Origin of the sequence: Desulfofundulus sp. TPOSR, from assembly GCF_011393055.1 — a bacterium.
GTDB lineage: Bacteria > Bacillota > Desulfotomaculia > Desulfotomaculales > Desulfovirgulaceae > Desulfofundulus > Desulfofundulus kuznetsovii.
Window position 1 is genome coordinate 169,361 of record NZ_JAAOEF010000001.1, and the last position, 115,343, is coordinate 284,703.

General features: G+C 55.9%; 109 protein-coding genes and 1 riboswitch (1 of these 110 cut by a window edge). Of the genes, 34 read left to right on the top strand and 75 right to left on the bottom strand.

What is annotated here, in order from left to right:
• Together G7K71_RS00980 and G7K71_RS00985 are read right to left on the bottom strand one after the other, a co-directional pair.
• Positions 1 to 250: the start of a response regulator gene (locus G7K71_RS00980; RefSeq protein ID WP_166342858.1), read on the bottom strand. It extends 437 nt beyond the left edge of the window; 250 of the gene's 687 nt are visible here — the first part of the coding sequence; it begins with the start codon at positions 248 to 250; the stop codon falls past the left edge of the window.
• Complete coding sequence (locus tag G7K71_RS00985) at positions 247 to 1,884, bottom strand: sensor histidine kinase (RefSeq protein ID WP_166342860.1); 1,638 nt, start codon at positions 1,882 to 1,884, stop codon at positions 247 to 249. The genes G7K71_RS00980 and G7K71_RS00985 overlap by 4 nt, the downstream gene beginning before the upstream one ends.
• Before the next feature lie 281 nt (positions 1,885 to 2,165).
• Here G7K71_RS00985 and spoVK point away from each other — a divergent pair, with 281 nt between their 5' ends.
• From spoVK to G7K71_RS01000, 3 genes are all read left to right on the top strand, one after another.
• Positions 2,166 to 3,128 carry a stage V sporulation protein K gene (gene spoVK / locus G7K71_RS00990; protein WP_166342862.1) on the top strand — a complete coding sequence of 321 codons (963 nt, stop codon included), beginning with the start codon at positions 2,166 to 2,168 and terminating at the stop codon, positions 3,126 to 3,128.
• Positions 3,129 to 3,281: 153 nt separating this feature from the next.
• Positions 3,282 to 4,529, top strand: coding sequence for a methionine gamma-lyase family protein (locus tag G7K71_RS00995; protein ID WP_166342864.1), 1,248 nt, complete (start codon positions 3,282 to 3,284; stop codon positions 4,527 to 4,529).
• Positions 4,526 to 5,476 carry a selenium metabolism-associated LysR family transcriptional regulator gene (locus G7K71_RS01000; RefSeq protein ID WP_166342866.1) on the top strand — a complete coding sequence of 317 codons (951 nt, stop codon included), beginning with the start codon at positions 4,526 to 4,528 and terminating at the stop codon, positions 5,474 to 5,476. Before G7K71_RS00995 ends, G7K71_RS01000 begins: the two co-directional genes overlap by 4 nt.
• 2 nt (positions 5,477 to 5,478) lie before the next feature.
• Here the strand turns inward: G7K71_RS01000 and hfq are convergent, their stop codons facing one another.
• From hfq to mutS, 7 genes are read right to left on the bottom strand one after another with little or no spacing between them, the layout of a single operon-like run.
• Entirely contained in the window at positions 5,479 to 5,721 is a 243-nt protein-coding gene (gene hfq, locus G7K71_RS01005) for an RNA chaperone Hfq (protein WP_072867138.1), read from the bottom strand.
• Complete coding sequence (gene miaA / locus G7K71_RS01010; protein WP_166344953.1) at positions 5,718 to 6,713, bottom strand: tRNA (adenosine(37)-N6)-dimethylallyltransferase MiaA; 996 nt, start codon at positions 6,711 to 6,713, stop codon at positions 5,718 to 5,720. Before miaA ends, hfq begins: the two co-directional genes overlap by 4 nt.
• Positions 6,713 to 7,507: a class I SAM-dependent methyltransferase gene (locus tag G7K71_RS01015; RefSeq protein WP_313884919.1), complete on the bottom strand. Its 795-nt coding sequence runs from the start codon at positions 7,505 to 7,507 to the stop codon at positions 6,713 to 6,715. The genes miaA and G7K71_RS01015 overlap by 1 nt, the downstream gene beginning before the upstream one ends.
• 25 nt (positions 7,508 to 7,532) lie before the next feature.
• Complete coding sequence (gene mutL, locus G7K71_RS01020; protein WP_166342870.1) at positions 7,533 to 9,308, bottom strand: DNA mismatch repair endonuclease MutL; 1,776 nt, start codon at positions 9,306 to 9,308, stop codon at positions 7,533 to 7,535.
• Positions 9,309 to 10,679, bottom strand: a complete 1,371-nt coding sequence (locus G7K71_RS01025) for a histone deacetylase (RefSeq protein WP_166342872.1) — start codon at positions 10,677 to 10,679, stop codon at positions 9,309 to 9,311.
• Complete coding sequence (locus G7K71_RS01030) at positions 10,676 to 12,358, bottom strand: hydantoinase/oxoprolinase family protein (protein WP_013822429.1); 1,683 nt, start codon at positions 12,356 to 12,358, stop codon at positions 10,676 to 10,678. Before G7K71_RS01030 ends, G7K71_RS01025 begins: the two co-directional genes overlap by 4 nt.
• A gap of 49 nt (positions 12,359 to 12,407) precedes the next feature.
• The gene (gene mutS / locus G7K71_RS01035; RefSeq protein WP_166344956.1) at positions 12,408 to 14,996 is read right to left on the bottom strand and encodes a DNA mismatch repair protein MutS; all 2,589 of its coding nucleotides are present in this window, start codon (positions 14,994 to 14,996) and stop codon (positions 12,408 to 12,410) included.
• A 172-nt stretch (positions 14,997 to 15,168) separates the two neighbouring features.
• Between mutS and miaB the strand changes: the two genes are divergently transcribed.
• On the top strand, positions 15,169 to 16,506 hold the full coding sequence (gene miaB / locus G7K71_RS01040; protein ID WP_166342874.1) for a tRNA (N6-isopentenyl adenosine(37)-C2)-methylthiotransferase MiaB: 1,338 nt from the start codon (positions 15,169 to 15,171) through the stop codon (positions 16,504 to 16,506).
• 31 nt (positions 16,507 to 16,537) lie between these two features.
• Positions 16,538 to 16,918 (top strand): YlbF family regulator, encoded by a 381-nt coding sequence (locus G7K71_RS01045; protein ID WP_013822426.1) that lies wholly within the window; start codon positions 16,538 to 16,540, stop codon positions 16,916 to 16,918.
• Here the strand turns inward: G7K71_RS01045 and G7K71_RS01050 are convergent, their stop codons facing one another.
• The 18 genes from G7K71_RS01050 to G7K71_RS01135 all read right to left on the bottom strand — a co-directional run bounded on the left by G7K71_RS01050 (position 16,919) and on the right by G7K71_RS01135 (position 35,190).
• Positions 16,919 to 18,637 (bottom strand): ABC-ATPase domain-containing protein, encoded by a 1,719-nt coding sequence (locus G7K71_RS01050; RefSeq protein ID WP_166342876.1) that lies wholly within the window; start codon positions 18,635 to 18,637, stop codon positions 16,919 to 16,921.
• Positions 18,638 to 18,764: 127 nt separating this feature from the next.
• Positions 18,765 to 19,178 carry a chemotaxis protein CheW gene (locus G7K71_RS01055; RefSeq protein WP_013822424.1) on the bottom strand — a complete coding sequence of 138 codons (414 nt, stop codon included), beginning with the start codon at positions 19,176 to 19,178 and terminating at the stop codon, positions 18,765 to 18,767.
• A gap of 207 nt (positions 19,179 to 19,385) precedes the next feature.
• The gene (locus G7K71_RS01060) at positions 19,386 to 19,508 is read right to left on the bottom strand and encodes an RCKP-type rubredoxin-like domain-containing protein (protein ID WP_072867148.1); all 123 of its coding nucleotides are present in this window, start codon (positions 19,506 to 19,508) and stop codon (positions 19,386 to 19,388) included.
• Positions 19,509 to 20,171 carry a ribulose-phosphate 3-epimerase gene (gene rpe / locus G7K71_RS01065; RefSeq protein WP_166342878.1) on the bottom strand — a complete coding sequence of 221 codons (663 nt, stop codon included), beginning with the start codon at positions 20,169 to 20,171 and terminating at the stop codon, positions 19,509 to 19,511. It abuts the gene before it with no gap.
• The gene (gene rsgA / locus G7K71_RS01070; RefSeq protein ID WP_207712568.1) at positions 20,172 to 21,047 is read right to left on the bottom strand and encodes a ribosome small subunit-dependent GTPase A; all 876 of its coding nucleotides are present in this window, start codon (positions 21,045 to 21,047) and stop codon (positions 20,172 to 20,174) included.
• Positions 21,048 to 21,074: 27 nt separating this feature from the next.
• The gene (gene pknB / locus G7K71_RS01075; RefSeq protein ID WP_166342880.1) at positions 21,075 to 22,937 is read right to left on the bottom strand and encodes a Stk1 family PASTA domain-containing Ser/Thr kinase; all 1,863 of its coding nucleotides are present in this window, start codon (positions 22,935 to 22,937) and stop codon (positions 21,075 to 21,077) included.
• 61 nt (positions 22,938 to 22,998) lie between these two features.
• A complete protein-coding gene (locus tag G7K71_RS01080; protein ID WP_166342882.1) occupies positions 22,999 to 24,429 on the bottom strand; it encodes a penicillin-binding protein 2 in 1,431 nt (476 codons plus the stop codon).
• A gap of 28 nt (positions 24,430 to 24,457) precedes the next feature.
• Positions 24,458 to 25,753 (bottom strand): FtsW/RodA/SpoVE family cell cycle protein, encoded by a 1,296-nt coding sequence (locus tag G7K71_RS01085; RefSeq protein ID WP_166342884.1) that lies wholly within the window; start codon positions 25,751 to 25,753, stop codon positions 24,458 to 24,460.
• Positions 25,754 to 25,755: 2 nt separating this feature from the next.
• Positions 25,756 to 26,472, bottom strand: a complete 717-nt coding sequence (locus tag G7K71_RS01090) for a Stp1/IreP family PP2C-type Ser/Thr phosphatase (RefSeq protein ID WP_166342886.1) — start codon at positions 26,470 to 26,472, stop codon at positions 25,756 to 25,758.
• Positions 26,450 to 26,971, bottom strand: a complete 522-nt coding sequence (locus G7K71_RS01095) for an FHA domain-containing protein (RefSeq protein WP_166342888.1) — start codon at positions 26,969 to 26,971, stop codon at positions 26,450 to 26,452. Before G7K71_RS01095 ends, G7K71_RS01090 begins: the two co-directional genes overlap by 23 nt.
• A gap of 1 nt (position 26,972) precedes the next feature.
• Positions 26,973 to 27,752, bottom strand: a complete 780-nt coding sequence (locus G7K71_RS01100) for a DUF3662 and FHA domain-containing protein (protein ID WP_166342890.1) — start codon at positions 27,750 to 27,752, stop codon at positions 26,973 to 26,975.
• 14 nt (positions 27,753 to 27,766) lie between these two features.
• Complete coding sequence (rlmN, locus tag G7K71_RS01105; RefSeq protein ID WP_243174524.1) at positions 27,767 to 28,837, bottom strand: 23S rRNA (adenine(2503)-C(2))-methyltransferase RlmN; 1,071 nt, start codon at positions 28,835 to 28,837, stop codon at positions 27,767 to 27,769.
• A 108-nt stretch (positions 28,838 to 28,945) separates the two neighbouring features.
• Complete coding sequence (rsmB, locus tag G7K71_RS01110) at positions 28,946 to 30,307, bottom strand: 16S rRNA (cytosine(967)-C(5))-methyltransferase RsmB (RefSeq protein WP_166342892.1); 1,362 nt, start codon at positions 30,305 to 30,307, stop codon at positions 28,946 to 28,948.
• A 6-nt stretch (positions 30,308 to 30,313) separates the two neighbouring features.
• Positions 30,314 to 31,075: a DUF116 domain-containing protein gene (locus tag G7K71_RS01115; RefSeq protein WP_166342893.1), complete on the bottom strand. Its 762-nt coding sequence runs from the start codon at positions 31,073 to 31,075 to the stop codon at positions 30,314 to 30,316.
• The gene (gene fmt / locus G7K71_RS01120; RefSeq protein WP_166342895.1) at positions 31,062 to 32,027 is read right to left on the bottom strand and encodes a methionyl-tRNA formyltransferase; all 966 of its coding nucleotides are present in this window, start codon (positions 32,025 to 32,027) and stop codon (positions 31,062 to 31,064) included. Before fmt ends, G7K71_RS01115 begins: the two co-directional genes overlap by 14 nt.
• Before the next feature lie 18 nt (positions 32,028 to 32,045).
• Positions 32,046 to 32,510, bottom strand: coding sequence for a peptide deformylase (gene def, locus G7K71_RS01125; RefSeq protein ID WP_013822410.1), 465 nt, complete (start codon positions 32,508 to 32,510; stop codon positions 32,046 to 32,048).
• A 17-nt stretch (positions 32,511 to 32,527) separates the two neighbouring features.
• On the bottom strand, positions 32,528 to 34,729 hold the full coding sequence (gene priA, locus G7K71_RS01130) for a primosomal protein N' (RefSeq protein WP_166342896.1): 2,202 nt from the start codon (positions 34,727 to 34,729) through the stop codon (positions 32,528 to 32,530).
• A 2-nt stretch (positions 34,730 to 34,731) separates the two neighbouring features.
• The gene (locus G7K71_RS01135; protein WP_166342898.1) at positions 34,732 to 35,190 is read right to left on the bottom strand and encodes a hypothetical protein; all 459 of its coding nucleotides are present in this window, start codon (positions 35,188 to 35,190) and stop codon (positions 34,732 to 34,734) included.
• Positions 35,191 to 35,367: 177 nt separating this feature from the next.
• Here G7K71_RS01135 and G7K71_RS01140 point away from each other — a divergent pair, with 177 nt between their 5' ends.
• Positions 35,368 to 35,820: a MarR family transcriptional regulator gene (locus tag G7K71_RS01140; RefSeq protein ID WP_070321076.1), complete on the top strand. Its 453-nt coding sequence runs from the start codon at positions 35,368 to 35,370 to the stop codon at positions 35,818 to 35,820.
• A gap of 65 nt (positions 35,821 to 35,885) precedes the next feature.
• Positions 35,886 to 36,251, top strand: coding sequence for a hypothetical protein (locus G7K71_RS01145; RefSeq protein ID WP_013822406.1), 366 nt, complete (start codon positions 35,886 to 35,888; stop codon positions 36,249 to 36,251).
• Positions 36,252 to 36,264: 13 nt separating this feature from the next.
• Here the strand turns inward: G7K71_RS01145 and coaBC are convergent, their stop codons facing one another.
• From coaBC to G7K71_RS01190, 9 genes are all read right to left on the bottom strand, one after another.
• The gene (gene coaBC / locus G7K71_RS01150; RefSeq protein WP_166342899.1) at positions 36,265 to 37,473 is read right to left on the bottom strand and encodes a bifunctional phosphopantothenoylcysteine decarboxylase/phosphopantothenate--cysteine ligase CoaBC; all 1,209 of its coding nucleotides are present in this window, start codon (positions 37,471 to 37,473) and stop codon (positions 36,265 to 36,267) included.
• A 19-nt stretch (positions 37,474 to 37,492) separates the two neighbouring features.
• A complete protein-coding gene (gene rpoZ, locus G7K71_RS01155; RefSeq protein ID WP_013822404.1) occupies positions 37,493 to 37,699 on the bottom strand; it encodes a DNA-directed RNA polymerase subunit omega in 207 nt (68 codons plus the stop codon).
• Positions 37,700 to 37,714: 15 nt separating this feature from the next.
• On the bottom strand, positions 37,715 to 38,344 hold the full coding sequence (gene gmk / locus G7K71_RS01160) for a guanylate kinase (protein WP_013822403.1): 630 nt from the start codon (positions 38,342 to 38,344) through the stop codon (positions 37,715 to 37,717).
• A 2-nt stretch (positions 38,345 to 38,346) separates the two neighbouring features.
• Positions 38,347 to 38,628 carry an extracellular matrix/biofilm regulator RemA gene (remA, locus tag G7K71_RS01165; protein ID WP_013822402.1) on the bottom strand — a complete coding sequence of 94 codons (282 nt, stop codon included), beginning with the start codon at positions 38,626 to 38,628 and terminating at the stop codon, positions 38,347 to 38,349.
• A gap of 22 nt (positions 38,629 to 38,650) precedes the next feature.
• Positions 38,651 to 39,529, bottom strand: a complete 879-nt coding sequence (locus G7K71_RS01170) for a YicC/YloC family endoribonuclease (RefSeq protein WP_166342901.1) — start codon at positions 39,527 to 39,529, stop codon at positions 38,651 to 38,653.
• 78 nt (positions 39,530 to 39,607) lie between these two features.
• Positions 39,608 to 40,801: a pyridoxal phosphate-dependent aminotransferase gene (locus G7K71_RS01175; protein WP_166342902.1), complete on the bottom strand. Its 1,194-nt coding sequence runs from the start codon at positions 40,799 to 40,801 to the stop codon at positions 39,608 to 39,610.
• Between the two features lie 25 nt (positions 40,802 to 40,826).
• Complete coding sequence (locus G7K71_RS01180) at positions 40,827 to 42,005, bottom strand: LL-diaminopimelate aminotransferase (protein ID WP_013822399.1); 1,179 nt, start codon at positions 42,003 to 42,005, stop codon at positions 40,827 to 40,829.
• A gap of 25 nt (positions 42,006 to 42,030) precedes the next feature.
• Positions 42,031 to 42,873 carry a diaminopimelate epimerase gene (dapF, locus tag G7K71_RS01185; protein ID WP_013822398.1) on the bottom strand — a complete coding sequence of 281 codons (843 nt, stop codon included), beginning with the start codon at positions 42,871 to 42,873 and terminating at the stop codon, positions 42,031 to 42,033.
• Between the two features lie 155 nt (positions 42,874 to 43,028).
• Positions 43,029 to 45,776 carry a calcium-transporting P-type ATPase, PMR1-type gene (locus tag G7K71_RS01190; RefSeq protein ID WP_166342904.1) on the bottom strand — a complete coding sequence of 916 codons (2,748 nt, stop codon included), beginning with the start codon at positions 45,774 to 45,776 and terminating at the stop codon, positions 43,029 to 43,031.
• 621 nt (positions 45,777 to 46,397) lie between these two features.
• Here G7K71_RS01190 and G7K71_RS01195 point away from each other — a divergent pair.
• Complete coding sequence (locus G7K71_RS01195) at positions 46,398 to 48,155, top strand: NFACT family protein (RefSeq protein WP_166342906.1); 1,758 nt, start codon at positions 46,398 to 46,400, stop codon at positions 48,153 to 48,155.
• 27 nt (positions 48,156 to 48,182) lie between these two features.
• Here G7K71_RS01195 and bioB read toward each other — a convergent pair whose 3' ends face one another.
• From bioB to ald, 6 genes are all read right to left on the bottom strand, one after another.
• Positions 48,183 to 49,157, bottom strand: coding sequence for a biotin synthase BioB (gene bioB / locus G7K71_RS01200; RefSeq protein ID WP_166342908.1), 975 nt, complete (start codon positions 49,155 to 49,157; stop codon positions 48,183 to 48,185).
• A 532-nt stretch (positions 49,158 to 49,689) separates the two neighbouring features.
• Entirely contained in the window at positions 49,690 to 51,057 is a 1,368-nt protein-coding gene (gene bioA, locus G7K71_RS01205; RefSeq protein WP_207712573.1) for an adenosylmethionine--8-amino-7-oxononanoate transaminase, read from the bottom strand.
• A gap of 227 nt (positions 51,058 to 51,284) precedes the next feature.
• Positions 51,285 to 52,007 (bottom strand): dethiobiotin synthase, encoded by a 723-nt coding sequence (gene bioD, locus G7K71_RS01210; protein ID WP_166342910.1) that lies wholly within the window; start codon positions 52,005 to 52,007, stop codon positions 51,285 to 51,287.
• The gene (locus G7K71_RS01215) at positions 52,007 to 52,576 is read right to left on the bottom strand and encodes a biotin transporter BioY (protein ID WP_207712575.1); all 570 of its coding nucleotides are present in this window, start codon (positions 52,574 to 52,576) and stop codon (positions 52,007 to 52,009) included. Before G7K71_RS01215 ends, bioD begins: the two co-directional genes overlap by 1 nt.
• Positions 52,577 to 52,773: 197 nt before the next feature.
• Positions 52,774 to 53,913: an alanine racemase gene (gene alr, locus G7K71_RS01220; protein ID WP_166342912.1), complete on the bottom strand. Its 1,140-nt coding sequence runs from the start codon at positions 53,911 to 53,913 to the stop codon at positions 52,774 to 52,776.
• Between the two features lie 180 nt (positions 53,914 to 54,093).
• On the bottom strand, positions 54,094 to 55,239 hold the full coding sequence (gene ald, locus G7K71_RS01225; RefSeq protein WP_166342914.1) for an alanine dehydrogenase: 1,146 nt from the start codon (positions 55,237 to 55,239) through the stop codon (positions 54,094 to 54,096).
• Between the two features lie 179 nt (positions 55,240 to 55,418).
• Here ald and G7K71_RS20130 point away from each other — a divergent pair, with 179 nt between their 5' ends.
• Positions 55,419 to 55,712 carry a helix-turn-helix transcriptional regulator gene (locus tag G7K71_RS20130; protein ID WP_166342916.1) on the top strand — a complete coding sequence of 98 codons (294 nt, stop codon included), beginning with the start codon at positions 55,419 to 55,421 and terminating at the stop codon, positions 55,710 to 55,712.
• Here the strand turns inward: G7K71_RS20130 and pyrE are convergent.
• On the bottom strand, positions 55,660 to 56,271 hold the full coding sequence (pyrE, locus tag G7K71_RS01235) for an orotate phosphoribosyltransferase (protein ID WP_166342918.1): 612 nt from the start codon (positions 56,269 to 56,271) through the stop codon (positions 55,660 to 55,662). The genes G7K71_RS20130 and pyrE overlap by 53 nt on opposite strands.
• A 129-nt stretch (positions 56,272 to 56,400) precedes the next feature.
• Here pyrE and G7K71_RS01240 point away from each other — a divergent pair, with 129 nt between their 5' ends.
• The gene (locus G7K71_RS01240; RefSeq protein ID WP_013822389.1) at positions 56,401 to 56,580 is read left to right on the top strand and encodes a small, acid-soluble spore protein, alpha/beta type; all 180 of its coding nucleotides are present in this window, start codon (positions 56,401 to 56,403) and stop codon (positions 56,578 to 56,580) included.
• 39 nt (positions 56,581 to 56,619) lie between these two features.
• On the opposite strand, the gene pyrF is transcribed toward G7K71_RS01240, so the two are convergent.
• The 3 genes from pyrF to G7K71_RS01255 all read right to left on the bottom strand — a co-directional run bounded on the left by pyrF (position 56,620) and on the right by G7K71_RS01255 (position 59,449).
• Entirely contained in the window at positions 56,620 to 57,351 is a 732-nt protein-coding gene (gene pyrF, locus G7K71_RS01245) for an orotidine-5'-phosphate decarboxylase (RefSeq protein ID WP_166342920.1), read from the bottom strand.
• 367 nt (positions 57,352 to 57,718) lie between these two features.
• Positions 57,719 to 58,636, bottom strand: coding sequence for a dihydroorotate dehydrogenase (locus tag G7K71_RS01250; RefSeq protein WP_166342922.1), 918 nt, complete (start codon positions 58,634 to 58,636; stop codon positions 57,719 to 57,721).
• A gap of 18 nt (positions 58,637 to 58,654) precedes the next feature.
• On the bottom strand, positions 58,655 to 59,449 hold the full coding sequence (locus G7K71_RS01255) for a dihydroorotate dehydrogenase electron transfer subunit (protein WP_166342924.1): 795 nt from the start codon (positions 59,447 to 59,449) through the stop codon (positions 58,655 to 58,657).
• Positions 59,450 to 59,754: 305 nt separating this feature from the next.
• Here G7K71_RS01255 and G7K71_RS01260 point away from each other — a divergent pair, with 305 nt between their 5' ends.
• Positions 59,755 to 60,594 (top strand): polysaccharide deacetylase family protein, encoded by an 840-nt coding sequence (locus G7K71_RS01260; RefSeq protein ID WP_166342926.1) that lies wholly within the window; start codon positions 59,755 to 59,757, stop codon positions 60,592 to 60,594.
• 58 nt (positions 60,595 to 60,652) lie between these two features.
• On the opposite strand, the gene carB is transcribed toward G7K71_RS01260, so the two are convergent.
• From carB to G7K71_RS01290, 6 genes are all read right to left on the bottom strand, one after another.
• The gene (carB, locus tag G7K71_RS01265; protein WP_166342928.1) at positions 60,653 to 63,874 is read right to left on the bottom strand and encodes a carbamoyl-phosphate synthase large subunit; all 3,222 of its coding nucleotides are present in this window, start codon (positions 63,872 to 63,874) and stop codon (positions 60,653 to 60,655) included.
• A 4-nt stretch (positions 63,875 to 63,878) separates the two neighbouring features.
• Positions 63,879 to 64,955, bottom strand: coding sequence for a glutamine-hydrolyzing carbamoyl-phosphate synthase small subunit (carA, locus tag G7K71_RS01270; RefSeq protein WP_166344971.1), 1,077 nt, complete (start codon positions 64,953 to 64,955; stop codon positions 63,879 to 63,881).
• A 64-nt stretch (positions 64,956 to 65,019) separates the two neighbouring features.
• A complete protein-coding gene (locus tag G7K71_RS01275; RefSeq protein WP_166342930.1) occupies positions 65,020 to 66,315 on the bottom strand; it encodes a dihydroorotase in 1,296 nt (431 codons plus the stop codon).
• Complete coding sequence (locus G7K71_RS01280; protein ID WP_041282831.1) at positions 66,308 to 67,240, bottom strand: aspartate carbamoyltransferase catalytic subunit; 933 nt, start codon at positions 67,238 to 67,240, stop codon at positions 66,308 to 66,310. Before G7K71_RS01280 ends, G7K71_RS01275 begins: the two co-directional genes overlap by 8 nt.
• A gap of 134 nt (positions 67,241 to 67,374) precedes the next feature.
• Positions 67,375 to 67,914 (bottom strand): bifunctional pyr operon transcriptional regulator/uracil phosphoribosyltransferase PyrR, encoded by a 540-nt coding sequence (gene pyrR / locus G7K71_RS01285; RefSeq protein ID WP_166342932.1) that lies wholly within the window; start codon positions 67,912 to 67,914, stop codon positions 67,375 to 67,377.
• Between the two features lie 184 nt (positions 67,915 to 68,098).
• Entirely contained in the window at positions 68,099 to 68,374 is a 276-nt protein-coding gene (locus G7K71_RS01290; RefSeq protein WP_013822379.1) for a YqhV family protein, read from the bottom strand.
• Between the two features lie 111 nt (positions 68,375 to 68,485).
• On the opposite strand from G7K71_RS01290, the gene G7K71_RS01295 reads away from it, so the two are divergent.
• The 3 genes from G7K71_RS01295 (at position 68,486) to G7K71_RS01305 (ending at position 71,613) form a co-directional block, all read left to right on the top strand.
• Positions 68,486 to 69,793: an MFS transporter gene (locus G7K71_RS01295; RefSeq protein WP_166342934.1), complete on the top strand. Its 1,308-nt coding sequence runs from the start codon at positions 68,486 to 68,488 to the stop codon at positions 69,791 to 69,793.
• Positions 69,794 to 69,952: 159 nt separating this feature from the next.
• A complete protein-coding gene (locus tag G7K71_RS01300) occupies positions 69,953 to 70,750 on the top strand; it encodes a phosphosulfolactate synthase (RefSeq protein WP_166342936.1) in 798 nt (265 codons plus the stop codon).
• Positions 70,751 to 71,157: 407 nt separating this feature from the next.
• The gene (locus G7K71_RS01305; RefSeq protein ID WP_013822376.1) at positions 71,158 to 71,613 is read left to right on the top strand and encodes a DUF441 domain-containing protein; all 456 of its coding nucleotides are present in this window, start codon (positions 71,158 to 71,160) and stop codon (positions 71,611 to 71,613) included.
• On the opposite strand, the gene G7K71_RS01310 is transcribed toward G7K71_RS01305, so the two are convergent.
• Together G7K71_RS01310 and lspA are read right to left on the bottom strand one after the other, a co-directional pair.
• On the bottom strand, positions 71,610 to 72,527 hold the full coding sequence (locus G7K71_RS01310; RefSeq protein WP_166342938.1) for an RluA family pseudouridine synthase: 918 nt from the start codon (positions 72,525 to 72,527) through the stop codon (positions 71,610 to 71,612). The genes G7K71_RS01305 and G7K71_RS01310 overlap by 4 nt on opposite strands.
• Positions 72,514 to 72,990, bottom strand: coding sequence for a signal peptidase II (lspA, locus tag G7K71_RS01315; RefSeq protein WP_166342940.1), 477 nt, complete (start codon positions 72,988 to 72,990; stop codon positions 72,514 to 72,516). The genes G7K71_RS01310 and lspA overlap by 14 nt, the downstream gene beginning before the upstream one ends.
• 469 nt (positions 72,991 to 73,459) lie before the next feature.
• Between lspA and G7K71_RS01320 the strand changes: the two genes are divergently transcribed.
• Complete coding sequence (locus G7K71_RS01320; protein ID WP_166342942.1) at positions 73,460 to 74,299, top strand: SDH family Clp fold serine proteinase; 840 nt, start codon at positions 73,460 to 73,462, stop codon at positions 74,297 to 74,299.
• Positions 74,300 to 74,366: 67 nt separating this feature from the next.
• On the opposite strand, the gene G7K71_RS01325 is transcribed toward G7K71_RS01320, so the two are convergent.
• Both G7K71_RS01325 and adhE read right to left on the bottom strand, forming a co-directional pair.
• Positions 74,367 to 75,629 (bottom strand): SLC13 family permease, encoded by a 1,263-nt coding sequence (locus G7K71_RS01325; RefSeq protein ID WP_166344974.1) that lies wholly within the window; start codon positions 75,627 to 75,629, stop codon positions 74,367 to 74,369.
• Positions 75,630 to 75,870: 241 nt separating this feature from the next.
• Positions 75,871 to 78,579 carry a bifunctional acetaldehyde-CoA/alcohol dehydrogenase gene (gene adhE / locus G7K71_RS01330; protein ID WP_166342944.1) on the bottom strand — a complete coding sequence of 903 codons (2,709 nt, stop codon included), beginning with the start codon at positions 78,577 to 78,579 and terminating at the stop codon, positions 75,871 to 75,873.
• 98 nt (positions 78,580 to 78,677) lie between these two features.
• Between adhE and G7K71_RS01335 the strand changes: the two genes are divergently transcribed.
• The 3 genes from G7K71_RS01335 to G7K71_RS01345 all read left to right on the top strand — a co-directional run bounded on the left by G7K71_RS01335 (position 78,678) and on the right by G7K71_RS01345 (position 79,749).
• Complete coding sequence (locus G7K71_RS01335; protein WP_013822370.1) at positions 78,678 to 78,893, top strand: hypothetical protein; 216 nt, start codon at positions 78,678 to 78,680, stop codon at positions 78,891 to 78,893.
• 97 nt (positions 78,894 to 78,990) lie between these two features.
• A complete protein-coding gene (locus G7K71_RS01340; protein WP_013822369.1) occupies positions 78,991 to 79,413 on the top strand; it encodes an Rrf2 family transcriptional regulator in 423 nt (140 codons plus the stop codon).
• A 78-nt stretch (positions 79,414 to 79,491) separates the two neighbouring features.
• Positions 79,492 to 79,749 carry a glutaredoxin domain-containing protein gene (locus G7K71_RS01345; RefSeq protein ID WP_313884859.1) on the top strand — a complete coding sequence of 86 codons (258 nt, stop codon included), beginning with the start codon at positions 79,492 to 79,494 and terminating at the stop codon, positions 79,747 to 79,749.
• A gap of 85 nt (positions 79,750 to 79,834) precedes the next feature.
• Here G7K71_RS01345 and G7K71_RS01350 read toward each other — a convergent pair whose 3' ends face one another.
• Entirely contained in the window at positions 79,835 to 80,491 is a 657-nt protein-coding gene (locus G7K71_RS01350; RefSeq protein WP_013822367.1) for an HAD family hydrolase, read from the bottom strand.
• Positions 80,492 to 80,594: 103 nt separating this feature from the next.
• On the opposite strand from G7K71_RS01350, the gene G7K71_RS01355 reads away from it, so the two are divergent.
• Complete coding sequence (locus G7K71_RS01355) at positions 80,595 to 81,782, top strand: pyridoxal phosphate-dependent aminotransferase (RefSeq protein WP_166342946.1); 1,188 nt, start codon at positions 80,595 to 80,597, stop codon at positions 81,780 to 81,782.
• 264 nt (positions 81,783 to 82,046) lie between these two features.
• Here G7K71_RS01355 and G7K71_RS01360 read toward each other — a convergent pair whose 3' ends face one another.
• Both G7K71_RS01360 and G7K71_RS01365 read right to left on the bottom strand, forming a co-directional pair.
• Positions 82,047 to 82,370: a hypothetical protein gene (locus G7K71_RS01360; RefSeq protein ID WP_013822364.1), complete on the bottom strand. Its 324-nt coding sequence runs from the start codon at positions 82,368 to 82,370 to the stop codon at positions 82,047 to 82,049.
• A gap of 165 nt (positions 82,371 to 82,535) precedes the next feature.
• Positions 82,536 to 83,273 (bottom strand): metallophosphoesterase, encoded by a 738-nt coding sequence (locus tag G7K71_RS01365; protein WP_013822363.1) that lies wholly within the window; start codon positions 83,271 to 83,273, stop codon positions 82,536 to 82,538.
• 92 nt (positions 83,274 to 83,365) lie between these two features.
• On the opposite strand from G7K71_RS01365, the gene G7K71_RS01370 reads away from it, so the two are divergent.
• A complete protein-coding gene (locus G7K71_RS01370; RefSeq protein ID WP_013822362.1) occupies positions 83,366 to 83,560 on the top strand; it encodes a hypothetical protein in 195 nt (64 codons plus the stop codon).
• Between the two features lie 119 nt (positions 83,561 to 83,679).
• Here G7K71_RS01370 and G7K71_RS01375 read toward each other — a convergent pair whose 3' ends face one another.
• Positions 83,680 to 84,057 (bottom strand): ATP-binding protein, encoded by a 378-nt coding sequence (locus G7K71_RS01375; RefSeq protein WP_166342948.1) that lies wholly within the window; start codon positions 84,055 to 84,057, stop codon positions 83,680 to 83,682.
• 224 nt (positions 84,058 to 84,281) lie between these two features.
• Between G7K71_RS01375 and ylbJ the strand changes: the two genes are divergently transcribed.
• The 7 genes from ylbJ to G7K71_RS01410 all read left to right on the top strand — a co-directional run bounded on the left by ylbJ (position 84,282) and on the right by G7K71_RS01410 (position 94,668).
• Entirely contained in the window at positions 84,282 to 85,520 is a 1,239-nt protein-coding gene (gene ylbJ / locus G7K71_RS01380; RefSeq protein WP_166342950.1) for a sporulation integral membrane protein YlbJ, read from the top strand.
• A 158-nt stretch (positions 85,521 to 85,678) separates the two neighbouring features.
• Positions 85,679 to 86,884, top strand: coding sequence for a glycosyltransferase family 4 protein (locus G7K71_RS01385; protein WP_013822359.1), 1,206 nt, complete (start codon positions 85,679 to 85,681; stop codon positions 86,882 to 86,884).
• A gap of 11 nt (positions 86,885 to 86,895) precedes the next feature.
• Positions 86,896 to 89,076, top strand: coding sequence for an amylo-alpha-1,6-glucosidase (locus G7K71_RS19995; RefSeq protein ID WP_166342952.1), 2,181 nt, complete (start codon positions 86,896 to 86,898; stop codon positions 89,074 to 89,076).
• A gap of 16 nt (positions 89,077 to 89,092) precedes the next feature.
• On the top strand, positions 89,093 to 90,556 hold the full coding sequence (locus G7K71_RS01395) for a trehalose-6-phosphate synthase (protein WP_166342953.1): 1,464 nt from the start codon (positions 89,093 to 89,095) through the stop codon (positions 90,554 to 90,556).
• Positions 90,557 to 90,576: 20 nt separating this feature from the next.
• Positions 90,577 to 91,353 (top strand): trehalose-phosphatase, encoded by a 777-nt coding sequence (gene otsB / locus G7K71_RS01400; protein ID WP_166342955.1) that lies wholly within the window; start codon positions 90,577 to 90,579, stop codon positions 91,351 to 91,353.
• A 149-nt stretch (positions 91,354 to 91,502) separates the two neighbouring features.
• Entirely contained in the window at positions 91,503 to 93,605 is a 2,103-nt protein-coding gene (acs, locus tag G7K71_RS01405; RefSeq protein ID WP_013822355.1) for an acetate--CoA ligase alpha subunit, read from the top strand.
• A 10-nt stretch (positions 93,606 to 93,615) separates the two neighbouring features.
• Positions 93,616 to 94,668 carry a phosphotransacetylase family protein gene (locus G7K71_RS01410; RefSeq protein ID WP_166342957.1) on the top strand — a complete coding sequence of 351 codons (1,053 nt, stop codon included), beginning with the start codon at positions 93,616 to 93,618 and terminating at the stop codon, positions 94,666 to 94,668.
• Here G7K71_RS01410 and G7K71_RS01415 read toward each other — a convergent pair.
• Genes G7K71_RS01415 through rsmD form a run of 3 tightly spaced genes read right to left on the bottom strand, consistent with a single transcriptional unit; the run spans position 94,665 to position 96,266 of the window.
• Positions 94,665 to 95,147 (bottom strand): ATPase, encoded by a 483-nt coding sequence (locus tag G7K71_RS01415; RefSeq protein ID WP_166342958.1) that lies wholly within the window; start codon positions 95,145 to 95,147, stop codon positions 94,665 to 94,667. The two genes, G7K71_RS01410 and G7K71_RS01415, sit on opposite strands and share 4 nt — an antisense overlap.
• 2 nt (positions 95,148 to 95,149) lie before the next feature.
• Positions 95,150 to 95,653, bottom strand: a complete 504-nt coding sequence (gene coaD / locus G7K71_RS01420) for a pantetheine-phosphate adenylyltransferase (protein WP_013822352.1) — start codon at positions 95,651 to 95,653, stop codon at positions 95,150 to 95,152.
• 4 nt (positions 95,654 to 95,657) lie between these two features.
• Positions 95,658 to 96,266: a 16S rRNA (guanine(966)-N(2))-methyltransferase RsmD gene (rsmD, locus tag G7K71_RS01425; RefSeq protein WP_313884920.1), complete on the bottom strand. Its 609-nt coding sequence runs from the start codon at positions 96,264 to 96,266 to the stop codon at positions 95,658 to 95,660.
• Between the two features lie 115 nt (positions 96,267 to 96,381).
• On the opposite strand from rsmD, the gene gpr reads away from it, so the two are divergent.
• Entirely contained in the window at positions 96,382 to 97,356 is a 975-nt protein-coding gene (gpr, locus tag G7K71_RS01430; protein ID WP_166342961.1) for a GPR endopeptidase, read from the top strand.
• Between the two features lie 177 nt (positions 97,357 to 97,533).
• Here gpr and G7K71_RS01435 read toward each other — a convergent pair whose 3' ends face one another.
• Both G7K71_RS01435 and recG read right to left on the bottom strand, forming a co-directional pair.
• The gene (locus G7K71_RS01435) at positions 97,534 to 97,791 is read right to left on the bottom strand and encodes an alpha/beta-type small acid-soluble spore protein (protein WP_013822349.1); all 258 of its coding nucleotides are present in this window, start codon (positions 97,789 to 97,791) and stop codon (positions 97,534 to 97,536) included.
• A gap of 217 nt (positions 97,792 to 98,008) precedes the next feature.
• Positions 98,009 to 100,081 carry an ATP-dependent DNA helicase RecG gene (gene recG / locus G7K71_RS01440; protein WP_013822348.1) on the bottom strand — a complete coding sequence of 691 codons (2,073 nt, stop codon included), beginning with the start codon at positions 100,079 to 100,081 and terminating at the stop codon, positions 98,009 to 98,011.
• A gap of 210 nt (positions 100,082 to 100,291) precedes the next feature.
• Here recG and rpmB point away from each other — a divergent pair, with 210 nt between their 5' ends.
• Positions 100,292 to 100,483 carry a 50S ribosomal protein L28 gene (gene rpmB / locus G7K71_RS01445; protein ID WP_013822347.1) on the top strand — a complete coding sequence of 64 codons (192 nt, stop codon included), beginning with the start codon at positions 100,292 to 100,294 and terminating at the stop codon, positions 100,481 to 100,483.
• Positions 100,484 to 100,531: 48 nt separating this feature from the next.
• Here the strand turns inward: rpmB and G7K71_RS20135 are convergent, their stop codons facing one another.
• The 6 genes from G7K71_RS20135 to ribD all read right to left on the bottom strand — a co-directional run bounded on the left by G7K71_RS20135 (position 100,532) and on the right by ribD (position 105,432).
• Positions 100,532 to 101,014, bottom strand: a complete 483-nt coding sequence (locus tag G7K71_RS20135; protein WP_395858237.1) for a hypothetical protein — start codon at positions 101,012 to 101,014, stop codon at positions 100,532 to 100,534.
• Positions 100,896 to 101,576: a hypothetical protein gene (locus G7K71_RS01450; protein WP_395858238.1), complete on the bottom strand. Its 681-nt coding sequence runs from the start codon at positions 101,574 to 101,576 to the stop codon at positions 100,896 to 100,898. Before G7K71_RS01450 ends, G7K71_RS20135 begins: the two co-directional genes overlap by 119 nt.
• An 18-nt stretch (positions 101,577 to 101,594) precedes the next feature.
• Entirely contained in the window at positions 101,595 to 102,062 is a 468-nt protein-coding gene (gene ribE / locus G7K71_RS01455) for a 6,7-dimethyl-8-ribityllumazine synthase (RefSeq protein ID WP_013822345.1), read from the bottom strand.
• 379 nt (positions 102,063 to 102,441) lie between these two features.
• Positions 102,442 to 103,659, bottom strand: a complete 1,218-nt coding sequence (locus G7K71_RS01460) for a bifunctional 3,4-dihydroxy-2-butanone-4-phosphate synthase/GTP cyclohydrolase II (protein WP_072870644.1) — start codon at positions 103,657 to 103,659, stop codon at positions 102,442 to 102,444.
• A 16-nt stretch (positions 103,660 to 103,675) separates the two neighbouring features.
• The gene (locus tag G7K71_RS01465; RefSeq protein WP_013822343.1) at positions 103,676 to 104,341 is read right to left on the bottom strand and encodes a riboflavin synthase; all 666 of its coding nucleotides are present in this window, start codon (positions 104,339 to 104,341) and stop codon (positions 103,676 to 103,678) included.
• Positions 104,341 to 105,432, bottom strand: a complete 1,092-nt coding sequence (ribD, locus tag G7K71_RS01470; RefSeq protein WP_243174629.1) for a bifunctional diaminohydroxyphosphoribosylaminopyrimidine deaminase/5-amino-6-(5-phosphoribosylamino)uracil reductase RibD — start codon at positions 105,430 to 105,432, stop codon at positions 104,341 to 104,343. Before ribD ends, G7K71_RS01465 begins: the two co-directional genes overlap by 1 nt.
• A 124-nt stretch (positions 105,433 to 105,556) precedes the next feature.
• A riboswitch (FMN riboswitch) is annotated at positions 105,557 to 105,709 on the bottom strand.
• Positions 105,710 to 106,078: 369 nt separating this feature from the next.
• Between ribD and G7K71_RS01475 the strand changes: the two genes are divergently transcribed.
• From G7K71_RS01475 to G7K71_RS01490, 4 genes are read left to right on the top strand one after another with little or no spacing between them, the layout of a single operon-like run.
• Complete coding sequence (locus tag G7K71_RS01475) at positions 106,079 to 106,981, top strand: DUF1670 domain-containing protein (protein WP_166342965.1); 903 nt, start codon at positions 106,079 to 106,081, stop codon at positions 106,979 to 106,981.
• 45 nt (positions 106,982 to 107,026) lie between these two features.
• Positions 107,027 to 107,638, top strand: coding sequence for a DUF1670 domain-containing protein (locus tag G7K71_RS01480; protein WP_166342966.1), 612 nt, complete (start codon positions 107,027 to 107,029; stop codon positions 107,636 to 107,638).
• 17 nt (positions 107,639 to 107,655) lie between these two features.
• Positions 107,656 to 108,063 (top strand): hypothetical protein, encoded by a 408-nt coding sequence (locus tag G7K71_RS01485; protein ID WP_166342968.1) that lies wholly within the window; start codon positions 107,656 to 107,658, stop codon positions 108,061 to 108,063.
• Positions 108,064 to 108,084: 21 nt separating this feature from the next.
• On the top strand, positions 108,085 to 108,936 hold the full coding sequence (locus G7K71_RS01490; RefSeq protein WP_166342970.1) for a DUF1670 domain-containing protein: 852 nt from the start codon (positions 108,085 to 108,087) through the stop codon (positions 108,934 to 108,936).
• A gap of 46 nt (positions 108,937 to 108,982) precedes the next feature.
• Here the strand turns inward: G7K71_RS01490 and ltrA are convergent, their stop codons facing one another.
• Together ltrA and G7K71_RS01500 are read right to left on the bottom strand one after the other, a co-directional pair.
• Complete coding sequence (gene ltrA, locus G7K71_RS01495) at positions 108,983 to 110,242, bottom strand: group II intron reverse transcriptase/maturase (RefSeq protein WP_166344977.1); 1,260 nt, start codon at positions 110,240 to 110,242, stop codon at positions 108,983 to 108,985.
• Between the two features lie 746 nt (positions 110,243 to 110,988).
• A complete protein-coding gene (locus G7K71_RS01500) occupies positions 110,989 to 111,657 on the bottom strand; it encodes a hypothetical protein (protein ID WP_166342972.1) in 669 nt (222 codons plus the stop codon).
• A gap of 284 nt (positions 111,658 to 111,941) precedes the next feature.
• On the opposite strand from G7K71_RS01500, the gene G7K71_RS01505 reads away from it, so the two are divergent.
• The gene (locus G7K71_RS01505; protein WP_166342974.1) at positions 111,942 to 113,888 is read left to right on the top strand and encodes an acetate--CoA ligase; all 1,947 of its coding nucleotides are present in this window, start codon (positions 111,942 to 111,944) and stop codon (positions 113,886 to 113,888) included.
• Positions 113,889 to 113,931: 43 nt separating this feature from the next.
• On the opposite strand, the gene G7K71_RS01510 is transcribed toward G7K71_RS01505, so the two are convergent.
• Together G7K71_RS01510 and G7K71_RS01515 are read right to left on the bottom strand one after the other, a co-directional pair.
• Positions 113,932 to 114,570 (bottom strand): TrkA C-terminal domain-containing protein, encoded by a 639-nt coding sequence (locus G7K71_RS01510; RefSeq protein WP_013822338.1) that lies wholly within the window; start codon positions 114,568 to 114,570, stop codon positions 113,932 to 113,934.
• A gap of 125 nt (positions 114,571 to 114,695) precedes the next feature.
• Positions 114,696 to 115,328 (bottom strand): CBS and ACT domain-containing protein, encoded by a 633-nt coding sequence (locus tag G7K71_RS01515; protein ID WP_013822337.1) that lies wholly within the window; start codon positions 115,326 to 115,328, stop codon positions 114,696 to 114,698.
• Between the last annotated feature and the right edge of the window lie 15 nt (positions 115,329 to 115,343).

A 115,343-nucleotide genomic window follows, 5' to 3' on the forward strand; every position in this document is an offset into this window, starting at 1 on the left:
TTACCAGCAATACATCGGTGGGCAACCCCAGGCGGCGAATCTCCTGCAGGGCGGCCAAGCCGCTCATATCCGGCAGGTAAACATCCAAAAGGGTCAGGGCGGGTTTTAACCGGGCCGCCAGCTGCACCGCTTCCTTTCCCGTACGGGCTACGCCCACCACCTTAAAACCGGGTACGGCATTGACGAAACCCCGGTTTACCTCCACCACCATGGGATCATCCTCGACAATCAGCACCTCAATGACGCTCACGATGTCACCCCCTGGATTGCCTTGCTCGAGGGTGTACTGCAAGGACTTTCCCCCGGAATACGCACTGTAATAGTGGTTCCCTCCCCTTCCCGGGAGTGTACGGTAATCTCTCCGCCGGCTGTATCGACATGCTTTTTCACCAGATACAGGCCAATCCCCCGCCCGGTTCCTTTGGTAGAAAACCCCTGTTCAAAGATCCGCTCCTGGAGATGGGACGGTATGCCCACTCCCCAGTCCCGCACAATCACCACCAGACCCCCCGAATCATCCCGCATCTCAAATGCCACCCGCCTGCGGGAGGGCTCCATCTCCCGCACCGCATCAAGGGCGTTTTCTAGAAGATTACCCAGCACCACCCCCAGGGCAGCAGCATCCATATGGGGCGGCAACCGGGACAGCCGGGAGGAGCGGTTGATATGGAGGTCCACCTTTAGCTCCCGGGCCCGGCTATATTTGCCCAGCAACAACCCGGCTATGCTGTAATCACAGATGTTCTTGGTCAGCAGGCGGGTAAGTTCCTGTTGTTCCTCAGTAACCGCAAAGATGTAATCCACCGCCTCCTGCACCCGGTTCAACTGGAGCAGACCGGCAATGGTGTGCAAACGGTTGAGATATTCGTGGTTTTGCACTCGCAGGGCCTCCACAAAGGATTTGACCCCGGTCAATTCCTCGGCCAGGTGATGCACCTCGGTGCGATCCCGAAAGGAAGCCAGGGCACCCACAACCTCCCCCTTCACCCGCACCGGCACCCGGTTAACAATAACGACCGTGTTTTTTAAAACCCGCTCCTGGTTAAACTCCGGTTGGCCCGTTTGCAACACCCGGGGTAAAAAACTATCCGGGAGCACTTCGGTAATGGACCGGCCCACCACCTCGTCATCCGTACCCAACAAACGTTTGGCTTCTTCGTTGATCACCGTAATGCGCATATCCCGGTCGATGGCAATAATACCCTCGCCCATGGCCTGGAGCATAGCCGTACGCTCTTCCAGGATGCGGGCAATCTCCTCGGGTTCCAGGGTAAACATAGCCCCCTTAATCCTGCTGGCCAGGTAGAGGGAACCCAGCAAACCGGCCAGCAAACCGATGGCCAGGGATGGGTAGAGCTGGGCCTGGATGGCCCGGAAGAGCTCGGCAAAGGTAGGGGTAATAATACCTACCACCACCACTCCCACCTGCCGCGTGCCTTCATCTACCTTGATGGGAGAAAAGGCACGGACGGCCGGACCCATCACCCCGGCGGTACGGGTAATATATTCCCGGCCGGACAGGGCCGGGTCCAGATCCCGATCGGAAAATTTGCCTCCGATGCGTTCCGCCACCGGATGGGAGTAACGCACCCGGTTCATATCCACCACGACAATGTACTCCACCCCGGTGGCCAGCCTGATTTTTTCAGCCACGGGCTGAATGATGCTGGCACCGCCGGGATGTCCCACATTATTCTGGATGGCCTCCATCTGGGCCAGGGTCCGGGCAATGGCCAAAGCACGCATGCCCATTTCCTCTTCCAGCAGGCGAGAAACCTTAACCCCCATGAGTATTACGGCCACTAAAATGGACAGCACCACCGAAACAAAGGATAAAATGGCCAACCTTATGCGCAGGGGCAAAAAACGCCGGTAAATGTCCAAAGCAGCCGCCTCTCCTTCAGAATATTAAGGCCATTGCGATTATTAACATAATTCGATACCCGGAAACCAAACCCTCCTCAATGCCAGGGAAAATGCTGGGTGACAGCAGGAGAAACCAGCGAGGGATAGAAAAATAGCTCTGGGCGGCTCCAAAACTTTAGGAAAGAAAGCCAATGGGAATAATAACCTAAAGAGGCTAAACAATCCCAAAGAAGGTCAATGATCCTCCCGGGCAGGCGTATAATTTTAAAGTAAACCCCTGGCCCGCGAGGTGATCACCTTTGGTGAAAATCAGGCTCTGGCAAAACCACAGCGAACAGAACGGAACTTTAGAAAATGAACGCCGAAACCTTCCTGTTTTTTCACCGGGGGGACAACCGGAAAAAAACCATGGTGGAGGTGAAGACCAGCGCCAGAAAAACGTCCGGGAAATTATGAAAGAACTGGACTCTTTGGTGGGTCTTGCGGGGGTAAAAAAGCTGGTGGGGGAAATCCACGCCTTTGTGGAAATCCAGCGCCGGCGGCAAAGGGAAAAGCTGGCCACCGAACCCCAGGTTTTGCACATGGTCTTTAAGGGCAATCCGGGGACGGGCAAAACCACCGTGGCCCGCATCATCGGCCGTCTCTTCAAAGAGGTAGGGGTGTTACCCAAGGGCCACCTGGTAGAAGTGGAAAGGGCAGACCTGGTGGGGGAATACATCGGCCACACGGCGCAAAAAACCAGGGATCAGATTAAAAAGGCCCTGGGAGGTATTCTCTTTATCGATGAAGCCTATTCCCTGGCCCGGGGCGGTGAAAAGGATTTTGGACGGGAAGCCATTGACGCCCTGGTCAAAGGAATGGAAGATCACAAGGACAATTTGATTCTTATCCTGGCCGGTTACCGCCAGGAGATGGAATGGTTTATGGAAAGCAATCCCGGCCTGCGCTCCCGGTTTCCCATCCACATCACCTTTCCCGATTACACCACCACGGAGCTTTTGGCCATAGCGGACCTGATGTTGAAAAAGCGCCAGTACCATTTGTCCCCGGGAGCCCGGGACGAACTGCGCCTCATTCTGGAGGAAACCCGTTCCCTTCACGTGCACAGCGGCAATGCCCGCCTGGTGCGCAATCTCATTGAACGGGCCATACGCCAGCAGGCGGTACGTTTGGTACGGAAGGGGCAGGTTAGCCGAGAGGAATTAATGACCATCACCCGGGAAGATATACTCCAGGCACACGAAAGCAGCCCGGGAATTTGACATAACACAGTCAAATGGATCAGAGCCGTCGCCCGGGAGCACTGGAAACGAACACCAAACACGTGTAGCCGGGGTCAATGCACCGCGGGCTGTGAATTGCGTGATAAAGCGTTGAAAGAATGCCATCTATACTACACAAAGGGGAGTCTTAGCTTGATTGCAACAGACTTAACCACGTTGGCGGCAGAAGTAGAAGAAGAAGTAAAGCCTTATTACCAGAAAGTAGAAGCGGTGGCACGCCAAAACCACGCCCGGGTACTGGACGCCTTTCACTACGCCCGGGTAAGCGATTATCATTTAAAGGGTTCTACCGGCTACGGCTACGGTGACCAGGGACGGGAAACCCTGGAAAAGGTGTACGCCCGGGCATTTCAAGCCGAGGCGGCCCTGGTGCGGGGGCAAATTGTCAGCGGCACCCATGCCATTGCCCTGTGCTTGTTTGGGATTTTACGTCCCGGAGACGAATTGCTGGCAGTAACGGGAGCACCCTATGATACCCTCCAGGAAATGATCGGCATTAGGGGCCATGCTCCGGGATCTTTAAAGGAAATGGGCGTTGCCTACCGGCAGGTGGAGCTATTGCCCGATGGCAGCCTTGACATGGTTGAAATTGCCCGGGCACTGAATCAACGCACCCGCATGGTAATGTTTCAACGTTCCCGGGGCTACAGTTTGCGCCCTTCCCTGAACCTGGACGAGATGGGCCGGGCCATCGCATGGATTAAGAAAAAACACCCCCACGTGGTAATCTTTGTGGACAACTGCTACGGTGAATTTGTCGAACCCCTGGAACCCCCGGCGGTAGGAGCGGACCTCGTAGCCGGATCGTTAATTAAAAACCCCGGCGGGGGCCTGGCTCCCGGCGGCGGTTACGTGGTGGGGAGGCAGCCTTACGTGGAAATGGCTGCTAGCCGCCTGACGGCGCCGGGCCTGGGCAGTGAAGTTGGACCCAGTCCCGACTACCAGCGCCTGCTCTTCCAGGGGCTCTTCCTGGCTCCCCATGTGGTAGCCGAAGCTTTAAAAGGGGCCATCTTTGCCGCCCGCCTCTTTGAACGGCTGGGTTTTAAAGTAGACCCCGCACCCGAGGAAGAACGCACCGACATTGTCCAGGCTATTCTTTTGGGCTCACCCGAAAGGGTTCTCGCTTTCTGCCGGGGATTGCAGCAGTCTTCTCCCGTGGATTCCCATGTGCGGCCTCAACCGGTGGACATGCCCGGCTATGGTGACGCGGTGGTCATGGCAGCCGGCACCTTTGTGCAGGGTTCCTCCATCGAGTTGAGCGCCGACGCGCCCATGCGTGAACCTTACGCGGTGTATATGCAGGGAGGCTTGTCCAAGGAATATGTCCGGTTGGCCGTGCTCGCGGCAGCCAGGGCGGTACTGGCGGGGGAACAGGAATGAACTTAAAACAGCTGGAAGCCTTTTTATGGGTAGCGGAACTGCAGAGCTTCACCCGGGCGGCCAAGCATCTTTACATGAGCCAGCCGGCAGTGAGCTTTCAAATAAAGTCGCTGGAGGAAAGCCTGGGTGCCACCCTTTTTTACCGGGGCGATAAAAAGGTGGAACTTACCGAAGCCGGACGCCTTCTCTACCCCGAAGCCCGGCAAATATTGCGCCATTTTCAAAAAATCAAAGCCGGACTGGATGAACTGAAGGGGCTTAAAAGGGGACATCTTTGCCTGGGAGCCAGCACCATTCCCGGTGAATACCTGCTGCCCCTGCTGATCGGCCGCTTTCGTCGGCATTACCCGGGAGTGGAGGTTACCCTGCGCATAGCCGGAAGCGGCCAGGTTATCCGCTGGGTACGGGAAAGGGAAATCGATCTGGGAGTCACCGGGGCACCTGTCAAAGAAGAAGGGCTGGAATGTTTGCCCTGGTATCGGGACCGGCTGGTGCTTATTGTGGGACCGGAACACCCCTGGGCGAACCGGAAAACGGTAAGTCCAGGTGAATTGCTGGACCAACCCCTGATCCTGAGGGAACCGGGCTCGGGCACTCGCCGCTCCCTGGAGGCAAAGTTGGCCCAGGCAGGCTACTCTCTGGAAGGGGCGCGGGTGGTGATGGAACTGGGTAGCACCCGGGCCGTAATTACGGCTGTACAGGCTGGCCTGGGGGTCAGCCTGGTTTCCGCCCTGGCCGCCGCCGAACCCCTGGCCCTGGGAAGGGTGTGCCAGGTGGCCCTGCAGAATATGGACCTGACCCGCTACCTTTACTTGATCCATGCGCCGGAATGGCCGGGGAGTTTCGCCGCCGGAGCCTTCTGGGACTTTATCAGACAGGAAGGACAGGCAGGTAAACAAAATGAATTAAGCAAAAAGGCCCCTCCAACGGAGAGACCGGCTCCTTGAATTTATTGTGTTTTTTGTTCGGAAAAGGAGGTACTCATGGGACGCATAGGGCTGACGGTGGAAATGGCGTGTTTATAAACCATCATTTGCTTGCCGTCACTTTCCAAAATGACGGTAAAATTGTCAAAGCCCCTGACCACTCCCTTTAGCTGGAAACCGTTGACCAGAAAGATGGTCACGGGAACATTTTCCTTGCGCACCTGATTTAAAAAGGCGTCCTGCAAATTTATTTGTGGCTTGCTCATTGGAAGGTCCCTCCGTCGGTAGTATTTTTTTCTAATTTGCTCTTCGACGTATTTAACAATACTCCTTCTGCCCGCCTCGTAATTTCTCGGGCGACTTCCGTTAAACTGGTATACTGCCCTACATTTACCCAGTTAATCCGCGGGTCCCGATTGAACCAGGTAAACTGCCTTTTGGCAAAACGCCTCGTGTTCCTTTTGAGCAAATGAACCGCTTCATCCATCGTGGACAGCCCCCGCAGGTAGGCGATAATTTCCTTGTATCCGAGACCCTGCATGGAGGTTAAGCGGGGACTGTACCCCCGGTCTAAAAGGCCCTGCACCTCTTCTACCAGACCCATCTCCATCATCTGATCCACCCGGGCTTCGATGCGCTGGTACAGCCGCTGCCGATCCATGGTCAGTCCAAGGATGAAAAAATTATAAGGAGGCTTTTCCCCTTCTTCCCGCAAGGCGCTTGACATGGGGCGCCCCGTGAGGTGATAAACTTCCAGGGCCCGGATCACTCGCTTTAAGTTGTTGGGATGAACCCGGGCCGCCGTCTCCGGGTCCACCTCGACCAGGCGCCGGTAAAGGGCTTGCGGCCCCTTTTCCTCTGCCTCCCTCATGAGCTTACGGCGAAAATCTTCATCTACGCCGGCACTGGTGAAATGGTAGGGTTCAATTACCGAGCGGACATAAAGCCCGGTACCCCCGACTAAAAGGGGTAGCTTGCCCCGCTCCCATATTTCACGGATATGTTGCCGGGCCTGCGCCTGGTAAAGGGCCACGCTGTAGGGCTCATCGGGTTCAATGATGTCAATCATATAGTGGGGAATGCCCCGCCGTTCTTCCATTGTTGGTTTGGCCGTGCCGATATCCATATAGCGGTAGACCAGCATGGAATCGGCGGAAACAATCTCTCCCCCCAATCTTAGGGCTACCTCTACCGAAACGGCGGTTTTACCCACGGCCGTAGGGCCAACCAGGACCAACAGGGGTATAGGTGTTTCCATCAACCCGTTCCCCCTCTTTTTTCGATGATCCCGTAAGCCACGGGGGAGGATTTGCCACCCTGGACCCGGGTAAAACCCAACCGGGCAAACTCACCGCTGTCCCGGGTTTCCTTCATCACCACCCGTCGCCGGGCCACCCTTACGGCTTCCTCTACAGCCTGAACTGAAAGGGGGGCGGGATTACCTACCAGGCGCACGGGGTTGATGGCCGCGGATTTTTCAAGAGGTTTGCGAAACATGGGATCAAAGTAAACCACATCAAAGCTTTCTGCGGCCAGCCCTTTTAAATAGGATAAATGATTGGCGCAAACCACCTCAATGCGGGCCATGGCTTCAATCAATTCCCGGGGGGCGTGGTCGCGATAGGTTTTAAGGCCGTGCTCCACAAGAACCGCGAGCACAGGGGACGACTCCACCCCTACCACCCGGCCCTGGTTACCCACCACAAAGGAAGCCACGGTGGCGTCCACCCCCAGGCCCAGGGTGCAGTCTAAAACCCAATCCCCCGGTTGTAAGCCCATGGCTTTAATCATCCAATCAGTTTTTCCAGCTTTTATTTCGCTTATACGCAACTTGGCCATGCTGGGGTGCAGAAAAAGCTCTTCACCATTATAGAAATAGGAAACCCGGCGGGCCGAGACCACCAGAACACCGGAAACTCCATATTTCTTAGCCAGAGCAGAAATGGAAAGGCCGGCACGGGGTACCAGGGGCACCCCCAGCCGCAAACTAAACCTGGTAGCCAGTTCCAACTCCGGGGTACCGGCCCGGTGGCCCGTGGTGACCACGCACACGGCCGACAAGAACACCACCTCCGCTTTAGCAGCGTTTAAAGCGCTGAGCCAGTTCATGGTGAGAAATATGGATAATGGTGGGCCTGCCGTGGGGACAGGTAAAAGGATTCCCGGCCGCCGCCAGCTGCTCCAAAAGGGACCTGGCCTCCGCCCCGGATAGTCCTTCCCCGGCCTTTACTGCCGCCCGGCAGGCAGCCTGAGCCGCCAGGTGATGCACCAGGTCCTCCCGGGATGGGGAGCGGCCGGGTTCATCCAGGTAACCAATTATGTCCCGCAAGTAGGATTCACCTTCTCCCGGGGGGAAATCCGGTGGTAGTCCCCGTACCACCACCGTATCCTGGCTGAAGAAATCCAGTATAAATCCCAGGGAAGCAAGGAATTCCCGGTGTGCTTCCAACAGACGGGCTTCCCGGTGGGTGAGAAAGACATTCACCGGCAGCGCAAGCATCTGGGAAGCTGCTCCCGGGCCGGCCAGTGCGGCCAGGTATTTTTCATAGAGAACCCGCTCGTGGGCGGCGTGCTGGTCAACGATATACAGTCCATCCGGTCCCGCGGCTAAAAGATAGGTGGGCATGAGCTGGCCCACATACTCTACCGCAGGGAAGGAGTGCCCGGTATGTTCATACACCGGCGCCGCTTCGGCCACGTAACCCTTCCTACCGGCCGGGGGGAGGCTGTGCGGCGGATGGTCTGGAAACAAAACCTGTTGTCTGCCGGCCTCCCGCGGGAAGAAACGGGGTACCCGTGGCAGGGGCTCCTCCCGCAAATCAGGCCCGTGCTCCCGCAGCACCGCTCCTGGAATGACCAGCCGGTTGCCCATCAGGGCCTTCCGGACGGCGCGGGTAACGGCCTCAGACACTTCCCTTTCCCGGGCCAGCCGGACCTCCAGTTTGGCCGGGTGAACATTGACATCCAGCAGTTCCGGAGCGACGGAAAGGGAAATCACCGCCACCGGGTAACGACCGGCCGGTAAAAGGGTGTGGTATGCCTCGCACACCGCCATGGTAACCAGGGGGCTGTACACGTACCGGCCGTTGATCAACACGGTGACTTGGCGGCGGTTGCTGCGGTGCAGGGTGGGCCGTCCGGTATACCCCCTTATCAGCAGCCAATCCCCGGAGCTCTCCTCTACCGGAAGCATTTCCCGGGCCAGCTCGGAACCATAGAAGGATGCAATGACGTCCAGCAGCTTGCCGGTCCCCGGCGAGGCAAAAACCTGCCGCCGGTTATGGGTAAACCGTATGGCCACCTCCGGACGGGCCAGGGCGAGGCGGAAAATATAGTCTCCCACCACACCCCCCTCGGTGCCGGGGGACTTCATATATTTTTTCCTGGCCGGAGTGTTATAGAAAAGGTTTTCCACGGTGACAATGGTCCCCGGAGCCAGGGCGGCGGGGCCGCTATTGATCACCTTGCCCCCTTCCACCTCCAGAAAAGTTCCCCGGTCGGCAGTGGCGGTGCGGGTCTTCAGGGTCAATTTGCTTACCGCGGCTATACTGGGCAGCGCCTCTCCCCTGAAGCCCAGGGTGGTGATCCGGGAAAGATCCGCCGGCCCGCGGATTTTGCTGGTAGCATGGCGTAAAAGGGCAAGCTGCGCGTCCTCCTCGTCCATGCCACAGCCGTTGTCCCGGACCACAATGCGGGTCAGGCCCCCCTGTTCAATCTCCACCGAGATGGTCGAAGCCCCGGCATCCAGGGAGTTCTCCACCAGTTCCTTGACCACCGAGGCCGGTCTTTCCACCACCTCACCGGCGGCAATCTGGTTGGCCGTAGTTTCATCCAGAATAACAATCTTCGGCAATTATTCCCCCACCTTTGGACCCTCGGAAACCCATTCCTGGCCCTTATCCCGGTCAAAGGCCAGGAATGTATCGGTGGATTTATCCTGCAGGTAGACAAACTGGTACTGCGCAAGCCCCCTGGCCTGTTCGTAGGCATCGTAAGCCTCTGTCTGACAGGCCCCACAGGCCGTAAAAGGTATGGACACGCAAAACACCCGGTTGGGGTGGCCGTAGCCATGATCGGCCCGGGAGTCAATGGTAATATAGCCGGGGCAGTTGGGACAGCGGCGTACCCTTTCAAGCTGTTCCTCTTCAATGTAGTCGGTGTCGTAGTAGATATGCTTTCGGCGCTGGAAAAAAGTTCCGGTGCCAAAAATTTTATCCAGATCAACCCGGTCCCTGTTTTCCCATACGTTCCGGAGCTGTTCTACCACCCGTTGTACCCTGGCTACCCGTTCCGGGTTTTCCGGCATCGTTCCGGGCCATTCGGGCTCCCGCACGTAAAAATAGTCATGGCCGGCCAGGGCCAGCAGGATGGCCAGGTTGACATAGGGCAGAGCCGTTTCAATGGCATACCCCCCCTCCAGCACCGCCAGGTGGGGGTTAAGCTTGCGGGTGAACTCGGCGTAGCCCCTGGCCGTAAAACGCATGCTGCCCAGGGGATCGGTAAAATGGTTGTCCTGCCCCGCGGAGTTGATAATAAATTCCGGTTTAAAGTCTTCTAAGATCGGTAAAATCAAATTATCTACCACATAATGAAAGGTCTCATCGCCCAGTCCCGGGGGCAGGGGAATATTAATGGTGCGGGCATAGGCCCCGGGACCGCCCAGTTCATTGGGAAATCCCGTTCCGGGGTAAATGGTACGCCCGTCCTGGTGAAAAGAGATAAACAGGACATCGGGATCGTGATAGAAGATGTCCTGGGTGCCATCCCCGTGATGTACGTCCGAGTCGACAATGGCAATGCGCTTAATACCATGGTGGCGGCGCAGGTATTCCACTAGAATGGCCTCATTATTGATATTACAAAAACCCCGGTTGCCGTGGACCACCCGCATGGCATGGTGCCCCGGGGGACGCACCAGGGCAAAACCGTTTTTTAATTCTCCATGCACAATGGCATCGGCCAGCAGGGTGGCCGAACCGGCGGCAATAAGATGGGCCTCGGTAACCTGGCTTTGCACCCGGGGAACACAGAAGTGTACCCGGGCAATGTCGTGGATGGTGGCCAGGCGGGGGGCGTACTCCTCTATTTCGGGCAGATCCAGAACCCCTTCTTCAAAGATCTGATCCCGGGTGTATAAAAGACGTTCTTCCCGTTCCGGGTGGGTGGGCGAAATGGCCCAGTCAAAGGCCGGGAAAAATACCAGGCCGGTTTTATTATTTTTCATTCACTGGTCCCCCCCGCTCCCACGTGGTACAAAATCCCCCGCCGGGTCTGTACGGTGACATCAATTAAGCGACCAACCGTCACCCAGTCCCGCACCATGTTGAAGACTTCCCGCCTGGTAACCTCCAACCCTTCCACGCAGTCTTCCAGCCCGTGACGGGCGGCCCGCTTGCACAGCCATTCTTTGGCCAGTTCTAAAGCCTTTTCCTCATTGAAGGAACGTTCGGTGATCTTTCCCTGGTAGCCCTCCTCCTGGATGATATATATACCCTGCTCCGTGTCGGCCCTTAAGGTTACCTGCAGGGTAGGCCGGGCCACTGCCGCTCCGATGGCGTTGGCCACCGGGGCGTAGGGCGGGATCACCGGGTAACACCCCAAACGGGCAGCAATCTGGGAAACAAAACCGGCCGCCCCACCGCCCACACCCACCACGGTACTGGGGCGTACTTTCTTCTTCTGCAGCACTTCCCAAACCCGGTAAGCCGGTTCCTGCTCCCAGCGGCTAAACATGGCTTCAATTTCCCGGGTAATGGTTTCAATTACCCGGGTGGTCACCCGGCTGGCCACTTCGGCAACGGAAAGCCCTAAAGGTGCGCCCAGCATCTGCATGGCTTCCCGGGCCCGGTCGACATCCCCAAGCCTGGTTAACCCCAGCACCCTCAAGGCATCGGTGGGTGTGGGCAAAGGACCACCCAGGCAGTAGGGAGCTCCCAGGCGCTCGGAATAAATGATAATGTCCTTCCCTACCCGTTCGACAACGCTGTCGCCTCCCACGGGCACCGATTTCACCGCCAGCGCCCGTACGTGAGTGAGCATGTCATCCACCCGGGCTCCCCGGGAGGCTAAAAGGGGTTGGCCGCTCAAGATCAGGGCCAGGTCGGTGGTGGTACCACCGATATCCACCACCACCGCCGTTTCCCCCGGCGGCGTCAACGCCTGCACTCCCAACGTACTGGCCGCCGGCCCGCTAAAAATGGTTTCCACGGGCACCTCCAGGGAACTTTCCAGGGGCAGGGTACCGCCGTCGGCCTTGAGAATAAAAATGGCACCCTTTATTCCCCGCTGCGAGATGGCCTCCTGGACGGAACGAACAAAAAACTGGTACTTTTCCCGGGTGGCACAGGTGAGATAAGTGGAAACCACCCGGCGGGGAAAGTTCAATTGTCCGGCTACCTGGTGACCCAGTTCCACATGCCAGTCGGGGTAGTTCCATAGTACGCGGGCGGCCACTTCCTTTTCATGACGGTGGTTGCGGCACGAAAATTTACCCACTACAGCCACCTTACGATAACCCCTGGCTGCCAGTTCTGCGGCAGCCTGGTCCACCTCGGTCAAGCGCAGCGGAATAATCTCCCGCCCCCGGTAGTCAATGGCTCCCTGGATGATATGCGTGTCGGTAGGGAAACGGTACAGGCTGGGGCTTAAGCCGGGCCCGGGCATAAGGATCAAGCCCACGGGATCGTATTTCTTTTCCGCAATCAAATTTGTGATCACGGTGGTGCTGAAGACCACCCGCTCCACCAGTTCCCCCTCTACTCCTTTCATAATCTCGTCCAGGGCTTCCAGAAGGGAGGATAACAGGTCCTCCCGGGTAGGTACCTTGGCCATGGCCCGGACCAGCCCTCGATCCAGGAGAACCGCATCAGTACAGGTGCCTCCGACATCTATGCCTATATACACGGGAAGGTTTCACCCCCTACCGAAATCTCTTTTCCAAGGAATGACCACTCTAACTACCGTGGCCGGCGACCCGCCTTACACCCTGTTTTAAACTCCGCTGCCAGGCGGCAAGGGTATTCAGGGCCTCCAGGGGGGTCATTTGCCACAGATCCAGTTTCACCAGTTCATCCAGGATAGGATGTTTGGGAACCGCAGTTTTCTCCTCCCTGTGAGCCGGCAGGTCCCTTGGCGCCGAACTTACAGCTCCCCTGTCCCGGCGGTACTCCAGCTCGTGGAGTATTTCTTCGGCCCTTTGCAGGATTTCCCCGGGCAAGCCCGCCAGGCGGGCCACCTGGATGCCGTAACTGCGGTCTGCCCGCCCGGGACGTACCCGGCGCAGGAAAACCACGTCTTCTCCCCTTTCCTCCACGGCAACGGTAAAGTTTTTTACCCCGGGCAAGACATCCAGTTCAGTCAATTCGTGATAATGAGTGGAAAAGAGGGTTCGGGCACCGATGCGGCGCACGATGTATTCCACCAGTGCCCGGGCAATGCTGATGCCGTCGTAGGTGCTGGTACCCCGCCCCACCTCATCCATGATGATCAAGCTCCGGGGCGTGGCCGCACTGACAATTACCTGGCATTCGCTCATCTCCACCATGAAGGTGCTTTGCCCCGCAGCCAGGTCGTCGCTGGCCCCCACCCGGGTAAAAATGCGGTCCACAATGCCTATTTCCCCGGAAGCAGCGGGAATAAAGCTACCCACCTGAGCCATTAATACCAGCAGGGCCACCTGGCGCATATAGGTGCTCTTCCCCGCCATATTGGGTCCGGTAAGCAGGATCAGGCGGGTATCGCCCCCCAGATCCACGTCGTTGGGCACAAATTCCCCCGGCTCAAGCACCTGCTCCACTACCGGGTGACGCCCTTCCCGGATGGTAATGCGGGAACCGTCGTTTACCTCGGGACGGACATAATTTCCCTTCACCGCTGCCTCGGCCAGGGAAAGAAGGGCATCGGTGCGGGCTACCGCCCCCGCTGCCTGTTGAATGCGCCTCACCTGGGCAGCCACTTTTTCCCTTATTTCGGTAAATAAGCGGTATTCCAGCTGAACAAGCCTTTCTTCTGCTCCCAGGATTTGTTCTTCCAGTTCCTTTAGCTCCGGGGTAATAAAACGCTCCGCCCCGGCCAGGGTCTGCTTGCGTATGTAGTCGGCGGGCACAAGATCAAGGTTGGGGCGGGTTACTTCCAGGTAATAACCAAACACCTTATTAAAGCCTACCTTCAAGGAGCGGATACCGGTACGCTCCTTTTCCCGGGCTTCCAGCTGGGCCAGCCAGTTTTTACCCTCCCGGCTGGCCTGGCGCAGGCGGTCCACCTCGGGATGATATCCCTCCCGGATGATACCACCTTCCCTGGAACCGGCAGGGGGATCGGCGTCAATAGCTTCATCTAAGAGCTGGACAACATCTTCCAGGCAGTCCAGATCTCCGGCAATCTCCTGCCAGAGGGGAGCTTTTTTATTGCATAGCACCTTTTTTACCTTTGGCAAAACGGCCAGGGAGTTTTTCAAGGCAAGCAAATCCCGGGGGCCGGCGGTGCCGTAGACTACCCGGGAGGATAACCTTTCCAAATCGTAGATGGTCTTTAAAAGGTGTTGCAGTTCCTGGCGGGCAAGACTATCACTGACCAGTTCCTCCACCGCATCCTGCCGGGCACGAATGGCCTGGACATCCAGCAGGGGGCGCTCCAGCCAGGACTTCAATAAACGCCCGCCCATGGCCGTGACCGTGTGGTCCAGCACCCAGAGAAGGGTACCCCAACGGGAGCCATCCCTTAAGGAACTGGTTAACTCCAGATTGCGCCGGGTGACCCCGTCCAGGTGCATGTACTGGCTCCCACTGTATATTTCTACCCGGTTGATCTGGCCCAGTTCCCGCTTCTGGGTGGCCTTAAGGTAATTCAGCATTCCCCCGGCACAAAGGATGGCCAGGGGCAGGCCGCTTAAACCGGAGCGGGTCCAACCCGTTCCCAACTGTTCCTGTAAGCTCCGGACCGCCTCCCCCCGCTCGAAGGCGGCGGGACTCCAGAAGGAAGTAACCGCTTTGGGCAGCCGGGACTTGACAGCCCCGGCCAACTCCCGGTAAAGGGGTATATTGGGCAGGAGAACCTCGGCCGGTTCCAGGCGGATTAGTTCATCCAGCAGGGCATCCCGGCCGTCTATCTGGGTAACCATGAACAGGCCCGTGGTTACGTCCACCACGGCCAGACCGTAAGCATTGCCTTTTTCAACTACAGCGGCCAGGAAATTATGTTTTCTTTCCTCCAGGCATTCCATGATCGTGCCGGGGGTAACCACCCGGGTCACTTCCCGCCGCACGATCCCCCTGGCATCGGCCGGGTCCTCGACCTGGTCGCAAATGGCCACCTTGTACCCCCGTTCAATTAAACGGGCAATATAGGTGTCCGCCGCATGATAGGGCACCCCGCACATGGGCACCCGGCCGGCTGCCCCGGCGTCCCTCCCGGTAAGGGTAATTTCCAGTTCCCGCGAGGCTACCAGGGCATCATCAAAAAACATTTCGTAAAAATCCCCGAGACGAAAAAAGAGTATAGCGTCTTGATAATTCTGTTTAATCTGCAAATACTGTTTCAGCATGGGGGTGTAAGACACCAATAATCCCCTCCTGGGCACCATTATAACACAAAGAACTGCCAGGCAAAAGGAAAACCCGGTTCCGATGTCCAGGCTCCGAAGCCATGATGAAAATAAGTTTGCGCCCGGGCCCCAAATAAGATATAATACGAGGAGTAACGGGAAGGGATCAGGTATGAAGGAAAGAATACCCACCTATGAAGTAATAACCTTTGGGTGCCAGATGAATGACCATGACTCTGAGGTAATAGCCGGCATGCTGGAATCCCTGGGTTACGAACCAGCCGCCAGCACCGGTGAGGCCGATGTAATACTGGTAAACACCTGCTGCGTGCGGGAAACGGCCGAAAACAAGATCTACGGCCTTTTGGGGCGCCTGGCTCACTTAAAGGATAAAAAGGGCGACCTGATCATTGGCATAGCTGGATGCATGACCCAGCAGCCGGGAGTAGCCCGCAAAATCAAAAACCGTTTTCCCCAGGTGGATCTCATCCTGGGTACCCACAACTTACACCGCCTGCCCGAACTCCTTTTACAGGCCCGGGAATGCCGGGAAAGGGTGATGGAGGTATGGGATCAGGCCGGAGAGATCGTGGAAAACCTGCCTATCCGCCGGGCCTCCAGGGTGAAGGCCTGGGTAAACATTACCTACGGCTGCAATAACTTTTGCACCTACTGTATTGTACCCTACGTGCGCGGGCGGGAGCGCAGCCGCCGGCCGGAAGACATTCTTAACGAGATTCGCCAGCTGGTACAGGAAGGCTACCGGGAAGTCACCCTTTTAGGGCAGAATGTGAATTCTTACGGTAAGGATTTGCCCGGGCCGACCAGTTTTGCCCGCCTGCTAGCAGAAGTGGATCAAATTCCGGGTCTTTGGCGTATTCGTTTTACCACCTCCCATCCCCGGGATTTTACCCAGGAACTGATTGATACCATTGCCCGCTGTCCCCACGTATGCGAACATATCCATCTGCCCGTGCAGGCAGGCAGCAACCGTATCTTGAAGCTGATGAACCGGGGTTACGACCGGGACTATTACCTGGACCTGGTGGAGCGCATTCGCCGGGCTATACCCGGCGTGGCCATAACCACTGATATCATGGTAGGGTTCCCGGGGGAAACGGAAGAGGATTTTGCTCAGACCATGGATCTGGTGGAAAGGGTGCGCTTTGACGGCGCCTTTACCTTTGTATATAACCCCCGGCCGGGCACCCCGGCGGCGCGCCTCCCCGAACAGGTACCCGACGGAATAAAAAGCGAAAGGATCCAAAAGCTCATTGAAAGACAAAACGAAATCACCCTGGCCCATAACCAGGCCCTCGTTGGCCGGGTGGAGCAGATTCTGGTGGAAGGCGAAAGCAAAACCAACCCCGAAATGATGAGCGGCCGCACCAGGACCAACCGACTGGTGATTTTCCCCGGCTCCAGGGACCTCGCCGGGCAACTAGTGAATGTGACTGTTACCGGAGCCCGCCTCACCCACCTGGAAGGCAAATTGGCGGCGACGGTATGATCAATATTTCCCTGGATGGGAGGTGATTGATGTGTCTGTAATCGCAAAGGCCCGGGAACTGGGAGAAGAAATTGCCCGCTCCCAGGAGTTGGCGGCCATGATCCAGGCCCAGCAGGCTATGCTGCAGGACCCTGCCGCCAAGCAAATCATCGATGAATTTCATCAAAAGCAGCGGTTCCTGCAAATGATCCAGACCCAGGGCCTGGAACTTACGGAAAGCCAGAAGGCCGATGTGGAAGATCTGGAAAAGCGCATGATGGATAACCCGTTGATTACGGAATTTTTCCGTGCTCAACACAACTTCGAACAGTTACTGGAAGAAATCAACCAGATCATTAGCGATGCCATTTCCGGCGGCCAGCATTCCTGTTCCGATGAAAGCTGCAGTTGCTGCTGCGGCTGTGAGGTCTAGTTATAACTGCTGGCGCACCTGCAAGCGGCGGTAGCGGTTAATAGCGGCAGCAATTTCCTGCACCCGGGGGCGGGCATAATCCCCCGGGTGCAGGCCTTTAAAGGGAGATACAACATCCAGGCCCTCTCTATCTATATCCGCCAGCACCGCCAGGACTACTTCCCTCAAGGTTCGTTCTCCGTTAACGTAGTGTTTAGCCGCATACTTGATGATCTCAGCTATGGCCCGCAATTGAGCGGGGTCCACCAGTTGCTCCACATCCTGCAGGTCAATATCCATGTGGCCGTAGACAATTTCATCTGTACCCCGCGCTTTTACCTTGGCCCGTCCCTCGAGGATAAATGAGGCAGGCAAAGGGATACGGGGGGTAATCCGGTTAAAAGTACCAACAGCCTCTACCCGGCGCTCATCACGGTGGCGCAAAGCAATCTCCCTGGCCTGCCGGGTTACATCCAGGGGGATGTAGTTTTGCATCATAATGACCCGGTCGGCCACCGCAAAGTAATCCCCCGATCCGCCCACCACCAGGACGGTGGAAACCCCCAGGTGCTCGTAAAGCTGGCGCACCCTGTCGATAAAGGGGGTGATGGGTTCGAATTCCTTGGCCACCAGTTCCTGCATGCGGCCATCCCGGATCATAAAGTTGGTGGCACTGGTATCCTCGTCAAGAAGCAACAAACGGGTCCCCACTTCCAGGGCCTCCACGATGTTGGCCGCCTGCGAAGTGCTGCCACTGGCGTTTTCCGTGGAAAAAGCCCGGGTATCCTGGCCATGGGGTAAATTGTTTATAAAAGCGCTGATATCCACCTTTTCCACGCTGCGGCCGTCCTCGGCCCGGATTTTCACCGCGTCATCCACGGTAATCACCAGTTCCCGCCCGTCTCCGGGGATATGGTTGTAAACTCCTCGTTCCAGGGCCCGCAAAAGGGTGGATTTGCCGTGGTAGCCTCCTCCCACAATGAGGGTGACCCCCCGGGGAACGCCCATGCCAGTCACCGTACCGCGATTGGGCAGCTCAAAGGAAACCTCCAGTTCCGGCGGGGATTGAAAGGGAATTACCCGCCCCGGGGTTAAAGGAAGGTCGCTTACACCGCTTTCCCTGGGCAGGATGGCCCCGTTGGCCACAAAGGCCACCAGGCCCCGTTCATCCAGCTGGGCCCTTAAAAATTCCTGGTCTTCCACCAGTTCCACCTGTTGTTTTAAGGCCGCTGCGTCAAGACTTTTATAAAACAGGGATTCGTTGACGATGGCCGGAATCTCTTCAAAGAAGATGCGCACTGCTTCCCGGCCGGTAATGGTACGCCCCCGGGCAGGCAGACCAACGTTAAAACGGATCTCTACATACTCTTTATTAACAACTGCCCCGGTACGCTCGAGAATTTCCTGGCCGCAGTGGCCTATAGTGATCAGGCCGCTTTTACCGGTACCCCGGTGCCCCCGGGCATGGCGGCTGATTGCCCGGCCAAACTGTCGCATCAGGTAGTCCTCCAGGGCAATTCTCCGGGGGGTGGTGGCATACAGTTCGGAAGGAAAACTGGCCAAACGCTGGTCCACCCGCACCCGCAGGCGGCTGGGGGGTGCGAAGGGATCGCTTTGTACGTGATCAATAAAGAGAGTGTAACGGCCAAAGGAATAGCTGCCGCCAATGGACTTATAGGCACCGTAACCACGGCCATCTATGCCCAGCAGGCGGGAACGCAGTGTTTCCTGGTTGGACAAGCAAAACACCTCTTTGTGTAAAATACAAAATACTAAGGGGAAACGCCGAGGAACGCCCCCTGAAAGGAAGCAAAATCCACAACAAAGGGCCACCGGTGTGGCCCTGAAACAAGGCAAAACCCGCGGCCTATAAAACCCGGCCCAGGTTGAGCAATAACCACAGGCGGTCGCCTTTTTTTATTACCCCCCGGAGGAACTCCATGTTGTCTCCCGCCACCGCCGGCGGTTCCATTTCATCGGCGTTGTATCGACCTACCTCCAGAACGTTATCAACAATCATACCCACTTTTTGTCCTTCATACTCCACCACAATGATCCGGGTGGCATCGGTGTAATCCCGCACAGGCAGGTCCAGGCGCCTGTTCAGGTTTATTACCGGCACGATACTACCCCTGAGGTTGATGATACCCTCAACGTAACTTTTAGTGTTGGGCACCCGGGTAATATCGGTCATGCGAATAATCTCCTGGGTTTCCTGGATGGGCAGGGCATATTGTTGATCGTTTAACTGGAAGATTACCACTTGTTGCTCATCGCCCATAATTGACTCCCCTTCCTAAATTGCTATCAAACAAATTAGCCTTAGAACGGCATGGCCCCACGCCGTTTTCGCACTACAGGCTAAGGAAGGTTTTGACGAAAAGGGAAGAAATTCCTGCCTGTGCCTGCGACAAATTTCTAAATAAAAGTCGCTCCTTTCGGGTTTATCGCCGCCAGGTTATGTATGGGGCATTGTTGCTCCAGGGAACTACTTCTTGGGCTGGGCTTCCTTGACCAGCTTATCTTTGGGTGCGCCGCAAGACTTACACTTGCCGGGCTTGCAGCGGGCCTCCACCACATTCCCGCACTCCTGGCACTTCCAGACAGCCATCTACTCACCCCCTTTTGCCGCCTGCCGGATTACCTGGATAGCCGCTGCCGGATCCGGAGCACCAAAAACAGCCGAACCAGCCACCAGTACCGTAGCCCCGGCCTGTACCACCAGTGGGGCGGTGGAGGGATTGATACCACCGTCCACCTGAATTTCCACCTCCAACCCGGCACCATCCAGCATCTCCCGGATCTTGCGGATTTTAGGGAGGACCTGGGGAATAAAGGCCTGTCCACCAAAGCCCGGGTTAACGGTCATCACCAGTACCAGATCAAAAAGTCCGGGCAGGTATTCCAGCACTTCAGGAGGAGTGGCCGGATTCAGGGCCACCCCGGCCCTGACTCCCTTTTCCCGGATATGCGTGAGCGTGCGGTGCAGGTGCCGGCAGGCTTCCACATGTACCGTGATCAGGTCTGCCCCCGCCTCAACAAAGGAATCTATATAACGGTCGGGCTCTTCGATCATTAAGTGAACGTCAAAAAACAACCGGCTGTGGGGCCGCAGAGCCGCCACCACCAGTGGCCCGATGGTAATGTTGGGCACGAAGTGGCCGTCCATGACGTCAAGGTGGAGGTAGTCTGCCCCGGCCCTCTCCACCCGCTGCACGTCTTCCCTAAGGCGGGCAAAGTTGGCCGAGAGAATCGACGGTGCTATTTTGATCACTCAGTATCTCCTCTCCAGTTCCATTACTTCCTGCAGCAGTTGTAAATAGTTTTCGTAGCGAAAGGCGGAAATTTCCCCTTCCTCGACGGCCCTTTTTACCGCACAACCGGGCTCCTGGAAATGCAGGCAACCGGTGAAACGACAACCGTCGCGACGGGACACAAATTCCGGATAGAACTCCCCCAGTTCTTCCCGTTTCATTTCGGGTAAGTAAAGGCTGGAAAATCCCGGGGTATCTGCTACCAGACCTCCCCCGGGCAAGCGCAGGAGTTCCACATGCCTGGTGGTATGCCGGCCACGGCCCAATTTGCGGCTGATCTCCCCGGTTTTCAGATTTAAACCGGGGACCAGGGCATTTAACAGACTGGACTTGCCCACCCCGGAAGGTCCGGCCAGTACGGTAATATGCCCCTGTAGCAGGGCACGCAATTCATCAAGGCCGCTGCCATCCAGGGTGCTGGTACAAACAACCGGATAACCTGCCCGGCGGTAGGCCCCGATCATATCCCGGCTTAGATCTTCTCCCAGGTCCACCTTGTTAAAACAAATGGCCGGCCCTACCCCAGCATGTTCGGCCTGGATGAGAAACCGATCCAGTAAAAAGGTATTGGGGTCGGGATCCTTCATCGCAAACACAATCAGCGCCCGGTCTACATTGGCTACCGGCGGACGCACAAGGATAGTCCGGCGGGGGTGTACCTCTTCAATTACCCCCTGACCGTGGGGTTGGAGGCGAAAGGTAACCCGGTCTCCCACCAGCACCTGTTTTTTTTCCCGGCGAAAGCGCCCCCTCAAGGCGCAATCGTGTATTTCCTCGCCGCCCGCTACATAATAATGTCCGCCGTAAGCCTTGACCACTGTTCCTTCCCGCAGCATCTTTTAACCGGTTGCACTCCCCCCTTTTCAACTATCGTCATCATTTTTTCCCTCTTGAAGAGATTTTTGTTTTACCAGTTTATTGTCAACGTACACCTGGATAGTAGCCTGGCCGTAATAGCGTACGGTCGTTAATACCGTCTCCCCCGGTTGATGGGTATTTACGTAGGCTAAAGTGGTTCCCCGGACATCGTTAATCACTATTTTAACCTGGTGGGCCTGCCCGTCGTTGTCAAGGGGCACCTTCACCCGGGCCTCCCTGGGTACGGGTCCCGGCCCTTTGCTCAAGGTTACCTTTACGGACGTGCCCTGCTCAACCATGCCGTTGGGAGCAGGATCCTGGCTGACCACCTGATTCTGGAAGTAATCGGTACTCTCAACCCACTCGACATTTTCATCCAGGCTCAGGTTGTTTTCGGCCAGCTTGGCCCGGGCCTGGTCCAGGGTCAGCCCGATGAGGTTGGGCACCTTGGACTGCCTGGGCTTTGGTCCCAGGGAAAGATAAACCGTCACCGGGGTGTTGGGAGCTACCCGTTCCCCGGCAGCAGGAGATTGTTGAAAGATCAGATCCGGGGGAACGTTATCGTCGTAACCCTTCTGCACCTGTTCGGCCAGGACCAAACCCCTTTCAGTCAGGCGTATGCGCGCGTCTTCCAGACTCAGCCGGTACAGGTCGGGTACTTCCCGCAGGTCGGGACCCAGGCTGACCGTGAGGGTGATATCCCGGGGAGGCTTTACCGGCGCATCCGCCGGGCCAATATCCTGGTCAATAACAAATCCCTCGGGGATCTTGGGATGATGTTCCTTGCGCACTTTCACCTGCAATCCCAAATCAGCCAGTATCTTCTGGGCCTCGGACAACTCCTTGTTTATTACTGATGGCACTGTAACCGGGGGCGGTCCTATAAGATAACTATTCAGGGCATAGGCGCCCCCTGCCAAAAGGGCAAGCAGGAGAAGGGTCAGGGCCACCCATCCCGCCGGACGCAACCTGCGACGGGGCTTCTCTACCGGCTTGAGCACCCGGGTGGCCATTTCATCCAGGGGAATGAAACGGGTGACCTCTTCCCCGTCCCGGGCAAAAAGATTTTCCAGGTGCCGGGCCATCTCCCGGGCGGAAGCAAAACGCGACTGGGGATTTTTCTGCATGGCCCGCAGGATTACCTGCTCAAGCCCGGGGGAAACAGCAGGATTGCGCCGGGAGGGGGGCTCCGGTTCTTCCTGGATGTGTTTAATGGCTACGGCAATGGGACTGTCCCCGGCAAAGGGAACGCTACCGGTAAGCATTTCATAAAGAACCACGCCCAGGGAATAAAGGTCCGACTGGGGGCCGGCCAGTTCCCCGCGGGCCTGCTCCGGCGAGAGGTAGTGTACCGACCCTACAATGGTATCGGTCTGGGTGACGGTTGCCGCCGTGGCCTCCCGGGCAATGCCGAAATCAGTTAGTTTTGCCCGCCCACTCTTTGTAATCAGGATATTATGGGGTTTAATATCCCGGTGCACGATGTTGTTCTCGTGGGCGTGTTCCAGGGCCTCCAGGACCTGGAAAGCAATCTGCACCGCCTTTTCCGGAGGCAGGGCACCTTCCCGGCGGATGACGGTTTTCAAGTCCTCCCCGTCCACATACTCCATCACCAAGTACTGGATGTCATCTTCCTGCCCCACATCGTAAATGGACACGATGTTGGGGTGGGAAAGGCTGGCCACCGCCTGGGCTTCCCGGCGAAAACGGCGGGTAAAATCTTTATCCGAGGAGAATTCGGGGCGCAAAATCTTGATGGTAACCAGGCGGTTTAAGAAAGTATCCCGGCCTTTATAAACAACGGCCATTCCCCCGCCGCCCAGTTGTTCCAGGATTTCGTACCGGTTTCCCAACTGCCTCCCAATCATTACTTGTCACCTCAAGTCTTGGTTGGGTAGTTTAGCTTTTCCAATTCCATTTTATTCTAAACTACGGGCCGGCAGTCAGTACCGCCCGGATTATCTCCCGGGCAATGGGGGCGGCCACCACCCCGCCGGCACCACCGTTTTCCACAATCACCGCCACTACCACCCGGGGTCTTTCGGCCGGGGCAAAGCCAACAAACCAGGCATGGGTGTCCCCTTTGGGGTTCTGGGCCGAGCCTGTTTTACCGGCCACGGTTATCCCGGAAAGGGCCGCCCCCCTGCCGGTTCCCTCCCTTACCACATCCACCATAGCCTCCTTGATGACACCGGCAACCTCCGGACTGACCGCGGTAAGCCATGGCCGTGGGACAGACTGTAAAAGCACCCCTCCGTACGGGTCCTGCACCCGGGCTAAAAGGTGGGGGCGCATAATTACCCCGTCGTTGGCAATGGCTGCCGCCACCAGGGCCATTTGCAACGGGTTGACCAGCACCTCCCCCTGGCCGATGGCACTGGAGCCCAGATGGGGTTTATTCATCTTTTCCGGGGGGGCGAGGGTCCCGGGCCGGTAAGCAACCTCCGGAAGGCCACCCGCCCAGGGGTTTAAAGTCAAGCCAAAAGCGCGGGCAGTCTGGTAAAACCTTTCTGCTCCCATCTCCAGGCCCAGTCGGGCAAAAGTGGTATTGCAGGACACCGCCAGGGCCCGGTAGAAATCCACCGCCCCGTGAGCAGCAGTATCGGCAAGTCGAAAACCATCGATTATTAGACTACCCTGACAATTAAAAATACGTTTGATCACCTCGGGATTTGTAGTCAGGGCACCGGCTGCGGTGATTAATTTAAAGGTTGAGCCGGGCGGATAGGCCCCCTGGGTAGCCCGGTTTAAAAGCGGAGCCCCTTTATCCCGCTGCAACAAGTCGTATACGGTAAGAACCTTGCCATCAGGAGAACGGCCAGCCGGTTGCCCGATGGCATTGGGATCGTAGCTGGGGCTGCTGGCCAGGGCTAAGATCTCCCCGTTCCTTGGATCCAGCGCCACCACTGCTCCCCGCCGTTTACCCATAAGCCGCATGGCCAACTGCTGCAGGCGGGCATCCAGAGTGACCACCACATCGTTGCCCACCCGGGGACGCCCCAGCAGGCGGTCAATAATCACCTCAATTTTTTCTTCGTCGGTCATGGCTAAAAGATAACGGTCATAGGCCGATTCCAGCCCGGTGCGCCCGTAACGCTGGGAGATAAAACCTACTACGTGGGCGGCATCTTTTCCCAAGGGGTAGCTGCGCCTGTCTCCTTCGCTTTTCGCCAGCGCTGCTCCCCGGCGGTCGTAAATGGTGCCCCGGTGCACTTTAGCCTCGTAAGCAGCCAGGCGCCGGTTATGGGGGTCCGTGACCAGAGCCGGCCCCAGGAACACATTCACATAACCGATATAAAGGCTTAAGACGACAAAGGAACCCAGGATCAAACAGCTTAACCGACGGATATTATTTTTCATTTTCACCCCCGCCAATGCTTCCAACGCGCTAACCGTTTTTCAACGACTCCAACAGCTGTGTCTCGTGGGATATATTCAATAAAAGGCCCAAAATGATGAAATTGGCCACCAGGGAACTGCCACCGTAACTGACAAAAGGTAGAGTAACTCCAGTCAAGGGCAACAGCTTGATTACTCCGGCAATAATGATAAAGGTTTGCAATCCCATTAAAGCGGTAAATCCTGCCGCCAGAAGGCAGGCAAAATCATCCCGGGCCGCCAGAGCAATAACGAACCCCCGGTAGACAAAGAGCATATAAATGATTAACAGGCCAAGGCCGCCGGCCAGACCCAATTCCTCAGTTATAGCCGCAAAAATAAAATCAGTATGCACCGCCGGAACGAACTGGGGCAGGCCAGCACCTAGCCCGGATCCGGTGAGTCCACCCGCTGCCAGGGCGAAAAGGGATTGAACCACCTGGTAACCGGCGGTTTCCACGTACTGCCAGGGATTGAGCCAGATTTCCACCCGCAGCCGGACGTGTTCAAAAAGGGCGTAACTGCCTGCCGCCCCGGCTAAAAAAAGCGCTCCTCCCAGGCAAACATAGGCTACCCGGGCTGTGCTGGCGTAAACCATGGCCAAAAAGGTAGTAAAATAAATAAGCGCAGCACCCAGGTCCTTTTGAAAGATTAAGAGCAAAAGGGAAACACCCCACATGACCAGCAAGGGTCCCCATTCCTGCGGTGCAGGCAGGGCAATACCCATTACCGTCCGGGTACCTTCAGCCAGGGCCAGGCGGTTTTCGGCCAGAAAGGAGGCCAGGAAAAGCACCAGCAGGATCTTCACAAACTCCGAGGGCTGCACCTGAAACAATCCTAAATCCAGCCAACTTTTTGCCCCTCCCTGCTCCACCCCAAAAAATATGGGCAGCAAAAGGCCGATTATTCCCGCCAGGGCATAAACATACTTATAATCGGCCAGCACCCGGTAACGAAGCAAGAAGCGGGTAATCACCCAAAGGGTAAACAGGCCGATCATTAACCACACAAACTGACGTACTGCGTAAGCCGGATTTAAACGATAAAGAAAAACCAGGCTGGTAGAGGAAAAAAAGGCCACCAGGGGCAGCAAAAAGGGATCCCCGGCAAAACCGGTCCATGACCAGAAGAAGTGAAGGCCCCAGAAGGCCGCCATGGTGGCCAGCGCACCTATCAGCACCACTGCTGTGGACGGCGCTGGTTTAAGGAAATAAAGTGCTCCCGCCCCTACCAGCAGGTAAGCGCAGGCCCAAAAAAGCAACTTTCCTTCGACGGCCCGCAAATGGTATGCCCTCGGAGAAAACATCTTCATTCCACCGCCATTAAGATCACGGTAATGTTATCACTGCCACCCCGCTCAAGGGCGACCTGCACCAGCTTGTTCACGGCCCGGTTCAAATCCGGGTTTTTTTCCACCAGCATGACTATCTCCTGGGGTGATAAATGCACCGTCAAGCCATCGGTACACAGGAGGACTTTGTCACCAGGCTGGATTTTTACCCGAGCTCCATCCACCTCTACCCTGGGTTCAATACCTAGAGCACGGGTGAGCACATTGCGCTGGGGATGGCAACGGGCCTGCTCTTCACTGAGGCCCCCCAGCCGAACCAGTTCCTGGACCAGGGAATGATCTTCCGTAAGCTGGTGCATTTTTCCCTTGCGCAACAGGTATATACGGCTATCTCCCACATGGGCCAGGTAAAGATAATCCTTTGTAACCAGGGCCGCGGTTAAGGTGGTACCCATACCCCGGTAGCTGAGGTTGCTGGAAGATAACTGATAAACCAGCCGGTTGGCTTCTTGCACACCCTGCACCAGTATTGTTCCCGGATCGTCCGGGAAAGGATGGCGTGCCTTAAGGAAGCGCACCAGTTCAGCGATGGCCGTCCGGCTGGCAATTTCGCCGGCCTGATGACCGCCCATGCCATCGGCCACAACAAACAAACCCAACCCGGGTTCTATACACAGGCTGTCTTCATTTACCCGCCGTACCAGCCCCGCATCACTGGCTTGACTCCACTTCATAAGCCCACCTCACAAATTGAAAGGTAACGCCGCCGATACGTAGACGGTCGCCGTCGGCCAGAACGGTGGGCCGGTCCAGGCGCATCTCATTAAGATAGGTACCGTTTAAACTGCCCAGATCCTGCACCCAGTACTGGTCACCCCGGGAAAAAATGACCGCATGCTCCTGGGAGGAAAAAGGATCGGGGATAACCAGGCCGTTATGTTCACCCCGGCCCAGGGTAATCCTTTCCCCCAGGTAAAAGGTCATTCCCTTTTCCAGCCGGGGATCGGGACTGGCCAGAACCACCAGCCGCCCACCCGGTTTCGGAACGGCAGCTTCCCGGGAACCGTGAAGGGGTTTGGTTTCATTGCCGGGGCTTCTCCCGGCAGCAGCCGGGGTGGCCATGGCCGGGTATTCCCGGAGACCAAAAAACATCTGGCGGACTACCACAAATAAAAAGGCGTAAAGAAGAAAAAGGAAAAGATACCGCAATAGCGTTAGCAAGAGACCCAGCACATCATTCCACCTCGAAAATACAAAGGGTGGCGCCCATTTTAATGGCATCCCCCGGAGCTAAGACCTTGGTATTCACCCGTACCCCATTAACATAGACACCGTTAGTGCTGCCCAAATCCGTAATCACATACTCTCCGCCCCGGTATTCCAGCTGGGCGTGGCGTCGGGAAACACTGCTATCGCTGAAAACCACATCACAGGTATCGCGCCGGCCAATAACCATGGTGGAAGGTTGTAGGGGAAAAACCTTCCCTACCTGGGGGCCGGCCTTGACCACCAGGCGCGCCCTGGGCCCCGCGGAAACTACCGGTACCGGGGCGGTGTACCTGGCCGGTTGATATTCCAGGGTATCCTCAAACTCCCCTTCCCTGTTTCCAGCCGTACCTGTTTCCTCTTCGCCAGGCATGTAAACTGCTTCCCCAAAGCGTCCCTCAATGCGCATCTGCCCCTCCGGCACTGCCGCGTCCTCCTGGATTTCCACCCGGGGAGGGGCAACCAGGGTAAAATTTTTTTCCTGCGCTTTCTGGGCCAGGTAATCCTGTAACTCCCGGGCCATAAGGGGAGCAATGGAAGAAACCGCCCGGTAATCCTCAGGGTGTAAATAAATGGTAAACTCATTGGGTACATAAATCCGGCTGATACTTATCCGTTTCCGGTCGCGCATTTCCCGGGCCAATCTCTTGGCCATTTCTAACGGCTGTACCCGGCCTTTAAATTTATCCCGGAAGAAGCCCTCAATGTATCTTTCCAAACTACCTTCCAAACCGGAAAAGAGTCCCATGGGGGTCCCCCTCCCTATCTATTCAATCCCAGAACGCGGCGACGCAGTTGCCCGCAAGCGGCATCAATGTCGCTGCCCAGTTCCCGCCGCACCGTCACTGAAAGACCGGCCTTCTCCAGCAAATTTTTAAAGCGCTGTACCCGCGCCGCGGGAGTACGGGAAAACTCCCTTGCGCTCACAGGATTCGCCGGGATAAGGTTGATATGGCAAAGCAATCCCCCCACCAGCCGGGCCAGTTCGAGGGCAAAGCGTGGGCTATCGTTCACCCCGGCCAAAAGGACATACTCAAAAGTGATACGCCGGCCGGTAAGTTTTATGTATTCCCGGCAGGCGGGTATGAGCTCACCCAGGGGATAGCGCCGGTTGATGGGCATAAGACGGTTACGTAGTTCATCGTTGGGGGCGTGCAGGGATACGGCCAGGGTTAAAGGCAGGCGCCGCCGGGACAACTTTAAAATTCCCGGTACTACCCCGCAGGTAGATAAGGTAATATGCCGGTATCCAATCTGCAAACCGTAGGGTGCGGTAAGGTGTTCTAGAAAAATCATGACGTGGTCGAAGTTGTCCAGGGGTTCCCCGGACCCCATGAGCACCACGTGGCTGATCCTCTCACCAACGTCGGATTGCATGGCTAAAACCTGATCGTACATTTCCCCTGGTGAAAGGTTTCGAATAAAGCCGCCAATGGTGGAAGCACAAAAACGGCAGCCCATACGGCACCCCACCTGGGTGGAAATGCAAGCGGAACAACCGTAAATGTAGCGCATAAACACGCTTTCTACGGCCTGGCCGTCAGCCAGGCCGTATAAGTACTTTATGGCATCCCCCCGGCGGGAAACCTGTTTCTGCACCAATGTCAAACCGCGCAAAAGGGCTATGTCTTTTAGCCTGGCCCGCAAGTCCTTGGGCAGGTCGGTCATCTCATCCCAGGACAGGCAATTCCGCTGAAAAAGCCAGCGGGCCAGTTGCAGGGCCCTGTAAGGCGGTTCCCCCAACCGGCCTAAAAGGTCCTTTATCTGGTCGAGGGTGAGGTCCTTTAAATTAACCATGGGCGTGTTCCCCGTTTCGTCGACATCACCTATCATTATATTATACCATACCCGCAACTAAAAATTTTCAGAATCCTGGAGCCTTTACTATGAGGCGACAATGTCCCTGGTTGGGAAAGCCGCTTCTTCGGGGCGGACTGCCACTCACACAGGGACCCTCTTGCGCAGGCGGGCCATGAAAAATCCGTCCATCCCGTGCCGGTGGGGTAAAAGCTGGATATAACCGCGGGACAGGGTTCCCTGTTCATCCAGACCGGCAGGCAAAAGTGTTGAAAGATCTTCCAGTTGAAACTCTGGGTGGTGGTTTAGAAAGTCTTCCACCTGGCCGAGGTTTTCTTCCCTGGTTACGGTACAGGTACTGTATACCAGCACCCCGCCCGGTTTCAGGCAACGGGCCACCCCCTCAAGCATCTCTTTCTGCAGGCCTGCCATTTCCGCAATGGAAGCTTCGGTCTTGCGCCAGCGGGCATCGGGACGCCGGCGCAAGACTCCCAGCCCGGAGCAGGGGGCATCCAGCAGGATAAAATCCCATTGATGATGCGTACTCTGGTCAAGATGACGGGCATCCGCCTCCACGGGCCGGACACAGGTAATGCCCAGGCGGCGACAGTTGGCGGCAATCAATTTTATTTTATGGGGATGGATGTCCAGGGCGGTTATTTCCCCCCGATCCCCCATCAACTGGGCCAGGTGTGTGGTCTTGGTACCTGGAGCAGCTGCCGCATCCAGTACCCGCGCCCCCGGTAAAGGCGACAGGGCATGTCCCACCAGGATGGAACTTTCATCCTGGACCAGGAACAGGCCTTCTTCAAAAGGAGCAAAGCTGTGCAGGGAAGGAAAACCGGCTATCTTCAATCCTTCCGGAGCAAAGGATGTGGGTTCCGCCGTCACACCCTCTTCCCTTAACCGTTCCATCAACTCCTGCCGGCTGATCTTCAGGGTGTTGGTACGCACCGTGTTGGGGGCCGGGCCGTTGTTGGCCTGGCAGAGGGCTATTGTTTCCTCCAAACCATATTCCTTAAGCCACCGCCGGACCAACCAGGCCGGATGGGAGTAATAAAGGGAAATGTAGGCAACCGGGTCGTCCTTTAGATCGGGGAGAGGTATCTGCCTGCCCCGCCGGGCCAGGTTGCGCAGCACACCGTTCACGAAACCCACCGCCCCGGGGTGACCGTAACGGCGGGCCAGCTCGCTGGACTCGTTGCATGCCGCCGCATCGGGAACCCGGTCCATGTACATGATCTGATATGCCCCGAGACGGAGGATGTTCCGGACCCACGGATTTTGGGAAGCCAGGGGTTGGCGTAAGAAATGGCTCAGGAGCCAGTCCAGAGTATTTAAACGGCGCAGTACGCCGTAAGCCAGTTCGGTCGCAAAGGCCCGGTCCAGCTTACCAGGACGGTAATGTTCCAGAATGCGGTCCAGGGCCAGGTTGGCATATGCCTCCTCCTGATCCACGGCATATAAAACCTTTAAGGCCACTTCCCGGGCATTGATCCGGGCCAAAACCAATCACTCCTTATCCAACCCGCAAAAGTAGCGAATGGCTCTCTCCACCATGGGTATGGACACGCAGGTATTAAAACAGGGCCCGCAGGGTCGCTCGTTGGTCACCCCCAGAACGGGAATGGGATTGCTGTCCAGAATGCCGCTGGCCAAATCCCGTTCGCAGGCAACGGCAACAATCGCCCGGGGGTGGTATTCTCGCACGTATTTACGGGCCAGGGTACCCCCCGTAGCCAGGCCCATATTAAACCCGTACTTATCCTTCAGGTCCAGTAACTTGCTTATACAGCATCTCCCACAGCGGCGGCAGTTGTCAACATAAACCGTGATTTTATGGGGACATTCGCTGTACTGCAGGCAGTGGGGTACAAGCAAAAGCAATTCTTTTGGCTGCACCTTCAGGTGCCTGGCCCGTACCAGCTGGTTGTTGACCTCAATAAAGGATCTTTTAATCCGGTTGGGGTCTATGCGCAGCAGGCGGCCAAGGGCAAGGGCCACCGGGAAAAACAAATTTACGGCCACCCGCATGGGCCCCTGCAGCGGTTCAAAGGTACGGGCTGCCAGAAGGGTAATCACTATTCCCGCCAGGCCGCCAAAAGCCAAAAAGACGACCCCTACCAGCAGGGAAACCATGGTAAAAAGGATCACCTGGTAGGCAATGGAACGGGCAGGGTTAAAAATCAAGTACCAGGTACCCGCCGCCAGTAAAGCTACCAATAACAGGCTGGCCCCTAAAAGCCCTAAGAATAGCCGCTTATGAGTGTTCATGAATGGCAACCGCCCTTTGACCGCCCAGAACCGTCCCCGGAGCCAGGGGGTGACCGCGCAAAAACTCCGCCACGGGTAAACGCCGTCCTCCCTGCAGCTGCACTTCCCGCAAAGAAAGGCAACCCCTGCCTGTGGCCACCACCACTTCTTCACCGCCGGCTATAACCTGGCCGGGCAAGGCTCCTCTTGGAGCAGCTTCCTCCTTCACCCCCGCCCGCCAGACCTTGAGCACCTGTTCTCCCCACCAGGTCCGGGCACCGGGCCAGGGGTCCAGCCCCCGGATCTGGTTGTATAAATCCCGGGCGGGTCTCCCCCAGTCAATTATTTCATCCTCCCGGGTTAATGGGGGTGCATAGGTGGCCAGGCTATCTTGCTGGGGACGCCCTTGAACACGCCCCTCTTTTAAAAGGTACAGTGTTTTCAGCAAAAGGTCTGCCCCAATCCTGGCCAGCCGATCGTGAACCGTTCCGGCATTGTCCTCTTCGCCAATGGATATGGCTTGCTGCAACAGGATGTCACCCGTATCCAGACCCTCGTCCATGAGCATGATGGTTACACCCGTTTCCCTCTCCCCATTCATGATCGCCCGGTGAATGGGAGCAGCTCCCCGGTAACGGGGCAATAAAGAAGCATGAATATTGATACACCCCCGGGGAGGAAGGTGCAAAATGGAGGGCGGCAGGATCTGTCCAAAGGCCGCCACCACAATTACTTCCGGCTCCAGCTGTTTAAGCTGCTCAACAAAGGCAGCGTCCCGTACCCGGACGGGCTGCAGGATCGGCAGCCCCATGTGCAGGGCAGCCTGTTTCACCGGAGAGGGTTGAATTTTTTTGCCCCTTCCTTTGGGACGATCGGGCTGGGTAACCACTCCCACCACCGGGTAGCCGGCATCCACCAGCGCCTTCAGGGCGGGGACGGCAAAGTCGGGAGTACCCATAAACACAACACGCATAAATCCTTCGCTCCCTAATCAGGCCCCTGGTTTGACACGCCGGATGCGCACAGCCCGATCGATAAATAGTATGCCATCCAGGTGATCAATTTCATGCTGCAATGCCCTGGCCTGGAAACCCCGGGCATGGTGTTCTACCGGGTTACCGTACCTATCCAGCCCTTTGACCCGCACTTCAGCGGCCCTGGTCACTTCCCCTACCACATTGGGCAGGCTCAAACATCCCTCGGTATCAGTTTCTTCTCCCCGGGCCTCTACAACTTCAGGATTGATTAACTCAATTAAGCCTTCTCCGGTATCCACCACAATTACCCGCTTTGAGACCCCGATCTGGGGCGCGGCCAGCCCTACCCCCCGGGCGTGATACATGGTATCCCGCAGGTTATCCAAGAGCTTATGAATATTGGGGGTAATTTTGGCAACCGGCCTGGCCTTCTCACGCAATACCTCATCTCCATAAAGGACGATCTTAAAAACTGCCACCCCTTAAACCTCCTCAATTACATCATACTTTGCGGGGCAATGTCCACGGAAACCTGAACCCGGCGGTACCGGCCCGTCCCGGAAAAACCGTCCAGGGCGGCCGTTGCCGCTTCCCGCAGAACGCCCTGCGCCGAAGCTTTCAATACCAGGTGCCAGCGGTAGCGATCCTTAATGCGGGTGAGAGGAGCAGGGGCCGGCCCCAGCAGTTCAACAGGCACGCCAGCAGCATGGACTGCTTGGGCCAGGAAATCTGCCGCCTCCTGGACCTCCTTTTCCATCCTCCCGGTGACCAGCAACCGGGCGAGGTGGGTATAAGGAGGGTAGCCCAGGGTCCGCCTTAAAGCCATTTCCCGGCGGTAAAACCCCTGGTAATCATGGTTTTGGGCACAGGTCACGGCATAGTGATCCGGGGAATAGGTCTGGATCAGCACCTCTCCCCCCTGCTCTCCCCGGCCGGAGCGACCGGCCACCTGGGTGAGCAGCTGAAAAGTACGTTCGCTGGCTCGAAAATCGGGCATATAAAGGGAAATATCAGCATTGATCACTCCAACGAGGGTTACGCCGGGAATATCCAGCCCCTTGGCCACCATCTGGGTACCAATGAGGATGTCCGCTTCACCCTCACGAAAACTATCTACGATCTCCCTGTGGGCACCCCGCCGGCCTACGGTATCGCTGTCCAACCGCAGGACGCGGGCCGTGGGAAATAATCGCCGGATTTCCTGTTCTACCTTTTGGGTGCCCATACCCAGATAGGCTACATGTCGGCTGCCGCAACCGGGACACAGGGAAGGAGCCAGCACACTGTAGTTGCAATAATGACAGCGTAGCCGCCCGCTGACATGATAGGTGAGGGAAATATCGCAGTGAGGGCATTTCAGCACCAGACCGCATTCCCGGCAAACCACCAGCGTGGAATAACCCCGCCGGTTTAAAAAAAGGATAACCTGTTCCCGTCGGGACAATCGCCGGGCGATGGCTTCCTGGAGATCACGGGAAAAGATGCCCTTGTTTCCTTCCTGCAACTCCCGGCGCAGGTCGACAAGGCGCACGGACGGCAAGGGGAGTTCGCCCACCCGCCGGGTCAGTTCCAGCAAATGGTACGCCCCCCCACCAACGGCCTGGCAATACGATTCCAGGGAGGGGGTCGCGCTACCCAGAACTACCACCGCCCCGGCATACCCGGCCAAACGCAGGGCCACCGTCCGGGCATGATAGCGAGGGCTTTCCTCCTGTTTGTAGGAGGGTTCGTGTTCCTCATCTAAAATGATCAAACCGGGTTGCTCCAGGGGGGCAAAAATGGCCGAGCGGGCACCCAGCACCACCCCGGCCTCCCCGGTACGAAGGCGCTGATATTCATCATATCTTTCCCCGTCGGAAAGGCGGCTATGTAGCACAGCCACCTGGCGGCCAAAACGCCCCCTGAAAATATCAATCATCTGGGGGGTAAGGGCAATCTCCGGAACCAGCATCATGGCCTGTTTTCCCCGGGCCAGGGCCGCAGCGATGGCGTGGAGGTAAACCTCAGTTTTCCCGCTGCCCGTTACCCCGTGGAGCAAAAAAACCTGCCGTCCGCCTTTTTGATCCAGGGCCTCGATAATCTTGCTTACCGCCCGGATCTGTTCCCCATGGAGAACAGGTGGTTTTATCCTTTTTTCAGGCAAATCCTGGCACGGATCCCGGGACTCAACGCGTTCCTCACTGCGTAAAAGCCCTCTGGCAACCATGACATCCACCACCCGGGGGGAAACGCCGGCCGCTTCTGCCAGTTCCTTCCTGGACAGGCCGGGGCGGGCCTGAATAACCTGCCACACCGCAGCACTCTTTGGTGCTCGCCGGAAATCGGGAGCCTCGCAGCAGGCTGCCGGCCACAATCCCCGTACCTTTTTCGGCCCCTTCACCTGCAAAAGGGGCCAGATCATGGCTCGCAGTGCTTTAACCGTAGGGCAGAGGTAATAGGCCGCCATCCAGCGGGCCAGGGCCAGCTGGTGGGGAGTGAATAGGGGCCCCTCGTCTAAAAGGGCAGCCACATCCTTTAAATCGGCAGGGTTCGGTGCCGGACTAAAACCAACCACATAGCCCTCTACTTTACGGCGGCCGAAGGGTACCAGCACCCGGCTGCCAACCTGCACCTTGCCCGCCAGGGAAGAGGGCACGTTATAATGAAAGACCTTGTCCACCTGACGGAGAGCTAAAGACACCAGCACTTCCGCGTGCAACCTTATCTCTCCCTGCTACCAAACTTCAGGCGGGGTACACAGGCCCGGGGGGGCGGGGCAGAAACCGCCGGTAGGGACTCTTTTTTCGGTCTCTCAAACTGCCAATTTATGTTAAATACCGGTTTTTCTGTTTCCGCACCCTTATCTGCCGCCTCCAGCATCCCGGGCGGCGACACCGGTACCGGTAACCGTTCTTCCTCCGAGGGAAAACGGGGTGCGTGGGTAATGGTAATGCTGCTTAAAATGAATTCGTCTTCCCGGGTCAGCTCTCCACCGCTGTAATAACGCCGGCGCAATTCAGCCCGTGGAATAAAGGCCGAAAATTCCGCCGGCACATTCATCTTGTTGCGACGGCTCATGCGCATGGTTAATTCGCCGAGCCGGATGTCGACCTTGTCGACCTGGCACCACTTACGCCGTTCCGGACAATGAGGTGCGGAAAACCAGGGATGGAAAAACATGGCGCTCACTCCCTGGTATATTTTACTGCCCTTGGCGCTAAAAGGATACATTTACACTCTCAAGGGTCAAAAATTAAAGCAATCCCGTGTCCGCAGGAAGCATATGATACGGTTATAAACCGTTGACGAAAGTATTTAATATATTTACAATTAAAGTACAGAATACTTTTAGGAGGAATGTGCTTGCCCCAGGGAGAAGGTTACCTGGCCGTACGTACCGTAATTGAGCTTACCCGAACGATGGATTTGCTGGAAGACTTGCTGGCCAGGCACTTTGCCCATTTCAACCTTTCCCAGCCCAAATTTAATGCCCTGATGGAACTGTATTATGCCGGGGAAGAGGGCCTTCCCCTTTCCGAACTGGGGCAGCGCATGCTGGTTAGCCGGGCCAATATTACCGGCCTGGTGGACCGGTTGGAAAGGGACGGGCTGGTAGTCCGTGTTGTTGATCCTAAAGACCGGCGTGTGATCCGCGCCCAAATCACTCCCCGGGCCGTACAGCTTATCCACGGGGTCTTACCCCTGCACATGGACCTGCTTAAACGAGCCACATCCAGCTTAAACATCGAAGAAAAGGAAACCCTTATCCGTCTTTTAGTTAAACTGCAACAGGGCCTGGATAAATTGTAAAAAGCCTTTCAACCCCCGGTCGCAAACGGGGGAAATTTAACATTTTTGTAAGGGGGTTGATCGCTGTGAAGTGCGTCAGATGTCAGGAGGAAGTACCGCCGCAAGACAGCTATGACTATTACGGGCAAACTTTATGCGAGGACTGTTACATTGCCGCACTGCAACCTCCGAAACCCTGCGACCCGACGGCCGTGGCCAGCGCTAAAGCCACCAGAACACAGCTGGGACAGACAGGCACCGCAGGTCTGACCCCGCTCCAGAAGAGAATTTATGAATACATCAAGGAAAAGGGGAAGGCAACCAAGGAAGAACTGGCCAGTACCTTTAATCTGCCCCAGTGGGAACTGGAAAAACAGTTTGCAGTTTTACGCCATTGTGAACTGGTCAGAGCCACCAAAGAAGGACAACAAATATACTTCACTTTGTGGTAAGGATACATAGCTTTTAGCTGTTCCCCGGGTAACGCAGCTCTATAACCGCATCGAGGATACGGTGTGCCAGTGTTTTTTTATCCATCACCGGCAGGGATTGGGTACGCCCGTCGCGATAGAACAGCTTGACAATGTTGGTGTCGGCGCCAAAGCCCGCCCCCGGTTGGGTAACATCATTGGCCACCAGCAGATCCAGATTTTTCTTGCGCAGCTTTTGCTGGGCATTGGCCTCCAAATCTTCGGTTTCAGCAGCAAAACCTACCAGTGTCTGGTGTGGTTCTTTGCGTTGCCCCAGTTCATATAATATATCGGGATTTTTTTCCAGCTCCAGGATCAGAGTTCCCTCGCTCTTTTTTATTTTCTGGTCCGCCACTATTTTGGGGCGGTAGTCGGCTACTGCTGCCGCTTTAATAACCACATCCTGGGTGGAAAAGCGTTCCATTACAGCCTGGTACATCTGCCGGGCGGTTTCCACGGAAACCAGCTCCGCCCCAGCGGGCGGATCCAAACTGGTGGGAGCGGATACCAGGGTAACCGCGGCCCCGCGCTGTATAGCTGCCGCGGCCAGGGCGTAGCCCATTTTGCCTGAACTGCGGTTGGAGATATAACGCACCGGATCCAGGGGCTCCCTGGTCCCTCCGGCGGTAACCAGGACCTTTATTCCACCGAAATCACCCGGTGAAGAGATCAGGCCTTTAATATGTTCCAGGATAACCTCAGGGGCAGGCAAACGTCCACGGCCTTCCACACCACAGGCCAGGCGGCCTGCCTCCGGTTCTAAAATATGGTAACCCATCTCAACAAGCCGTTTAAGGTTGGCCTGTACCGCCGGGTGCGCATACATGCAGGCGTTCATGGCCGGGCAGAGGAGCACGGGGCAGGTAACCGCTAAAACCAGGGAGCTTAAAAGATCATCGGCGAGGCCGTGGGCCAGCTTGGCCAGGATGTTCGCCGTGGCCGGGGCAATTACAACTAAATCGGCTCTGGTGGCCAGCTCAATGTGGGGAATAGCCCCACCGGCAGGGGGGTTGAACAGGTCAGTATGCACCGGTCGCCCGGTAAGGGCGGCAAAGGTTAGGGGTCGCACAAATTCCTGTGCCGCCTGTGTCATGACCACGTCCACCAGGGCACCGGCCTTGACGAGGGCACTGGCTAGCTCCGCGGCTTTATAGGCGGCAATTCCCCCGGTTACGCCCAGGATGACGGACCTGTCCGCAAGCATGCTTTTCGCCCCCCGTGCACTACTTAAAGCCATGTTTGGTCCGGCGGTAACGGATCTGACCCCGGACAACCTCGTGTAATGCCCTGGTAACCGGCTTTACCGCCGGATTATCTCCTTCTTCTTCGCCTGTTTCCGTCAGCATTCTTGCTCTTTTCGCCACCACCACGACCAGCGTGTAGCGGCTATCAACTTTTTTCATTAGTTCGTCTAAAGACGGTTGATTCATGGCGATCCCCCGTACTCACCAGGAATTTTCTTTAAGATCCGTTAAATTACCCCAGCTTTCATCCATTTTTATGCGCTGAGGACGGCATTTTTCGGCTACAAGAATCGATTGCAGGACAGCAACTGCTTCCTCAACATGCCGGTTAATCACCACATAATCGTAACGGAAAAGGAACCTTAGTTCCGTGTTAGCCCAGTGCAACCGTCTTTGAATCTCTTCGATGGAGTCCGTACCGCGACCGGCAAGGCGCTCGGCCAACACAGCCCGGGAAGGGGGTAGGAGAAAAACCAGTACTGCTGAGGGAAACTTCTTTTTTACCTGCAAGCCCCCCTGAACATCAATCTCCAGGAGCACATCCTCACCCCTGGCCAGGGCATCCTCTACCGTTTTTAGCGGCGTACCGTAATAATTGCCATAGACCTCCGCCCACTCCAGCAATTCCCCGGCATCGATCATTTGCTGGAATTTCTCCCGGGAGACAAAAAAGTAATTAACCCCGTCCACTTCCCCGGCCCGGGGTTTTCTGGTCGTAGCGGAAATGGAAAGGTGAATCCCCGGTTGTTTTTCCAGCAAAGCGCGGCAAACGGTACCCTTACCGGCCCCCGAAGGACCGGACAGTACCATCAATATGCCCTCTGATTTCATGATTATTCATCCGGGCGCTCTTCCGGCTGGGCAGGAGTGCTCTCCTTGTTTACCAGACGATGGGCTACCGTTTCCGGCTGCACGGCGGAGAGAATTACGTGATCACTATCGGTAATAATCACTGCCCGGGTACGCCGCCCGTAGGTGGCATCCACCAGCTTGCCCTGATCACGGGCCTCGCTAATAATGCGCTTGATGGGTGCCGATTCGGGACTGACAATAGCCACAATGCGGTTTGCCGAAACAATATTGCCAAAGCCGATATTAATCAATCTAATCTCCATCATTCTCCCCCCTGCCACGGGATTATTCGATATTCTGCACCTGTTCCCGCATCTTCTCCAGTTCGCTTTTTACCTCCACCACCACCCGGCTGATCTCAAGGTCAGGTGCTTTAGAGGCAATGGTGTTGATCTCCCGGTTCATCTCCTGAATCAGGAAGTCCAGCTTGCGGCCCACGGGGCCACCCTCGTTTAGAAAGTCCCGGAACTGGGTTATATGGCTGGCCAGGCGCACCACTTCCTCGGCAATACTGGAACGCTCGGCAAAAATTGCTACCTCCGTAGCCAGCCGGGCCTGATCCAGCGGTGTATCGCGCAACCACTCCTGCAGTCTCTGGGTCAGGCGGTTGTGGTATTCCGTTACCACCTGCGGTGCCCTGGCTTTGATTTGCTCGTTCAGTTCCGCAATCCGTTCCAGGCGGCGGGTCAAATCCACCTTAAGCTGGCTGCCCTCGGAAAGGCGCATTTGCACCAAACCATCCAGCGCCTGTTCCAGGGCCTCGGAAACCAGAGGCCACCATGCATCATCATCTTCAACAGGCTCGTCCACCACCAGCAGTCCCGGTAGATTAATCAGATGCTGTATGGTGACGGGATCTGTTAATCCCAGGGTGACCTTTAATTCCTCCATTGCCTTATAATACGATGTAGCCAGGGCTTTGTCAACTTTTACAACTGGACTTTGCTCACCGCATTCCTCCACGGAAAAGTAACCGTCAATCCGCCCGCGGGAGATGCGGGACTGAATCAGCCTTCTGGCTCGATCCTCCAGAGAAACCATATTCCGGGGCAGGCGCAGGACAACTTCACAAAAGCGGTGATTCACAGATTTAAGTTCCACCGTAAATTTTTTGCCCTGCCCGTATGATTCTCCCCGGCCAAAACCTGTCATGCTCTTTAGCAAAAATCCTGCTCCTTTCCGAAAGTATATTAGATTGTTTACGCAAGGGGAACGATCAGCCCTCGTTCCCCTTAATTAATTTTAATCAATTTGTAGGAAAAACTGTTCAATGCGGTTGAGTCCTTCCACAATGTTTTCCATGGAGGTGGCGTAGGAAAGGCGGAAACAGCGGTCATCGCCAAAAGCCACCCCGGGAACCACCGCCACCTTGACCTCATCCAGAAGAAGGCTGGCCAGATCGCTGGCTCCGTTAATTTGCCTCCCTTTATACTGGCGGCCAATATACCTGGCCATAGAAGGAAAAACATAAAAGGCGCCGCTCGGAGTGTTACAGGAAATTCCCGGTATGGCGTTCAACCGCTGGAGCATGTAATCCCGGCGCCGCCGGAATTCCGCCACCATCTCCATCAAGGGCTCCTGGGTGCCGGTTAAGGCCGCCACACTGGCCGCCTGGGCAATGGAGGTGGGATTGGAGGTGGAGTGACTTTGCAAATCAATCATGGCCCTGGCCACCTCCGTAGGGGCGGCAGCATAGCCAATGCGCCAGCCCGTCATGGCATAGGCCTTGGACATTCCGTTGATGACCACCGTTTGCTCCTTCAAGGCCGGACTCAAGGAGGCTATGCTTACATGTTCGCAACCGTCATAGATCAGTTTTTCGTAAATCTCATCGGAAATAACCACCAGCCCGCGGTCTTCAATCACCTTTCCCAGCTCCACCAATTCTTCCTTAGCGTATACTGCGCCGGTGGGGTTGCCGGGAGAGTTTATAATCACCATCTTAGTGCGCGGGCTGACGACCGAAAGCAGTTCCTCGGCCGTCAATTTGAACCCGTTTTCCTGGCGCGTCTGGACGATTACCGGCACCGCACCGGCCAGCTTGATCTGTTCCAGGTAGGTGACCCAGTAGGGTGCTGGCAGAATAACCTCATCCCCCGGTTGGAGGAGCACCATCATGGCGTTGTAGAGGGAATGCTTCGCTCCCACGGAAACCACAATCTGCTCCGGTGTATACTCCAGTCCGTTATCGGCCTTCAATTTTTGTATAATGGCTTTTTTTAACTCCATGGTACCGCCCACCGGGGTATATTTGGTCATGCCTTTATGGATGGCGGCCATGGCCGCTTCTTTTATATGCTCCGGAGTATCGAAGTCCGGTTCCCCTGCACCAAAATTAATTACCTTTTCTCCGGCAGCAATCATTTTCTTGGCCCGGGCATCGATGGCCAGGGTGGGTGAAGGACTAATGTTTTTGACCCTGTCGGCAAGTTTCACGGCTGATCACTCCTGCAACGCGTTTTTAGAATCTTACTGGCCCGAGGTTTTTCTTAATGCGTTCCACTGCTTCTTTTAGACGGGCGGTATCCACAGTGAGGGACATCCGGAAATAACCCGCTCCATTGGCACCGTAACCGGTACCCGGCGTTATCACAACGCCAGCCTTTTCCAGAACCAGCTCGGTAAAGGATTCGCTGGTGTGCCCCGCCGGAACGGGAGCCCAGACATAAAAGGTTGCCTTTGGTTTTTCCAGCTTCCAGCCCAGGGAGTTCAAGCCGTCCACCAGGATGTCCCGGCGCTCCCGGTAAAGGGCGTTAACCCGGTCAATAACCTCCCGCGGGCCGTTTAACCCCGCCATGGCGGCATACTGGATGGCCTGAAATTGTCCGGAATCCAGATTTGACTTCAGGCGGCCCAGGGCTTCGATAACTTCCGCGCACCCTGCGGCCCAGCCAATCCGCCAGCCGGTCATATTAAAGGGCTTGGAAACGGAGCCAAACTCAATACCTACCTCCCTGGCGCCGGGGACTTGCAAAAAGCTTGGCGGCCGGTAACCATCAAAGGCCACTTCCGAGTAGGCCGCATCGTGGCAGACCAGGACGTTAAACTCCCGGGCAAAAGCAACCACTTCCGCAAAGAAAGACTCACTGGCCACCGCCCCCGTGGGGTTGTTGGGATAATTGATAAACATCATTTTAGCCCGCCGGGCCACTTCTGTGGGGATGGCGGCCAGATCGGGAAGGTATCCCCGTTCGGCCTTTAAGGGCATATAGTAGGGCTCCGCCCCGGCCAGGATGGCCCCCCCTGCATAAACAGGATAACCCGGGTCTGGTACCAGCACCGTATCCCCGGGGTTGAGGTAGCACCAGGAAATATGGGCGATGCCTTCCTTGGAACCAATAAGGGTGACCACTTCGGTTTTGGGATCCAGCTGTATTCCGAAACGTCCGGCATACCAGTTGGCCACTGTCTGGCGATAGCTGAGCATGCCTACAGAAGAGGGATACTGGTGGTTGGCCGGGTTGCGGGCTTCCTTAATCAGTTCCTCGATAATGTGGTCCGGGGTGGGTTGATCCGGATCGCCTATCCCCAGGCTTATGATGTCTATCCCGGCAGCCTTTTTTTCCTCGATCAACCGCTCAATGCGGGCAAAGAGATAGGGGGGTAAGTTTTTTATGCGTTGCGCCTGTTCGAACCGCAAAATCAATACCTCCTTACGTACACTACTACGGACAGGGAATCTGGCCGCAAAAGACTTCCTCTGCCGGCCCGGTCATATATAGATGATCGTCTTCCTTCCATTCAATGAGGAGGGTTCCCCCCGGCAGGTGAACCTTGACCTCACGGTCCGTGTAATTGTTCAGCACACCGGCCACCACCGTGGCACACGCCCCGGTACCGCAGGCCAGGGTAGGCCCCGCCCCCCGCTCCCAAACCCGCACCCTTACCTCGCCCCTGTTTAAAACCTGCACAAACTCCACATTGGTTTTACGGGGGAAAAGGGGATGCTTTTCCAGTTTCGGCCCCAACCCGTGCAGGTCTACCCGCTCCACATCGGGAACAAAAAGCACACAGTGGGGATTGCCCATGGAGACAGCAGTTACATGGAAGGCTTGCCCCTCAAGAACTAGGGGTTCATTGATTACCTGCCCCGGAGGGCCGATCATGGGAATGTCCTGCCGTTCCAAACGGGGGATGCCCATATCCACCCGCACCGCGGCCACCCGCCCGTTCTCCAGCACCAACCGGGGCACCATCACGCCGGCCCTGGTTTCGATATGCATTACTTCTTTTTTAATCCCGCCCCGCTCGTAGAGATATTTGGCCACGCAGCGGATGGCGTTGCCGCACATTTCTGCCTCGCTGCCATCGGGGTTAATGATTTGCATGAAAACATCGGCCCTGGGGCTTGAGTGGAGGAGCACCAGACCGTCGGCCCCGATACCAAACTGGCGGTGACAGAGCCGCCGGGCAGATTCGGACAAATCCTCCCCACCCGGCCATTCCTGTTTTACCAGATCGACCAGGATAAAATCGTTTCCCAAACCATGTACTTTGAAGAACTGCAATCAGGTAAGCCCTCCTTAAAGAGATACTGTCTCCTAACCCTCCCGCGCTTGGAGACAGTACTCCTAAACCGTATTATTTCTTTTAGCCGGAAGGGACAAAATTAATACTTCGCCCTGTCCGGTAGTTTTCCTGCAAAAGATCCAAAAATTTGGCCTTAGACTTTAATATACATTATTTTTTCCCTGGCCCGCAACTGCAGGTGCCTGAAGGCAGTACTAAACAGGGGCGGGGCCAGTGAGATTAGAATAATCACCAGCCACTGGGAAGCATCCAGGGGCACGGTATGAAATACCGGCTGCAAATAGGGCACATAGGTAACCGCTAGTTGCAAAAAAATGGAACAGAGTACTGCCCCCAGCAGGTGGGGATTGGAGAACAACCCCACTTCCCAGATGGTATGACGTTCCGAACGACAGGCAAAGACAAAAAACAGCTGGGAAAATACCAGGGTATTAAAGGCCATGGTCCGGGCCAGATCCAGGTGGCCGTGACCAAGGACATGAACTCCGGCAAAGACCAGCAATGTGCACAGACCGATGGCCAGGCCGCTGCCCAGGATACGCCAGGCCAGGCCGTGGGCAAAAATGCTCTCCCGGGGGTGCCGGGGCAGCCGGTACATGATATCGGTATCAGGCGGGTCCACCCCCAGGGCCATGGCCGGCAACCCGTCGGTAACCAGGTTCATCCATAATATCTGAATGGGCAAAAGGGGCAAAGGCAGTCCGGCCAGCACGGCAAAAAACATGACCAGCACCTCCCCCACATTGCAGGAAAGGAGGTAACGTATAAACTTGCGGATATTATCGTAAATACCCCGCCCCTCCTCCACGGCGGCCACAATGGTGGCAAAATTATCGTCGGCCAAAACCATGGAGGAGGCCTCTTTGGTTACGTCCGTACCGGTTATGCCCATGGCGATACCGATATCCGCCTCCTTAATTGCCGGAGCATCATTGATCCCGTCTCCGGTCATGGCCACCACATGGCCGGCCTGCTTCAGTGCCCGGACAATGCGCAATTTATGGCGCGGTGACACCCGGGCGTATACCGCCACTTCTCCCACCATCCGCCTCAACTGATCATCGTCCAGCTGGTCCAGTTCTCTTCCGGTTAAAATGCGCCCCTGGCTTCCCAAAAGACCCAGTTCCCTGGCCACGGTTGCAGCAGTAAGGCGGTGATCCCCGGTAATCATCACCACCTTGATTCCTGCCCGGCGGCAACGCTGCACGGCGGTCACTGCCGCCGGCCGGGGCGGGTCGATCATCCCCGCCAGACCTACAAAAACCAGGTTTCGTTCGACCTCCGCCTCCGTCAACTCTCCCGGAGGTGCGGGTCCCAGCCTGCACCAGGCCAGGGCCAGGACCCGCAGGGCGTCGGAAGCCATGGCGGCATTCTGACGTAAAATTTCTTCCCGCTGGCGGGGCGTTAAAGGAACTATCCGGCCGTGGCGGTAGGAGTGGGTGCACAGCTCGAGCACCACATCAGGGGCCCCCTTGACGTAGGCAACCAGGGTACCGTCGGCTTGCTTGTACACCACGGACATGCGCTTGCGCTCGGAATCAAAGGGGAACTCCATCACCCTCTGCTCGTGGCGTTCAAGTTCTTCCCGCCAGAAGCCTGCCTTGGCCGCCATGACCAGCAGCGCCCCTTCGGTGGGATCGCCGTTGATGGTCCAGACGGGGGATTCCCGGCGGGCCAGGCTGCGAAACAATCCTCCTATGGAAACCCCGCTGCGGATGAGCATAGCGTTATTGCACAGGGCGGCAATCTTGAAAAATAACTGGAACTCTTCAGCACGGGGGGTGAGCGAGGTGATTACTTCCCCCTTGGGATCATACCCTTCTCCCGTAAACTCCACGGGAACCTGGCCCACCACAGCCCGGCGCACCGTCATTTCATTTTGAGTCAGGGTGCCGGTTTTGTCGGAACAGATCACCGTGGCGCAGCCCAGGGTCTCCACCGCCGGCAGCTTGCGGATAATGGCCCGGCGCCGGATCATGCGCTGTACCCCGATGGCCAGAGCGACGGTAACAATGGCGGGCAGTCCCTCGGGAATGGCCGCCACAGCCAGACTGACTCCGGCCAGGAACATCTGGCCGGCCGGCTCACCGCGGTAAATGCCCACCGCCACCACCAGGGCACAAACCAGCAGGCAAAAAACCACCAATCCCCGTCCCAACTGGGCCAGGCGGCGCTGCAAGGGGGTCTCTTCACTCCCAGCCTCTTGAATTAACCCGGCAATGCGGCCCATCTCGGTGGCCATTCCCGTAGCCACCACTATCCCCTTACCCCGGCCGCGGGTTACCACTGTCCCCAGGTAGGCCATGTTACGGGCATCACCGGGGGTAACCCTTCCCGGAATGGGCTCTACCCTCTTTTTAACGGGGGCGGACTCACCGGTAAGAGCAGACTCCTCTATCTCCAGGTTTACCGCCTGCAACAGCCGCAGATCTGCCGGCACCCGATCTCCCGCCTCCAGTAAGACCACATCCCCGGGCACCAGTCCTGCGGCGGGGATCTTTTGGTCCATCCCCCCCCGGATTACCCGGGCCTCGGGAGCGGTGAGCTCTTTTAAAGCTTCCATGGAGCGCTCGGCCCGGTACTCCTGGACGCAACCCAGAATGGCATTGATGATCACAATGACCATAATGGTGGCGGCGTCCACAAATTCTCCCAAAAATCCAGAAATGATGGTAGCTGCCAGCAAAATCAACACCATGAAATCTTTAAACTGTTCCAAGAACATCCGCCATAAGGGCACCCGGGGTGCCCTGGCCAGTTCATTGGGACCAAAGCTGGCGGTCCTCCCCCTGACCTCCCGCTCGTCCAGGCCCCGGTGCGGATCGGTCTTGAGCACCGCTGCCACTTCTTCGCCAGTTAAGGAATACCATTGTTCCGGCATTGGCCATCACCCCTACCATTGCGGTTTGTCCCACTTAAACATATGCGCATCACCTGGCAAAAATAACCTCCGAGGGGCATGATCCAAACTATCCCTTTGCTAAAGCTGGCAAAGGGAGCGGGGCAGCACAAAAACCATTTACGAAACGTGGCGCGGTGGTAAACAAACCGCGTATCCTGCGTAATCCTGTCGATATTGGTGCGGTAAGGAAAAACGGTAGCAGAATCCTTGCCCGTACCTTGCGGGCCGCCAGCCGGAAGTGATAAACTGTTTGTAAATATTCAGTAAGCCCGGTTGGATGCGGCGCTGTCCCCGCTCACTCCAGTGCTCCGCGCCGACAGCACCGCGGCTCGCTTCGGACCGGCTCTGGCTCTCTGCGGATTGCCCGCCACTAATCATTCTTCGTTGTTACCTTTTGAAACAATATGTCTTAAAAGGTCCTCTTCCGGGTAGTTCATCATGCGTCCTCGAGAGCCGAGCCGGCAGCCTCGCTTCACCGGGTGCTGTTACCGGCGCTTCGCAAGTCGTTCGCTCCGGACAGCGCCGCATCCTCCTCATAACGGTTTTACTAAATATTTTCAACTGTTTGGTAACATGTCAGTGGAGGAAAGGAAGTCTTCTATGCCTTTTGATGGACTGGTAATGGCAGCGGTACGCAAAGAGTTGGAAAACGAACTGCTCGATAGACGCATTGAGAGAATCTACCAACCTTCTCCTCTGGAAATACATCTGCTCATCCACCGCCCGGGCACCCGGGCCCGCCTGTTGCTTTCCGCTCATCCGGAAAACGCCCGGGTACACTTAACCGGGCGGGTAAGGGAAAACCCCCCATCCCCACCGGTATTTTGCATGGTCCTGCGCAAGCACCTGGAGGGAGGCCGCATCCGGGGAATCCAACAGCGGGGGTTGGACCGGGTACTGGTTTTCCAGGTTCAGAGCTACAACGACCTGGGAGAACCCAGTTTGAAGGAACTGGTATGTGAAATCATGGGGCGGCACAGCAACATTATTCTGGTTAACCCCGGTACAAAGCAAATTATTGACGCCATCAAACGCTATACCTACGCCGTCAGCCGCCACCGGGAGGTTTTGCCCGGCCGGGAATATATACCCCCGCCGGAACAGCATAAACTAAATCCCCTGGAACTGAAAGAAGAGGAATTCCGCCAGGCGTTGCTCGAAGCTCCCCTGGAAACCCCCGTAGCTGCTATCTTGCAGCGTATCCTGGATGGGATTAGCCAGGTGATGGCGCGGGAGATCCTTTACCGGGCCGGACTGGCGCAAGACCTTATTCTGGATCATTGCGGGGAACATGAACTAGTGGTTTTGTGGCAGGCAATTCAACAAATGGCCGGCGCCATTGCCCGGGGAGAATTCCAACCTTCCCTGGTGCTGGACGAACAGGGCAGGCCCAGGGAATTTGCCGCCTTTGATCTAACCCATTTTCACCCTTTAACCCGCCGGCAGGGTACCATGAATACTTTGGTCGATCTCTTTTATACGGCCAGGGAAGAAGAGCAGGATTATCAAAGTAAAAAACAATCCCTGCTTACCGTTGTGCGGCGGGAGATGGGCCGCCTCTCCCAAAAGCTTTCCCTGCAGGAAGAAAGCCTGGCCAAAGCCGAACGGGCGGATGAATATAGAATCTTTGGAGAACTAATCATGGCCAACCTGTACCGCCTGGAAAAAGGTCTTAGTGAGGTTACCCTGGAAAATTTCTACGATCCGGAAAAAAAGATGGTAATCATCTCTCTCGATCCCCGCTTGAAACCGGTGCAAAATGCCCAGGCCTACTTTAAAAAATATACCAAGGCCAAACAAACCAGGGAGGAAACCGGAAACCGGATCGAACAAACCCAAAGGGAGCTGGAATATTTAAAAGGCGTAGAAACGGCCATTATCCAGGCCACAACCGTACCGGAGCTGGTGGAAATCAGGGAAGAACTGGAGGAACAGGGCTACTTGAAGCCGGCAAACAGGGAAAAGAAAAGGGAACCGGAAAAACCCCGGCCCCTTGTTTTTACTTCCAGCGATGGTTTTACCATTTTAGTGGGACGGAACAACAAGCAAAACGACTACCTCACCCTGCGCCTGGCCAAAGGTGAAGACGTCTGGCTGCACACCAAGGATATCCCCGGTTCCCACGTGCTCATTCGCACCGGCGGACGGACAGTACCGGAAACCACCCTGACCGAAGCTGCCTCCCTGGCCGCTTACTTCAGCCGGGCCAGGGAATCGCAAAACGTGCCGGTGGACTATACCCTGCGCAGAAACGTACACAAACCCCGGGGAGCCCGTCCCGGCTACGTTATATATACCGGACAGCGCACCCTCACCGTTAATCCCGATCAGGAACTGGTAGAAAGGCTCAAGGCGTAACCGCCGGAATCGCACCTTTTTTTAGGCTCAGCCCCCGGCAGCCAGCCTTAACCCCGCGGCGGCTATCATGTCCAGGTCTTCCTGTACTTCATTGCCCCGGGTGGTGAGATAGCTGCCGATCATCAGCCCGTTAACGGCCACCTCCAGGGCTTTTTGCTGCTTTTCCCCCAAACCGGGTTCCCTTCCCCCGCACAGGCGTAAAACGGCCCGGGGCATGATCAGGCGGAAAAGGGCCAGGGTTTTGAAGATCTCCTCTACCGGCAGGGACTTCTGTCCGGCCAGGGGCGTGCCGGGAATGGGGTTTAAAATGTTTACCGGAACTGATGTTACCCCCAGTTCCCGCAGCTCCAGGACCATTTCCAGCCGGTCGGCCATGGATTCCCCCATGCCGATGATCCCGCCGGAACAAACCTTTAATCCGGCCGCCTGGGCGGCCCGGATGGTGGCCACCCTCTCCTCAAAGGTATGGGTGGTGCAAATATGGGGGAAATAACTCCGGCTGGTTTCCAGATTATGATGATAGGTGGTTACCCCGGCTTCCCTTAAACGCCGGGCCTTATCCCCATCAATGATACCCAGGGAGGCACAGAGTTCCAGGCGGGTTTCGGCCCGCAGCACCCGGTAAGTGTCCAGCACCCGCCGAAAATCCTGCTCTCCAATGCCCCGGCCGCTGGTCACCAGGGCAAAACGCCGCGCCCCGGCGGCTTCCATGCGCCGGGCCTTTTCCAGGGCCTCTTCCGGCCCAAGCAAAGGATAGGTTTTCGCCCCGGTCCGGTAGCGGGAGGACTGGGCGCAAAAACGGCAGTCTTCACTGCAAAGACCAGACCGGGCATTAATGATGGAACAGAGCTCCACCTCCCGGCCCCCGAAGCGCTGGCGTACCTGCCGGGACAGGTCTAGCAACTCTCCCAACTTCTCCGGCGGCCAGCCGGCCAGGGCAAGGGCTTCTTCCCGGGTTAAGCCCTTCCCTTCCAGAACCTTACTTTTTATCTCCTGCCACATAAGCTAAAACCCCCCAAAAGATTTTCAGATACTGTCGCATAACTATCGGAGCGGCGGTCGTCCCCCGTCGCTCCGTGCTACGGGCCGGACGAAAAAGAAGTTCCCCGAAAAATACATGTGCTGCTCCGCAGCGGCAACCGAAATAGTTTGCTTTGTTGAAGCCCATCGATGCCGCTGCCATACTTGCCTCGGAGCAAACCTGGCAGCGCTGCATATGCGCCGGAAGTATACTTTCCTTATGAAAAGTTACAGCCTAAGTAACCCAATCATTATATCGATACTGGTACCAGCGCGATTCGCGCTGCCGGTATGCTAACCTCGGCAGCGCCGTGTTTCGTATCCGGCCCTCCGCAATGTCGCTCCTTGAGGGACGACCGCCGCCCATCTAGTGTCTGGTTTTGCGACATTATCTTTCAACTAATTATCCAGGCATGGGGTGTTGGGACGAACTTTTCCCTTGTTCATCGAGCGGCACCACGTCACCTTCAGCAAGGGGCGGTTTTTACTACGAAATACGGGATTAGGTGACTTTTTACTTACCCGTGACCACGGCTATGGATTCATAAGTGATCTCCAGGACCTGGTTCAGTTCCTCTTCCGACATGGCCAGTACGGGCATGAGTACGATCACATTATCAAGGGGACGGATAACCAGCCCCCGCCGGCGGGCCTCCAGGATCACCCGGTGGCCCACTTGCTCCTCCCTAGGGTAAGGTTGTTTGGTCTTTTTATCCGCTACCAGCTCAATACCCACCATCATACCCCGCTGGCGGATGTCCCCCACATGGGGCAACTCCCAGAAACCTTCCAGCTTGCGGTGCAGCAGTTCTATTTTAGGTTGCAGGGCGGCCAGCAAATTTTCCTTTTCAAATAACTCAATGCTGGCCAGGGCGGCAGCACAGGCCAGGGGGTTGCCCGTGTAGGTATGGCCATGATAAAAGGTCTTGCCTTCCTCCGGTTTACCCAGAAAGGCGCTGTAAACTTCATCGGTAGTCAGGGTGGCAGCAAGGGGAAGATAGCCCCCGGTAATACCCTTGGCCAGGCACATTAAATCGGGAGAAACCCCTTCGTGTTCACAGGCAAAGAGTCGACCTGTCCGGCCGAAACCCACCGCCACCTCATCGGCAATCAGCAGAACGTTATACCTGGTGCATAGTTCCCGCACCCGGCGAAGGAAACCGTCCGGTGCGGTGATCATCCCGGCGGCCCCCTGAACCAGGGGTTCGATGATCACGGCGGCAACCTCCTGATGGTGCTCCTTTAACAATTCCTCCAGCCGGTCCGCACAGGCCATCCCGCAGCTTTCCCTTTCTCTTTCCAGCGGGCAGCGGTAGCAATAGGGAGCGGGAGCATGCAGGCATTCAAAAAGCAGAGGTCTAAAAATACCGTGAAAAAGGGATATGCCGCCCACGCTGACCGAACCAATGGTGTCCCCATGGTAGGCTTCCACCAGGGAGATGAACTTCGTCTTGCTGCGGAAGCACCCCCCTTCCTTTTGCTGCCAGTATTGAAAGGCCATTTTTAAGGCAATCTCCACGGCGGTGGCCCCGGCGTCGGAGTAAAAAACTTTACTGAGTCCCGGGGGAGTAATCTCCACCAGCTTTTTGGCCAGGAGGATCGAGGGAACGTTGGCCAAACCCAACAGGGTAGAATGGGCTATTTCATCCAGCTGTTCTTTGATGGCCCGGTTTAATGCGGGATGACAGTGGCCGTGCACGGTCACCCAGAGGGACGAAACTCCATCCAGGTAGCGGTTTCCCTCTACATCAATAAGGTAGCTTCCCTCGCCCCGGGCAATGATCAAAGGTTTTTCCCTGGCATACTGCTGCATCTGGGTAAAAGGATGCCAGACGTACTCCTTGTCCCACTGTTCCAAAAGGGCGGGATCGTATTTAATCAAATCGAGCACCTCCGGAAGAAATAGACTGGATAAATGCCCGGTTGGCTGCCGCCCAGCACTCACCCAAAAATATGAGTATACTACCGGCGTTCCAGGTTTAAATGGCACATGGGGTTTCGAAAAGAGCCAGTAATCATGGTGAGTGCTGGGTTCACTCGCCCATTTTAAGCGGCAACGTTTTCATTTCATCCTGGGAGCAAGTACGTTTATCCTATATTAGTGCACCCTCAAATCCGGGGAACCAAATCCTCCCAGACTACAGTGTTTTCCACTGTCTCCACCAGCCCGTCAGCGCTCCCTTTTTCCACACTGACCCCCGGGAGGTAGGGTACTATCCCCAGCACGGGCACGCCGGTCATAGTTGCAATAATCCCCGGGTTGTCCTTTTCCGCAGTACCCGCCTCCCCTGCTTTTAGGCCGTTAATAATTATTCCGGCTACGGGAAGACCTCTGTTTTGAGCATAGGCTACGGTCAGCACGGTATGGTTGATGCTGCCCAGCCCCGGGCGGGCCACCACCAGCAGGGGCAGGGAAAGCTCACGGGCCAGGTCGGCCACGGTAAAGTCGGGACCGGAAAGGGGCACACACAACACCCCGGCCCCCTCTACCAGGACCAGCTCGTGGCGTTGAAGCACTTCCCGGCAAAAATCCACCACCCGTGACGGTTCAACTCTTTCCCCCGAAAGCTTTGCGGCCAGGTGAGGGGAAACAGCAGGGGTAAAACGATAAAGGTTCAGCTCATCTATGGACTGGGGCAGGCCGGCCACATGACGGTAAAAAACTACATCCTCGGGGACTAACCGCCCCTTGGCCTCAATTGCCCCGCTCTGTACCGGTTTTATGGCTACGGCATCAATTCCACGGCGACGCCAGACCCCCACCAGGGCGGCGGTGATCACTGTCTTGCCCACACCGGTATCAGTACTGGTAACCAGGTATCCCCTGCCCATTAAAACACCTCCCGGTGGACCGGATTGACGGATTGTAGTGTCTTATATACCCTGCCGCCAACCAGGGAGGCTACCAGGGATAAAAACAGATCCCCCGGTGCACAGACAATGGCTCCAAACCATACCGCCTGGGCCAGGGTGAAGGGTTTTTGCACCACGTAATTTAAAATTATGTACAGGTGGACCACTCCCAGGACGTAAACCACCACGAGCCCGGCCATACTGGCCAAAAAATAACCGGGTACTCCCTTCTCCCTTACCCTTTCTACAACCGCCCCGATAACGTAAGCGCCCAGGGCAAATCCCACCAGGTAACCAAAGGTGGGCTGCAGCACGTAGGCCGGGCCGCCACCCTGGGCAAAAATGGGCAGTCCGGCCAATCCCAGGGCAAGATAGATTATCTGGCTCAAAAAAGCAAGCCGCTTGCCCAACAAAAGCCCGGCAAAGAGGACAAAGAGAAACTGCAGGGTAAAGGGCACATAAGGAATGGGAATCTTAATGAAAGCTCCCACTGCCGTCAGGGCGGCAAACATGGACACCAGAACCATTTCTTTTACCGACAGCCGCAAAATCCTATCCCTCCTATCGTTAACTATTAATAAATGTTTGGTTAACAAATAATATACAAAAACCCTTTCCTCAAGTCAACCAAAATTGCCTTATTCCTGGGAGGCCGTTCTCCTGGGGGCACTGTTTGGCCCAGACAACCGTCGCCTCAAAACTGCAAATTGGGCCGGGTTTAACCCGGCCCGTTCAGTCATCCTGTTCAATCATTAAGATAAATACGCGGTACCCGCTTACTGATCAAGCAAACCATCTCATAATTAATTGTGCCCATATGGGAGGCCACTTCCTCAACGGGTAAAAACTGCCCCCCCTGCACTCCAAAGAGAACGACCTCGTCCCCCGGCCGCACCCCCGGAATCCGGGTTACGTCCACCATGCACTGGTCCATGCACACCCGGCCCACCAGCGGGGCCCGCTGCCCGTGAATTAACACTTCGGCCTTATTGGACAACAGCCGGGACCAGCCGTCGGCATAGCCAAGGGGGAGAGTAGCAATAACCGAGGGGCCGGTGGTGGTAAATTTGCGGCCGTAGCTGATGGAAGTACCAGCCGGCACCTGTTTAACATAAGCTACCCGGGTTTTTAGCTGCATAGCCGGTTTTAAATCAATCACCCGCCGCACATCGGGAGAAGGCCACAGGCCGTACAAAATAATACCCGTCCGTACCATATCCAGATGCATTTCCGGTAAATCCAGGGTGGTGGCACTGTTGGCCACGTGTTTAAGCGGTATGGCTACGCCCCGGGCTTCAATGCCGGCCACTGCTTCTTTAAAGCGGTCGAACTGCCAGCGGGTGTAAGCTTTGTCCTGTTCGTCGGCGCAGGCCATGTGGGTATAGACCCCTTCGATAAAGATATTCGGCAGCCGGGATACGGCCTCAGCAAAATCCGGTGCCTCAGAAGGAAAGACACCGATACGGCCCATACCCGTGTCCACCTTTATGTGTACCCGGGCGGTTTTCCCCGCGGCTGCGGCAGCAGCAGAAATGGCCTGGACTGCATCCAGGGAAAAAACGGTCTGGGTCAGATCATGCTCCACCAAAAAGGACGCCTGTTCCGGGGGGGTATAACCCAGGATCAGGATGGGGGCGGTTATACCTCCCCGGCGCAGGGCCAGGGCTTCATCCAAAATAGCTACGGCCAGGCACTCGGCGCCATTGGCCAGGGCTGCCCGGGCCACGGGCAGCGCCCCGTGACCGTAAGCATCGGCCTTGACCACGGCCATCAGCTTTGTACCCGGTTGAAGCAATTTGCGGATCTCCCGCACGTTATGGGCAACGGCCCCCAGATTTACCTCTACCCAAACTGGACGGCCGTTACTGCAACTTTCGGTGATCATACCAGAACCCCTTTTGGTACCATTGATAAAAACCTGAAGCGGTAATCATCCCTTCCACACCTATCCGAACATACGTGGCAGGTTCTTTCTCAAAATTATCTGCTATAAAGGCAGGAGGCCTCTCAGGGGAGAGGCCCTTTACTTATTTTACTGCTCCGCAAACCACCGGGCAAGTACGTGTTAGGAAATGCGCATTAAATCCACCGGCACATCCATCAATTCATGCAGCGGTGTGTACTCCAGATTCAGGGCTTCGGCCACGGCCTTGTACGTTACCTTACCGTCCATTACGTTCACGCCCCGGGCCAGGGCAATGTCATCCTTGACCGCCTGGGCCAGGCCTTTATTGGCCAACTCCAGGGCGTAGGGCAGGGTAACGTTGGTCAGGGCATAGGTGGAAGTCCGGGCAACAGCACCGGGTATGTTGGCCACAGCATAGTGAATGACTCCATGCTTGACATAGGTTGGATTGGAGTGGGTGGTCACCCGGTCGGCAGTTTCCACACAACCACCCTGGTCAATAGCCACATCCACAATAACGGACCCGGGTTGCATGGCTTTAACCATCTCTTCCGTGACCAGCTTGGGAGCCCTGGCCCCAGGGATGAGTACCGCCCCAATGACCAGGTCAGCTTCCTTAACGGCTTCCTTGATGTTATAACTCGTGGAAATGAGGGTTTTGATGCGGGGACCGAAAATATCGTCCAGATAGCGCAAACGTTCGGCATTCTTGTCGATAATGGTTACATCTGCCCCCATGCCCACGGCAATTTTGGCCGCATTGGTACCCACGGTACCCCCGCCAATGATAACCACTTTAGCCGGGGGTACCCCGGGAACCCCGCCCAGGAGCACCCCCCGACCACCGTAGGGCTTTTCCAGGAACTGGGCGCCAATCTGGACGGACATACGGCCGGCCACTTCGCTCATGGGCATGAGCAGCGGCAGGATACCCCGGTTGGTCTGAATGGTTTCGTAGGCAATGCCCGTAACCTTTTTTGCCAGCAATGCCCTCGTAAGTTCCGGTTCAGGAGCCAGGTGCAGATAGGTGAAGAGTAACTGACCCTCTTTAAATAAATCGTATTCGTCCGGCAGGGGTTCTTTAACCTTCATGATCATGTCGGCCTGCTCGTAAACATCCGCCTTGGCAGGCAACATGCGGGCGCCGGCGGCCACATACTCCTCATCGGTGATGCCGCTGCCCAGACCGGCCCCGGCTTCAATAACCACCTGGTGTCCCGCTTTAACCAGGGCTTCTACACCGGAGGGTGTGATACCGACCCGGTTCTCATTATCCTTTATCTCCCTGGGCACACCAACGATCATTTTCCGTACCTCCTTTTCCTACTTCTCTATTAACAGCGTACATATACAGCGCTACCGGTTACTATTCTTTTGACCAATCATTTCCCCCCGAACAAGAAAAGAAGGAGCCAAAAAGTAGTGCACATTGTGACAACTGGATTTCCCCAGGTCCGGACCTTCTACACCAGGTGTGATGTCCAATGTATTCCTGCTATGACCCTCACCCAGGTGGCCCGTCAGGTTCACCTAAGCCCGGCCTATTTAAGCCGCCTGTTCAAACAGCGCACGGCCAGAGTTTTATCGATTACCTTACCCAGGTCCGGCTTAACGAAGCCAAGGCCCTCCTGCTGGCCGGGGAAAAAACCATCGACCAGATTGCCAGCGCAGTGGGATTTAACAACAACAGCTATTTTACTGCCGTATTTAAAAAACGGGAGGGGGTTACCCCCTCGGAGTTCCGCCAGCGCCGGAGAGGTGACGGCTCCCGGGTTTGACTGCGGGGATACCCTGCCGGCACAGGGGGCATTCTTCCGGGCTGTAGCTAACCGCCGGAACGGTTAACAGTGCCCGGAGGGGCACACCCAGATCAACCGTTCCATTGCTGCGGTCGACCAGTGCGGCGGCTCCCACAACCTGTGCCCCGGCCTCCCGGACCACCGCAATCACTTCCCGCACCGACCCGCCGGTGGTAATCACATCCTCCACCACCAGCACCCGCTCCCCGGGAGACAGCACAAAGCCCCGCCGCAGGGTCATTACCCCGTTTTCCCTTTCGGTGAAAAGACTCCTGGCTCCCAGTGCCCGGGCTACTTCATAGGACACCAGTATGCCGCCCAGGGCCGGGCCAATAACAGTATCCACGTCTTTAAGCCCTTCGTTTATCCATCCCCGGGCCAGTTCCCGGCACAACAACTCGCAATACCGGGGGTGTTCCAGCACCCGGGCACACTGGAAGTAACGGTCGCTGTGGCGACCGGACGTAAGCACAAAGTGACCGGTAAGCATGGCACCGGTTTTTTCAAAGATAGAAAGAATTTCTTCACGGTTGAGCAAAGCTAATTCACCTCAAATGTCAATTTGAAGAATATTATACCAGTTCGTTTGCTTAAGGAATGCCCTACGGGCATAAATCACACAATAAAAATGCCGCGTTGTCCTGCCCGCCAAAAAGGAGGCAGGCTAATGGGTAGACGGCGTGGAGGATTGATGTCCGACAGGCTGAAATACGAGTTAGCCGAAGAGCTGGGAGTAGCCGATCTGGTGCGCAGGGAGGGCTGGGGCAGCGTTTCCTCGCGGAACTGCGGTAACCTGGTCCGACTGGCCATTGAAAGGGCTGAGCGGGCAATGATGCAGGGACAATAGCGGCGGGGGGTGCGCTTTTAAATAGAAGCGCACCCTCTTTTATACACTCGCCCCCATTTCATCCAGTACCGCCCTGGCGGCTTCTACCGGGTCCGGGGCGGCAATAACTGGACGGCCCACCACCAGGTGGCTGGCCCCGGCTGCCAGAGCACCGGCAGGGGTCACAACTCGTTTCTGGTCGCCGCAGGCGGCCCCGGCCGGGCGGATACCGGGGGTAATGATTAAAAAGTCCGGTCCGCAGGACTGCCGGATGGCCGCCGCTTCCTGGGCCGAAGCCACCACGCCGTCCAGACCGCACTCTTTGGCCAGCAAGGCCCAGGCCACCACCCGGTCCAAAATAGGCCCGGAGAGACCCAGTTCCCGGTTAAAAGCAGGCTGATCGATGCTGGTAAGCACGGTAACGGCAATAACCAGCGGGCGGGGAATGCCCAGGGCTGTCGATTCCTCCCTGCAGGACTCTAACGCCGCCCGCATCATGGCGCGCCCGCCGGCGGCATGGACGTTGAACATGGCCACCCCCAGCCTGGTGAGAACCCGGGCTGCCTGGGCCACGGTATTGGGGATATCGTGAAGTTTTAAGTCTAAAAACACTTTCACTCCCCGCCAGCACAATCCCTCCACCACCGCCGGCCCCTGGCTGTAAAACAGCTGCATGCCGATCTTGAACATGCCCGCCCATGGCTTGAGCTGTTCCACAAGATCAAGGGCCTGTTCCGTAGACTCCACATCCAGAGCAATAATTAATTTTTTCCTGGCCTCATCGATGTTCACAAAAACCCTCCTTAAACGGGACGGTGCGCTGATCCCCGCCAACCCCGGTATGCTTGGCAGACCGCTCGCCAGGAACCGGACCGTCCCCTACGACCTTGTTTCGGCGATAATAGCTGCAAGCTATGACATAACCTGTACCAGGTACTGTCGCAAAACCAAAGACGGTACGAGCGACGGTCGTCCTTAAGGAGCGACCCAGCACTCACTAGAACAACTCTTTCGTTAGAATAGCCATTGAGCATATGTAAATAACGTTACCCAGAAGGAGTACCTTACCAGTGAGTGCTGGGTTTTGTCCGGCCCGTAGCACGGAGCGACGGGGGACGACCGCCGCCCCAGGTAGTTATGCGACAGTATCTACTAGAGACTACATGTGGGCCGCCCCGATTAACTCTTGAATATCCGGTACCCCTTCTTCCACTAGAAATCTTTCAATCCCATCAATAATGTCCATGGTGGCCCGGGGGTTAATGAAGTTGGCCGTCCCCACGGCTACGGCGGTGGCCCCGGCCATGATGAATTCCAGGGCATCCTCGGCCGTAACGATGCCCCCCATGCCCACAATGGGAACCTTTAAGGCCTGGTAAACCTGCCACACCGCCCTTACCGCCACCGGCCTGATGGCCGGGCCGGATAGACCGCCCATGACGTTGGCCAGGGCCGGGCAGCGACGGCGAATGTCTATGGCCATTCCCAGGAGGGTGTTGATCATGGACAGGGCATCGGCCCCCGCCTCCACCACCGCTTCCGCCAGCCGGACAATACTGGTCACATTGGGAGAAAGCTTGACCACCACCGGAAGTCGGGTAGCCCCCTTTACTGCCCGCACCACGGCGGCAGCCGAATCGGGATCGGCACCAAAGGCCAGACCCCCCTTTTTGACATTTGGGCAAGAAATATTTACCTCCAGTCCCGCCACGCCCGGCACCTCGTCTAACCTGGCCGCCAGGGCGGCGTAATCCTCAACCGTATCCCCGGCAATGTTCACGATTACCGGCAGGTCAAACTGCCTTAGATAAGGCAGGGCTACTTCGATGAAGTGATCCACACCGGGATTTTGCAAACCAATGGCGTTCAAGATACCCGCCGGTGTTTCCACAATGCGCGGTGGAGGGTTTCCCTGGCGGGGCAAAAGGGTGATGCCTTTGACCACAATGGCCCCCAGGCGGTTTAAATCAACAAATGGGGCATACTCGGAGCCGAAGCCAAAAGTACCCGAGGCGGTGGTCACGGGATTTTTCATCCGTATACCGGCAACGTTTACGGCAAGGTTGGGTTTGGCCATATAAAACATCCCCTCTTTCTAGTCCCAGACCAGCTGCTCCGCCGGGAAAACCGGCCCCTCCACGCATACCCGCCGGTACTGAAAGGGTTCGCCGCCTTTGCCGGCGGTTTTACAAACGCAGGAAAGGCAGGCTCCCACCCCGCAGCCCATGCGCTCCTCCAGGGAAAATTCCCCGGGTACATCAAACCTGGCTAAAAGCGAAGCCGTTTGGCGCAGCATACGCCGGGGACCGCAGGCGTAAACCATGTCCGCCCCTTCGCCGGCCAGTATTTTTTCCAGCAAGTCCGTCACCGGACCATGATAGCCGCAAGAACCGTCATCAGTGGCCACATCCAGCTCAAAGGGGGCGGTATATCCCTCCTTTCCCACCGGCAACTGGTGGGCACTGCGGGCGCCCACCAGTAAACAAACCTGGTTTTTTCTTTGTACCAATTCGTGCCCTAAAAAAACAAGGGGAGCCACACCGATGCCGCCTCCTACCAGAACCACCCGCTGCCCCGGCTCCGGCAGGGTGAAACCGCGGCCCAGGGGTCCCATTACCGCAAGTTGCTCTCCCTTTCTCTTCGCAGCCAGCAAAGCAGTGCCCCTTCCCACCACCTGATAAAGAAAAAGCAACTCTCCCTTCCTCCGGTTTACCCCGTGGATGCTTAACGGGCGGCGCAACAGGGGATCCAGGCTATCGGTACAACGTATGTAAACAAACTGGCCCGGAACGGCACAAGAAGCGATCACGGGGGCATAAAGGGTCAACCGGTATTGCCCCGGCCCCACTCGCTCCTGCTGTACGATATTGGCGGGCATATCAGCTACCATACAAGGCTGCCTCCTGTAGTTTAATTAATGAAATTTTTTATGGGGGGCCACAGTTCAACAGGGAATTTGATGCTTGGCAGCGAATATTTCCCTCTGGTTTTGCCCTAAGCTGACAGGTCCTTTGGGTTATTGAACTGTAGCGGAGAAAAAAGCAGAACAGGAGAGACGACCTCATGAACCTTTTGGGGATGGCCAGGTTGTTACTTCTATTCTTTTTACCATGGTCTATCTCCTTTTCCCCGCCGGCCCATTCTGCCTCATCTGCTAATTTCCATGCAGGTTATGGAAACCGGGTGGCGGTGCTTATGTACCACCATATCAGCGATACCAGCCGGGGCCCAGCGGTAATTACTCCCCGGCTGTTTCAGGCACACCTGGACACCTTGAAAAAGGAAGGCTACAATGTTATTTCCGCGGAAAGGCTGGCCCGGTTTTTGTCCGGAAAGGATACCATACCTCCCAAAGCAGTGGTAATTACCTTTGACGACGGGTATGAATCTTTCTATACCTACGCCTACCCGGAACTAAAAAAAAGAAATATGACGGCCACCTGCTTTGTCATTGTGAAGTCGGTAGGTGACCCAAAGGAGAGAATACCCAAGCTGACCTGGGAACAAATGCGGGAAATGCAGGCCAGTGGCATGAGTTTTTATCCTCACTCTTATGACAGCCACTACCAGGCCAGGTTCGCCCCGGGCGTACCCGCCGCCCGGTATATAAGGCCCGCCCTGGCAGGCCCAATCTGGCTGGGCAAGCTGAACCGGCGGGAAACACAGGAAGAATATGAGGCTCGGGTGAGGGCGGATCTGCTCAAGGCAAAAGAAGTCATGGAAATGGAGCTGGGTCGGCCTATGGACCATTTTTGCTGGCCTTACGGGGCCGATAGCCCCACCGCAGCCAGAATTGCCCGCTCCCTTGGCTACAAGTACCTTTACTATATACGCAAAGGCTTAAACGACCCCCACATCACCGACGGTTTCATCCGGCGGATCAATGCGGGTAGCCCGGACGTCACTCCGGAAATTTTGATTCGCAAAATCGAAAAGTATTCCTTGCTTACCTCCGCCCGTCAGTGGTGCCTGGCCCTTTCCCCCCTTTACCCGGCACTGCTCAAGCCAACCTTTGTCGCCCTTGAATCAATTTAGAACCTTAAACCCCTTTAAAAAAGTAGCGGGGAAAAACCCGGGGTTGGTGCGCCCGGGGCTAGTTTTCTCCACTGGCCAGCTCCTGGATGGGAGTAAGATCCATATCCGCGCCATCCTGGATGGAAATAAGGACTTCCAGGATGGCCCGGGCGGTATCCAGGGAGGTCAGGCAGGGGACACCGTGTTCCACCGCCGCCCGGCGGATGCGGAAACCGTCCCGCTCCGGAGCCCTGCCCCGGGTGAGGGTGTTGATGACCAGGTGGATCTTCCCCGCCCGGATGAGATCCACGATATGGGGGGAACCTTCCCGCACCTTGTTCACCCGTTCCACCTCCAGGCCATTTTCCTGCAAAAAGGTCGCTGTCCCGGCAGTGGCGCAAATATTGTATCCCAGACGGACCAACCCCTTTAAAAGGGGCAGGGCCTCTTTTTTATCCTTGTCCGCAATGGTGGCCAGGATGGTGCCGTTCCGGGGGATGCTGTAGCCGGCCGCCACCAGGGCCTTGTATAACGCTGCCGGGTAGCTGCTGTCCACTCCCATGACCTCGCCGGTGGATTTCATTTCCGGCCCCAGGGAGATATCCACCTGGAGCAGTTTGGCAAAGCTGAAGACGGGAGCCTTGACCCCGAAATAACGGCCCTCCGGGTAAAGGCCGCCCTCGTAACCCAGGTCCTTTAATTTGCGGCCCAGAATAACCTTCGTGGCCAGGCTGACCATGGGAATGCCGGTGATTTTGCTCATGTAGGGCACCGTGCGGCTGGCCCGCGGGTTTACTTCCAGCACGTAGACCTGCCCGTTGTAAAGCACGTACTGGATGTTGATCATTCCCCGCACATTTAAAGCCCGGGCCAACCGGGTGGTGTAGTCCACCAGCTGGGCCTTTACCTCCGGGGTGATCCTGTTAGCCGGGTAAACGGCTATACTATCCCCGGAGTGAACGCCGGCCCGCTCGATATGCTTCATGATTCCAGGAATCAACACCGTCTCCCCGTCGGCTATGGCATCTACTTCCAGCTCCTCGCCCTGCAAGTACTTATCCACCAGCACCGGGTGCTCGGGGGTGACCCTGACCGCATTGGCCATGTAGTTGAGCAGTTCTTCATGATTATAGACAATCTCCATGGCCCGACCACCTAGTACATAGGAGGGCCTGACCAGCACGGGAAACCCAATTTCCCGGGCGATGTTCACTGCTTCGCCCACGGAAAAAGCCGTCCTTCCCGGCGGTTTTGGAATACCCAGTTCCACGAGCAGTTGATCGAAACGCTCCCGGTCTTCCGCCCGGTCGATATCCTCCACTGCCGTACCTAAAATGGGGATGCCGGCTCTGGCCAGGGGAACGGCCAGGTTAATGGCCGTCTGACCACCAAACTGAACAATTACCCCCTCGGGGCGTTCCTTCCTCAGAATGTTCAAGACGTCTTCCAAAACAAGGGGCTCAAAGTAAAGCCGGTCGGCAGTATCAAAGTCTGTACTGACCGTCTCCGGGTTATTGTTTATGATAATTGCTTTAACACCTTCTTCCCGCAGGGCCCACACCGAGTGCACTGAGCAGTAGTCGAACTCGATACCCTGCCCGATACGAATGGGCCCCGAGCCCAGGACCACCACTTTGCGTACAGCGGTGTTATGCGCTTCGTCCTCATGATCGTAACAGGAATAGTAGTAAGGGGTAACGGCCTCAAATTCTGCCGCACAGGTATCCACCATTTTATAAACGGGCTTGATTCCGCAATCTTCCCGCAGGGCCCGTATTTTGGCCTCGTCCTGGCCGGTAATTTGGGCCAGATAGGCGTCGGCAAAGCCCATTTCCTTGGCCCGGCGCAAAAGGTCCGGCGTTAAGGCCGCCGGTCCCTGGCGGCGGATCTTCCGCTCCAGCTGCACAATGTTTTGGATCTTGTCCAGGAAAAAGCGGTCAATGCCCGTTAAGGCCCGGACCCTGTCCACAAGCATCCCCCGGCGTAAAGCTTCGGCCACCACAAACAGGCGCATATCTTCGGCCCGGGACAGCTTGGTTTCAATCTCTTCATCGCTCAACTGTTCCATCTCCGGGACCAAAAGACCCACCAGGCCGATTTCCAGGGAGCGTACCGCCTTTAACAGGGCACCTTCCAGGGTCCGGTCTATGGCCATAACTTCCCCGGTGGCCTTCATCTGGGTGCCCAGGGTGCGGTCGGCCAGGGCAAATTTGTCAAAGGGCCAGCGGGGGAATTTCAACACCACGTAGTCTATGGAAGGTTCAAAGCAGGCATAGGTTTTACCTGTAACCGCGTTTTTAATCTCGTCCAGGGTCAACCCCACGGCAACCTTGCTGGACACCTTGGCGATGGGGTAACCGGTAGCCTTGGAGGCCAGGGCCGAAGAACGGGATACCCGGGGGTTGACCTCAATTACATAATATTTGTAGCTGTTGGGATCCAGGGCAAACTGCACATTGCAGCCCCCCTCCACCCCCAAAGCCCGAATGATGTTCAGGGAAGCGGTACGCAGCATCTGGAATTCCTTGTCACTCAAAGTTTGCACGGGAGCAACCACAATGCTGTCCCCGGTATGAATGCCCATGGGGTCGATATTTTCCATGCTGCAGATGATGATGCAGTTGTCGGCGCTGTCCCGCATCACCTCAAACTCGATTTCCTTCCAACCCACCAGGCCCTTTTCCACGAGCACCTGGTGAATAATGCTGGCCTTTAAACCACGGGTGACGGTAGCCTTCAGTTCATCCATGTCATAGACCATGCCCCCGCCGGTACCCCCCAGGGTGTAGGCAGGGCGAACCACCAGGGGAAAGCCGATTTCCCGGGCGAAGGCCACCGCTTCATCAACACTGCTGACAATGGTGCTCTCAGGAATGGGCTCGCCAATGCGTTCCATGGTAAGCTTAAATTCTTCCCGGTCTTCGGCCCGGCGGATGGCTTCCAGGGGCGTACCCAAAAGCTGTACCCCCTCGGCCTCCAGCACCCCGGTGTTCGCCAGTTGCAGGGCCATGTTGAGACCCACCTGGCCGCCCAGGCTGGGCAAAAGGCCGTCCGGTTTTTCCTTGCGGATGACCCGGGCAATAAACTCAGGAGTTAAAGGTTCGATATATACCCGGTCGGCCATGTTGGCATCGGTCATGATGGTAGCCGGGTTGCTGTTTACCAGCACCACTTCCAGCCCTTCTTCCCGCAAAGCGCGGCAGGCCTGGGTACCGGCGTAGTCAAATTCCGCCGCCTGGCCGATGACAATGGGCCCGGAGCCAATGACCATTACCTTGCGCAGTCCCTTTTTCAACGGCATGTTCTCACTTCCTCCGCTGCATTAAGTCAATAAACTGGTCGAACAGATAGGCTGATTCCCGCGGTCCCGGGGAGGCCTCGGGGTGGTACTGCACAGAGAAAAGCGGCAGGTGCTTGTGCCGGATGCCCTCCACCGTACCGTCGTTCAGGTTCCGGTGGCAGACTTCCACGGGCAAACCGGCCAGGGAACCGGCATCCACCGCAAACCCGTGGTTCTGGGAGGTGATGTACACCTTGCCCGTAGCCAGGTCCTTTACCGGGTGGTTGGCCCCCCGGTGACCGAATTTCATCTTATAAGTTTTGGCCCCCAGGGCCAGGGCAATCACCTGGTGGCCCAGGCAAATGCCAAACATGGGGCGCTTTCCGATCAGTTCCCTGGTGGTCCGGATAGCGTAGGGAACATCCACCGGGTCGCCGGGGCCGTTGGATAGCAGGATGCCGTCGGGATTCAGGGCCAGAATTTCCGACGCCGTAGTGGTGGGAGGTACCACCACCACCTCACAGTCCCGCTCCCGTAAATGCCGGATTATATTCAGTTTGGAACCCAGGTCTATCAAGACTACCCGGTACCCTTTACCCTCCAGGGTATAGATTTCCTTTGTGGCCACCTCGGGCACCAGCTCCTGACCGGTCAGGTGGGGGCATTGTTTGGCCTTTTCCACCAGGAGGGCGGGATCGTGGCATTCGGTACTTAGGACTCCCCGCATGGTCCCCTGGTTGCGCAGGTGGCGGGTTAAGGCGCGGGTGTCGATGCCGGAAATGCCTACCACCCCTTCCCGGGCCAGGAAGTCGGACAGGCGGTAGCTGGCCCGCCAGTTACTGGGACGGTCGCACTCCTCCCGCACCACAAAGCCCCGTACATAGGACTTTTTCGCTTCAAAATCCTCCCGGTTGATGCCGTAGTTGCCAATCAACGGGTAGGTCATCACCACAATCTGGCCGCAGTAAGAAGGGTCGGTGAGTATTTCCTGGTAGCCCGTCATGGCGGTATTGAAGACCACTTCTCCCCATCTTTCCCCCCTGGCCCCAAAGGCCCGGCCGGCAAACACAGTTCCGTCTTCCAGAGCTAATATGGCCTGCATCATTGTAACACCTCGCATTCTGGTGGTTATATGGACATTGTTCCACTAACCGGTCGCGCCCCGTTCAGGCTATCACCGCCAGATCGCGGTTGTAAACCACCCGGCCTTTGACGATGGTGGCTACGGGGAGTCCCTGCAAGCGCCTGCCGCTAAAGGGGGTGTTCCGCCCCTTGCTGGCAAAGGTAGCGGGATCCACCACTTCCGTGAGCTCGGGATCGATAATGGTTATATCGGCATCCGCCCCCACTTTGAGCACCCCTTCCTGGAGGCCCAGGATGCGAGCGGGGTTTACCGTCAGCTTGCGGATGGCTTCCACCGGGCTTAAGACCCCCGGTATCACCAGTTCCGTCCAGACCAGTCCGAGGGCGGTTTCCAGGCCCACCAGGCCAAAGGGGGCCAGCTGGTATTCCACATCCTTTTCCTCCAGCGTATGGGGGGCGTGGTCGGTAGCAATGACGTCAATGGTGCCGTCAGCCAGGGCTTCTTTCAACGCCGCCACATCCTCCTCCGTACGCAGGGGAGGGTTGACCTTGGTGTTGGTATTATAATCAGCCACCGCCCGGTCGGTAAGAGTGAAATGATGGGGAGTAACCTCGGCCGTCACCGGCACTCCCCGGGCCTTGGCCTCCCGGATCAGGCGTACTGAACCGGAGGTGCTGACATGGGCGATGTGCAGGGGGCAACCGGTGTACTCGGATAGAATGATATCCCGGGCGACCATAATTTCCTCGGCCGCAGCCGGTATGCCCGGCAGTCCCAAAACGGTAGACATGTAACCTTCATGCATCACACCGCCAGCAGACAGGGTTGGTTCCTCGCAGTGGGAAATAACGGGCAGCCCCACCATCCGGGCATACTGCATCGCGCGGCGCATTACCGCCGCACTGGCCACCGGGTGGCCGTCATCGGAGAGGGCCACCGCGCCGGCCTCTTTCAAATCGGCCATTTCCGTCAACTCTTCACCCCGGCTGCCGCGGGTGAGGGCTGCAATGGGGTACACTTTTACCAGGCCTGCTTCTTCTGCCCTAGTCTTGATGTAGGTAATAACTGCCCGGTTGTCAGCTACCGGATCGGTGTTAGGCATACAAGCCACGGCGGTAAAACCCCCCCGGGCAGCCGCCCGGCTGCCCGAAGCAATGGTCTCCTTGGCCTCAAAGCCCGGTTCCCGGAAATGGACATGCATGTCGATTAACCCCGGCGCAACCAGCTTGCCGGCAACATCCATTACGGCACCTTCCCCAGCTTCCAGGCCTGGGCCGATGGCGGCAATTCTCCCTTCTACAATTAAAATGTCCGCGGCAAAAATTTCCCCGGCCTGGGGATCAACCACCCGGCCGCCTTTGAGCAGCAGTTTATGCATCCGGCATCCCCCCTCCACCCAGCAGGTAAAGTAAAGCCATGCGCACGGCCACACCATTGGTAACCTGTTCATTGATCACCGAGTTAACCCCGTCGGCCACCTCCGGGGATATTTCCACTCCCCGGTTCATTGGCCCGGGGTGCATGACCAGGGCACCGGGACGGGCCAGGGCCAACCTTTTCCGGTTGAGGCCAAATAAACGGGCGTATTCTCTGATGCTGGGGAAAAGTCCCTGTTGCTGCCTTTCCAGCTGGATGCGCAGCATCATCACCACATCGGCGCCGTCCAGAGCCTCCTCCATACGCGTACACACCTGTACACCCATAGCTTCTATTTCCGGAGGGATCATGGTGGCGGGACCACAAATGCGCACCCGGGCACCCATTTTGGTAAAACCCCAGATGTTGGAGCGGGCCACACGGCTGTGTAAAATGTCCCCGATAATGGCTACGTTAAGCCCTGCTAATTCTCCCATTTTCTCCCGTACGGTAAACATGTCCAGGAGAGCCTGGGTAGGATGCTCGTGGGCACCATCCCCGGCGTTTATGACCGCAGCCGGGATGGTGCGGGCCAGCAGGTTGGGGGCCCCGGCCATGGGGTGGCGCAGGACGACCACGTCGGCGCCCATAGCCGCCAGCGTACGGGCGGTATCCTTCAGGGTTTCCCCCTTGACCACACTGCTGGTAGAAGTGGAAAGGTTCACGCTATCGGCGCTTAAATACTTGGCGGCCAGCTCAAAGGAGGTACGGGTGCGGGTGCTGGGTTCGTAAAACAACGTCACCACCGTCCGCCCCCTTAAGGTGGGTACCTTTTTAATGGCGCGCCCCAGAATCTCTTTCATGGGGACGGCTGTGTCCAGGATCAGCCTGATTTCTTCCGCCGACAGGTTTTGCAGGCCAAGAATGTCCTTGCGCTTCCAGTTCATCATGCCAAGCCTCCGATTCCCAAAAATAAAGCCCCGCCCGGTATCAGTCCCGGAACGAGGACGGCAAGCGCTGCTGGGCGTGCCCTCCTTGCCGGCCTCTCTGGACCGTTGCTTAAAAGACGGCACCGGAGCATTTAATCTTTTTCTAAAATAAGCACCCTTTCCTCACCGTCGGTTTCCTGCAACCGTACCGCAACCACTTCCCGCCGGGAAGTGGGAACGTTTTTACCAACGTAATCGGCCCGGATAGGCAGTTCCCGGTGGCCCCGGTCAATAAGGACCGCCAGTTGAATCACCCGGGGCCGGCCCAGATCCATAATGGCATCCAGGGCCGCCCGGATGGTGCGCCCGGTATATATTACATCATCCACCAGCACGATTTTTTTATCCGAAACGGGAAACGATACTTCGGTACGGTGCACCAGCGGCTGCTGGTCCATGGTGGTCAGGTCGTCCCGGTACAGGGTGATGTCCAGGGTACCCACCGGGACGTTGCTGCCCTCAATTTCCCGGATCTTCGCCGCCAGCCTTTCCGCCAGGGGCACCCCTCTCCGGCGGATACCGATCAGGGCCAGACCGTCCGTTCCTTTATTGCGCTCAATAATCTCGTGGGCTATCCGGGTCAGTGCCCGCCGGATACCTTCTTTATCCAGGATCTGGGCCTTATGTTTCATTACCCTTCCCCCTCCTGCCCATAAAAATGCCTGCTTGCCACCGGCAAGCAGGCATAGTTAACGCTTTACTTCTATGTCCTACGTTCCTTGCCGGCCTCACGGGACCGACTTAAAGGGTTTTATTGTCACTCTTAAACAGAATACAAAAATCCAAGCCAAATGTCAAGAACTAGTTTGGCCACTGCTACATCCGGTTAACGCCAATGAAAATCAGGGCAACTCCCAGCAAGATAATGGCCATGCTGGAAGGGGAAACTTTACCCGCCAGGCCTACCAATCCCAGACTGGTAGTAGTAAGCAGAACCGTGGGACCCACCATGGCCAAAAGACTATTTATTTTAAAAGCTGTTTCCACCCGGTTAAAATACAACATTAACATGGCCGCGCTAAATTCAATGGATGAAGAGAGCAGCCGCAAAAGAGCCATGCCTAAAACGATGCGATCCAGGAACAGAAACATAAAATCCCTCCTGCCGGTTTTTACTAAAATTTCATATGCCCCGCGGCATGGATAAATGCATAGGCGAGGTCAAAGGCAGGGAAAACTTTTGGCGAAAGGATGGGATAGCCGATGAAGCCGCAAAAAAGCACCCTGGTGCTGGCTGCCTTAAGCGGGGTGCCCTTTATTATGGTTCTGGGTAATTCCATGCTCATCCCGGTGCTGCCCGACATCAAGGCAGCACTACACCTCACCCAGTTTAAGGTCAGCCTGTTGATCACCCTCTTTTCCATCCCTGCCGGGATTGTCATTCCGCTGGCCGGTTTTCTGTCCGACCGCTTTGGCCGCAAAAAAGTAATTGCGCCGGCACTGATCCTTTACGGCCTGGGAGGCATAGTGGCCGGCCTGGCGGCAATTTTCATGAAAGGCCTGGCTTACCCCGCCATTCTCGGAGGGCGCATTTTGCAGGGCATTGGCGCGGCCGGGACTGCACCCATTGCCATGGCCCTTACCGGGGATCTCTTCACCGGCAAGCAGCGGGGCACTGCCCTGGGCATTATCGAGGCGGCCAACGGTCTGGGCAAGGTGGTAAGCCCCATTTTGGGTGCCCTGCTGGGCCTCATCACCTGGTATACCACATTTCTTTTTTTTCCTCTGGTGGTTATCCCAGTGGTACTGGGGGTATGGTTCCTGGTCAGGGAACCGGAAAGCAACCGGCAGGCACAAAGTGTAAACCAGTACCTGAAATCCATCGCCCGGATTTTTGAAAAAAAATCCGCCATGCTGCTTACTTCTTTTCTGGGCGGGGCCGTAGCGTTACTCATTCTTTTCGGAGTATTATTTTTTCTCTCCGAACACCTGGAAACGGTTTTCCGGCTAAACGGGGTACGCAAGGGCGGGGCCCTGGCCATACCGGTATTATTTATGAGTTCAACTTCTTACCTCACCGGCCGGATCATCAAAAAGCGCCTGGCCTTGATGAAGTGGCTGGTGGTGGTAGGTCTAGCCCTGATTGGCGGGGCTTTAACCATGATGGGTTTTTATCGCACCACCTATCTCTTTTTTATTGCCATTTCCCTGGCCGGCATCGGTACTGGACTGACCCTCCCCTGTCTCAACACCATTATTACCAGCTCTACGGCCACGGAAAGGCGGGGTCTGGTCACCTCCCTGTATGGCGGCGTGCGGTTTGTGGGTGTAGCCCTGGGCCCTCCCCTTTTTGGCCTTTTAATGGGTTACGGCCTGCCCCTCATGTTCTGGAGCACGGCCACCCTGGCGGGGGTTGCTGCCCTACTGGCGGCCTTTTTAATCCGGGTAAAAGACATGAAAGCTCCCACCGCACCGGAAGAAAAAAATCGCCCCACTCCTTATACCCTTCAACCGGCCTTCGGCCTGGCCGCGCGTAAGCCCTGGAATCCCCCGGATGAACAGGGACGATGACCCCGGTGGATTCCATTGCCATTTTTACCAGGGTAACCTTTCCCTTCCCGCGGTAATATTTCTATGAATGGCTAACTTTTCGGGAGGCTCGGAAGGAGGTGTCCGACAAGGCACCTGCAAAAACAGGTGCATTGCCATCCCCGAAAGGAGCTTGAGAGCATGAGTGAACAGGAGGGTACCCGGACATGGCAGGCATTCCTTAGCTTCCCCCTGGGCAAGAGATTGGAAAAACCGCGGCAGCAGGGCTTGACCATGATCATTGACAAGGGCCTGGGCCTGGTAGAAACAAAGGATATCTTACATGTATGCGGCCAATACATCGATTTTTTTAAGCTGGGATTCGGTACTCCCGCTTTATATGCTCCGGAGGTGTTAGAGGAAAAAGTTCATCTCGTCAAGTCCTTCGGTATAGACATCTACCCCGGGGGAACGTTCTTTGAGGTGGCCATACTACAGGAAAAAATTGAGGAGTACCTGTACCTGGCCAAGAGCATTGGCTTTACAGCCGTCGAAGTATCCGACGGAACGATCACCCTTTCACCCGAGATCAGGGAAAAAGCCATTGCCCGGGCCGCCGATCTGGGCCTCAAGGTGTTAACGGAAGTGGGCAAAAAAAATGGGGAACACCGCGCAGTCCAGCATTTAGTAGAGCAGATCCGCCGGGATCTCCAGCACGGGGCTTACAGGGTCATCCTGGAAGGCCGGGAGTCGGGTATCAACGTGGGCCTTTATGATGGTCAGGGGCGGTTCATCTATGAGGAACTGGAGGAACTGCTTTGCGGCATCGGCGATCCCCGCGTACTGATCTGGGAAGCGCCACGCAAGAACCAGCAGGAAGAATTGATCCTGCGCTTTGGTCCTAACGTCAACCTGGGTAACATCCCTCCCCACGAAGTCCTGGCCCTGGAAGCCCTGCGGGTTGGTCTCCGGGCCGATACCCTCAAATCTACTTTATAACTTTTAGGTAACCAGCTAATTTACAAAGGTTCCCAAAAGGTATCCCCGACGCTGTTCCGGAAAAGTAAAGCCGCCTTGGAAATGTTCAGTAAAACCACTACCATATAGGCAAAGTGCCGCGTTGCCCAAAGCGAACGACTTGCGGAGCGATGTAAGGTAACTTACTGAAACGGCAAAAAAATGACAGTAAGGTGCAACTGCCATGCCGCCTTTGCAGCGCCGCTAGTCCGGTCCGAAGCGAACCGCGGTGCTGTCAACGCAGAGCACTGGAGTGAGCGTGGACAATGCGGCACCAAAGCGGGTTCACTGAACATTTACGCCGCCTTGGGCGGCTTTGCTTCTTACTGGTAATATTGCCCATGGCTCGTACATATTTTAAACCAAAGAAACTTAGAGAGGGGAAGGCCATGCCCGGAGTCACCCTATTGGTCGCGCTGTTGTTGATCGGCATTGTCGCTCGCTCCAATCTCATTGCTATGGCAGCCTGTGTTTTACTCATCATCAAACTCGCCAACCTGAATTTTATCTTCCCCCTGCTGGAAAAGCGCGGTTTGGAGCTGGGCCTGTTGTTCCTTTTACTCTCCATCCTGGTACCCGTAGCCACGGGCAAGATCAGCGAGCGGGAAATGCTTTATAACCTTACCTCCCTGCCCGGGTTGCTCGCTCTATTTGGCGGGGCGCTGGCCACCCATCTCAATGGGGAGGGATTGAAGCTCCTGCAATTGCATCCGGAAATTATCTTTGGCCTGATGATTGGCTCGATTTTTGGTATTGTCTTTTTAGGCGGGGTGCCTGTGGGTCCCCTTATGGCTGCCGGTATTACCGCCCTTTTTATGGAGCTGGCTGCCTGGTTAAAGCACTAGCCCTGACGCAACCGGACAAGAATATCCGCCAGTTCCCCGGGCAACGGAGCGGTGAACTCCAAATATTCTCCCCGCCTGGGGTGGTGAAAGCCCAGCGTTGCCGCGTGCAAAAACTGGCCCTGCAGGCCGAAGTGGGGCCGGGCCGGCCCGTATTTTAAATCACCCACCAGGGGATGTCCCAGGTAGGCCATATGGACCCGGATCTGGTGAGTCCGGCCGGTTTCCAGCTTTAGCTCCAGCAGGGTGTACTGGCCAAAACGTTCCTTTACCATATAATGGGTTACGGCATGGCGCCCTCCCCGACTTACCACGGCCATGCGCTGCCGGTCCCGGGGGTGACGGCCAATAGGAGCGTCTACCGTACCCCGGTCCTCCTTGAAGTTTCCATGGGCCAGGGCAGTGTAACGTCTGGTAACCCGGCGGTCTTTTAGCTGCCGGGCCAGCTCCAGGTGAGTAAAGTCGTTTTTAGCCACCATAATCAGACCCGACGTATCTTTATCCAACCGGTGTACGATACCGGGCCGCATTACTCCGTTCACTCCGGACAGGTCCCGGCAATGGTATAAAAGGGCGTTTACCAGGGTTCCACTGTAGTTCCCTTCCGCCGGGTGTACGACCATACCACGGGGTTTATTTACCACCACCACATCCCCGTCTTCATAATAGATGTCCAGGGGGATGTTTTCCGGAACCACTTCCAGTTCCCGGGGCAAGGGTATCTTCAGCACCACCTCGTCCCCCGGCTTCACCCGGTAACTGGAGCGCGCGGGCTCACCGTTTACCGTTACCTGCTGCTCGGCTATTAATCTCTGGATATGGGACCGGGAGAGATCCGGGTTTTCTTTAACTAAAAAAACATCCAGGCGTTCCCCGGCGTTTTCCTCCTCGACCCGATGGTAACTAATTTTCTGCACCGGGCCCCATCCTTTCACGTTCCCTTTCCCGGTCCTCCCGCCAGACCGCAAAAACCAGTAAAAAGGCCCCAATCACTATGGCCATGTCCGCCAGATTAAAAACCGGCCATACCCGAAAGTCAAGAAAATCCACCACCAGCCCAAAACGGACCCGGTCTATGAGGTTGCCCAGGGCACCCCCCATGACCAATCCCAGGGATAAACGAAGCATATGCCGCCCGGGGGAAAGGCGCAGTGCAGCAACCAGCGCCCCGGCTACGACAAGCAGGGTAACCGCGATAAAAAAGCCGGTGCGGTAGGCAAATAGACCAAAGGCCGCCCCCGGATTGCGTATATAAGTGAGATGAAAAATGTACGGAATAACCGGAACGGATTGCCCCTCCCACATCAGGCGCTGAACCAGTTCCTTGGAAGCCTGATCCAACACAAGAGTAACCAGGGCGGTTAACCAGAAAGGCAACATTTCTCCCCCTTTACAATCCATGGCCCGTGTCGGGCCTTTTAAAACATTTAATCACAGGGCCTTAACCCGCTCGGCCAGGCACTTCCCCCCTGCACCCCAGCATATAATACCATGAAAATGGGTTGGGGAGCAAAACCCAGCCTTATTTCCATTAATGCAAACACCAACTCCCAGGGCAGCAAGGTCAACCGCCAGAGTGTAGCCGGCAACGACACCTGACATTAAGGACTCCCGGTGCAGCCTTCCAGAACGGGAAAAGGGGCTTCCTCATGGAACGGCCAGGGCTGAGAAATTTTATCTGCCGCCGTCCGGAAATCCCCTGGAACGAGCAGCCCGAGTGCTATCTTCTAGTGCCTCTCATACCCCGCACTCCCAGCGGCAAATTACAGCGGCAACTGTTGAGTAGTTTACTACTTCCAGCTATAAGAAACAGCTCTTTGGTCCAAAATAAAAAGAGGTGAAAAAAATTATGACATTTTCCTTTGGCGATCTGTTATGGATTTTTTTTATTCTTTTGGCTTTACTACCCGCCTCCCGGCAATACCGCCTGGAAACCGTGCGGCTGCGCTTGATCCGGAGCCTGGAGAAAAAGAGGGGTAGCCGGGTGATCACCTTGATCCACCGCCAGGAGTCACTGAGTTTATTGGGCATTCCCATATCCCGCTACATAAATGTGGAGGACTCGGAAGCTGTCTTACGTGCCATTCGCCTGACACCCGACGACATGCCCATCGACCTGGTCCTGCATACGCCGGGAGGATTGGTGCTGGCGGCGGAACAAATTGCCCGGGCGCTGCAAAAGCATAAAGCCAAAGTAACGGTTTTTGTCCCCCACTATGCCATGAGCGGGGGGACCATGATTGCCCTGGCCGCGGACGAGATTCTGATGGATGAAAACGCCGTTCTGGGTCCAGTAGATCCACAACTGGGTGAACTCCCGGCAGCATCTATTCTGGAAGCTGTACAAATCAAAGGCCGGGAACGGGTGGATGACCGTACCCTGATGCTGGCCGACATTGCTTCCAAGGCCCTGAATCAGGTGGAGGACTTTGTTTACCGTTTGCTGGTGGAAAAAATGTCCCCGGAAAAAGCCCGCCAAATTAGCCGTTTACTTACCAGCGGCCAGTGGACCCACGATTACCCCCTGACCTGTGAACAATTACGGGAACTGGGCTTCCCGGTTTGTGCCGAACTACCGCCGGAAATCTATGCCCTGATGGACCTTTATCCCCAGCCGGCCCAGCGCCGCCCGTCGGTACAGTATATCCCCCTGCCCTACACCCGGGAAACCCAGCCGAACGACCGGTAGTTAGCGTTTTAATATATCCCCCTCTTCTCGCCTTGAATGCAATTAGCCGGTCAATCACCGGCTTTTTTTACTGCAGGTAAAACAGCCACAGGTAAAGGGTGGAGATGATAATAGATATAATCATCAAAGGAAAGGCTACTTTCATAAAGTCCACAAAACTTATGAAGACCCCCCTTTTTTCGGCCATACCGGCCACCACCACATTGGCCGAAGCCCCGATGAGTGTCCCGTTTCCCCCCAGGCAGGCCCCCAGGGAAAGGGCCCACCAGAGGGGCAGTAGGGACGGCAGGTGACCCAGGCGGCCCATGTCCTGGATTAAAGGGATCATGGTGGCCACAAAGGGAATGTTATCTATAAAAGCGGAAGCAATAGCCGAAAGCCAGAGGATGAGCATGGCCGTGGCAGTCAACCTGCCGCCGGTAAACTGCAGGGATTCCCTGGCCAGGGTTTCGATTACCCCTGTCTCTACCAGTCCCCCCACCAGGATAAACAGGCCGACAAAGAAAAAGATGACCGGCCACTCCACTGCCTGCAACACATAGGCTGGATCTTCCCTGGTGATTAGCAGCAGCAAACTGGCTCCGGCCAGGGCGATGGTAGCGCTTTCCAGGTGCAGATACTGGTGCACAAGAAAGCCCAGGATGGTCAGGGCCAGTACCGCCAGGGATTTTCTCAAAAGCACCCCGTCTTTAATCTGCTCATTTTCATCCAGCTGCATGATTTCAGCTTTCAATTCCGGGGATACCACCAGTTGTCGTCGGTAAATTAGCCACAGGCCCGCCACAGTAAAGAGGTGAATCACCACCACCACCGGCGTAAGATTGACCAGAAAATCAACAAACCCCAGGCGCGCCGCACTGCCGATCATAATGTTGGGCGGGTCTCCAATTAAAGTGGCCGTCCCGCCGATATTGGATGCCAGCACTTCGGCAATAAGAAAGGGCCAGGGATTGATTTTTAGCTGCCCGGCAATGGCAAAGGTTACCGGCACGATCAGCAGTACCGTGGTCACGTTATCCAGGAAGGCTGAAAGAATGGCGGTGACAGTGGCCAGGTAAACCATAATGGCCGCCGGTTCCCCCCGGGCCAGCCTGGCTGCTTTGATGGCCAGGTATTCAAAAACTCCGGAACGGCGGGTAATGCTCACAATAAGCATCATGCCCACCAGAAGGCCGATGGTATTAAAATCAATGGCCTTCACTGCCTCTTCCTGGGAAATGATTCCGGCCAGGATCAGAATGGCCCCGCCCGACAGGGCCACTACGGTGCGGTGAATTTTTTCCGCGATAATCAAGACGTAACTGAGCAGGAAAACACCGGTGGCCAGCATAACCTGCAGGTTTGGAAACGCCAATTGATTGCCCCCCTGTTAACTGATCAAGGCAACGCCAAATCCCCGGGCGGCTGCCTTTCCTCTGAATAGACTTTCCGGCAGATTCAGAGAGAATTCGACAGGCCGACGGGTTTCCCTGCCGGTGGATAAAAAAGAGTCCGGCAATCACCGGTTTCTGGTCTGGCATGGCTGCCCCCGGCACATAGCAAGGGCTTTTTTCAATGAGTGCCAGTGGCAATCACTGTAACGGATTTTCCGGCCTGATTTCCGGAGCATCCCCGTCCCGGAAAGGCCACGGGACGGCCATACCATCCCTGTACCCCTGAAGGAGGGAAAAATCTAAAAGCCCCTCACCCACTTCCCGGGACAACGGGGGACCGTAGGCCAGACGGTAAAGGTCGGCCAGTTCGGCCACCAGGGGGAAACGGGGGTTGGTGGTGGCGGTCTGATCGGCAAAGGCCCGGTCGGCCATTTCGGAGATTCTGCGCTCATATACTGCCCGTTCAATACCCAGATCCGCCACGGTAAGGGGCATGTCCAGTTCCCTTAACAGCCGGAAGATGGCTCCAATGAGGCTCCTCACCCCCTCTTCCACCGTACCTGCAGGCAAATCCAGCAACCGGGCCAGCTGCCAGTATTTCTCCGGGGCGTGGAAGTATTCGTACTGGGGAAAGGAAACAAATTTGGTCGGCCGGCTGGCATTGTAAGCCACCACGTAGGGTAGCAGGACGGCATTGGCACGGCCGTGGGGAATGTGAAAGGCTGACCCCAGCTGGTGGGCCATGGCGTGATTGATGCCTAGAAACGCATTGGTAAAAGCCATACCCGCAATACAGGAGGCATTGTGCATTTTTTCCCGGGCTTTGTGGTCCCGGGCATTCCGGTAAGAACGGGGCAGGTAGTGAAAGACCAGTTCTACGGCCTTGGCCGCCATGGCATCGGTATAATCCGAGGCCATTACCGAAACGTAGGCCTCCAGGGCGTGGGTAAGCACGTCCATACCCGTGTCGGCCGCCACCCTGTCAGGCATGGTGCGGGCAAAATCCGGGTCAATAATGGCCACGTCGGGTGTGAGTTCGTAATCGGCCAGGGGATATTTCACCTGCTCGCCCTTGTTGGTAATGACGGCAAAGGCCGTTACTTCCGAACCGGTGCCACTGGTGGTGGGTATGGCCACCAGCTGCGCCTTGCGCCCCAGTTTGGGGTACTTGTAAGTGCGCTTGCGAATATCCATAAACTTGAGTTTGAGAAACTCAAACTCCACTTCCGGGTGTTCATAAAAAAGCCACATGGCCTTGGCAGCGTCAATGGCCGAACCGCCTCCCACGGCAATAATGGTGTCGGGACGAAACCGGTTCATCACCGCACATCCCCGGCGCACCGTTTCTACCGAGGGGTCCGGTTCCACCTCGTAAAAGACCTCGGTAACCACCCGGTTATTACGGTGGTTTAGATGATAAAGCACCTTGTCTACAAAACCCAGACGCTTAATATCCGGGTCGGTGACGATAAAGGCCCTCTCCACCCCGGGGAGTTTGCGCAAATACTGTATGGAACCGGGTTCAAAATAGATCCGTTCGGGAACCCGGAACCATTGCAGCTTAGCCCGGCGCTTGGCCACCCGCTTAATGTTGATCAGGTTTTCCACACTGACATTGGAAGTGGTGGAATTGCTGCCCATAGAGCCGCAGCCCAGGGTAAAGGAAGGCACGTTCACGTTGTAGATATCCCCGATGGCCCCGTGTGTGGCCGGCGAATTGACGATAATCCTCCCGGTGCGAATGCGGCGGGAGAACTCTTCAATGACTTTTTGATCTTCGGAATGAATGACCGCCGTGTGGCCCAGCCCGCCAAATTCCACCACTTTTTCACATAACTCCAACCCTTCGGCAAAACTTTCCACGATATAGCAGGAGAGGATGGGGCTTAACTTTTCCATGGACAGGGGGTATTCCGGCCCCACCCCGGCCAGGCGAACTACCAGGACCCTTGTGTCCGGCGGCACAGCAAAACCGGCCATCTCCGCAATCCTCCGGGCCGATTGCCCGGCCACCCGGGGATTTAATGTACAATTCCCCTGTTCCACGGCCAATTCTTCCAGCAGGCGGGTTTCCTCATCATTCAGGAAATAGCAGCCATTTTCCTTCATGAGGTCCATAACCTGGTCGGCCACTTCCCGGTCAATGATCACACTTTGTTCGGAAGCACAGATTAAACCGTTGTCAAAGGTCTTGCTCATGATCAGGTCTGTTACCGCCCGCCTCAAATTGGCGGTCTTTTCAATGTAGCAGGGCACGTTTCCCGGCCCCACGCCAAGGGCGGGCTTCCCGGTACTGTAGGCCGCCCGCACCAGCCCGGCCCCCCCGGTGGCCACAATCAAGGCCACGCCGGGGTGCCGCATTAAATAGCCCGTGGTGTCGTAGTTGGGGTTTTCCAGCCAGGAAATGCAGTTTGCGGGGGCCCCGGCAGCAACCGCCGCTTCCAGCATGATCTTGGCCGCCGCGGCGCTGCAACGCTGGGCTCCCGGATGGAAGCTGAAGATCACCGGGTTCCGGGTTTTGGCGCAGATCAGGGACTTAAACATGGTGGTGGAAGTGGGATTGGTTACGGGCACCACGGCAGCCACCACTCCCACGGGCTCGGCCACTTCCAGGTACCCCTCTTCCTCATTGTCTTCTATGACACCCACGGTTTTGGCGTATTTAATGCTATGATAAACCGCCTCCGTGGCAAAAATGTTTTTGGTCGCCTTGTCTTCATAAACACCCCGGCCCGTTTCTTCCACAGCCATGCGGGCCAGTTCCATATGCTTGTCCAGCCCGGCCAGGGCCATATTGAGCACAATGCGGTCCACCGCCTCCTGATCCAGGCGGGCAAATTCCCGGGCCGCCTGGTTGGCCCTTTCCACCAGGGCGTCAATTTCAGGAAAATTTCCCTGCTCAGCCACTTTGCCGACACCTCCCCTCTCATTATTTCCAGCAAAAGAAGGAATATGCCTTACCCAGCGAGCCAAAATAAAACTTCAAAAGAAAGGGGTTGCTTTAGATGGCCTGCCCGCTCTGCAACGGCATTTACACCGGTCGGCATATTTGCACGTGCGGAACTCCCCTGGAGGATACCGGCCCGGTCACCGACTATTACGGACCCTACAGCCCTTACTTCAACCTGTCCTTTGAGGCGCCTGTCTGCGTGCATCTCTTTTCCTGCCCGGCCTGCGGCCGGGATCGGCACGTGGCCGTACCGGTGAACAATGAGAACTGAAAAACTAATTTCCCCCCTTGACAGGCACAAAGAGGGCCAGCTAGAATATACCTCAAAGTTAACCAGTTAAGTATACTTTGAGAACGGGGGACAATGGATGAGGCTTAATCAGGCTACAGATTACGCTTTTCGAGCCGTGCTCTATCTGGCCCAGTTACCCCCTGGAGAGGTGGTCGAAGCGCAGGTCATCGCCAGGCGGGAATGTATACCCATGCGTTTCTTGTTGAAAATTTTACGCCTGCTCACCAAGGCGGGCATCGTAGATTCCTACCGCGGCGTGGGGGGAGGCTACGCCCTGGCCCGGCCGCCCGCGGAAATCACCCTGTTGGACGTGTTGGTGGCCGTGGAGGGACCGGTACAAATAAACCGTTGCCTGGTGGACGCGGAATTTTGCAGCAAGCAGGGGCCTCCCCACTGTCCCGTGCACCGGGTCCTGGGATCCATCCAGGAAACCCTCGTCCAGGAATTTAAGCGCTACAACTTTGCCCAGCTGGCCGGCGGCTCACCGGGATCCCGTTAAAAACAGCCCGGCCCGTACGGGGAGAAAATTCCCCCATACCGGGGCAAAATAGGGTAAAATCCAGAGATGGAGGTGCCCGTGTTGGGGGATTATCATGTAATCCTTTACGTGTCGCCCCACTGTGACAATTGCCAAAAGGCAAGGCAGTTTCTAGAAAACAGAGGGATTAACTACGAAGAAAAAAGCATTCGAGATCCCGGAGCAAGGGGGGAATTGCGCTACAAGACCGGGCGCATCGAGTGCCCCACCATCGATGTGGACGGTCATATCGTGGTGGGCTACTTACCGGAAAAATGGGATCACCTCCTCGCGGAAGAACCCTTGCGGATGACTTAGGAAAATGCCGTATGAAAGGGATGGGGTGCCAACACCGGACCCCATCCCTTTTTTTGCACCAGTTGGCACCAAATATTTCCTGGGGTCAGCGGCAGTTTCTATTAGCTTTCTCTAGAAACGACTTTAAATCCGCCCAGGATTCCAGCAGCCCGTCGGGTTGATAACGTTCCAATTCCTCCCGGGGGGTCGCACCCCAGGTGACACCCAGGGTCAGCGTTCCGGCCGCCTGGCCGGCCTGGATATCATAATGGCTGTCTCCCACATAGACTGCTTCCCGAGGGTGGATGCGAAGAGCTTCCAGGGCTTTGAGGATGGGATCGGGTAGGGGCTTATGCTTTTCCACGTCATGGGCGGTAACCACCACATCCATCAGGCTATCCAGGCCGGTAAATCTGAGCGTGTTCCAGGCACCGGTCTTCCCTTTGGACGTAACGATGCCCAGATGTAAGCCCTGGGCGCGCAGATCCTGGAGCATTTCCAGCGTACCCGGGAAAAGCCGCGTATAACGGTCGTGATCACGGTGGTAGTGGTGCTGATAGCGCTGGATAAACTCTTCCGCCCTTTCCCCCCCGGCAAAATGCCGCGCAATGTCCACGATGGGACGGCCAATCCAGCGCATGACATTGTCATTGATCCAGGGGATGCCCATTTCATCGAATACCCGCCGGTAAGTATGCATGATCAGAGGTAGGGAGTCGGCCAGGGTGCCGTCCAGATCAAACAAAGCCACCTGTATGCACATGGTTCATACCCGCCTTTCCTTCAACAGTATAGCATAAATGCCGGTTGACAAGCAGGTATTTTTTGCTCTACGGCGAATTCCAAAACCCAAAGGAGGGTTAATTGTGACAATAAGCAAAAAGATTGCCGGATTTCTTTCCCAGGCTTCCTGGATCCGCAAAATGTTTGAAGAGGGAGAGCGGTTGCGCGCCATTTACGGTGCCGACAAGGTGTATGATTTTACCCTGGGTAATCCCGACGTGGAACCTCCGGCGGCCTTTAAAGAGGAACTACGTAAACTGGCCGCAAACCCCATCCCGGGGATGCATCGCTACATGAGCAACGCCGGCTACGAGGAAACCCGCCGGGCAGTAGCTGAAGTGCTGGCTGAAGAAACGGGGTTGCCTTTCCGCGCCCGGCACGTGGTAATGACCGTGGGTGCCGGGGGAGGGTTAAACGTAGTATTAAAAACTCTGCTGGATCAGGGGGACGAGGTCATTGTATTAGTTCCCTATTTCGTTGAGTACCGTTTTTACGTGGATAACCATGGCGGGGTTATTAAAGAGGTGCCCACGGGCCCGGACTTTCAACCGGATCTGGCGGCCCTGGAAAAAGCCATTACCTCCAGGACCAAGGCAGTGATCATTAATTCACCCAATAACCCCACGGGGGTGGTATACGGAGCTGCCTGTCTGGCGGAACTGGGAAAGCTTCTGGATAAAAAAGGGGAAGAGCTGGGCACTACCATTTATTTAATTTCCGATGAACCCTATGCCAAAATAATTTACGATGGGATAGAATTACCCAGCGTCTTCCATTTCACCCGCAACAGTATCGTGGTTACTTCCCACAGCAAGGACCTGGCCCTGCCCGGTGAGCGCATTGGGTATACTGCCGTTCACCCGGAGATTAGTGAAGGCGACCTGCTGCTGGAAGGGCTGGTTTTCTGCAACCGCACCCTGGGATTTGTTAACGCCCCCGCGCTGATGCAGCGGCTGGTGGCCAAATTGCAGCGGGAAAAGGTGGACATTGCCGCCTACCAGGAAAAACGCGACCTGTTGTATAATCACCTGGTTTCCCTGGGCTTCGAGATGGTAAAACCCCAGGGGGCCTTTTACTTGTTCCCTCGCTCTCCCCTGCCCGACGACCTGGAATTCGCCCGGCTTGCCCAAAAACATAATATTCTGGTGGTACCGGGGAGCGGTTTTGGTTTGCCGGGTTACTTCCGCATCTCCTATTGCATAAGCAAACAAATAATCCTCAATTCTTTGCCCGCCTGGACACAACTGGCCCGGGAACTTGGCCTTTTGTAAACCAGCAAACACTGTCTCGTAGCGGCTGTCCCTGAAGGAGCAACCCCGCACTCACTAAACAACTCTTTCGTTAGAATAGCCATTGAGCATATGTAAACAACGTTACTCAGAAGGAGTACCTTACCAGTGAGCGCTGGGTTGAGATTGGCGAACCGTTGTTTCATCCGGCCCGTAGCACGGAGCGACGGGGGCGGCCGCCCGGACAAAAAATTAAAAGCCCTGCTGCACAAGCAGAGCTTCTCAGGGCAAATTGTTCAACCCGTTTTATTCCTCCACCAGCATCAACAATTTTTCATGCATGTGCAGGTTCAACTGACGCATGACATTACGCAGAGTTTCAGGATCTCTTAAAACCAGTCCATCCGCCCACCGTTCCAGGAGGTACTGCACAAACTCCATAAAACCGCTGGCCAGGGTTAGCGTGTACAATTCCCGGTAACGGTTGTTATCCGGCTGGCAGCCCGTACCAAGGTTTTCCTTGTGGGTGAGTTTGAAATTGCGCAACTCCTTTTCTTCCCTGGTCCAGGAAACCACCCCGTCAATGACCTGCACTTCCTTGCCGCAGGTGTCACAAATAAATTTAGCCAAATATAACCCCTCCCTTATTTTACCCCCAAAAAAACACTACCTATTTCCCCTCACTCAGGTCTTTAAAAACCTTTCTTTTCAGTTTATATTAGATATAAAAGATTAAACTCCTGCCCCCCTTTTAAAATGGAATTTTTCCCTTGTTAAGGCAAAATACCTGTTTTTTTAACAAGGGGGCCAATTCATAATCAAGCGCGGTGTGAAAGATAAATAGTCGGCGCTGGTGAGATAAAAGTTAATCCCCCAGGCCTGATCGGGCAAACGGTAACGGCAGGCCCGGGCATGCAGGTGGCCGTAAACTACGTGTTTTACGCCGTACTCCTGAAAAATTTCGATAAATCCACTGTATTCGTGTTTTTCGTTGGTCGGCATATAATGCATCATGACAATGATTTCCTCCGCAGACCCTTGCACGCTTTCCAGGGAGTTCCGTAACCGGATGAGTTCGCGCCTGTAAATTTTCATATCTTCATCCTTGAAAAAGGCACCGTTGGGGCACAGCCATCCCCGGGTACCGCAGATGACCAGATCACCCAGCCGTATGTGGTCGTTCTGGATCAAGCGCATATTAGGAGGAGCCATTGCCCGCACCCGGGAGATACTCTGCCACCAGTAATCATGGTTGCCCTGGACGGCTACTATGAGTCCCGGCAGCAAACCGAGAAAATGCAAGTCCGGCCGGGCTTCCTCCAAACGCATAGCCCAGGAGATGTCCCCGCCCACCAGCACCACATCGTCGTCAGTAACGATCCGCGTCCAGTTTTCGTAGATGCGGGATGCATGAGCGGCCCACGACTCATCTACCTCGACCATAGGCTTATACTCCGGACTGTCCCCCCAGTTTAACGGATCCGGTGCCCTGGAAAAAGACAAATGTAAGTCGCTGATAGCATATATTTTCATTTTAGTCTCACTCTCCCACCCAGCGTGCCCTGGCCCGGAGCCGGGTGCTCCGAAAAAGGGGGGAACTTTTAAGAATAAAGGGGTGTAACCCGGTGAATGAGTACAAACTCGTGGTGGTGGTCGAAACCCAGGAACACGTTTACATTCGCCTGTTTGTCAACAATGTCCTTGCCAATCCCGAAGGCTTGATTCGCTTAAAACATGCTGAACTGGATCAGCTATTTCGCGACCTGTTCAAAGGTTCCAGGGGTAAATGCATCAAATGCTACTGTCAATACTCCCGTTAACCCGGCCCTAGCATTCCTCTTCGACACATCTGTCCGGACTCCTGCTCCTCCCGCGGGGAAAAAAAGATGCGACTTGCGGCAGAAGTCGCATCTTTTTTTCATAACACGTCGATAGAGGTTTAACCGTGAATAAGCGGCGGCAGGCAGCGGGTGCACACCCAGAGGCTTTCGCCCCGGTACCGGCAAGGGAGCAAGGGAATGCGGTCCTCGGTGTTTCCACAGCGGAAGCAGGTTTGGGTAAGGTATGTTTTTTCCTTATTCTTCAAGTACTCGTGGACGGCCTCTTCGGAAAAGGCCGGCGCTTCCCGCTCTTCAATGGAAAGGGCGCCCGCCGGACAAACGCCGATACAAAAACCAGCACCATCGCATAATTCCTCCCGAACCACCCGGGCCTTACCATCCACAATCTGGATAGCCCCTTCGGCACAAGGGGTCACACACAGACCGCAACCGGTACATTTTTCCTCGTCTATGCGCACGATCTGACGTTTAGGCATGAAAGAACCCCCCTCTTGCTATATTACACCACTTCCTGCCATTAAAATAACCGATTCTGTCCGCAAACACTGTGCGCTTCTTCCCTGAGCGGCTGTGACTATTCTCACATGGCCTAAGGAGTGGTCTACCGGTCTAAAAAGCCCCATAATATTATAAAAGGGTCGCCAAACCCCAGCTGCCCCGGACGGCTGCAATTAATGCGGTGTAAAGCGGGTGACCAAAAATGCAAAAACACCAGGAAACCATACGTCTGTTCTGGACGGCCTGCGCCCTCCTGTTTGTTCTAGGCATGATTACGCAGCCCCAAACCGTCTATGAAGGAGCCGTTTACGGCCTTGGTGCCTGGTGGAATATAGTATTCCCTTCCCTTCTGCCTTTTTTCATTGTTTCCGAACTGCTCATGAATTTTGGGGTCGTGCATTTTATGGGTGTTCTTCTGGAACCGGTAATGCGCCCCCTTTTTAACGTCCCCGGTGCGGGGTCCTTTGTCCTAGCCATTGGTTATACCAGTGGCTACCCCATCGGAGCCATGGTCACCGCCCGCCTGCGGGCACAAAAGCTATGCACAAGAATTGAGGCCGAACGGCTGATGTCTTTTACCAACAACTCCAGCCCCCTATTTATGCTGGTGGCCGTAGCAGTAGGCATGTTTCACAACGCCTCCCTGGGGCCCCTCATTGCCGGTGCCCATTACCTGGCCAATCTTACCCTTGGCCTGGCTTTGCGTTTTTATGGCCGCCGCGACCCGGAGGTGCTCCCCCGGCCCGTGGCCGACAGGAATACCTGGATTTTAAAACGGGCACTGGCCGAAATGGTCACCCAACAGCACCAGGATAAACGTACCCCAGGCCAGATTATTGGCGATGCCGTAAAAAATGCCATCAATAATCTTTTAAACATCGGCGGTTTTATTATTCTTTTTGCCGTGATTATTCGCCTGCTTACTCAAGCTGGTTTCATCGGCTTATTGGCCCGGGCATTAGGGCTGGTACTGGTGCCTCTCGGCCTCTCGCCGGCAGTACTTCCGGCCCTAGCCAGCGGGCTTTTTGAAATGACCACAGGGACCAAGCTCGCTTCGGAAGCAGCTGCTCCTTTGCTTCACCAGTTGATAGCCGTCGCCATGATTCTGGCCTGGAGCGGCCTGTCCATACAGGCCCAGGCGGCCAGCATGATCGCCGGAACCGATATCCGCATAGGCCCTTTTATACTGGTTAGGGCAGCCCATGCCATCCTTGCCGCCTTTTATACCTGTCTGATGTTTGGCCCGGCCGAAGCTTTAACCCGGTCCCTGATCCAACCCGTTTTTGCACCATTTCTTGCCACGGCTCAACCCGTTTCCCTTTGGAGCGCAAGCCTTATTTCCCTGTTCCTGCTCCTTTTGTCCATGGGTATCATGATTATGCTGGCCGTGGTGCTGGTCATACTAACCCATGTACGTGTCATTATACTCCGTCCCAGGTAATCTTGACAGTTTTTCTAGCAATTACTTATAATAGTCTTACAATAAGATAGCAAATTATGGTTTTGGGTGGGATTCTCCTGGCCGGATGAAGTTTTGCATTGAATACACCCGGCAGCAGGAAACCAGCCGGGACTACTATTTCTTCGGGAGGTGTCAGCGTGAGAATTGCTATGTTACACTGGGCTTTTCCCCCGATTATCGGCGGGGTGGAAAGCCATCTGGCCATGCTGTGTCCAGAGCTTGCCCGCTACGGTTGCCATGTAAGCCTTCTCACCGGGTCCACCCTGGAAGGAGAGGTGGATTACACCTGGCGGGGATTAAGGATCTTACGCCGCAGGCTAATGGACCTGAACAGCCTGGATGCAAAACAAATCATGGACAGAAAAAACGATATTCGCCGGTTGATTGGCGATTTTATCCAGCAAGTTCACCCTGACATTATCCACGCCCATAATATGCATTACTTCAGTCCGGCCCATCTTGAGGCTCTGCTGGAAGCAAAGAAGCGCGGGGGAATCCCCCTGGTACTAACGGCCCATAACGTCTGGTCCGACTCCGTCTGGGAAGAAATGTGCTGTCATGCCGCCGAATGGGATGCGGTAATTGCGGTGAGCCATTACATCAAGAAAGAACTGGTTAAAGCCGGTTTTCCGGAAGACAGGATTACCGTGGTACACCACGGCATCGATCTGGAAAGATTTAGACCGCCTACCAAAGAGGATCTACAAAAGGCGTGGGAAACTTATCCAGAACTAAAAGGCAAAAGGGTAATCTTCCACCCGGCACGCATGAGTTACGATAAGGGCTGCCATATAAGCATCAAGGCCTTCAAGCTTGTCAAGGAACAATTCCCGGATGCCCTGCTGGTGCTGGCCGGTACGGAAAAAACCGTGGACTGGGGCAGCAAGCAACACGAGCACGTATCCAGGATCAAACGGCTGATTACGGAACTGGAGCTGGAAGGGGATGTTTTTATCCAGTTCTTCTCCTGGGATGAAATACCGTTGATGTACCAGGCCGCCGAAATTTGTATCTACCCCTCCTGCTTTGAGGAACCCTTCGGCCTGGCCATGCTGGAATCCCTGGCCACAGGTCGCCCCATGATAGTCAGCCGGGCCGGTGGTATGCCCGAGGTAATCCAGGATGATATCAACGGCTACGTGGTACCGATGCACGATCACGAGGCTTTAGCTGAAAGGTGCTGCCATTTGCTGGCTAACCCCCAGAAAGCCCGGCAAATGGGTGAAACAGGACGGCAAATGGTGGAAAAAAACTTTACCCGCGAAGTCATGACCGCCCGTACACTCCAGGTTTACGGTAAAGCACTGGCCTCTTACCTGCGTAAGCAAAAACAAATTGCCTAGGAGGTAATGCAGTGCTTGACATCACCCACATACCAGGGTTAGCCATCCGTACGTCCTTTTCCCAGGAAGTGCTAAAAGAAGGAGAACTTTTTTTCATCTGCGGACCCGAGGGAGAAGTGTACCATGAGCATAATGCAGGCTTTGGGCTCTATTACCGGGACACCCGCTATCTGAGCTGTCTGGAAATGGGGCTAACGGAAGGAAATCTTCTATTCCTTTCCTCTTCCATTAAGGACAGCCACTTTGCCCAATTCGAACTTACCAACCCGGCGCTGGACCGGGGTAATCATGTGATTCCGGCAAGCACCATTCACATCCGCACCCTGCGGGTCCTGGATAACGCCCTGTTCCAACGGTTACGGCTTATAAATTTCAACCCCATGCCCGTAATGATTACCCTCCAGTTCACCCTGGGGGCCGATTTCCGGGATATTTTTGAGGTCCGGGGCTTTATCCGCAAGCAAAAGGGGGAAATTTTCACCCCGGTGTCTACTCGGGAGGGAGTTCTCTTTGGGTACCGGGGAAGGGATGATCTGTGCCGCTATACCAGTGTCTCCTTTTCCCCTTATCCCGACAGCGTGGAGGTAAACGAAGAAAAAAACCTGGCCACCGCCCGGTTCTCCCTCACCCTGCCCCCCGGACGCAAGGTTTACCTCTATATGCAGGTGAAACCTTTTATCGGCAACAAGCCCGATCCTGCCAGCACCGGCGGAAGTGGAACGGTTGCTGCGGGATTCAGCGGGGCAGTACGCAAAACCTCTTCCCTCTACGAAAAGTGGAAAGAGCAATGTACCCAGTTTAAAAGCGATAATGTCTTTTTGAGCAACATGCTCCGGCGCAACGTAACCGACCTGTGCGCCCTGTGCACACGCTATCCCGATCTGGGCACCATTGTGCAGGCCGGCATACCCTGGTATGCGGCCCCCTTTGGGCGGGACGCCCTGATTACTTCCTGGCAGGCTTTAATTGTCAACCCCGACATTGCCCGGGATAGCCTGTACTTCCTGGCCCGCCTGCAGGGGAAAGAGGATAACCCCTGGCGGGATGAAGAACCCGGGAAAATACCCCACGAACTTCGCCGGGGAGAATTGGCCGCCTGCGGGGAAATCCCCCATACTCCCTATTACGGCAGCGTGGACGCCACTCCCTGGTTCATCATCCTGCTTTCCGAAACCTACCGCTGGACTGGAAACAAACAGCTGGTCCTCGATCTTGCTCCGAACCTTTTTGCAGCCGTGGAATGGTGCCGGAAATATGGGGATAGGGACGGCGACGGATTTATTGAATATGCCGTCCGTTCCCCCGCAGGGCTGACAAACCAGGGCTGGAAAGATTCCTGGGACGGGGTTATTGATCCCCGGGGCAGCCTGCCCACGGCTCCCATTGCCCTGGTAGAAGTACAGGCCTATTATTACCTGGCTTTAAAGCGGGCCGCTGAAATGGGCCGGGTACTGGGAAAGAACGACTGGGCCTGTGAGCTCGAACAGGAAGCCCTGGTCCTGCAACGCAAGTTTTTAGAAGCTTTCTGGATGGAAGATGAGGAGTACCTGGCCTTTGCCCTGGATGGTGACAAGAAACAGGTTAAAACCATTGTCTCTAACCCGGGCCACTGCCTGTTTACCGGCATTCTACCCGAAGAGCTTGCCGTAGCCGTGGCTAGGCGGCTGTTGGCCAGCGACATGTATTCCGGATGGGGTATTCGCACCATGAGCAAATCCATGGGACCGTATAACCCCATGAGTTATCATAACGGTTCGGTCTGGCCCCATGACAACGCCATCATTGCCTACGGATTGCGTTGCTACCGCCAGTTTGACCTGCTGGAAAAAGTGGTCAGCGGCCTTTTTGAGGCGGCCATGTCCTTCCCCTATCACCGGTTGCCGGAAGTCTTTTGTGGTTTTACCAGGCGCAGGGACGGCGGGCCCGTACATTACCCCACCGCCTGTGACCCCCAGGCCTGGGCCGTAGGGACCATGCCCCTGCTCATACGCACCATGCTGGGCATCTCCTGCTGGGGCAACGAGGTGCGGGTGAGCGCTCCCCAGCTGCCTCCCTGGGTCCAGGAAATCCAGATCTGTAACCTTACCACGGGTTGCGGCACGGTAGATCTGGAATTTACCCGTAAACAGGGTAAAGCCTATTGCGGAGTACTACGAGCTACGGGTAACACCCGCGTGATCATTGAAAATTAAAAAGGAGGTGGAAGTTGTGTACGGCTATGGACGTACCCCCTCACAGGTGGTTGTAATTTCCAACCGTGGAGCCTATACCTTCCAGAAGGATCACGATCAATTGATTACCAGACGCACCGTTGGAGGATTAGCTTCGGCTGTAGAACCGGTTCTGACCGCCCACGGGGGAACCTGGATCTCCTGGTGCGGGCGCATTGATCATACGGGTAAAGACCGCGGTGTTAAGCTGGGCATCCCACCGGCAGAGCCACGCTATCACATCCAGGAGGTTTTTCTCTCCCCTGAAGAACATGAAAACTACTACCACGGTTTCTGTAACGCTTGTCTCTGGCCCCTGTGCCACCAGCTGCCCGAACGTTGTTCCTTTGAAAGGGCTTACTGGGATGCCTACCGCCGGGTTAACCAGAAGTTCGCCCGTATTACCCTGGAAGCAAAAAAGGAGATCTACTGGATACACGATTTTCATCTTGCCCTGGTACCACAGCTTTTGCGGCACAGATCACCCGGGGCTGCCATTGCCTTCTTCTGGCACATTCCCTTTCCCCCGGCGGACCTTTTTCAGATCCTCCCCTGGGGGCGCCAGATTATCTATGGCCTTTTAGGCAGTGACCTGATCGCCTTCCATACCAGCCGATACGCGCAAAATTTCCTGGACACCGTTGCGTGCTATTATCCGGCCAGGATTTACCCGGAACAGGGTCTGATTCGCCTGCGTAACCGCCGCATTTTGGTACAGGCTCTGCCGGTAGGTATCAACTACCACCGCTTTGAACAGCTGGCTGCCGATCCCGCCGTGCGGGCCCGGGCGGAGGAAATACGCAAGTCCCTGGCTGCGGAAAAGGTACTTTTGGGCATAGATCGCATGGACTATACCAAAGGAATTCCCGAGCGGATAAGAGCCATGGCCTACCTTTTGGAAAAGTACCCTGCATACCGCGGAAGGGTCACCCTACTACAAATTGCCGTACCCAGCCGCAATGGTATTGGCGAATACGGATCCTTAAAGCGGGAAGTGGAACGGATTGTAGGCGAAATCAACGGACGGTACGACCAGATGTACGGAGCCGTACCGGTGCGCTACCGTTATCAATCCCTGGACCAGGCAGAGCTGGTAGCCCATTACCTGGCTGCCGACGTGCTACTGGTGACGGCCTTAAGGGACGGCCTTAATCTGGTGGCCAAGGAATTCGTGGCTTCGCGCATTGACGGCAAGGGAGTGCTAATTTTAAGCCCCTTTGCCGGGGCGGCCCAGGAACTTCACGGAGCACTGCTGGCCAATCCCTTTGAACCGGCCCACCTGGCAGCCAAAATCAAAATGGCCCTGGAGATGCCTTTCCAGGAACAAAAAAGCCGCCTGGAATCTTTACGCCGCATTGTGAAAAGCCGGGATGTACGCTGGTGGTGGCAGAGCAACTTGAAACTGGTTAAAAGCCTGGGTTCCGGCCTCACCCCGGCAACCACCAACGCGGCCAACCTGTAACCGGGAGGCCAGGTTCCCTGGTGTACAAGGAACCGCCCCTGGCAACCCCGGAAAATCTGGCTGCATGGATGGCCGCGGCATCCCGGTTGCTGCTCATGCTGGATTACGACGGCACCCTGGTGCCCATTGCCCCCACCCCGGATCTGGCCCGGCCGGACCCGGAACTTCTGGCTATTCTGCAAAAATTATCCCTTTCCCCCGGTCGAGTGGTAGCGGTGATCAGCGGTCGTAAACTGGCCGAACTACAAAAATTACTCCCCCTGACCGGCCTGCACCTGGCTGGTTCCCACGGGGCGGAAATACAGGAAACCGGGGGCAAAACATACCGCCTGTTCGAGAATCGCAAGCTGGAAGAAAACATTTCAAGCCTGGAAAGGGTAGCCAGGGAATGTGTGGCCAACAGCAGGGGCTTTTTAGTGGAAAATAAAGGCATCTCACTGGCCTTACATTATCGCCAGGCGGATCCTGAGCTGGCCCGGCAGGTGCTGGATAGTTTTATCGAAAGAGCAGCCCCCATCATGGGCAAAAACCGGCTGGAGCTCTTGCCGGGGAAAAAGGTGCTGGAGATACGCCCCCGGGGAGTAAGCAAAGGCAAAGCGGTGCAGTACCTTTGCCGGAAATATGCCGGGGCGCTGCCGGTTTACATCGGAGATGACCGTACCGATGAGGATGCATTTATGGCTCTCAGGGAGGGCTGCGGCATCCTGGTTAGTTCCCAGCCCCGTCCCAGTGCGGCAACCGCCCGCCTGCCCTCACCCCGGGAGGTGTATAAGATGCTGCTCCTGCTTGCTCTATGAGGAGGGTTATTTTTAGCTCCCTAAAGACAACTTGAGCATTACAATAAGTTGCTGCACATTAGACAAATGCAGGCCGCCAAGGGTATGCTTTATCCCCTTACCGGACATGATAAGCACAACCGACACCAGGTTCAAAGTAGGTGAGAAAGTTGGCGGACCTGCATGCTTTTTTTCGCCCCCAAACGGTAGCCATTATCGGTGCTTCCAAAAAACCTGGTAAAATTGGCAACGTGTTGGTGAAAAATATGATCGCCTGCGGTTACCCGGGCAGGATTTATCCCGTCAATCCCAAAGAGGAAGAAATAGAAGGGCTTTGCTGTTATCCCAATTTAAGCGCCATCGGGGAAAGGATGGACCTGGTGGTGGTCGCCGTTCCGGCTAACCGGGTTATCGCCGTAGCACAGGAATGCGGCCTTACGGGGGCCAAAAATCTGGTGGTAATCTCGGCGGGATTTAAGGAAGTGGGCAAGGAAGGACTAATTCTGGAAATGGAACTCACCCGCATTTGCCGCAGTTACGGCATGGGCCTTTTAGGGCCCAACTGCGTTGGTATGATGGATACCCACGTACCCATAAACGCCTCCTTTTCTGCCGTTTTTCCGAAGCAGGGGAACATCGCTTTCATTTCCCAGAGTGGGGCCATGCTGGTGGCCATTTTGGACTGGAGTCTGGCCACCGGGCTGGGCTTTTCCCGGGTTGTCAGCCTGGGAAATAAGGCCGATCTTAATGAAGCGGATTTTATAGCCGACGCGGCCAACGACCCCAACACCCGGGTTATTCTCTGCTACATCGAGGACGTGGCCCGGGGCCAGCAGTTTTTACAGGTGGCCAGGGCGGCCAGCCGCAAAAAGCCGGTGATCATCCTCAAAAGCGGTGCCAGCCAGGCCGGGGCCCAGGCTGCCTCCTCCCATACCGGAGCCCTTGCCGGCAGCGACCTGGCCTATGAGACGGCTTTCCGGCAAAGTGGAGTCATCCGCGCCCGGAGCATGGCCGAGCTTTTTGATTTGGCCGTTGCCTTTGCCCACCAGCCCGTGCCCAAAGGAAACCGGGTGGCGGTGGTCACCAATGCCGGCGGACCTGGCATTGTAACCACGGACAGCATCGAAATGAGCGAACTGACCATGGCCCGCTTCAGCAAGGAAACCACCCAGGAGTTAAGGGCCAACCTGCCGCGGGAAGCGGCCATTTACAATCCGGTAGACGTCCTAGGTGACGCCGGCGAAAACCGCTATCGCTTTGCCCTGGAAAAGGTGCTCGCTGATCAAAGTGTGGACAGCGCGGTGGTGCTGGTCTGCCCCACGGCAGTCACGGAACCGGAACAAACCGCCCGGGCCATCATTGAAACTCACCGCATTTACCCGGATAAGCCGGTACTTGCTGCCTATATGGGCGGAAAAACCCTGGCGGGAGGAGCTAAGCTCCTGGCAGAAGAAGGCATACCCTGTTTCACCTTTCCCGAACCGGCGGTCAGAGCCTTGAGCGGGATGGTGCGCTACGCCCGGGCCAGGGAATTGCCGGAAAAAGAAAAGGAGCTCGAGCTGGGTGATATCCAGCCCGAGCCGGTTAAGGAAATCTTACAAAAAGTACGCCAGGAAGGCCGGTTAACTCTTCTCGGCAGTGAAGCCAGCCGGGTGGCCGGTTGCTACGGGATTGCCGTGGCCCCCATTGTCCTGGCCACCAGTCCCCATGAAGCAGCGGCCAGGGCACAGGAAATTGGCTTCCCGGTGGTCATGAAGGTGGCCTCCCCCCAAATTTTACACAAAACCGACATCGGGGGAGTAAAAATAGGGGTGGAAACTCCCCAGGAAGTAAAAAAAGCGTTTATTGAGATTACCGAAAACGTCCAGCGCTTCCTGCCCAAAGCGGTTATCTACGGTATTGAGATTCAAAAAATGATGCTCCAGGGAACGGAATTAATCATTGGCATGACCCGGGACGTACAGTTCGGCCCTTTAATAGCCTTTGGACTGGGAGGAATTTACGTCAACCTTTTAAAAGATGTCTCCTTCCGCCTGGCCCACGGTCTGACCAGGCAGGAAATCCAGCAAATGCTTACCGAAACCAGGGCTTACACGTTGTTACGGGGTTACCGCGGCGAAAAGCCAAAGGATCTCGGGGCAATCGTGGAAATGATTGCCCGGACTGCCAGGTTGGTGCTTGATTTTCCCGAAATTGGGGAAATGGATATCAACCCGGTTTTTGCCTATCCGGACGGGGCCTTTGCCCTGGATGTAAAAATCACCATATCGTGAGGTGTAAGCGGTGAAAAACCTTTATATCATGGGTACGGCGGGCAGTGGAAAAACAGCCATGGCGGTGGGCCTGGCCCTAAAACTGGTCCAGCATGGATACAAGGTAGCCTATTTTAAGCCGGTGGGCCATCCCACCGGTGTAAGGGAACAGAATGACGAGGACGCACGGCTCATGCAGGAGGTGTTAGATTTAAAACAACCCCTGGATGTAATCGCACCCTTTATCGCCGGCCCGTCCTATCTGTCGGGCTACCGGCAATGCGAGGCATTAGAACGGATCCTGTCCTGCTACCGGCAGGTCAGTACCGGGGCGGACGTGGTGCTTATCGGGGGAGCCGCCTTCCCCCATATCATGGGATGCTGGGGCCTGGATGCCGTCACCCTGGCCAAAAAGTTTGAAGCCCTGGTTTTGTTCACGATCCGCATTGAAAATGATTTCAGTCTGGATGAAGCCATTTTCATCAACAGCTACCTGGCAAATCAGGGTATCAAGATGCTGGGGAATGTTTTTAACAACGTCCCCCGCCCGTTGCTGGCCAAAACAGAAGGGATTTATAAGTCCATCCTTACCGAACGGGGATACCGTACCCTGGGTATCATTCCCCAGCGTCCAGAAATATCTTCGCCCACGGTGACGGAATTTTACGAAACACTGGGCGGGGAAATCCTGGCCGGTGAGGAAAATATGGACCGGTTGGTAGAGGATGTGATTGTTGGTGCCATGACTATTGAAAGCGCCCTGGGTTATTTGCGGCGGGCCCCAAATAAAGCGGTAATTACCGGGGGTGACCGGGCCGACCTGGCCCTGGCGGCCCTGGAAACCAGCACGTCAGTGTTAATCCTCACCGGTGGTTTATATCCGGACGTAAAGGTTATTGCCCGGGCAGCAGAAAAAAACGTGCCGCTTATTCTGGTGCATTACGACACCTTTACCACTATTGAAAAGCTGGCGGAGATTAGCCGGCGTATCCGCCCCCGGGACCGCAAACGCATTGCCCTGGCCCGGGAAAACATAGAAAAATACTGCAATTTTCCCGCCATACTTCAGGCCCTGGCGGATTAGCCCTGGGTCGCCCGGGAATTAACAACGTCACTAACCTTAACTCCTCTTAATTCAGCGCGTCCGTTGCGAATCTGGGTCATGATCTTGTCCAGCTCCTCTTCCAGCCCACCCAGAATCTCATCGGCATATTCCCGTGCACCCTGTTTGATTTCCCTGGCCACCTGTTCCGCCTTGTGGACAATTTCGTCCGCCATGGCCTGGGCTTTTTTCACCACTTCACTTTCTTCCGCCCGTTTTTCCAGCTGTTTCTGGGCATCCTCCAAAAGACGCCCCGCCTCCTTGCGGGTGTCGGCCAGTACCTTTTCCCGTTCCTGGAGGAGCCAGCGTGCCTGGCGCAATTCCTCGGGCAGAGTGGTGCGAATACGGTCCAGGTAATCCAGCAGGCGATCCTCGTCCACCATCACCCGCCTGGTCATGGGTATCCGGGGACTATTTTCAATCATCTCCTCCATCTCATTTAAAATATGGAATAGCTCCACTCCTACCCCTCCCTACCCGGTTGTTGAAGGGACATAAATTTTTCCCGCAACTTTTGTTCTACTACGGGGGGTACCAGGTCACGCACACAACCCCCGAAGTAAGCTACTTCCTTTACGGCACTGGAACTGATGAAGGAATATTCCGCCCTGGTCATGAGGAACAGCGTATCTATTGAAGGAACCAGTTTTTTGTTGGTCAGGGCCATCATAAACTCGTTTTCAAAGTCTGAAATGGCCCGCAGGCCCCGGATAATTGCCTGGGCACCCAGGTTTTTCGCGTAATTCACCGTCAGCCCATCAAAGGAATCTACCACCACGTTATAATAGGGCTGCAATACCTCCCGCAACATTTCCAACCTTTCACTAACGGTAAAGAGCGGCTTTTTGCTGGTATTGCGGGACACCGCCACAACCAGCTGATCAAATAAACAGGCTGCCCGCTCAATTACATCAAGATGTCCATTGGTTATCGGGTCGAAACTGCCCGGGTAAACCGCGATGCGCAAAGATTTAATCCTCCTCTCCGGCAATGCCGGGCTGGTAAAATGAAAGCATAGTATCTCCCACTTGATGTTGCCGGTATTGCACCAGCCGCCCCACCTGACCGGGAAGTGCCTGCCGCTTGCTGCTTTCGGCCACTACAATGCCGCCGCGAGCAGGCAGCCCATGACGATCAATGGCCTCCAGAGTGGGCAGCTCCAGGCCTTGTCCATAGGGTGGGTCCAGGAAAACCACATCAAACTGCTGTCCGCTCAGTTGCCTCAAACCCAGGAAAACGTCTTGCGCCAGCACCTCAGCCCTTTCAGCCAAACCCACATGAACAAGGTTATCCCGGATGATTTTGACTGCCCTTTTATCCCGCTCCACAAATACTACCCGGGCGGCACCACGGCTCAAGGCTTCGATCCCCACGTTGCCTGTACCGGCGTAAAGATCCAGGAAGTGAGAGCCGGGAATCCGCGGACCCAGGATATTAAACAGGGATTCTTTAACCCGGTCGGCAGTGGGTCGCCCGCTCCATCCCCGGGGAATTTTTAAGCGGCTTTTTTTGGCAATACCGGCAATTACTCGCAAGATTTTTGATATCCTTTCCTGTCTGTATCTTGACGCACATATTATAGCACATTATACCAGAAAAATCGATCAGGCAAAATATGTAGTGTATAATCCTCCTCAAGACGGACAATATATAGGTGAAACTTGGAGGGATTTTAATGAAAGGGGGGCCGACGGTGTGCCTTTTGATCTTTTTCGTTCTTTCGGAATCAACCTTGATTTAGCGCTGGAAGCCCGGGAAATTGTGCGGGGGGAAACGGGACAGGAAATCCCCGGTGTGCAGGTGGATCGGGAAAGGTTTGAACATGGGGAAGTAACCATTGTACATATTGTCGAGAAGGCCGCCGAAACCATCATGGGTAAACCCGTGGGTACATATATTACCATCGAAGCTCCCGTGCTGAGGGAAAATCACCCGGCCGCCCATCATGAAGTAAGCCAGATTCTCGCCCGGCAACTGGAAAGATTTGTGGCCCATATTCCGGAGTATGGGAATATCTTACTGGTCGGTCTAGGTAACTGGCGCGCAACCCCGGATGCTTTGGGCCCAAAGGTTATTGAGATGAGTCTTGTAACCAGGCACCTGTATAATTACGCCCCCCAGGAGTTAAAGGGCGGGATGCGTTCCGTCAGTGCCCTGGCCCCGGGAGTGCTGGGGTTAACGGGTATAGAAACGGCGGAAATAATAAAAGGGGTAGTAGAAAAAATCCGTCCGGAGTTGATTATCGCCATAGATTCCCTGGCGGCTCGCAGTGTAACCCGTATTTGCACCACCATTCAAATAGCCGATACGGGGATCAGTCCCGGTTCAGGCATTGGCAACCGCCGGGCCGGAATCAACCAGGAAAGCATGGGTGTGCCTGTAATCGCCATCGGGGTGCCCACTGTGGTACATGCTGCCGTCATCAGCCAGGATACCATTAATGCCTATTTGGAACAGGTGCAAACCACGCCTGTAAATGCAGGGTTTAACCCTGCCCTGGCCCGGCGGGCCATTGAAAAGGTTTTAGAACCTTTCGGCGGCAACCTGACGGTAACTCCCAAGGAAATAGACGCGTTAATTGCTACTACGGCTAAAGTTATTGCCGGAGCTGTTTCCCTGGCTCTGCACCCGGGTTTAACTGAGGACGACTACAGCTATTATCTACATTAAAAATTAAAAATCGACCAAAGTTCCTGGGGTTGGGCAGTCCCTGCCGGGGGCCCAACCAACAGGGAGCCGGATTCTCGGCTTTACCGTTAGTTGGGACCCCCCGAAAGGGAACTGTATAAACAACCGGTACACCGCACCAGACCTTGTGTACCCAAAGAGCTCATACCTTAACCTCCGTTAAGGAGTGGTGCGAGCGTTGGTTACTTGAGGAGTCGGAGGCTGGGTACCGTTGGCCAGGCTTTGCTCGTAGGCGGCGATCATCTTGCGGACCATGTTACCGCCAATGGCCCCGTTCACCCGGGAAGGCAGGTCACCCATGTAACCGCTCTGGGGAACCTGGACGCCCAGCTCGGCAGCAGTTTCCCACTTGAACTGTTCCATAGCCGCGGCGGCCTGGGGAAGAATCAACTTATTCCGCTTTTGCCCTAACGCCATCTATAGTCACCTCCTTGCCTTTAGGCTATTCTTATTATGGCCCTGCTGCAATTGATTATGTCTAGAACATTTTACCCCGGCATAATGCTACAGCCCCCTTAGCATAAGGTTTTAGGAAAAGGGCTTTGCCTTGTTCTGTCTTGGTTTGGCTTTCCTGGACTGATTTTAATATTTTTTTGGAAGAAAAAAAGCCCCTGCGGGCTTTTATTTTGGCATTTTAACCGATATCCAGGTATCCCGCCTTCCCGCCAAACCTTAAGCGCAACTCCCGGGCCAGGAGGCGGTGTTCTGGCGCTTTTAACTCGGGATCTTTTTTTATTAAAGCTACCGCTTCCTGCCGGGCAAGCTGCAGAGCGCGCCAGTCCCGGACCAGGTCGGCTATTTTAAACTCAGGCAGCCCCGATTGCCTGGTGCCCGTAAGTTCCCCCGGCCCCCTTAACTGTAAGTCTTTCTCCGCCAGGACAAAGCCGTCGGTGGTGGAGGTCATCGCCTGCAACCTGTAGCGGGCTTCTTCGGTGGTGCTGTCGGAAACCAGAACACAGTAGGATTGTGCTTTCCCCCGCCCCACCCGCCCCCGCAACTGGTGTAACTGGGCCAGCCCGAAACGCTCGGCGTCCAGGATCACCATTACCGTGGCGTTGGGTACATCCACACCAACTTCCACCACGCTGGTCGTTACCAGTACCTGGATTTGGCCCGTGCGAAAGGCTTCCATCACATCCTCTTTTTCCGCCGGTTTCAAGCGGCCGTGGAGCAAACCCAGCCGGCATCCGGCCAGAGGGCCCCGGGAAAGTTCCTCCATCAATTCTACGGCAGCCCGGACATCAAGTTTTTCTGATTCCTCCACCAGGGGGCAAACCACATAAGCCTGGTGTCCCTTTTCCACTTCCCGCCGCACCAGGCCATAAACATCAGGCAGACGAGAAGAAGGAAAAGCATAAGTTTGTACCGGCCGCCGCCCGGGAGGCAGTTCGGAAATAGTGCTTACCTCCAGATCCCCGTAGAGGGTAAGGGCCAAGGTACGGGGAATGGGTGTCGCCGTCATGACTAGCACGTCCGGACAGTGTCCTTTATATTGTAAAATGGCCCTCTGGCGCACCCCAAAACGGTGCTGCTCGTCAATAACCACCAGGGCCAGTGATTTAAACTGCACTTTTTCTTGAATTAAAGCATGAGTACCCACCACCAGGGGTATCTCCCCGCAGGCGAGACCGGCTAACAGTCTCTCCCTCTCCTTCTTTCTCATGCTCCCTGAAAGCAGGCCAACTTTTATTCCCAGGGAAGCCAGGCTCCGGGAGAGAGTAAGGTGATGCTGTTCAGCCAGGATTTCTGTGGGTACCATTAGCGCTCCCTGCAGTCCGCTACCCACGGCCCGGAGTAGGGCCAGGGTGCTGACCACAGTTTTGCCCGCCCCCACGTCTCCCTGCAACAACCGGTTCATGGGCCAGGGAGCATCCATGTCGGCTTTGATTTCTTCCCAGGCCCGCTGCTGACCGGGAGTTAAGGTAAAGGGCAAACTGGAAAGAAATCTTCCCACCAGGTCTTCGTGGTCATGATAACGGTGCGGTTTTAACTTCCGGGTAATTTGCCTGCGCCTTAAGGCCAGGACCAGCTGGAGCAAAAACAGCTCCTCAAAAATAAAGCGTTTTCTCGCCCTGATGGCCTCTTTCTCGGTAGCCGGAAAATGGATCTGGCACAGGGCGCTGGGAAGCTCGGGCAGGAAAAATTTCTGCCGCACCCCCGGGGGGAGGAAATCGTTGATGCGGGGCGTCCACTCGTCCAGGGCAAGGCGCATCAAGGACCGCATGAGACGCTGGGTCAATTGTTCCGTAAGGGGATAAATAGGCACTATACCCTCCTGTGGTACGGGCTCCTCGCCCTCCAACAATTCATAATCGGCAACCAGCAGCTGAATTTCTCCAAAGCGACGTTCAATTTTTCCCGTAACCTGTACTCGGCTGCCGGCAGTAAACAGTTTTTTTATGTAGCGCTGGTTAAACCAGACGGCAAAAAAGTGCCCCGTCGGTTCCTGCACTTTTACCCTTGTGATCCATAATCCGGATCTGGGGCTTAACTCGGTGACTCCCACAACCCTTCCCTGCAGGGTAACCTGTTCCCCATGGGCACAGGCATAAGACGGCTTTACCGTGCGTTCCTGGTATTCCCGGGGAAAGTGGTAAAGCAAATCTTTTACCGTCCTGATCCCCAATCTCTTCAGCAGGGCAAAACGGCGTGGTCCCACCATTTTCAAATATTGTACGGGATACTGCTCAAAATCAACTTCAACCATTGGGTTTGCCTTGAAAGGTTTTACCCCCTTTTCAACCCCTGCCGCCGGGACAGGCCCCTACCTTCCCCGCCGGGCGGCGTTCCTTTCCGCCACGGCAAGCCCGGGAATTCTATGAGAAAAATCTGGGACACCTTCACCCGTTCCACCTTGCACGGCAGTGGTATTTTTGCTAGAATGTAAAGAGTGGTCTTGCAAAAGGAGGTGGCTCTATTGGCCAGGAAATGTGCTGTTTGCGGTAAAGGTGTGGTGGTTGGGATGCAGGTAAGCCACTCCCACATCCGGACCAAAAGAACCTGGCAACCCAACTTACAGCGGGTAAGGGCTCTGGTCAACGGTACTCCCAGAAGGATCCTGGTGTGCACCCGCTGCCTGCGTAGCGGCAAGGTGCAAAGGGCTATCTAAAAAAAGCGGCTGTCAAGCCGTTTTTTATTTTGTGGAGAAGGTCGATGTTTAAAGGATCCTCTGCAAACGGGGATTTGGGGTAATGCCGGGTATGCGCCCCCGCTTGGCAACGGGCTTCCCGTTGACTTCTTTCAAATCCATGGTCATGTCTATTGGTGAAGCACCGGATATGTAGCTGCCCACCCCGAAGGCATCCGCCCCCGCCTGGTCCAGCAACTGGATCCGCTCGGGGGTTAAACCGCCGCTGACCACAATCTCCACGTGCTTGTATCCCGCCTGATCCAACCGGGCACGCACTTCCCGGACCAGAGCGGGAGTAACCCCTCCCCGCTCGCTGGGGGTATCCAGCCTGATGGCCGCCAGATCTTTCCCCAGGGCCTGGGCAACCCGCATCGCTTCTTCGGCCTCATCCTTAAAGGTATCCACCAGCACAATCACCGGCGTACCTGCAGGCATGGTCCGCTGGTAGGCCAGGGCTACCTCCAGGGTGTCTCCCACAATGAGCATGACAGCGTGGGGCAAGGTGCCCACGGGCTCCTGACCGGCCAGTTTGGCCCCTAAAATACAGCTGGCACCGTCGGCTCCCCCCCACCACCGCCGCCCTTTCCATAACCGGCGCCACTGCCGGGTGAACGTGACGGGCACCAAAGCAAATCACCCGCTTGTTGCCCGCGGCTTCCTTACACTGCCTGGCTGCCGTAGCCCAGCCGCTGGAACTGGCCAGAATACCCAGTATGGCCGTTTCATAAATACCAAACCGGTCGTAGGGGCCGTGGATACGCAGAACAACTTCCTTTTCCCCAAACCATTCCCCCTCGGGTAAGGCCCAAACTTCAACCCCCGTTCCGGCCAAAAGATTTTTTACCTCCGGTACTCCGGCCAGCACACCCCTTTTGCCGGCAAAAACTTCGGCCACCACTTCTGTCCCGGCAAGCCCCATGGCCCGCAGGATTTCCCTGGTTTTGATAAAGTAAATGTCCGTGGTCCAGCCCGCAAGGATTTCCTGACCGTCGGCTGAGAAAAGACGATTATGGGGTGTAACACGAAAATCAGCCACTTCTTTTAAGTTCTGGACTGTATGTGCCGCCCGCACCGGTGTGGCCCCCTTTCCCTAGCCAAGGCTGCGCATGAGATTGGCCATTTCAATGGCCCCTACCGCCGCATCCCAACCCTTGTTGCCAGCCTTGGTTCCCGCTCGCTCAATGGCCTGCTCCAGGGTGTCGGCAGTGATGATGCCAAAAATTGTCGGCACACCGGTATCCAGCCCCACTTTGGCCACGCCCTTGGCCACCTCGGCAGCCACATAATCGAAATGGGGCGTGGCCCCACGGATCACCGCTCCCAGGCAAATTACCGCATCAAAGCGCTGCATAGCCACCATGCGCCGGGCCACCACGGGAATTTCAAAGGCTCCGGGCACCCACGCAATCTCAATATCCTGATCGGCAACACCATGCCGGTGCAGGGCATCCAGTGCCCCCGTCAACAGCTTGTTGGTAATAAACTCGTTAAAACGACCCACCACCAGACCAAAGCGCAACCCCTGACCAACCAGATGTCCTTCGTATACCTTAGGCATTTTGTTTCTCCTTTCTATAAGCGTTCAGTCAGCCCACTTTAAGGCACGGCGTTGTCCAGCCCACTCATATGCTCCGCGTAAGATGCGCACCGCGGCTTGCTTCGGGCCGCCCAGCACTCACTTAATAAGCTATACTGCGAAGGCCAAATTTTCTACTGCCTTTTGCATTAGCCTTGGAATGAGCATTTTTGCCCGGTGAGTGCTGGGTTGCCGGGTGCTGTTACCGGCGCTCCGCAAAATCGCTCGCTCTAGACAACACCGCGCCCTTGTAGTTGAGAGAGCGGTTTTACTGAACATTTACTCCTTTTTACATACTGTTGCGTGACCTGTCAGGGCGGCGGTCGCCCGACCAATAGCCACCCTTTGGGACACTCTCATTTTAGCTTACCTCATCGGCGATATTGAGCAGGTGGCCCAGTTTCTTTCTTTTCGTCGCCAGGTAAAACCGGTTGTATTTGCTGGGACATACCTCAATGGGTATCCGGGCCACCACTTCCAGGCCGTAACCCTCCAAACCGGCAATTTTCCGGGGGTTGTTGGTGAGCAAACGAATTTTCTTGAGCCCCAGATCAGCCAGGATTTGAGCCCCAATACCGTAATCCCGCAAATCGGGTGGAAAGCCTAAAGCCTCGTTGGCTTCCACCGTATCCTTCCCCTGATCCTGCAGCTTGTAAGCACGGATTTTGTTTAAAAGGCCAATACCCCGGCCTTCCTGCCGCATGTAGAGGAGCACCCCGACTCCTTCTTTGGCGATCATTTGCATGGCCCGGGCAAGCTGATCACCGCAATCGCAGCGGGTGGAACCCAAGACATCGCCGGTCAGGCACTCGGAATGGACCCGCACCAGGGGGGCCTCCACCTGGCTTAAATCCCCTTTAACCAGGGCAAGATGGCCCTTGCCATCCAGCAGGCTCTCATAAGCCACGGCAGTAAAATCACCATATTTAGTGGGCAGATGGGCAGAATCCACCCGGCGCACCAGTTTTTCCGTCCGCCGCCGGTACTTGATTAAATCGGCAATGGTAATGATTTTTAGACCGTGTTGCCGGCAAAAGGCCATTAACTCCGGTACCCGGGCCATGGTCCCATCTTCCTTCATAACCTCGCAAATTACCCCTGCCGGGTACAGGCCGGCCAGACGGGCCAGATCTACCGCTGCCTCGGTATGTCCGGCCCGGCGCAGCACCCCTCCCTCCCGGGCACGCAGGGGGAAAATATGTCCCGGGCGGCGCAGATCTTCGGGGCGGGTAGCCGGATCTAAAATGGCTTTGATGGTCTGTGCCCGCTCGTAGGCAGAAATACCCGTACTGGTATCTTTATGATCCACGGACACGGTAAAAGCGGTACCGTGTTTATCGGTATTATGGGTGACCATAAGGGGCAGATCCAGTTCATCCGCCCGCTCATTGGTTATGGGCATGCAGATCAACCCCCGGGCATGGGTAGCCATAAAGTTAACCGCCTCAGGAGTGACCTTTTCTGCCGCCATGATCACATCCCCTTCATTTTCCCGGTCCTCATCATCCACAACCACCACCATTTTGCCCTGGCGAATATCCTCGATGGCTTCTTCTACGGTGTTGAAACGAAATTCCATGTCCATTCACTCCCGTCTACTTTGATATATAGCCATGCTCAGCAAGAAAATCCAGCGAAATGCCTGATTTTTTGCGTTGATCCCGATCCGGGCCGGGCAGAGCCAGGAATCTTTCTACATACTTCCCGATAATATCCGCTTCCAGGTTCACCAGGTCCCCTGTATTTTTACTGCCCAGGATAGTGTGACGGGCGGTGTGGGGAATCAGGGACACTAAAAAATCCCCTTCACCCACCTCCACCACCGTCAAACTGGTACCGTCAACAGCCACCGAACCCTTTTTCACTACATAACGCAGCACTTCAGGTGCAGCGCCAATGGTGAGCAAAATAGCTATATCATGTTCCTGGCGGCGTAAAATCTGGCCCACGCCGTCAATATGCCCCGTAACCAGGTGACCACCCAGGCGATCCCCCAGGCGCAAAGCCCGTTCCAGGTTGACCCGGTCTCCTGGCTCTAAATGGCCTAGATTGGTTTTGGCCAGGGTTTCGGCCATCACGTCAGCCGTAAAGGAAGAACGGTTAAAGGCCACCACTGTCAGGCATACACCGTTCACGGCCACACTGTCACCTAACTGCAGGTCGTCGACAATTTTGGAGGCCTCTATGGTCAACCGGGCGGAATCCTTTCCCCGGGTTATACGGCGTAAAATGCCTATTTCCTCTACCAGTCCGGTAAACATCAATCTTCACCCCCGCCATCCACATACCCCTCCACACAGAAGTCCCCCCCGTAACGGGTTAAGGAAACATCTTTCAATCGCACTGCTTCGGCCAGCCGGGCCGGCCCTTCCCCGCCCACAGGCCCGGGCGCCTGGCGTCCACCAATAATTAGGGGGGAAATAAACCAGACCACTTTATCTACCAGGCGGGATTTCAGGAAAGAGGCGTGAATTTCGCCGCCCCCCTCCACCAGCACGCTGGTTATCTCCCGGCGGGCCAGTTCCTTCATTAAAACCTCGAGATCCACCCGGAGTCCAGGACCGGGTACCACCAGTACCTGCGCCCCGGCTTCCTCCAGCCGGCGCAGGTTTTGTACGGGCGCCCTTTCCGTCACAGCGACAATGGTTGGTGCCGGAGATTGCTGGGTAATCACCCTGGCGTCTGGAGGAGTACGGGCCAGGCTGTCTACAATGATCCGCACCGGGTCCTTACCATTCTCACCCGGAATACGGGTGGTCAGGGAAGGGTTGTCCTTCAGCACTGTATTTACACCAACCAGGATGGCGTCATAACGATCCCGGAGGCGGTGTACGGCCAGCCGGGCCCGGGGGCCGGTAATCCAGCGGGATTCCCCGGTACGGGTGGCTATTTTACCGTCCAGGCTCATAGCCGCCTTTAAAACCACGAAGGGTCTACGGGTAGTGATATACTTTACAAAAACTTCATTTAATTTCCGCGCCTCTTCCTCCATCACTCCTACGGTCACCTCAACCCCGGCTTGGCGCAACCGCTCCAACCCCCGTCCGGCAACGAGGGGATTGGGATCGGTCATGGCAGCCACCACCCGCTTGACGCCGGCATCCAGAATCGCCTCGGTGCAGGGACCTGTGCGTCCCCGGTGGCAACACGGTTCCAGGGTAACATAAAGGGTGGCTCCCGCAGCTTGTTCCCCGGCTTCATTTAACGCGTGAATCTCGGCATGGGGAGTGCCGGCCCGGGCATGGTAGCCCCGGCCAATTACCTGGCCATCTTTTACCAGCACCGCCCCCACCATGGGATTGGGGCTGGTTCTGCCCAGGGCCCGCCGGGCCAGGTCCAAAGCCATTTGCATGTAGTATTCGTCCAACGCCCTCACCTGCAAAACAAAATAGAAAAAGCCCCGATTTGGCGAGCAACCTTCAGGGCTAATGGGCATAATGGGGCATGGTCCTGCTTCTTTTGTAAAAGCAGTGCCTTCACGCCTTCTCCCATCCAGACTTTTACTGTCGGCCCTGGCTTCTCACCAGATCAACCCTGCCATCAACCACCTGAGTGCAGGGCTCGCGGGCTCGGAAGGTCACAACTTCCATACCGCCGGTAGGGAATTCCACCCGTCCCCGAAGGCTCTTTAATTTTTAGAACCACTAAGGTTATTATAGGCCCGTTCACGACCGGTGTCAATATTGGCGCCGCCTGAGGTATCCCCACTTTTTCGCCAAGCGTGATTTAGCTCCCGCTCGCTCCATGAGCCTCGCGGACCAAACTAGCGCTCAATTTTCGGACTCCGGCGGGGTTCCCGGCAAATTTGGAAGTTGGAAGTCAGATGTCAGAGGTTGGAATCGAGTAGGAGGGGGCGGCTAGCCCCCGTCCTCTCTCACCACCGCCATCAACCCAGATAGCCCGAATTGAGCCCAGAAAGCGTTTACAGAATATAGACTTCTTGAACCGTCCCCGGTATACTAGGCTTGTGTCCAGTTTACAGAGGGGGCGGTTCTCTCATGGGTCGAGCCAAATTCTTCCGGCAGAAACTCATCAGCCATGTAGACTCCGTGGCCGTTAAGACCGTGTATTCCTGGCTGCTCCACCAGACGCGGGAACGCTTTGGGGTAGCGGCTGGCGAAGCAGGGCTTGTAGCCCAGAAGGGGTACCTGCTCTTAACGCGCTCGCTGGTCAAGCGCTCCGAGGAACAGATCGTGTTCCCCGCACTGGCTGGACGAGAAGTACACCGAAAGCGATCGGCCCAGGAACTCCCCCGGCGGGAGGTGGTACTCACACCCTGGAGTCACGACGACTTGGAGGTATACCGCGAATTCGGCCTGAAGGCACTGCAGAACGCCCGTCTGGCCCGGCTCATCGAGGAGGCTTACTGGCAAGATGCATCCCTGTCCACGAGCATGCTGTGTTTCCTCACCAATATTACGGCGAAGTCCATCCGGGAACGGCTTATTTCCCTATGGGAGGAGGGCATCCGGCTGCCGGTAGCGGGGGTGGCCAAGAAGTACCGCCAAGGTCGGGTGTTCCGCGCCACGGCCGCTATGGAGCAGTTCTTTGCCGGTGTAAAACCTGCTACAGTCCGTGAGCGGCTCTGGTTAAGCCCCACCACCTGGCAGCAGTATCAGATGGATTACCTACACGTAGCCCAACTGACCAGGGCCGGGCTGGACGCCAGCACCATTGGCCGGCAGCTTGGCCTTCATCCAGATCTGGTCATTGAGTTCCAGGAACTCGAACAGCGGACTGGTGGCGCTACCCAGCTGGCCGATTCGCTACCCGGGCGACTCCTTAACGGCTGCCCTCTTCCCCTGGCGGTTGATGATGCTCGCAACTTGTTTCTGGCCGAGTTGCAATCGCAACACGGCTTCTCACCGGCCAAGGCCCACAGCTACTTAGCCCTACTGTAGGAACTGGCTGCGGAGAATCTGGCGCAGGAGCGCCCCCCGGAAGTCGTGGTATACTACGCAGTGGCAGACCATGAGCCGCCTGGAAAGGCGCTCAGTGAGTGTGAACTCGTACCTGTCCAAGTATCCTACTACAGCGAGGGAGACCTCGAGATAGCCACCCTGGACGCCTCCTCGAAATTGAAGTGGGAACGAATGCTGCGCTATACCACTCAGGCCAGGGTCCAAGGCGGGCTTCTCACTCAACCGGACCTCGCCTTTCTCCTAGGCGTCCACCCCGGGGTGATCCAGCGTCTTATGAAAGAGCACGATCGAATCATCTTGCCTACTCGGGGAAACATTGCCGACATGGGGCCCGGTCAAACTCATGCGGCCAAGATCATCGAGTTATACCTCCTGGGCTACACCGAGACGGAAATTGTACGACGGACCGGCCATAGCTATTCTAGTATTGAGAACTACTTGCTTACCTTCGCCAAGGTAGTGGGACTGCTGGAGCGCGGCATGCCGCTGCCTCTCATTCGCAAGACCATCGGCTGCTCCATGAAGCTGGTGGAGAAACACGCCTCCCTCTACCGCAAGTACAACACGCCTGACTACCAGTTCATGCTCATGCAACTTAGCCGCCTGTTCGAGAGCCAAAACCTCAAAAAGGGGTAATAAAGGGGGCGGAATATTTGGAAAAGTCGCGGAAGGGTCCACGAATTTACAAAACCCTTCTGGACAAGGATTTGGTCACCGCGCAGAAACTGGAAGTCGCTCTTCGCTTTGACCTGGCCAATGAGTCCTGGCTTGCCGAGACCCTTGTAGAACGCTTCAATGCGGCCATGGACGCTTTCGAGACCGAGCACGGGGTCCAACGGGTCAAACCCGGTGAATTGCTCGTTGAGTACCGCGGTCGGCAGGTTGCTCTCCCATTGCTTAAACCGGAATGGGCCAAACACTTAGCCGAGGATCGGGCGTTTATCCGCCATAAGACCCGGGTCGAACAAGCGACGCTGGATGTATTGAGGCAGGTGGACCCGCAGAGTGGCCTGGAAGACGTGTGGCGGCTCGTCAATCCCCGAGCTCTCCTGCCAAGGTGAGAGCCAGGTGGCTGCAAACGAATGCGTATGCCAGACAGCGCCCGGCTCATCGACCCCCGCCAGATTCGAGTCAGGCCGATTCACCGCCCCAATCCTGGTGAGGTATCGGTCCCGTCCGCCGTGCGGAAACCGCTCCTGGAATTCCTCACTGGTGAAGCCGGAGTTGGAACCGCCCGGGCCAACGCTATGCTTGACTTTCTGGCGGCCCAGCGAGAGGCATATTGTCCCCTGCGTTCCGAGCTCAAACCCGGACAAGCCGTCTGGCTGGCCCTCAGCGCCAAGAAGCACAAACCTCCCGGCCTTCAGTTTGCCCGTCGCATCCTCGTCCCTGTTGTCCTCACATTGTCCACCCAAGAGGAGCGGACCCGTCCCATTCGGGACTTGAAGGCACTCAACGAGCTGCACATGGAGCAAGTGGCTCGGGTATGTACGGAAGCTTACCTGCAGGGAGCGCTACTCCCCCAGGTTGACTTACAGCTGCTCTTCCTTCGCTCCTACTCGGTAGTTCAGATGCTGATGCAAAACTACATGCAGCTTAATCAAGTCATTCTCCCAACGCCGGGAACTATTCTTGACGCGGGCACAGCCATGACCCACAAGCATATTATTATCACTCTCTCCGTCCAGGGCCACTTGACCAGGGATATCGCCCGCCTGACCCACCACACTCCGGAAGCCGTAGATGCTTACCTCAAGGTGTTCCAGTCCGTACTGGTCCTCTATCTCTACGATCTGCCCGTAGATCTCATGGCCAGGGTAACCGGACACGGCCGTTACCTTATCCTTGAGCACCTCGAGATCGTCAAGGAGCACTTCCCAGACCGTAACGCCGTCAAAGGCTATCTGCGCAAGCAAGGACTCGAAATTTTGTGATTCGGGCCATCTAGACTATCGGACATGCGGGTCCGCATCCGGCGGTTCACCAAGCTTGACGAAGATAAGCATAGCGTTCGGTTAAGCTCATCAGGCCCTGAGACTGCCAGTAAGCGTTGCCCAGGGCTCTATTCATTGGCCCGTGGGCCATCCGCCATGGCCCTTTGCGAGCGTTGGCGAATTCATGTACTACCCATTCAGGCAGTCCCAGTGCACGTAGCTCGCGGTACCTTGTCCGCACTCGCTTCCACTGCTTCCAGAGGCACATGCGCAGCCTCCTCCGCATCCAGCCTTCCAGGTTCTTGAAAATGCTGGGCGTTTCGGCCAGGGCAAAGTAGCCCATCCACCCGCCCAGGTAGGCGTTTAGCCGCTCTATGCGCTCAGCCATGCTTACGGGTTTATTCCGGGAGGTTATTTCCCGGATTTTCATCTTCACCCGTTTGATGGTTTGCGGTGCCAGGCGGATAAGGATTTGCCCTGCTTTGGCTTTGTACATGCTAAACCCCAGGAATTTCAGTTTCCATGGCCGGTCTACCGCGCTTTTCTGCTCGTTAATTTTGAGCTTCAACCGCTCCTGCAGGAACTTACGGATACTGGTCATGACCCTTTCTCCCGCCCGCTTGCTTTTGACATATACGTTACAGTCATCGGCATAACGGACAAACTTGTGGCCCCTCTTTTCCAGTTCTTTGTCCAGGTCGTCCAGCAGGATGTTAGCCAAAAGCGGGCTTAAAGGTCCACCCTGCGGCGTCCCTTCCACCGTCTCTGTGACCACTCCGTTCACCATGACGCCTGCCTGGAGATAGCGGCGGATAAGGGTGAGTACCCTCTTATCCGTCACTTTCCGGGCCACACGGGCCATGAGAATGTCGTGGTTTACCCGGTCAAAGAATTTCTCTATGTCCAGGTCCACCGCCCATTCGTATCCTTCTTCCACGTATTGACGCGCTTTCCTTACCGCGTCATGGGCTCTCCTCCCAGGCCGAAACCCGTAACTGGCCTCTGAAAATTGCGGGTCGAAAATGGGCGTCAATACTTGCAGGAGCGCCTGCTGGATCAGGCGGTCCATTGCGGTAGGTATCCCTAGTAGCCGTTTGCCTCCCCCGGGTTTCGGGATTTCGACCCGGCGCACGGGCATCGGTCTATAGGTACCTGCGAGCAGTTCTTCCCGGATGCGCGGCCATTCGGCGCGAATTTGGTCCCGAAGCCGTTCGGTCGGGATGCCATCTACGCCGGGCGCGCCTCCGTTTCGCTCTACCCGCTTCAGGGCGGCCAGCATGTTCTCCCTGGCCACCACCTGCTCCATCAGGCCGCTATTCTGGCCCCCGCGAGGTGTCGCCCCGCCTTGTGCCGGAGAAGGACTCGGCCCTCCCGTGGTCCCCCGTGGCTTCACCACTTCCTCCCGCGGGCAGGCCCCTTCCGGGGTTTTCTGCTGTCTTTACCCTTCTCGCGAACGCATCGGTCTCACCTCTGACTTGATGTTCGGGCCTTCCCCTGGAGTTCATGACCCCCAGGGTACTATGCCCTCTGCTGACTCCTGCCGGTTCAGCCGTGCCTTTCGACACGGGTTACCAGCTCTACCTGGCTTACCGGCAGGCCTCCCCGGGTAAGAGCGTTAACCTTCACCCCGCGCCCGCCCCATCTACTCTACCGTCCCTTGGCAGCCTGGGATTTCGCTGTGTAGTGCCAGCTCATCCGAACGGTCTAGCCTCTTATGGGGTTCTTGTTCATCGGGCCGTGGTTTTGCCGCCGGCGCACCGATCCGATTCCACCTCGCGATGGACACCCTTGCCTTTGGCTAGCAGACTCGTGCTGCCTCGCCTGCAGTGGACTTTCACCACCAAGTTAACGCCCATGCCGGGCGCACACTGATGTTGGAATTCGCTGCGCGAATTCCCTTCCTCTGTTCCGACTTCTAACTTCCGAATCCAAGGCCTCGGCCCCGCCTCCGTCCTCAATTTCGCTAAGTTTGGTCTTCCGCTCGGCTCAAGTCGCTCGCTTTCGAGCTAAATCACGCTCTTAAAACTGGGGATAACTCAGTGGCGCCGCCAGCTAGAAGTCCAGCTCCTGTTTGCTTAACCGGCTGCGCAGGCGGTTTAGTTCCGCCATTACGTCGGGAATGCGTTCCAGTGTGGCGCGGCGGTTCTGGAAATCTGACCACGAGCTGCATTCCCCCAAACAGGCATAGAGCACGCTCAAGCGCATGTGCAGGCGTCGTGGCAAAAGAGCCACATCAGCGCCCAACCGTTCCCAGGCCCCCACGGAAAAGGTTATTTTCCCTCCGCGTAAAGAACGACTGGAATGTTTGCTGAGCTCGTCCAGAACACGCCTGTTTCTTTTTAATTCTTCCAGCAATTCCTCGATAATGAATAACCTTTTTTCCGCCACTTCCTGCCGCCTGGTTGTATGATAGTACCATACAGTGACAATTACTCCGTAGAGGGTGAGCAACCCTCCGAGAACTGCCTGGTTAAAACCCGTGGCAAACCAGTTGCTGTTTACATCTCTTCTAATGATGTCCGCTGCTCCGGGAAGGAAGACCGTCAACCAGTAGGCCCGGGCCAGGTAACGGATTATTTCCCGGTTAATCACCAGAGTTAAAAAAACGATAAAGGGACTGAAAAAAATGGCCAGCACCAGCAATAGCTTGCGCAACATCCGCAGGCAGCGGCGGAAGCTACGGCCGGAAAGGAAGCACAGGCGAAAAAACAGTCTAGCCAATTTCACACATACCTCCTTTTGGCCCTACCATTAAAAAAGCCACCGCAAGGTGGCCTCTTTTATATTTTTTGGCCGGGGTGATTCCTTTATTCTTGTACGGCAACTGTTTTCCGCAAATGTATGATAGCTTCCATTTCACTGGCCAGTCCATTCGCTCCTGCTATAAATCCACTCGGACTTAAAAAAATACATTCCGCCGGAATTTTCTTAATCTTTACCATATTTTCAATTTATATTTAGTGATAGAAGCTTTTCTGGAATATTTCAAGGGGAGGTAATGTCGAATGGCTGAAAAAATGGGTACCGGGATGGTTCCCCCGCAGGTGAAAGCTTTTATTGACCGGGCAGCCGAGGACCCGGAAGGTTTTTGGGCAGAAGCCGCCAATAAAGCGGCCCACGATATCCACTGGTTTAAAAAGTGGGATAAAGTATTTACCTGGAATTATCCCACCTTCCAGTGGTTTTCCGGAGGTTTGACCAACATTTGCTATAACTGCGTGGACTACAAAGTCAAAAGAGGAAAGGCGGGCCGGGCGGCATTTGTTGCCGAATCGGGAGAAACCGGTGAGGCAAGGGTGGTAACCTACGGCCAGCTCCTTTCCCTGGTAAAACAATATGCAGCCGCATTAAGGGGTTTAGGTGTAAAAAAGGGGGACCGGGTGGCCATCTACATGCCCACGGGCATTGAATCGGTTACCGCCATGCTGGCCTGTGCCCGTATTGGAGCCATCCATGTGGTCATTTTTGCCGGTTTTTCCGCCGGGGCAGTGGCGGATCGCCTGCAGATCACCGGTGCCAGGTACCTCCTTACCCAGGACGAGGGCCTGCGGCGGGGCAAACCAGTACCCTTAAAGAAAATGATTGACGACGCCCTGGCCATGTGCCCCGAGGATTTAATTGCCAAAGTGGTGGTTCTACAAAAAAATAAAGAGCAAGCACCGCCAATGAAAGCCGGACGGGATATTTTATGGGACGAATTCCTGGCCCTGGGCGAAGGACAGAGTTCAGAAGTGGAACTCATGGAAGCAAACGAGCCCCTCTTCCTTCTGCCCACCTCCGGCACTACAGCCAAGCCCAAGGTCACCGTGCAAAAACACGGCGGCTACCAGGTTTACATCTACTCCATGGCCAAGTGGATTTACGCTTTACAGGAAGACGACGTGTGGTTCTGTACCTCGGACATCGGCTGGATTGTGGGACACAGTTACAACGTTTACGGCCCCCTCCTGGTCGGAGCCACCAGCGTCCTATATGAAGGCACTCCTGACTACCCGCGGCCGGACATGTGGTGGGATATCGTGGAGCGGAACAAGGTTACCGCCATATGGACATCCCCCACCGGTGTGCGGGGCTTGATGAGACTGGGCATTGAGCACGCCAAAAAACACGATTTAACCACGGTCAAACGAGTCTTCTGTGCCGGAGAAGTATTAAACCCTGCCGCCTGGAGCTGGCTGCAGGAACAGGTATTTGAGAACAAAATTCCCGTCATGGACCATATGTGGCAGACCGAAACATCCGGCCCCATCTTTGCAAACCCGTACGGTCTGGGCATGATTCCCATTAAACCCGGCTCCGCGGGCATTCCGGTACCCGGCATCATCGCTGAAATTGTGGATGACAAGGAAGGCAAGCCTACGGCTCCCGGCGAGAAGGGAATTGTCACCATCCTGAGGCCGTTCCCGGGACTGACCTCCACCCTGTGGAACAACGAGGAAGGCTACCAGAAGGAATACTGGGAGCGGCTACCCTTTACCCAGGGCAGGTATTACTGTGGAGACGCCGCTTCCTTTGATGAGGACGGGTACATCTGGTTTGCCGGCCGCTCCGACGAGGTAATCAAGATTGCCGCCCACAGAATTGGCACCATTGAAATTGAAAACGCCCTCATCTCCCACCCGGCAGTGGTGGAAGCAGGTGTTTCAGGCGTACCAGATGAACTGAAAGGTGAAGTGGCCTGCGCCTTTGTAGTGTTAAAACAAGGTTACCAACCCAGCGAAGAAATGAAAAAAGATTTAATTGCCCACGTACGCAACACCATGGGACCAATTGTCATCATCCGGGACATTCAATTTGTGAGCTCCCTGCCCAAGACCCGCAGCGGTAAAATTATGCGCCGGGTGATGAAATCCCTGTGGATCGGCAAGGAACTGGGTGACCTCTCAACCATTGAAGAAGAAGCTTCCGTCGACGAAATTCGCGAGGCTATCAAGAAAATGCAGCAGAGTTAAAGAACTTAAAAAGAAAGCCTCTCCCACCACGGGAGGGGCTTTCTTATTGTTTGGCTGCCGTACCGTTGACCAGGTGATAGACCTGTTCCTTTAACTCCGGCGGTGCCAGGACAATCAGTACATCGCCGGCCTGGATTACCGTGTCGGCCTGGGGCGAGAGGATTTCCTCACCTCCACGGTAAATAGCCAGTATGGTTGAACCTGTTTTGGCCCGGAACTCCGCTTCGGCCAAGGACTTACCCACAAGGGGCGAGGTGGGCAGCACCCGGATTTCTTCAATCCGCTGCAGGTTGCCGGCCATCTTAAAGGTGTAATCCAGCAACTCATTCATGAGCTTCTCAATTTCGCTGTTAATCCGATCCCTTTCCCGCAACAGGCGGTGTAACCGTTCCTGCATATCTCTTAATACCTGGCGCTGGCCGCATTCAGCCAGAAAGGCCTCCGCTGCCTTCTGGGATTTTACCACCACCCCTACTCCCGGGGAAACATGCACAATCCCCGTATCCTGCAAAAGGGTTAAAGCCCGGCGGATGGTTTCCGGAGAAACATTATACTTGCCAGCCAGAGTAGAACGGCCGAAAATTTTCTGCCCCTCGCGGTATTCCCCCCGCGCGATGCGGGTGGCTATGTCGATAGCAATGGTAGCGTAACGGGATAAAACATGAGAGCCCAGGGATTCCATGGGGATCTTCTCCTTTACCTAAATCCAAATATATAGTGTAACCACCGGCAAAAAATTAAATCAAAACCAATCCGGCCCCATCAGGGAGCCGGATTTCCAGCATCTATATCATCCCCCCAAACTGGTTAATTAACAGATTTCACTTCAAAACCCTGTTTTTGTAAATCGTGCACCAGGGATTCAGGCTCCACCGTGCTCAGGCGCAGCATAATTTGCACCCGTTGATTTTCCTTTTCCCGGCAAGCCACACCTATAACATTGATCTCGTGCTCCCTCACTACGGCCAGGATATCGGCCAGCGCGCCAATACGATCGCTAACTTCAAGTACCAGGCGGGTCCCCGCTTTGCGCAGGCCAAAGATGCGGATCAAGGCGTCCAGGATATCGGTCTGGGTAATAATTCCTGCGAGCCGGTCATCCTCAACTACCGGCAGGCTGCCAATCTTATGCTCCCGCATAATCAAGGATGCTTCTTCAATGGTGCAGTCCGGCCCCACGGTAATGGGATTGGTTTTCATGACTTCCTTTACTACCATTTTGGAAAGCAGGTAATTCATTTCAAAAACACTAAGGGTGGTTGCCGGGGAGGGAGTAACGGTAAGCAAGTCCCGCTCGGTAATCAATCCAACCAGCCGGCCCTTGTCCACCACCGGCAGATGCCTGATCTTATTTTTCTTCATAATGTTTAAAGCTTCAAAAATGGGAGTCCCCGAGGGGATGCTGATGGGGGAAGTACTCATGTAATCCCGTACAAACATGCTTAAACCTCCCGC

Excerpts from the sequence above, each read along its gene's own strand:
- G7K71_RS01000 (WP_166342866.1), top strand. The coding sequence starts at position 4,526 with ATGAACTTAAAACAGCTGGAAGCCTTTTTATGGGTAGCGGAACTGCAG.
- hfq (WP_072867138.1), bottom strand. The coding sequence starts at position 5,721 with ATGAGCAAGCCACAAATAAATTTGCAGGACGCCTTTTTAAATCAGGTG.
- miaA (WP_166344953.1), bottom strand. The coding sequence starts at position 6,713 with ATGGAAACACCTATACCCCTGTTGGTCCTGGTTGGCCCTACGGCCGTG.
- G7K71_RS01025 (WP_166342872.1), bottom strand. The coding sequence starts at position 10,679 with ATGAAAAATAATAAAACCGGCCTGGTATTTTTCCCGGCCTTTGACTGG.
- mutS (WP_166344956.1), bottom strand. The coding sequence starts at position 14,996 with ATGCTGAAACAGTATTTGCAGATTAAACAGAATTATCAAGACGCTATA.
- miaB (WP_166342874.1), top strand. The coding sequence starts at position 15,169 with ATGAAGGAAAGAATACCCACCTATGAAGTAATAACCTTTGGGTGCCAG.
- G7K71_RS01055 (WP_013822424.1), bottom strand. The coding sequence starts at position 19,178 with ATGGGCGATGAGCAACAAGTGGTAATCTTCCAGTTAAACGATCAACAA.
- G7K71_RS01060 (WP_072867148.1), bottom strand. The coding sequence starts at position 19,508 with ATGGCTGTCTGGAAGTGCCAGGAGTGCGGGAATGTGGTGGAGGCCCGC.
- rsgA (WP_207712568.1), bottom strand. The coding sequence starts at position 21,047 with ATGCTGCGGGAAGGAACAGTGGTCAAGGCTTACGGCGGACATTATTAT.
- pknB (WP_166342880.1), bottom strand. The coding sequence starts at position 22,937 with ATGATTGGGAGGCAGTTGGGAAACCGGTACGAAATCCTGGAACAACTG.
- G7K71_RS01080 (WP_166342882.1), bottom strand. The coding sequence starts at position 24,429 with ATGAAAAATAATATCCGTCGGTTAAGCTGTTTGATCCTGGGTTCCTTT.
- G7K71_RS01085 (WP_166342884.1), bottom strand. The coding sequence starts at position 25,753 with ATGTTTTCTCCGAGGGCATACCATTTGCGGGCCGTCGAAGGAAAGTTG.
- G7K71_RS01090 (WP_166342886.1), bottom strand. The coding sequence starts at position 26,472 with ATGAAGTGGAGTCAAGCCAGTGATGCGGGGCTGGTACGGCGGGTAAAT.
- G7K71_RS01100 (WP_166342890.1), bottom strand. The coding sequence starts at position 27,752 with ATGGGACTCTTTTCCGGTTTGGAAGGTAGTTTGGAAAGATACATTGAG.
- rlmN (WP_243174524.1), bottom strand. The coding sequence starts at position 28,837 with ATGATAGGTGATGTCGACGAAACGGGGAACACGCCCATGGTTAATTTA.
- G7K71_RS01115 (WP_166342893.1), bottom strand. The coding sequence starts at position 31,075 with ATGAACACTCATAAGCGGCTATTCTTAGGGCTTTTAGGGGCCAGCCTG.
- fmt (WP_166342895.1), bottom strand. The coding sequence starts at position 32,027 with ATGCGTGTTGTGTTTATGGGTACTCCCGACTTTGCCGTCCCCGCCCTG.
- G7K71_RS01135 (WP_166342898.1), bottom strand. The coding sequence starts at position 35,190 with ATGTTTTTCCATCCCTGGTTTTCCGCACCTCATTGTCCGGAACGGCGT.
- G7K71_RS01140 (WP_070321076.1), top strand. The coding sequence starts at position 35,368 with ATGTGCTTGCCCCAGGGAGAAGGTTACCTGGCCGTACGTACCGTAATT.
- coaBC (WP_166342899.1), bottom strand. The coding sequence starts at position 37,473 with ATGCTTGCGGACAGGTCCGTCATCCTGGGCGTAACCGGGGGAATTGCC.
- rpoZ (WP_013822404.1), bottom strand. The coding sequence starts at position 37,699 with ATGAATCAACCGTCTTTAGACGAACTAATGAAAAAAGTTGATAGCCGC.
- gmk (WP_013822403.1), bottom strand. The coding sequence starts at position 38,344 with ATGAAATCAGAGGGCATATTGATGGTACTGTCCGGTCCTTCGGGGGCC.
- remA (WP_013822402.1), bottom strand. The coding sequence starts at position 38,628 with ATGGAGATTAGATTGATTAATATCGGCTTTGGCAATATTGTTTCGGCA.
- G7K71_RS01190 (WP_166342904.1), bottom strand. The coding sequence starts at position 45,776 with ATGCCGGAACAATGGTATTCCTTAACTGGCGAAGAAGTGGCAGCGGTG.
- G7K71_RS01195 (WP_166342906.1), top strand. The coding sequence starts at position 46,398 with ATGCCTTTTGATGGACTGGTAATGGCAGCGGTACGCAAAGAGTTGGAA.
- bioB (WP_166342908.1), bottom strand. The coding sequence starts at position 49,157 with ATGTGGCAGGAGATAAAAAGTAAGGTTCTGGAAGGGAAGGGCTTAACC.
- bioD (WP_166342910.1), bottom strand. The coding sequence starts at position 52,007 with ATGGGCAGGGGATACCTGGTTACCAGTACTGATACCGGTGTGGGCAAG.
- alr (WP_166342912.1), bottom strand. The coding sequence starts at position 53,913 with ATGATCACCGAAAGTTGCAGTAACGGCCGTCCAGTTTGGGTAGAGGTA.
- ald (WP_166342914.1), bottom strand. The coding sequence starts at position 55,239 with ATGATCGTTGGTGTGCCCAGGGAGATAAAGGATAATGAGAACCGGGTC.
- G7K71_RS20130 (WP_166342916.1), top strand. The coding sequence starts at position 55,419 with ATGTATTCCTGCTATGACCCTCACCCAGGTGGCCCGTCAGGTTCACCT.
- G7K71_RS01240 (WP_013822389.1), top strand. The coding sequence starts at position 56,401 with ATGGGTAGACGGCGTGGAGGATTGATGTCCGACAGGCTGAAATACGAG.
- G7K71_RS01250 (WP_166342922.1), bottom strand. The coding sequence starts at position 58,636 with ATGGCCAAACCCAACCTTGCCGTAAACGTTGCCGGTATACGGATGAAA.
- G7K71_RS01255 (WP_166342924.1), bottom strand. The coding sequence starts at position 59,449 with ATGGTAGCTGATATGCCCGCCAATATCGTACAGCAGGAGCGAGTGGGG.
- G7K71_RS01260 (WP_166342926.1), top strand. The coding sequence starts at position 59,755 with ATGTACCACCATATCAGCGATACCAGCCGGGGCCCAGCGGTAATTACT.
- carB (WP_166342928.1), bottom strand. The coding sequence starts at position 63,874 with ATGCCGTTGAAAAAGGGACTGCGCAAGGTAATGGTCATTGGCTCCGGG.
- carA (WP_166344971.1), bottom strand. The coding sequence starts at position 64,955 with ATGCAGGCCATATTAGCTCTGGAAGACGGAACTGTGTTTGCCGGCCGG.
- G7K71_RS01275 (WP_166342930.1), bottom strand. The coding sequence starts at position 66,315 with ATGCATAAACTGCTGCTCAAAGGCGGCCGGGTGGTTGATCCCCAGGCC.
- G7K71_RS01280 (WP_041282831.1), bottom strand. The coding sequence starts at position 67,240 with ATGAACTGGAAGCGCAAGGACATTCTTGGCCTGCAAAACCTGTCGGCG.
- pyrR (WP_166342932.1), bottom strand. The coding sequence starts at position 67,914 with ATGAAACATAAGGCCCAGATCCTGGATAAAGAAGGTATCCGGCGGGCA.
- G7K71_RS01290 (WP_013822379.1), bottom strand. The coding sequence starts at position 68,374 with ATGTTTCTGTTCCTGGATCGCATCGTTTTAGGCATGGCTCTTTTGCGG.
- G7K71_RS01295 (WP_166342934.1), top strand. The coding sequence starts at position 68,486 with ATGAAGCCGCAAAAAAGCACCCTGGTGCTGGCTGCCTTAAGCGGGGTG.
- G7K71_RS01300 (WP_166342936.1), top strand. The coding sequence starts at position 69,953 with ATGAGTGAACAGGAGGGTACCCGGACATGGCAGGCATTCCTTAGCTTC.
- G7K71_RS01305 (WP_013822376.1), top strand. The coding sequence starts at position 71,158 with ATGCCCGGAGTCACCCTATTGGTCGCGCTGTTGTTGATCGGCATTGTC.
- lspA (WP_166342940.1), bottom strand. The coding sequence starts at position 72,990 with ATGTTGCCTTTCTGGTTAACCGCCCTGGTTACTCTTGTGTTGGATCAG.
- G7K71_RS01320 (WP_166342942.1), top strand. The coding sequence starts at position 73,460 with ATGACATTTTCCTTTGGCGATCTGTTATGGATTTTTTTTATTCTTTTG.
- G7K71_RS01325 (WP_166344974.1), bottom strand. The coding sequence starts at position 75,629 with ATGCTGGCCACCGGTGTTTTCCTGCTCAGTTACGTCTTGATTATCGCG.
- G7K71_RS01335 (WP_013822370.1), top strand. The coding sequence starts at position 78,678 with ATGGCCTGCCCGCTCTGCAACGGCATTTACACCGGTCGGCATATTTGC.
- G7K71_RS01340 (WP_013822369.1), top strand. The coding sequence starts at position 78,991 with ATGAGGCTTAATCAGGCTACAGATTACGCTTTTCGAGCCGTGCTCTAT.
- G7K71_RS01350 (WP_013822367.1), bottom strand. The coding sequence starts at position 80,491 with ATGTGCATACAGGTGGCTTTGTTTGATCTGGACGGCACCCTGGCCGAC.
- G7K71_RS01365 (WP_013822363.1), bottom strand. The coding sequence starts at position 83,273 with ATGAAAATATATGCTATCAGCGACTTACATTTGTCTTTTTCCAGGGCA.
- G7K71_RS01375 (WP_166342948.1), bottom strand. The coding sequence starts at position 84,057 with ATGCCTAAACGTCAGATCGTGCGCATAGACGAGGAAAAATGTACCGGT.
- ylbJ (WP_166342950.1), top strand. The coding sequence starts at position 84,282 with ATGCAAAAACACCAGGAAACCATACGTCTGTTCTGGACGGCCTGCGCC.
- G7K71_RS01435 (WP_013822349.1), bottom strand. The coding sequence starts at position 97,791 with ATGGCGTTAGGGCAAAAGCGGAATAAGTTGATTCTTCCCCAGGCCGCC.
- recG (WP_013822348.1), bottom strand. The coding sequence starts at position 100,081 with ATGGTTGAAGTTGATTTTGAGCAGTATCCCGTACAATATTTGAAAATG.
- ribE (WP_013822345.1), bottom strand. The coding sequence starts at position 102,062 with ATGCCTAAGGTATACGAAGGACATCTGGTTGGTCAGGGGTTGCGCTTT.
- G7K71_RS01460 (WP_072870644.1), bottom strand. The coding sequence starts at position 103,659 with ATGGAATTTCGTTTCAACACCGTAGAAGAAGCCATCGAGGATATTCGC.
- G7K71_RS01465 (WP_013822343.1), bottom strand. The coding sequence starts at position 104,341 with ATGTTTACCGGACTGGTAGAGGAAATAGGCATTTTACGCCGTATAACC.
- ribD (WP_243174629.1), bottom strand. The coding sequence starts at position 105,432 with ATGCAAATGGCTTTGGACCTGGCCCGGCGGGCCCTGGGCAGAACCAGC.
- G7K71_RS01475 (WP_166342965.1), top strand. The coding sequence starts at position 106,079 with ATGGGTCGAGCCAAATTCTTCCGGCAGAAACTCATCAGCCATGTAGAC.
- G7K71_RS01490 (WP_166342970.1), top strand. The coding sequence starts at position 108,085 with ATGCGTATGCCAGACAGCGCCCGGCTCATCGACCCCCGCCAGATTCGA.
- ltrA (WP_166344977.1), bottom strand. The coding sequence starts at position 110,242 with ATGGAGCAGGTGGTGGCCAGGGAGAACATGCTGGCCGCCCTGAAGCGG.
- G7K71_RS01505 (WP_166342974.1), top strand. The coding sequence starts at position 111,942 with ATGGCTGAAAAAATGGGTACCGGGATGGTTCCCCCGCAGGTGAAAGCT.
- G7K71_RS01510 (WP_013822338.1), bottom strand. The coding sequence starts at position 114,570 with ATGGAATCCCTGGGCTCTCATGTTTTATCCCGTTACGCTACCATTGCT.
- G7K71_RS01515 (WP_013822337.1), bottom strand. The coding sequence starts at position 115,328 with ATGTTTGTACGGGATTACATGAGTACTTCCCCCATCAGCATCCCCTCG.